The organism is Alginatibacterium sediminis, from assembly GCF_003610775.1.
GTDB lineage: Bacteria > Pseudomonadota > Gammaproteobacteria > Enterobacterales > Celerinatantimonadaceae > Alginatibacterium > Alginatibacterium sediminis.
In genome coordinates, this window is the sequence record NZ_RAQO01000009.1 from 173,015 (window position 1) to 288,357 (window position 115,343).

Here is a 115,343-nt window from a genome sequence, read left to right on the forward strand (position 1 = left end):
GTGAATGAAATCACCCAAGAACTTGAATCAGCCTTGATTGAGCTTCAATTACCTATTGATATTCGATATGAAATTGGTGGGGAAGAAGAAAGTCGTCAAGAAAATTTCTCTGGTTTGGCACAGGTCATGCTAATTGCCGGAGTTGGAATCTTTGCGGTTTTGGTCTTGCAGTTTCGTTCGCTGGTTCAACCTCTGGTCATATTTACGTCCGTTCCATTTGCGATTGCTGGGGCTGTTCTAGGCTTGTACATTGCTAAACTACCGTTCTCAATTATGGCGTTTGTTGGGCTCATCAGTTTGTTTGGTATTGTGGTTAATAACGCGATTATTCTAGTCGATACTAGCAACTATTTTCGACGAAAAGGAATTGATAAAACTGAAGCGGTACTGATCGCAAGTGCAACCCGCTTCACACCTATAATCTTAACCAGCTTAACCACAATTGCTGGTTTGATCCCGCTAACCCTCTATGGAGGAGTGCTGTGGATGCCACTTGGACTGGTTATTATTTGTGGATTGATCTGCTCAAGTTTCTCAAGCTTAATCCTGGTGCCATTACTAACAAGACTACTAAGTCGCTAATGATGTAATTCTAGGTGCTATTTTATTCCTTGTAACAATTTGGATAAATGCTTACTTGGAATGGCATAGGTGATTGCGCTAGGGTCTTTCAACACAGACTCTTTGCTCGATTTAACGAAAACCTTGTTAATGATAGCAATGACTTTGCCATTGCTTGGCCAATAAACAGGGCTGCCAGAGTTCCCTGGATATGCGGTAGCATCGAGTTGATAAATGGTAAAAGGGTTTTTGGCGCGCTTGATTTGGGCAATGGTTAATTCTGAAGATCGGCGAGCAGGAGTAACGACTGGAGTTATCGCTGAGACTATGCCTTTATGTGTCACGGGGTACAGGCCTAACACTGCGCCGATAGGGAATCCTGTAAAGGCAATATCTTCTCCGTCTCTAACTCGACTTGTCGAATCTACCACCATTGCAGGTTGTGGGCTGCCACTTATTTTTAGTATAGCAAGGTCGTGAATGCGATCGATAGCGGCTACCTTGGCGTCTCGAATGATAGGCTTGCGCCCTTGCCCAATGAAAACTACTAACTGATCCTTTGGGTTATCACTTTTTAGTCCATCTACAACATGCGCATTCGTAGCTACAAATGTGCCGTTGCCAACAACAAAACCTGTACCGCTCAAAGTAGCCCGTGGACTCGACAGTTTATTGTATTTTCCGATACCGACTATCGATGGTTTGATGGTTTCGATAGTGTCCGGTAGGTTTGCTGCAAAGGCAAGTCGCGAAACACAGCATATAAAAATAAGGATAAATTTTAAAACTTTCACGGGAGACTCCGAGTAAAACCAGCACTGCAATAAAGTAGTATTCTTGCGCAAAACCGTCTATTAGCATAGCTTAAATAAACACCCCTGATATCTGTACCTATTTTATCGGCCCAAAGAAAAGGATGACACATGTTTAACTACCAAGACGCATTCTCGAGAAACATAGGTTGGTTGACCGAGAACGAGCAAGAGTTGTTACGGCATAAAAGAGTAGCGATCGCTGGGGCAGGGGGTGTTGGTAGCGAACATATTGTCACGTTAGCGCGCCTCGGAATTGGAAAATTCAATATTGCCGATTTTGACGAATATGAAGTACACAACTTTAACCGTCAAGCTGGGGCGTTTATGTCCACGGTGGGAAAAGAAAAAGTTCGAGTTATGGAACAAGTTGCCTTAGATATTAACCCAGAGGCTGAGGTACGGGTTTTTGAAAAAGGTATCCATAGCGAGAATATTGATGAGTTTTTACGCGATGTGGATATTTATGTCGATAGCTTAGACTTTTTTGCATTAGATGCACGAATTTTAGTTTTTGAAAAGTGCGAGCAACTCGGTATTCCCGTGGTAACGGCTGCACCGCTTGGGATGGGAGCTGCGGTCCTTTGCTTTACTCCGGAGTCGATGGGATTTGAGCAGTATTTTAGATTCGATGATGCAACTACCGAGGACGAAAAATACATTAAGTTTTTAGTCGGTTTATCACCTTCTATGCTCCAAAGGCCCTACTTGGTCGATCCAAGTCGAGCAGACTTCAAAGCTAAAAAAGGGCCCTCAACCCCCATGGCGGTTAAAATGTGCGCTGGAGTTGCAGGTTCAAACGTTCTAAAAATTCTACTTGGGAGAGGGAAAGTTATTCTAGCTCCGCGTGTCTTGCACTTTGATGCCTATCGGAATCGTCTAAAAATCACCTGGAGACCCAACGGTAATCGCAGTCTTATGCAACGCTTGACCTTCAATATAGCTAAGAAAATCGTGCTGAAGTAGATGTCGACTATTTTTACAGATCATAAAAGGTCAAAACAAGGGTGAATAACTAAAGTGTTGTTTTATAAGTGGATTTAATACTTGGCCTGAAAAATGCTTATATCTGGGCAGAGTTTAATTGGTCTAATTTATTACAACGGATGTGAGATATGAAAGTTTTTGCCAAAACATGTTTGGTTGCTGCAATCGGTTTAGTTAGTACGTCAGCAAGCGCGATTAAGATTACTGAATGGGGTTACATCAACGAAGCCGGTTTTTATAACTACGTTGATTCAGCTGGTAACACTTCAGGTATTACAGCAAGCGGCGATTCTGCTGGCGGTAATACAAGTATCTTACCTGGTGGTTCACTAGACACTGAATTAGCTTGGGGTATCCCAACAAATCCAAATAATGGTAATCCAATTGTTGGCCCGCAAAGTGCGCTGCTAATTGATAGTCCTCAAAGTTCAGCTGCATCAGGTTCGAATGTTGTAACCGATAGTGGTGACTGGACGGTTGGTACTGCAATGTTGCACGAAAACTTTCCAATCAGCGGTGATTCTTTAAGCACTACTCAGCTAATTGATGGTTTGTCGCTTCAGCCTCAAGCATTTGATTTTGAAGGTACTTCAGTAGCATTGCCTGTGCTTCCTTTTGGTTCAGCACCAACGCTAAACTTTAACATTCTTTTCAAAGAAACTAACAACAACCTTGTTAATAATTATGTAAATGGCGTTCGTAGTGGCAAAACACCTGATGGCAACCCATGTGAATACACAGGTTTGACGAACGGTGAAGGCGTTAACGTAAATGGCTGTGCAGACATATTCTTATTTACAGGCGCTGATCAAGCGGGCGAAGAATTAGATTTTATTGTTACTGATGACGGTATCGAGTTCTCAACAACATTTATGTTGCCTGATTTTAACGATATGGGCTTTGATGAATATGAGTACACTGCTACTACACGTTTATCTGGTTTATCTCTAACATTGTTTGATGATTGTGCTGGCCTAACTGATGGCGTTGACTGTGTTGGTTTCCTAACACCAGAAAATGGTATCAGTACTTTATTTGCTGACTTCCAAATCACAGCTCGCCGCGTATCTGAGCCGGCAACGATTGCAATCTTTGGTTTGACTCTACTTGGCTTGGCATCACGCCGTCGCCGTGCGTAATATGTAGGTGTAGTCATAAGACTCATTGATTAAAAGCCCAACTTAGTTGGGCTTTTTTATGTCTATGAATTGTCATCTCATTGAATTTTACAGTCCCGCCAAGACCTAAGCACCGATTGCAGCATCTAGCTGAAGCTTTACAGCAATAAAGAATACTCAAAGCAGCTGTATGAAAAACGGTATCGTATTGAAGTATAGACATTTATTCGCAGAAACTAATCGACTAACTAGTCGCGACTGCCCGATCTATCTGCTAACTATTCTGGTGTCGGGATCTTTTACATTGCGTATAAACTGAAAATCAGAGAATTTTTAACTGCTTGATTTATAAACTGTTCAAATAGTAGGCATCAATTATGCTTAGTAGGTAGGGACGGAGAGTAACTCTTCACCTTAGTAATGTATCAATTGGCGACGCGGTACTTTAAGCGATTGATTATAGGATTCTACAAACTTGGATGTGAAACTATGAATAAATTAACGCGCAATTGTTTTTATCTTACAGCCGCTGCAGCAGGCGTGCTAAGTGTCTCGGCACAGGCAGCTAAAATTACCGAGTGGGGATACGTAAACGAAGCAGGGTTTGCAAATTATCAATTTCAGGATACTGGTGGTACTGGAATTACTGCTAGTGGTAGCAGTGATGGAGGTAATGGAAGCATTTTCCCTGGAGGCACACCGCTTCCTACAAGCTTGACTTGGGGTACTGGTGTAACTGCTACTGGCGGTACTGGACAGAGTTCAAGCCCAAGCTCTTTAAACTTGATTAGTCCAGAAACAAGTGCAACGAATGGCAGCGCATTTACCGATGGCGGTTGGAACACGGGTACCAACATGACCCATGACAATCAGTACATCACCGGAGATTATTTAACCTTCACAAATATTCTAGATGCTTTGGCCTTGCAACCATTGGCTTGGGATGATCCGCTAATACCGACTCCAGGCCCATTCTTAGATGGACCGTTGTTGAGCTTTAATATCTTATTTAAAGAGACTGATAATCAAGTATCAGGAACTTCAGCTAACCCTATATTTGATGGTATTTGTGAAGATACTCAGCTTGCAAACGGAGAAGGTATTAATGCTGGCGGTTGTGCAGACATTTTCTTGTTCAATGGTGTTGATCTCGACGATCAACCTATCGACTTTACATTTGAAGACGAGCAAGTATTTTTTAGCTCTGATTTTATAGTCCAGGACTACAAATATACAGTGACTACACGTCTTGGTGGTCTTGCATTGCAAGAAATTGACGACTGCTTTGGTATTGACGGCCAGTCGAATTGTGTTGGATTTCTTACCGAAGAAAACGGTTTGAATACTCTTTCTGCTGATTTTAGAGTTACTTCTAGACAAATAACAGTGCCTGAGCCAACCACAGTTGCAATAATGGGACTAGCGTTGTTTGGTTTATCATTTGCACGTCGTCGCGCTTAAATGACGGTGTAAATTTAAACAAAAAAATAAAAGGGTGCTAATGATTCAATTAGCACCTTTTTTTGTACATAGTGGTATATTAAGAAAATGTAAATTATAGAGCAAGTGGAGTGCCTCAAGCATGCGACCAATAATGCGTAGTTTGTCAAAGCAACCGATCATAGGTAACGCGTTTAAACTGGTAAAAGCTTTTTCAGCTATGCGAGAAGCCGGGCTTATTTCCAAGCATTTTGCACAGTTTCTTGAGCCGGTTGTTGCTAACCAAACTGAGTCAATCGAAGAAGCGTTTAAAATTCGTCATGATGTCTATTGTGAAGAGCTTCACTTTGAACCAATGCGTGAAGACAAAATGGAAACTGATGAGTTTGATTCCTACTCTCGGTTTTGCTTAATCAAACATAAACCTAGCCAGAATTATGCTGGCTGCGTGCGTATTGTAACTCCGAGCTCAGACCAAGAATTGCTACCAATAGAAAAATACTGCTCACAATCTTTGCAGTCATCACCCGTGCACCCTCGAGAGTTTGACAGAAGTAATATTTGTGAAATATCTAGACTTGCTGTGCGGCCTCAATTTCGTCGACGTCGTGCAGATAAATTTGAGGGAGCGGCATCGGGTGTGATCAATGAGCAGACCTATTCTGAAGCTGAATTGCGGTGTTTCCCATTTTTAACAATTGGCTTATATTTAAGTATTGCTTCGCTTGCTGTTCGAACCAATGTCGATCATGCCTTTGTTATGATGGAACCTCGCTTAGCGAGAAGTATGAGCTTTTTGGGTATTAAGTTTCAGCAGCTAGGCCCAGCTGTCGAGTATCATGGCTTAAGAGCACCTTACTATATGAGTTCGGAGATGTTACTCAATAGCTTACCGAAAAGTTTTACCAGCTTAATGAAATCTATCGATGGTCAAATCGAGAACGGCTTATTGGAAGCTTGTAGCTACCCTCGCGACGATTATCTTAATCGTTTATATCCGAATCACACGCAAGAAAACGTTTCCCAAAAGCGAATTATTGTACCCAATAAAGAGCTCATTAGATTCCCTGCAAAATTTACTTAAGCTTTGCTTTAACAATGATGCTTGCCCACCCTACCGTCTATTGTCTATATTAGGCGCAGAATAATGCAATGGCCTGCCTAAAGCTCTGTGGTTGTTGGTATTTGCGTTTAATAAATGGAATATGCAAGTTTAGGGAAACAAATGGAATTAACCAAAGGCAAGGCTGTCATTGTTGTCGGCATGCATCGCAGCGGCACTTCTGCACTGTCCGGAGAGATATCTCAATTTGGTATCTTTATGGGAAAGTCACTGTTTGCGGCTCAAAAAGGAGTCAATGACAAAGGCTTTTTCGAAAACTCTCGTATTGTGTACTTTAATGACTTTCTGTTCGACAAAATGCTTAGTTCTTGGGATGACCCCATGGGTTATTTACGCTGTCAAGATTTCGATTTTTTGCCTTACATTGAAGCCGGTCGAAATCTACTTCGGTCTGAGTATTCTGATCATAGCGTTTGGGGCATTAAAGATCCGAGATTAACGATGCTTCTTCCTTTTTGGAAGCAAGTTTTCGAGTTAGAAGGTGTAGAGGTTTGTTTTTTACACATGTATCGCAATCCGACGGAAGTTATCGGGTCTTTATCAAAACGAGACGGCTTTAGTGAGCAAAAATCGTCGATGCTGTGGCTCAACTATAATCTTACTAGTTTCTTAGCGTGCCACTCTGGACGTTATGTAGCGATTAGTTTTGACCACTTGCTCAGCGACCCTCAAGCAACAAGAAATAGAATTTCCGAAGCCTTTGACCTTCAACTCGAAGGAAATCAGACCTCATTTATCGATAGCGAACTTAGACGAAATAATGCGCATTTAGCTGAACTAGATTGCCCGATGGCAACATTAGCGATGAACTGCTTTCGTGCGATAGAAACGCAAGATCTTGCTCAGATTGAAGCGTGTCGAGAAGAGTATTTAGCGTACTTAAAATCAGTGCCACCGTGGTTCAATGAGCACTACTTAGAAGTGAAGAAATCGGAAGTCAGGCATCGAGTCGAGTTTGAAACAGCCTATAATACATGGACTTGGAAAATCACCAGTGTGATAAGAAAGCTGGAGTTAAAACTAAGAGGTATTCAAGGCTACAAGAATACCCCTTAGGCTTATTAACGTACGATTTCAGTTGAGAAAGCTGTTGTGATTTTGGTTTTTTCAGCTTGTTGTTCAGGGCTTAGATTTACTAACTGCTCTAACAGAGTCTTGGCTTTTTGAGTCTGTTTTGCTACGACTAAGGCTTCGGCTAAATGCAAGGCTATGTCATTTTGTTTGCTTAGTGCATATGCAGATTCAAGGACCGAAATAGCTTCTTCTGGATTACCATTTCTTAGTAAGGCGACTCCCAAGGTATCGGCAATATCAGGGTTGTTAGGTCTCACCTTGTGGGCAGCTTGTGCATGTTCAAGGGCAAGTTGGTACTCTTGCTGGTTAAGATAACTCCATGCTAGGTTATTCAGCGCAATGTAGTGTTCTGGATTGGCTTGAATCGCCTCCTTGTAAATTTGTTGAGATGCGTCAACACTGTTGTTTTGTAGGTATATTTCAGCCAACATAAACTTGAGTTGTTCGTTTCTTGGCGCTAATACTTCTATGTCTGAATTAATTTGGTCAATTGCATCTTCGACACGCTTTTGTTGGATCAAGTTTTTTGCCAAAGCGATGGCTGACTCTTGACTTGGTTGCTTCTCATTTATGGCTTGGAGTGCATCAAAGGCTTTTGGCAAGTCTTTATTTACAGATGACAGTCTGGCCTGTTTGATCAATAGCGGAATGGATGCTCTATCACTAGCAGGAAAACTGTTAAGTAAATCCTGTGCTAATACTATTCTTTCGGCGTTAATTGCGTTGTCGATTTCTATGTAACGCAACCAGCGATTTTTTGGGAAAATTTCGAAAGATTTTTTAAGTTGCTCATCAACGCTTTCTGGTGTTTCAAAACGCATTAAGCCCTGAATATAAGCTAAGTGAGCAGGCATCAAATTAGGTTTATTTGCAAGCCAAAGCTCAAACTGTTCTTGGGCCTGTGGCCACTGTTGATTTGCAATCAACAGCTCGATAGTAGTTTGCCAATGTTGAGCATTTCTTTGCTCTGCTGGTATTAAAAGTAAATGCGATATCGCGCGATCTAGATCTCCATCAATGCGGGCATAGGTCGCAAGCTGAGTTAAATAATCAGTCGCTTCCATGCTGTTTTCTTGAGCTTGAGTTAAAGCTGTGACTGACTCCTTTTCACCCTCATCTTTTGCTAAACCATAAAGGCTTGTCGCCGCTCCAATGTCGTTAGGAAAGGATTCTTTTAGTGCATAACTCAATTCAAATGCTTTTTCTTGTTCACCTTGGCGGCTATAGAAGCTTGCTAGAGCAATCCCCGTTTTTACACTCTCGGGGAATTTGTTGCGTGCATTGGTAAATGCTTCATATGCAGCTTCAGTATTATCTTGTTGTTCTAGTAGAGCTGCTTTAAATAATAGGGCTGGCTCGCTGTCGGGGTAGCTCTGGCTCCAATTCTCGACCGTATTGAGGGCTTGCTCAGGTTGGCCAATTTTTAACTGATAGTAAGCCAAGGCTTGGAAGGTGCGCTCAGAATCATTGCCCTCTTCAAAAGCTTTCTCTAAATCGGCGAATCCGGAGGCGTCATTTTGAGCCAGTTTAAGCACGCCTAAGGTGGTGTCTTTGGTGCTTGGATCTGGAGAATGCTCTGCCGTTAGTAGCGCTAGTTTGTTGGAATCATCTATATATCCAAGGCTTCGAAGGTTCTGAGTTGCATATTGTAAAAAAGAGTAGTCATTTTCGTCACCAAAAGGGTAATTCGAAATTAGTTTATGCATGTTGGGCATATCACCCAAGCGTTGAGCCACCAATATTAAAGCTCGATAAGCATCTATGTTTTCTGGTTGTTTAGTAATGACCCGGCTTAGATAACGAAAAGCACGTTCATCTTTTTTTACTTGTATGGCTGAATAGCCAGCAATGAAATCGTTGGCTATATCTTGTGAGCCATTTGTTGCGGCGATATCGGCGTAAGAGTAGGCCGCTTCAAAATCTTTTTTCGCAAAATTGATTTTGGCCATAATTTGATTGCTTAACTGATGATTAGGATTTTGTTTTAGGACTTTTGTTAGCTCCTTTTCTGCTAGATCAACTTTACTATTGCGCATATAGGCATTGGCTAGTAAAAGCTTATAACCATAAGAATACGGGGATAGCTCGGTCGCCTTTAGATAGCTTTCTGCTTCTTTCTCCGGATTAGAAGACTTTGCTGCTATATGTCCGCTTAATAGCCACACATCAACGTTGTCAGGTGCCTGTTTAACTAATGCATCTGCGATAGCTTCAGCTTGCTCTATCTGTTCGTCACCACTAAGCATGCTAGCCCTAGATAGACGTCCATAAAGGCTTTCAGAGCTTATGTCTTCAGCTTCTTGTAGGGCTAACTCTGCGTTTTCTCGGTCATTTTGTCGAAAAAGTACCAGGGCCTTAATCGCATACAATTCAGTTAATACCGACTCATTAGCAGATTTGCTTTGGTCTACAAGCTCAATAATCGAGTCGTATTGATTCAACTGTAGGTAGCTTCGCGCCAGTAGCAATTCGGCTTGGGTATGGCTTGGGTCTAGCTTTATTGTCCGCTCAGCTTCTTTAGCTGCACTAGCAAAGTCGCCAGCCTTAAAGTGGATTTGGGCTAACAAAAACCTATACTCAGGTTCTTCATTGTCTTTTTGGATCGCATTTTTAACTTCGATCTTTGCGTTGTTTAAATCTCCTTGCGCAAAATGATTTTGAGCCGCGTCATAAAATTCTGTAGCGTTTTGCCCAAAGCAAGCGCTGACACTGGAAGCAATAACTATCGATAATAAGGTTATTCGCATATTTGAAATTGTAAGTCGCATTCACTTTTCCCTGATTGTACACATTAGTACAGAAGTCCATTTTCAATTGGTTTAAGTATAGATCGCTTTAAACTTAAAAGTCCTATTTTGTGTGCTGCCATTGTGAAATCAATAAGATACTCGATAAAAGTTAAGGGGAGAGTATTGTCAGCGTTTGGGCAAGTTTTGCATTTCTAGATAAAACGTCTATAGCTTATGACTAGTACAAATTTTTGTGGAGCTTGATATGAATTCCAAACGTCAAATTGTTCTGGAGCTAAATGAGCTTTGCCCACACTTGCTCCAAGAATTTATGAATCAAGGCGCCTTGCCAAATCTTTCGCAAATATACTCCCATGCTGACTGCTATGAAACCCATGTCGACTGTGACCTTGGGCAGCTAGAGCCTTGGACCCAATGGGTAACGGTCCATACAGGGGTTTCATCTGAAAAGCATAAAATCCATCGCCTTGGACAAGCCCAAAACTTAGAATATGATTCGATATGGGATATTTTGTCGAGACGAGGATTTTCTAGTTGGTTATGTGGATCGATGAATACCAAGTGGGATCAAAACGATCAGCACATAATGGCGATTCCAGATCCTTGGAGTATAAATGCCGAATCCTCACCGAAAAGCTTGGATACATTTTATGAGTTTGTTCGAGCAAATGTGCAAGAGCACACCAATGCTCGGTTTAAGCAATCGCTTCAAAAGAACCTAGAATTTCTGATTTTTATGTTGGGTCACGGACTTTCGGTTCGAACAGTGAGTATGCTTATCCAGCAAATGCTTAGGCAAATAAGGAATGCGCCTGACCAATGGAAAAAACCGTTTCTTCTTGATTGCTTGCAGTTTGATGTATTTAGTCACGTTTATCGCAAAAATAAACCCGATTTTGCAACTTTTTTTTCTAACAGTACTGCGCATTTTCAACATAAATTTTGGCGGTACATGGAACCTGAAGCCTTCACTTTAAAGCCAAGTGATGATGAGATTAAACAATATCAAAATGCCATACTTTCTGCGTATCAAAACCATGATGCCTTAGTTGGCAAAGCGCTAGACTTAGCCGACTCGCAAACCAGCATTGTCATATCTACTGCGATAAGTCAGCGGCCGTTTTCCGAACTAGATGAAGTCGGTGGAAAAAGGTTTTACAGACCTTATTCGCTAAAAGAAATCCCTAGTATTTTTGAACTCGAACATGTTGTAGATGTATGTCCGGTCATGTCCCATCAGTTTTATGTGGTGTTTGAAAGTGAGCAACAGGCTATCTTCGCTGCACAACAGCTAAAAGAGTATACCGTTGAAGGAGAAGCATTGTTTTCAGTACGACATCAGGCAAAGCGAGTGTTTTTAGGTTGTAGAATAATACGAGTGTTAAAAGGACAACCTAAAATTAACGCGATTAATCGAGAGCTGAGTTTTTTTGATGTGTTTTATTTAGCTGATAATTTGAAAAGCGGAGCTCATTCGTCCAAGGGAGTATTATGGATTTACAATCAAAACAGGCAGCAAACAATTTTTAAAGAACCCTTACCTTTAGAATCGGTTATGACAAGGTTGTTGGATGAATATGATATGGCCAGTTAGTGCTTGTTGGCCTCACTAAGTCCTTAATTAAGGTCATTTTGGATTACTTAGAGCTTATTACTGCAAAAAAACTAATTTTGTTCCGATAAATTGTTTAACTATTGGTTAATACCATTATGATAGTGAGCAATGTCACATGATTGTGCGTATTTCGCCCGCGTTGGAAAACTTACCAACAAAGTCTCCCGTGGGCGTTTGATTGAACATAAAGGAATATATCAGTGAGCTCAAATCATTCCGATCGTAAGATCGCTATTATTGGATTGGGATATGTCGGGCTGCCTCTTGCCGTCGAATTCGCACTCCAACGCCCTGTAGTTGGGTTTGATATTAGTTTATCTCGAGTACAACAATTGCAGTCTGGTATTGATCTTACCCAAGAGATCGATAGCAAGGAGTTAGGGGATGTCCAGAACTCACTTAGCTACACTTGTGATGTCGATGACTTGAGTTCCTGTGATTTTTTCATTGTAACAGTCCCTACACCCATCACTGAGTTTAAACAACCCGATTTAAGGCCATTAATCTCTGCTAGTAAAACACTAGCAAAGGTTCTGAAGCCTGGTGATATTGTTGTTTACGAATCTACCGTGTATCCCGGCGCTACTGAAGAAGTTTGTATCCCAGTTTTAGAAGCGGATTCAGGCCTTGTTTTTAACCAAGATTTTTACGCAGGCTACAGCCCTGAACGGATCAATCCTGGTGATAAAGAACACCGAGTATCAACTATTAAAAAGGTGACTGCAGGTTCTACACCGGCCATAGCTGATTTAGTCGATGACATATACGCGAGCATTGTTGTCGTGGGTACCCATAAGGCGTCTAGTATCAAAGTAGCAGAGGCCGCAAAAGTTATCGAGAACACGCAGCGAGATGTAAATATAGCTCTAATTAATGAATTAGCGCTTATTTTTAATCGCTTAGACATTGATACACAAGCGGTGCTGGAAGCTGCTGGCAGTAAGTGGAATTTTCTTCCGTTTCGACCAGGCTTAGTGGGAGGTCATTGTATTGGTGTTGATCCGTACTACCTAACGCATAAAGCGAAAGCTATCGGCTATCGACCCGAGGTGATTCTCGCTGGACGACGTATTAATGACAATATGGGCAGATATGTGGTCAGTCGTTGTGTTAAAACGATGATAAAGAAAAAGATGCCAATTGAAACCGCAAAGGTTCTGGTTATGGGGTTGACCTTTAAAGAGAATTGTCCTGACATTCGAAATACTAAAGTCATCGATATTGTGAGTGAGTTCGACGATTTTGGTGTGGAAGTTGATGTCTATGACCCATGGGCTGATTTCGAAGAAACAAAAGCGGAGTACGGTGTTGAGTTGATTAGTTCACCCGTAGATGGCAGTTATGACGCAATAATTCTGGCTGTTTCTCATTCTCAATTTAAGGCGATGAGCGCTCAACAGATCCGTGCACTTGGTAAATCGAACAGCATCATCTATGACCTTAAATATATCCTTGATGCCCAAGACAGCGACCTAAGACTTTAAGCGAAACCTTTATGAATCAATATCAAAAAACCATAGCGCAGTTACAAGAGTCGCCTAAAACATGGCTGATTACCGGTGTCGCCGGCTTTATCGGTTCAAACCTACTCGAGCAATTACTAAAGTTGGGCCAGTCAGTCGTAGGCTTGGATAATTTTGCTACAGGTCATCAGCATAATCTTGATGAAGTAGAAAGCATTGTCGGTAGTGACTTATGGAATAATTTCAAGTTCTATGAAGCTAGTATTATGGATGTGGATGCTTTAAGCCAAGCTGTTGCTGGGGTTGATTATGTACTCCACCAAGCGGCTTTAGGTTCTGTTCCTCGTTCGATAAACGATCCCGCAACGACGAATGCAGTAAATATATCCGGCTTTTTAAACGTGCTAGTCGCTGCAAGGGATGCTGAAGTTACAAATTTTGTTTATGCAGCTTCTAGCTCTACTTACGGTGATCATCCTTCATTACCCAAAGTAGAGGATGTTATTGGTAAACCTTTATCACCTTACGCAGTTACTAAGTATGTGAACGAACTTTATAGTGATGTGTTTGACCGAAGCTATGGCTTTCGCTCAATCGGTTTGCGTTATTTTAATGTATTTGGGCCTAGGCAAGACCCAAATGGAGCATATGCTGCAGTGATTCCGAAGTGGACCCAAGCCCTAATTAATCAGCAAGATGTATATATAAACGGCGATGGAGAGACCAGTCGGGATTTTTGTTATATCGATAACGTTGTACAAGCGAATATTTTGGCTGCAACCAGTCGTGTCGATCAGAGCGAAGTTTTTAATGTGGCTTTGAATGACCAAACCAGTCTGTCAGAATTATATCTGCTGTTGCAAGCTGAGCTACGCAATCACGGAATTGAAAATCAAAAAGCTGCTATTTACCAAGATTTCCGAGCCGGTGATGTGCGGCATTCTCGAGCTGACATTGGAAAAGCGCAACAAATTATTGGCTATGCGCCCGAGTACAAGGTGAAGGAAGGGCTTACCAAAGCAATGTCTTGGTACGTTAAGCGCCTGAGCTAGCCAAGATGAGTGATAAGCAAATAGAACTCGAAAAAGTTGTAGTGTTTACCAACTTGTATCCTACGCCTTGGCAGCCAACTCGTGCAACCTTCAATCGGCAGCAGTTTAGCCACTTGTCACCTTACGCTAAGTTGTATTATTTGGTTCCGGTACCGTGGTTGGATTGGTTTAAACATCGTAAAAGTATCAAAAATACATCGACTTTAAATTACGTGCCGTACTTCTACCTGCCAAAATTTGGCCGGCGATTTTCGGCTTGGTTAATGTATTTTTCAGTACGCTTACTGGCTTGGTCTTGGCTTCGTGAAAGCCAAGCAAAAAAAATTATAGGATGTTGGGCTTATCCTGACGCTTGCGCTGCTCAAAAGGTGGCTAGTCGATTGGACATGGACTTTTACATGAAAGTTCACGGTAGCGACATACACTTGCATCTTAAGAATCGGTCGCGTAAAGCGCAGATTGTTAACGCCGCAAATCAAGCCAAGGGACTGTTAAGTGTGAGTCAAGACTTAGCAAAGCACATGTCAAATGCTGGCATATCAAACCGAAATGTTAAAGTTATATACAACGGTGTTAATGTGTCCCTTTTTACCAAACGTGAATCGACAAATGTCATCAGTTTCTTGTTTATAGGCAATTTAAAAAAAGATAAGGGAGTTTTTGAGTTGCTAGAAGGATTTAAGGTACTTAGTGATAGTCATCCTAATATGAAACTAAGCTATGTTGGCGGAGGGCCAGAGAAAAGCACGTTAGCTGCCAGAATAAAAACCCTTGGCCTAGAGTCACAGGTTGAATTGATGGGCGTTGTCGAACACGAGAAATTACCCAATTTGTTGAGCCAATCCACTGCTTTATGCTTACCCAGTTATCATGAAGGAGTGCCGAACGTTGTTCTTGAAGCGATGGCTTCAGGCCTTCCTTGTTTGGCAACAAACGTTGGGGGGATCCCTGAAGTATTGCCAAGCAGTTGTGGTGTTTTAATTGAAGCTCAAAGTGTTTCAGCGGTTACCGAAGGGCTAAGGCTAGTGCTCGATACCAATTGGGATTCAGACCACATTAGAGCGCATGCCGAGCAATTTAGTTGGCACGATAATGCAATTGGCTTGGCTTCGCTTCTGTCATTACGGCAGTCTAGTCAACCAGCCAACCCTGAGGCGACAAGCTAGTGGCAATGATGTTCTGGTTAAGTGTTCTTCTTATCGCATATAGCTATGTGTTTTATCCATTGTTATTGATAGTCATCGCAAAATTTTTTGCTTTAAGCCCAGTATCTAGATGTCATCGTTCACAACCAGATGTTGCAGTTGTTATTGCAGCATTTAATGAAGAACAATCCATTCAAGCTCGAGTTGAGAATCTACTCAACTTGGATTATCCAAGTCATAAGCTGCATATTTACATCGGTTCAGATGGGAGTACGGATAAAACTAATGCGATTCTCAACTCATTTGAACAAGAGAATGTCACAGTTCGCTGTTTTGATGTAAATCGTGGTAAAGCCTCAACATTGAATGATTTAATGCAAGAAATAACTCAACCCATTGTTGTGTTTAGTGATGCCAATACAGAATTCAAAAGTGATGCAGTTACAATCTTAGTTGAACACTTCGACGACAAGAACGTAGGCTTGGTCTCAGGCGAACTACACCTTTTTGAGGCAAGCGAACATGCTCATAAAGGGGACAATAAAGACGGTGTCTACTGGAAGTTTGAGCAAATGTTAAAACGCTTAGAAAGCCAGGTTGACGCTATGGTTGGGGCAAATGGGGCTATTTATGCGCTACGCCGAGAACTTTATATTCCCTTAGCCAGCAACACGATAGTCGACGATTTTATGATTGCAATGCAGGTCGCGCGTTCGGGTAAACGTTTGGTATATGCTGAAGAAGCTTGTGCTTACGAAGAGATAGCACCGAATTTAAAGGCGGAACAACAACGGCGAGTTAGGATTGGTATGGGAAATTACCAAGCTTTCCTACGTTCGGCTTGGGCGTTAAGCCCAACAGCTAAATGGCGCAGTGTTGCATACATAGGACATAAAGTACTTCGCTGGTTTACTCCCCATTTCATGGTGATAGCGTTAGTTAGTAGTCTAATACTTGCCGCAGAACCTTTCTTTGCGACGATGTTATTTATTCAGCTTTTAGGTTATGCAATCGCAATTTGGGGGACTCAGCAATCCTATAAGCGAAAGCGAGTTCCAAGCTTCGCCGCATTTATTTCTTTTTTTGTGTCAATGAATTGGAGTCTATTGTTAGGTTTCATTCGGTTTTGTAGCAAAGATATTCAAGGTACATGGCAAAGGACCGCTCGATAATGATCTCTCTAATGTTGTTCGCAATTTTTTTAGTTGTACTCGCCTGGTTTGGCTTAAAGGTTTTAAAAAGCAAGTCGATGGAAGGCTGGATATTCTCCTATTTAAAAAATAGGTTTAGTCCCAAAGCAAAAGTGAATGGACCGACTCATATTTTATTTTGTTTTGTTGATCATTATGAACCGCAATGGGGCAAAACGACGACCTACGAGCAGGAATGTGAACGTGTTGACCGTTGGCATCGCGATTACCCTAAAGTTGCAGGAAAATTTGTTGATGCTGATGGTTGTTACCCCAAGCATAGTTTTTTCTATCCAGAAGAAGAATATCGCTTTGAGCATTTAGAAAAAATTGCAGATTTGTGTGCTAGGGGCTTTGGGGAGATTGAAGTTCATATTCACCACGACGATGACACTAGTGATAACCTTCGCCAAACTTTAGAAAGCTTTACAGAAAAGCTGCATGCACAGCATGGAGCTTTTTCTCGGTGCCCTGAAAGCGGTAAATTACAGTATGCATTTATTCATGGAAATTGGTGTTTAGATAATTCGCGCAAAGATGGTAAATGGTGTGGGGTCAATGATGAACTGATCGTACTCAAAGAAACAGGCTGTTTTGTTGACATGACCTTTCCGTCAGCGCCAAGCGAGACACAACCGGCTATGGTCAATCAAATCTACTATGCGAAAGATGATCCTTTAAAGCCCAAATCATATGATATTGGCCAGCAAGTTGAAGTAGGAGCTGCCCCATGGGGTGATTTGATGCTGATTACGGGACCTTTAGGCTTAAATTGGAAAACTAGAAAAAGTGGTGTATTCCCTAAAATTGAAAATGGGGATATTCGATGGAACATGCCTCCGACGAAACACCGAGTTGATTTGTGGGTTGATGCAAATATTCATGTCAAAGGTCGACCTGAATGGGTCTCAATTAAGATTCATACCCATGGTACCCAAGATCAAGATTTGGATACTTTGTTGGGCCAACCTTTTGAAGAAATGTGCCAATACTTACAAGACAAGTATAATGATGGTGAAAACTATGTTCTTCATTATGTTTCAGCCCGGGAACTCTACAATATTGTTAAAGCAGCGGAAGATGGCAAAGATGGGAACCCAAATCAGTATCGGGACTATCACGTGCAAGCGCCTAGTTATATAGCTAAAGCGAGTTAGTTATATGCGTTTTCGCCAGGTCTTTAATCGTAGTTATCGTATGTTGCAAGGGCACTTCAAAAGCCTTCCCAATGGACTTTATTGTTTTAACTACCATCGTATTGGTGATTCCAAAAAAAGTGATCTTGACCCTAATGTTTATAGTTGCGACGCGACTCAATTCGCACTTCATTTAGATTATTATAAGCAGCACTATCGAGTGATAGATATGGCTCAACTCTTGGACCTTATCAATTCCGATAGTGTCATTGATGAGCCTTTGGCATTAATCACCTTTGATGATGGTTATTGTGACAACTACTCTCAGGCTTTCCCTTTGTTAAAACAGCGTTCACTGAGTGCTTCTTTTTTCGTATCCACGGATTACATAGATGAGTCACAGCTACCATGGTGGGATGAAATTGCCTGGTTACTAAAAAATACTCAACAGAAAACTGTTTTTCTTGAAGGGTGGCAGCAAGCGATCTCGATAGTAGGGTCTAATGAAGAAGACTTAATCCGACAGGTTTTACGTGAAGTAAAGTCAAATCAAACTCTTGGGCTCCAAAAACAACTTCAACAGCTGCGAACTGAATTGGTTACTCAAACCATAGATGCGGAGCTATATCGTGAATTATTTATGTCTTGGGATCAATTAAGAGAGATGCAAGATGCTGGTATGCATATAGGATCCCATTCAGCGAGTCATGAAATTTTAGCCTACCTTGATGAAAAACATCAGTATCATGAGTTATATCAATCGTATAAGAGGATACAGCAAGAACTTCAGCCAACGATTGCCTCGCTCGCTTATCCAGTTGGAAACGCAGCATCATTCTCACCCGAAACTGAGAGAACCGCTAAACAGATAGGCTATCAATTGGCTTTTAGCTTTATTTCTGGTTTGAATTCAATGCTTGATGAGACCGAAAAGTTTCGAATCCGCCGAATTCCGGTCACTCATAATAGTAGTGTGAGCAAATTAAAGCGCTTCATTTTTGAAGCGGCTCATACCAAGAAACGCGCCATCAAATAAATGAATGTCTAGGGATGGACACAAATGACAATACCGACTATCAGCGTGATCGTTCCAGTTTATAATGGGCTGGAATTTCTAGAATCAACCGTTAAGTCAATATTAGAACAAACCTATACTAATTTTGAGTTGTTGTTGATTAACGATGGTTCAAAAGATACCAGCTTAGAGCTTATCGAAAGTTTAGCGAAACAAGATTCTAGAATTCGAGTGTTTGATAAAGCAAATGGCGGTGTAGCCAATGCGCGAAATTTCGGGATATCCAAGGCGAATGCCGACTTAATCGCATTTTGTGATCAAGATGACTTGTGGCTACCCACTAAACTTGAACAGCAGTTACCCCTTTTTTCTCAACCTGAGATCGGTCTTGTTTACTGTGGCTCAATCGCGCGCTTTACGTCAAACTTGCCTGATAGCAAAGCTGATCTCAGCCGTTTTCTTTCTGGGGATGTATTCGAAGACTTGTTACAACAGAATGTAGTTTCATGTTGTACCGCAATCGCCCGAAAACAGCTCATATTGAAGGTTGGTGGTTTTCGAGAAGAGGTAGAACTTAAAGGTGTCGATGATTGGATGCTTTGGCTCCATTTGGCACAGTGCAGTAAACTTGCCTTTGTTAATGAGCACCTTGCGGTTCATATTTTCCATGGAGATAACTATTCTCTTAATGAACTCGCGATGAACAGCGCCGAATTTTATTGCATTGATCAGCTTAGCCTTCAGTTTTCTGACATCGAATTGAAGCAGCCCTGGCCTGTGATTAAAGGCAAGCTACTATTGCGTCATGCGACTGACTACAAGTATATCGGTGAGTTTCGTGCAGCTGGAGAAGCCCTCAGCCAAGCTGGAGAGCTGTTAGGGACTCATCGCTATAAGATTCAGGGGATTGCGATGAAATTGATACCAGCGTTTATGCTGCGCTTATTACAAAGACAAAAACGTTTGAGAACATTAGCTTCTTAAGCTCAGTTAAAGGATTTATAAATGCAAGACGAAAAACGACAATGGAATAATCACTTACAGAGCTTAAAAGATCGACATCAATCCATTGCTAAGTTACTAGATGGAAAGTCGATTGCCTATGTAGATTTGCCTATCCACTTTAATGTGGGCGATATTTTGATCATGGAAGGTACTGAGCAGTTTTTTGAAGATCATCAGCTTAATGTTATCTATCGTTGCGACGCATTCGACTACAAGTTTTCTAGTATTGATAAAGCTGACGTTATTGTATTTCATGGTGGTGGCAATTTTGGTGACCTTTATGATGACGGAAAAATGCAGGCCATGCGTGAAACCTTAATCCAACGCTATCCTAATAAACGGATAGTTTGTCTACCACAAACCATTTATTTCGCAGATCCTGCGCGACAAAAGCAATCCGCTACAATTTTTAGTCAGCATCCAGATTTTCATTTTTTTGTTAGAGATCTCCATAGTAGTGAAGTGGCTAAACAATTTACGGATAATTGCACGCTAATGCCTGATATGGCTCATAGTCTTCATCCTTTAGTCTCTTCCCGAGAGGCTGTGATTCAGGTCCCGCACACGCCGCGAATCCTAAATCTTAGCCGCATCGATAAGGAAAAACCGAGCACTACGGACAGACTCCAGAAAAAAAGTTTCGACTGGTTACATATTGTCGAGCTGCAGGACATCGCCTTTAATCGTTTCTCCCGATTACTCAAAAAAGTCCCAGGTTGTGAACAACGGGCGCTGAAAATTTGGTTGAAAATATGCACCAACATTGTGTTTCGTTCACAACAGTTTTTTTATCAATTCGATGTCGTTGAAACGGATCGTTTACACGGCGCAATTTTTGGAGCTCTACTGGGAAGAAACATTGTTCTATACGATAATAGCTATGGAAAAAACTCCCGTTATTACTCGATGTGGCTTGAAGAAAACCCACTAATTCAGCTTTGTGATTTGGGTGACAAAAACCGAGAAAATGAGCCAAAGAAAGGCGTGAAAATTGAAGAATAAAATAGAGTTTTTAGTTGCGGGCACGCAAAAAGGTGGAACCACGGCGCTAGATGTATATCTACGAGAGCATGCAGCTTTGTTGATGGCAAAAAAGAAGGAGCTGCATTTTTTCGACCAAAATTCTAATTTCCGCTGGCGACCTAATTATAGAAAATACCATCAAAGCTTTGATATGCAGCTTGCAGAAAATCGTATGCTTGGAGAGTGCACCCCGATTTACATGTACTGGGAAAGCGCTATGCGACGGATATTCGAATATAACCCGCAAATGAAACTCATTGCTGTATTACGTAGCCCAGTAGAACGCGCATTTTCACATTGGAACATGGAAAAACAAGAAGGGTATGAATCGTTAAGCTTTGAAGAAGCGATAGCGCAAGAGGCTGAGCGTTGTCGGCATGTTTTACCCTTGCAGCATCGGCATTACTCTTATCTTGAACGGGGGTTCTATAGCGAGCAGATCCGTAGAATGTGGCGCTATTTCCCAAAAGAACAAACCTACTTTTGTAAAAATGAAGATTTGAAGTTCGATACAAATAGAGTGTTGAATGAGCTATCGGGTTTCTTGGACATACCTGCGTTTGAGAGCGTCGAAGCTAAAACTGTTCATTCAAGAACTTACAGCTGTGAGTTAGAACAAGAACTTCGTACAACGCTTAATAAGTACTATCAACATGAAATATCCCAGTTAGAACAAATGCTCAATTGGGACTGTTCGGACTGGCGCTAGAGATGTATCCCAATCTTTACTAGCGCTTCCTAGTCTTTATAAGTATTTCTTTTGATAGGGCATTTTTAGACCAGCTCGATATAGCCAATATTTAGCTTGTTCTCTTACAATGACTAAGCTTAAAAGTAGTGGTCGTTTCCAAAAGTCATGTTCTATAAAGACAGAGTTTCCCGTGCTACTTTGCCCGTCTACTTGTTCATAAACAATGGGTTTCTTTGGATGAAAGACCTTGATTCCCATGTTTTTCAAGATTTGCCAGTCATCGGTAATCCAAAATATGCTGGGGCTTCGGGCTAATAGTTCTGCTGCAGCCCGGTTCATCACATAAGAAACGGTTCCGCAACGATTTGCGCCATTAGTCCCAAATTGGTGTGTTCCAATGCTATGCGTCGAATAAAAAGGCTGAACCAAACGTTGGACAGTTAAATTACTCGCATCTGTTTTAGAGTGACCGAGTAAATAAATAAGGGGGTCATCACTTTCGATTGATTCAAATGCTGAAATACTATCTAAGGCATCGTCTTCGAGTTTCGCATCGTCTTCCAGGATTAGACACCACTGAAAACCGCTGCTCGCAATAAATTCTCGAGCAGCTTTAACATGGCTTAAAGTACAGCCCATTTCACCATCTCGAGCTTTGCGACCATAAGTGAGCTGACAAACGTAATTATCGAACTCATTTTGCGGATTGCCTCTAACCGCATTTAGAAATCGAAATGGCAGAGGAAAATCGTTGTAATTAGCACGTCGAACGGAGTCTTCCAGTGCAATGATTAATACTTCTAAGTTCATTGTTACCTTTGATAAATCTAAGTAATTGTTAACTAGGCTTTATGGATGCCAAGAGCGATCAGTAATCTACGCACTTTATAGCGCAATTTTCCGTCACCGGGTAGTACCTTATTTAGTACCTTGCTTTTAAATATTAACTTTCTGGCTTCTTTTACCCAAGGTGCATCTACTTTATTGCTTTTTGCGGTTGCAACGAGAGTACCCCATTCTGAAACTGACATGTCAGTTCTTAAAATGGTGTTACTTATCATCTCGATACCTGGCTTATCAAAGATGTCAGGGATTTCCTGCCCGGATGCGAGGAAATTTAGTTTAGTACGGACGCATTTTTCACATTTGCCACAGTTTTGTTGGTTATTTTCTCCTTCCCAGCATACCCTCAGGTCTTTAACACCTTGAGGCCATTGGGCTAATTTTGACACTTTCTCTGTGCGATTATTGTCTGCGCCATCATGAATGATTCGGAACGAAGAGCTGCTCAATAGGTGCTCGGTCATGGGTGAGGTACCCCATGGGAGTACAAGAGCATCATAAGGTTCGCTGCTTGCTATTAAACCATAACTGCCTAGCGACTCTACACTGGACAACGCTGAGGATATCAAAGCTGCGACACTATGCTCCCAGCTAATGGGAGATATTTTACGGTAGTTAGTACTCATTTTTATAAGGGGAATACCAACGTCTTTCAAGGTCTGTTTGCAGCGTTCAAAGGCGATATCAAAATCAGATGTATTGTCTAGATCGATATCAAAGCCATGTACTAAGACTGCAGCACTAAGGTCTAAAGATGCAAATCCAAATGTTTTATTCACATGACGATTGACAGTAAACGTAGCGTCTACACCTCCGGAGTAGGCACAAACTGCTTTGTTGTTTACTGGTGTTTTTTCGATAACTAGGTCTACTTTGATGTCGACAAAAGAATACGAATCAGGTAACCAAACACTCCAAGCAGCCATGAATTCGGTTAGGTTCATGAGTAGCGCGCGATCAACTGCTCCTCGAATCACAATATTGCGGTTCTCGGCCATTGCATCAAAAATCATAGCGAGTAAATAGGCGGAGCAATCCGTTTCATCAAAGCCTTCTGGTACTTGATGTTCAACTCTTATCCAGAACTCTTTCGTTGATTCTTTATTATCTCCAGAAAACCTATTGATCTCACAAATACGCTTGAAATACCCGTCGCCTATCTCTAAAGGTAGAGGGATTAGCTCGATTGTTCTCATAGTAGTGCGTTATCCTTAATACACAGATTTCTAGTATAAGACCAAATTCTTGAAAGCGTCGATGTTTTGTAGTCTTTCATAAAAAATACATCTTAAAATAGAATAGGTTGCTATGTTGTCCCAAAAAATATTTAGGTTTCGTTGGTTTCATTTAATATATCGAGCGTTATATTGGCGCCGGGTTGATAGTCGCGCTAGGTGGTGGCCTGAACTATCTAAAATGGATATTTTTTTGAAGACTGATAAAGGCAACTTTAATCAGACCCAAGCTCCACAAAGGTATGCATTTCCTACCGCTTTAGATGATAAACAAAAGCGAGTCTCTTTTTTTAGAGGGCCAAGCCAGAGCTCGCCAGAGTTGGGCTATTTTATTTTTGACAATGCGTTAATCTATAGCCCTAATGGCTGGATACTCTCTGAAGACGATATCCTTCAACTCAGATGCAGTTGGTATGTTGACTCTCCACAGCGTTTCTCTTCAAGCATTACCCCTAATAGAGACGGTGCTCTCTGGCTAAAGGGTACAACGCTATCGATAGCGAGTGACTATAGCGGTACCAACTATGGACACTTCCTTTTAGATTCTTTAAGCCGGCTTTCTCTGTTAGGCGGCGACAAGAGCATCGTGATAAAAGAACTTGATCACATTGCAATATCTGGCCCCAAAAAAGAATGGAAAGAAAAACTATTACTTGCTTGTGATATCCCTTTGGAAAAAGTGATTTGGTTGAGCAGTAAGCAGCAATATACCTGTGAGAAGCTACTAGCAACTTCAATGCCTTCACGATTGAATACTTACCCAAAATGGATCACAAGTTTTTTACGCTCAAAGCTATTGCAAAAAACGGAGTTAGACTCTGGCTCATTAAGAAAGCGTTACTACATAAGCCGCCAGCAAGGCGCTCGAGCATTGAGTAATGACCAGCAAATCTTTGAAATTGCGAGTGCTTTTGGATATGAACGTTACGAACCGAGCTTGTCAGAAAACTCGATAATTGATTTTAGTCGTGCTGAAGCGGTTATTGCCCCCCATGGGGCGGCTTTAACCGATACTATGTTTATGTCACAAAATAGCCTAGTTATAGAGCTTATGCCAAGTGACCATAAATACTGTTACTTTTATACGATAGCTCAAGCTCAAAACCTAAACTATCATGTGCTTATTGGAGACAGCGAAGGTAAGCATCATCGTTTAAATTCGTACCCCAGTGAGTACGATTTTTCTATTGATCCGGAACGTTTTCTTTCGCTTCTACAACAACAGCATCCTTAGTGCTCGATGGTCGAAATTTGCGGTACAGTCCAAACAGCATCTTGCGCTCAAAGCGATAACACAACCCGGCATAGCAACTGCCACCAACGGCTATCTGCAGAATCAGCTGAAGCAATCGAGAATCTATGTTTAACAGTTTAGTTAAATAGACACAGGCCACCATGATAATACCGAATAGTATTGGTTTGTAAGCAATTGATGCAATGTCATAAACCTTAAGATTTAAAACCCTGCAATTGCGAAACACAATTATGGTGTAGCTAATGGGAAAGCTAAACAACCATGCCATCGCTAACCCTATGGGACCAAGCGGATAGAGAAGGAAAATAAAAGAAACAAGGAGTAGAGCTAAAATACTAATGTTTATCATTAAGTGTCGAACTTTCTGTTGTGCTTTAATTGCCGGCGAGAACAGTTCCTGACTAAATCGAAGTGGCATGACCAACAAGATTAATTGAGCAGGGACAATGACACTGTCCCACTTCTCACCCACTAACAATGGGACAATATTATCTACCGTTGCTGCTAAGCCCCAAAAAATTGGAACAGAGATCCAAAAAGAAATCCGTTGGGACTGCCGCATATAATGGGCAATCAATTCTTTGTCGTCTTGTATATTGGAGTAGGCAGGTAGTGCTACTTGCCTCAACACCGGCATTATTTTGCTTTGAGGCATGGTTGCTAATAGAACCGCTACAGCGTAGATCCCCACTTCATCAACATTTAACAGCAAGCCTGCTATAGCAATATCGGCATGCAGGTATAAATAAACCATAATTGAAAGCAGGCTCAATTTACCACCGAAGGTCATCATAGTTTTTATTCGTTGGTATTCGAATCTTGGTCGGTAGAAGGCGGGATTAACAAAAGTAATCAGCAAGCTACTGCTGATCGTTCTAAAAAGTTCACCGTACACAAGAGACCAAAATCCGAAGCCCAAATAGGCCAACACCAAGGTTAATATTGAAGAGCCAATATTACTAAACGCCATGATGATCGATAGATGTTTAAAGTTTAAACTGCGTTGTAAAAGGGAGCTCGGAATCATACTGAGCCCTTGGAATAAGTAGACGAAAGAGCTAACCCTAAGCACGTCTTCAATTGCTGGTTGTTGATAAAGCGTTGCAATCAGCCCTGCACCAACAAACTGAAGTATAAATAGTCCTCCAAAAACCAGTAAGATAGTGAAACTCAGGGCTTCTAGCTGCTTTTTATCAATAGATTTTGATTGGATGATCGTTGTGTTAAACAGTGAAAAACCGATGAGAGCAATGAGTGAAGAAAACACACTAGCGATGGCAACGACACCATAATCTGCCTCGGTTAATAGTCGTATTGTCCAAAAAGTGATTAACCACTTAATGATTTGGCTTCCAATGCGGCCAATGGTGACCCATTTCAAGGAATGAATTACTTTTGATTCAAATGCGCTAGCATTCATACAGCGTTACTCAAGTTAGACAATTAGTTTTCTACGACAGTTGGACGAACCAGCATAGGCCGAATATCTTCAATTGAAAGAGCCCTTGGATTAGAAATATTGCTTTTCGTTTCTAAACTTAAGGATGCCAAAATCGGTAGAATGTCTTCACTAATTCGCTTCCACGATATTAACTTTGATAATGATTCCAGTTCTTGCAATTGGTTGTTCGAGAAACTTATGTGTGATTGGTAATTGGTGTCTGAGTTGAGCGCTTCGTTATCATTGCGGTAATTTCTAGTTTCAAAATTAAAGAGGTTATTGTTGAAAATAATATCAGGGTAACCTTGGACCCAACCTTCAGGCTTTATACTATCAAATACCAGAGTTGCGGCTTGATCGGAGACTTTGGCTTTCGCAAAGATGTTGCCTTCAACGAGCAACGATTTTAACTGGTGATTAGCGCGAAACACGTAGCTATTATAATTTTGGCTAAATACAAATATATTGGATACGAATCGAGATGGTCCCCTAGACGAGCCGGTACCGTCGCCGCCGATACGTACCGTATGGGTTGGACTATTGATACGTAGTACGTTACCAACGACATCGTGTTCGATTCCATCGATTGCTGCATAGCCATCGAAACCAATGAGCTCCAAGGCGTAGTAGGATTGCTTATGTTCAGGCGTCTCTATCCAGTTGTTGTAGACTTCAGTGCGTTCAGCTCTGGATTTTATTGCATTTCCAAGGTTGTTATAAAGTAGGCTGTTTTCGATTCTAAAAATACTATTTGGGTAGCGATCGCGATCGGTTGCCATGTATATGCCGTGCCGCCAATTTGAACCTTTGGGTTTGCCGCCACTTTCGCTAAGTTGAATACCGGACAAGGTTAGGCTTCCTGAGTCTTTATCCGTTCCCAGAATCCCATTACCGCATTTTCGAATGATGACATTTTTGAAGGTGATGCCATGGGATTGATGGCGATAACAAATGCCGCCACCTTCTAAAATTATGTTTTCAACATTCCAAAAATGAGAATCTCTAAGTGAAAAAGTCCAATTGTATTTTGGGGTGCCGCCGGAAAACTTAGGTAGCCGTCCATTTTTTTCGACACCCCTAATGGTGATCGGAAAGTCGGGAGTTCCGTTTTTCCCACGGATGGAAAAGGGCTTGTAAGTTGCATCACCTTCAATTAAAACCACATCGCCTGGGCCCACAAGCGACATGACTTCTTCTAGTTCTTGATATTGGTGACTGGGACCTATTTGCCATTGCTCTGGAGGATTTATTGTTGGCTCTACACGTACATGCCAAGCCACAACGGAGCTATACTTTTTTGTATTGCCACTGGTTTCATAAGTATAAATGTGAGTTTTTAAATGCGCGCCGGGTTTACTACCTGAGTTAACCATGAGCTTGATTTGGTCGCCTTGCTTTAACTTCACCGGTAATGTTTCAAAAGGACCGCCGTTGATAGAGATTTTGGTTTTACTTTTAGCCCGAAACTCTACGTCATTCTCAATACCGCTTAAGGTGACGCAATTGGATACAATGTCTGTGCCGACGGCTACATTTAGCTCGGTTGCAAAGGCTAGCGTACTGCGTCGATGGCGCGACTCTCGGTATTGAATACTTCGGTCGTGGCAAGTTTCAAGCGAAGTGGCAGCATAGGCCACACCGGCAGGGAATAGACTGAGAGCTGCAAAAATTAGAATCCCAGTAAACAGCATTGTGGATAGAGTTTTCACAATTAGAGCCCTATTTTTAAGGTGATGTATACCGTCACAATAATGATCCATGACATCGCGCAGGCGACAACTAAGCGATCTTTACTGAAAAAGTCCATTGTTGCAGGTACGATATTACTCAGTCGAGTGAAACTAGCGGTCTGCATTGCTAGGAATATAAATAACAGTAACGTGAATTGGCGACTAAGAAAAAACGCGGTAATCATGAATCCAATCATCGAAAAGAATAAAGTTTTATTGATAGCTAATTCTTGGTCAAACTTGTTTCGTTTCTCATCATCAACTATAGAGGCTCGCAACTCTCCGTTACCTTTAATCAGCCAAAAACTAGCCAGCATATTTAAGGTAATGACCCCTCCCCATAAAGAATAGCCTAATACACCAAGTTCGGAAGCAACGTGAATATACGAGTTATGGGCAACCCGTACATGTTCTTCAATAAAATTACCCATCCCGATGCCAAATACCGGATTGTTTAACAACATGTGTACGCCTTCATACCATGCTTCTAGTCTGTCATTAGCGGATGACTCGGCGGAACTCAAACCGCCGAAGGATGCGAGTAGTGTGGCTGCCATTGGGGCAATGACAGCAATGAAGGCAATTAACTTTACACCTGCTTTGGATATCAGAAAATACACTGACACGACGCCGATGGTACCGAGCAAAGTCCCCCTAGAACCGGTCATCAGTACTCCATAGGCGAGCAGTGCTATGGTTGGAAGCATGAGCAAACGGATCAAGTTAGAACCATACTTCAGAAAATAAAATGCAAAGGGAATATTCATCACGAGAAACATGCCTAGATCATTTGGGTCGGAGAAAAAACCTAAATAGGTGATCCGCATTTCTTCGTCACCAACACTTCTACTGCCGCCAAAACCGGTGCCGAACTCACCATTAAACGAACTTTGTTGCAGGTGACCGTTGTAGACGATGAGCATTGAAGCGATTAAACATACGTACATTAACTTGGTCTGGCGTCCGCGAGTTACCAGTACTGTACTGAAAAGAAAAAACGGTAGAATGGCACTAATTAGCAGTCGCCGAGCTTGATAAATCCCACCGGTACCCCAGCCGTTTAAGTAAGCTGACAACGCAATCACAGGGAGCATGCAGATTAATAGTTTTAGCTGAATAGTCAGTTTAAGCGGACGAATGAGTAGAACAGTAAAAATGAAAGCACTGATAGTGATGCCCTGGATGATAGGCAGGGTTGCAGTCGATTGTTGGAACTCATGAAAGCGCATAAGTACAGCGACGCTATAGGCAAATAGAAAGACAAAGGCGATGGTGCCTGTCTTTTCGACCGACTTTGCTGGTTTGAGCTTCCGGCCACCAGACTGACGTACTTTTTTATCACTAGTGCTTACTTCTTGGCTCAATGCAATTTTCCTTTTGCTATTGAAGTAACAATTAATGAGCGCACCATACTATGAACGCCATGCGGTCTCAACAATGCGAATATTACAAAGTGTCTATGGCATTTTCCAATCGCAGTGCCACACCGTCCCAGGTATAGTTATCAAGCACGGTTTTTCTAGCCCCTTGAGCCATTAGTTGCAAGCCAGCGCTGTCGGTATTTAAAATTTGACAGGCTTTAGCTACAAAGTCATCTTGCTGCTGAGGCTCGAACAACAAACCGTTTACTTCTTCGTTAATCATCTCACTAAAGGCCCACGCGTCTGGTAAAAGACAAGGAATTTGATTGGCCATCGCTTCTAAGGGGGCAATGCCAAAAGGTTCATAGAGTGACGCCATAACAAATAGGCTTGCTTTGTCTAGAAGCTGTTGGAATTTAGCTCGGCCAGCTTCCGATTTGTCTAGAAACCCATGATAGTGAACGCCCTTGCTTAAGCGACTTGGAAGATCTAGTTTATGCGGACCAACAATGTGCAGTTTAGCTTCTGGTATTTGGTCTTTTATGTCTTGAAAGCATTCTAATATAAAGGGGCCACCTTTTCGTTCAAAGTCGATCCCTACAAATAGAATTTCTGGGCTATTAAAATGCTTTGGTTTTAAGTCAGGAAGCGCATAGTTAATTCCCGCACCAATATTGACGACACGTTTAGCATCAAGTCCATAACCTTCAACTAAACTGTTAGCCAAGAACTGACTCATAGTGAAAACGCAATCTAAGCCCGAATAAACCTTTGCCGCATAATCGAGTGCCGCTTTTTCTTTTTGAGGGGATATAAGGTTCTTACGAAAAGGACTTTTTATAGCATTGATATAATCGCCATCATGATATGAGAAACATCGAGAGCGCTTTTTGACTAAACTTGGAACATCATAGATCGCTCCCACTTGAATGAAGTCAGAGTCAAAATCGGAATCTAAGATATGACGGTCAATTTCCTGAGTCAGCGCCTTATAATAACTAGGATCATGATAGAACTTTTCTCGCCAAATTTTCCGGTTAGGATGAAAATTTTTGAGTAGCAGAGGATAGCGCTGCTGACTTGGTGCTTCGACACCAAAAGCGCGTTTTAGCAGTTTTCTTTCTTGTAGCGCTTGAAAAAAGAATCGACTACTACCTGACCATGAGCGGGGATGAAAAGGATCGCGTCCGATATTTCCACTTCCTATAATTCCAACAAGTTCTTTCATCTAAGTCCTTTAGAAAAGTTATATTTGTTTCTTTGATAGACTGTTAGTCTTAACAGCTACGGAATATAAGCAAATTCAAATTATTGTGTTTAGGGTAACTGTAAATGGTTGAGATGCAAACGCAAATAGCTATGAAGGAGTTGTAGTGAAGATCGCCCATATTGTTAGTAGTATGAATGTCGGAGGGGCCGAACGCTTTGTCATTGATTTAACAAAAGAACAAATAAAGGGGGATGAGCACAAAGTCGAAATTCTTAGTATGGGATCGATGGAGGACCCTTTGCTATCTGAAACGGGTGACATACCGGTTCGATGCTTAAAACAGCATTCATTTATAAGCGATGTATTTCAGCTAAGACAAACCATGCGCAAGCTCGATGTGATACATATTCATAGTACGTATTGTGTATCTCGTGTGGTTTTGGCAAAAGCATTACTTCCGTTTAGCAAGGTCCGGGTTATTTATACGCGACACAACGAACGAGTGCATGCTGGAATAAAGTGGTGGTTAACCTATGAAGCCGCGCGTTATTTGGTGTATCGATTTGTTTTTGTTGCGCAAAAAGCTCAGGAGAATTATGTCGAACATTACCCTCGGCTGGAGCATAAGTGTACAACCATTTTGAATGGTGTTGCTCCTGTTGAGCGTTTACAAAGCTTGCCTAAAGTTGGACTTCGTATAGGTCATGTTGGGCGATTTATTCCTTTAAAATCCCAAAAGACCTTATTGCAAGCCATGAGTGAAATTAAAGCATGTGGGTCGGACTATTACTCTCTTCACTTTTACGGAACTGGGCCACTGATGGCTGACTGTAAAGCATATTGCGGACAGCACTTGGCATCTTGTGAAATTGCTTTCTACGGACATGAAACAGACAGAACAAAGATCTACAGCTCGTTTGACGTGCTTGTTGTGACATCATCGACTGAAGGTCTGTCTCTAGCGATACTGGAGGCTATGGCAAGCGGTATACCGGTTATCGCGTCTAATGTTGGAGGTAATCCAGAATTAGTCACTGACCAGTTTAACGGGTATCTGTACGAATATGGGGACGCCCAAGAGCTAGCTGCTAAGTTGGAGATCCTGAAAAATATGAGCGATGCAGATTTCTCTGAAATGTGTAACAACAGTAAAAAACGATATGAACATAGTTTCTCGATGAAACAATGCGCAGCGAATTATTTGGCGGTTTATCAAGCCTAATCAAAAAACGTGTTTCTTGATTAGGCTTATGTTGAGGGGGTGTTTTGTCGTGCTGTATTACCAGCAAATACCCTCATACAAATCAGAACCGTCATCAGGGTTGATAATACGAACTAGGTCAACAATATGGCATTCGGCAGGTGCCGATTTTACTGCTTGCTTAAAATTAGGGTCGCTGTTGCCAATGACTAACACTTCAGCATGATCAATTACTTCCTGCTCTGAATCGACCATTAGACGAGAGATATGAGGAATTCGATTTAATATGTAATCACGGTTAGCACCGACGACAGAAGCGATACTTACGTTTTTGTCGTATAAGCGTAGATCATACCCTTTGCCGATAAGACGTTCGATTACTTCAACAACAGGGCTTTCTCGTAAATCATCAGTACCAGCTTTGAAGCTAAATCCCAGGATTCCTATTTTGCGTTTGTTTTTTTCGGTAATTAGCTCAAGACCATGGTTCACTTGCAGTTCATTTGACGGCAATATCGAAGCAAGGACCGGAACATCAACGTCCAATGAGCGTGCCTTGTAGACTAATGCTCGGACATCCTTTGGTAAGCATGAGCCTCCAAAAGCAAAGCCCGGCTTCATATAATATGATGAAATATTGAGTTTGGTGTCTTGGCAAAAAATGTCCATAACCTTATGGCTATCTACATTCACTTTCTTGGAAATATTGCCAATTTCATTTGCGAATGCAACCTTCAAAGCGTGCCAGACATTGTCTGAATATTTGACCATTTCCGCGGTTGCTAAATCGGTGCCAATTTTCGGGCCTGGTAGGTGAGCATATATATCTAAAACAATGTCTTGAGTTCTTTTATCGTTAGCGCCTACAACTGTTTTCGGTGGGTTGTAATAGTCATAAACCGCAGTACCTTCGCGCAGAAACTCTGGATTGATCGCTAGACCAAATCCAACACCAGCAGTCTTGCCCGAGCTATCTTCTAAGGTTGGTTGAACAATGTCACGCATTGTACCCGGAAGCATCGTAGAACGAATTACAACGACATGATAGTCATCTTTGTTCTTGATTTCCTCACCGATTTGCTCGCAAACCCGACGTACATATTTTAAGTCCAAGCTGCCATTAAGTTGGCTTGGAGTACCAACACAAATCATAGAAACACTGGTTTTTTTAATCGCAAGCGCACAATCAGTTGTTGCACTTAACGACCCTGACTTGGCACCAGTAGCGATGATTTTATCGATGTCTTGTTCAATAATGGGAGAGTTACCAGCGTTGATTAAGCTTACCTTGGTATCACTAGTGTCTACTCCAATAACGGTGTGGCCATCTTTTACTAGACAACCTGCAGATACTGCACCTACGTATCCTAGCCCGAATATACTGATTTCCATGTTTTTGCCTTCGTCCTAAAGTTAATAATCTACGTCAATGCTTATATGTTCTAGCGATGACTTAATTTTTGTTTACAGCTTTGTAGCATGGCGACAAACTCATCAGTTACTTTATTCCAACCATAGTTTTCTTTGACTAATTTGTAGCCTGATTTGGATAAGTTTGCTGCTAAATCTGGTTCGGATAAAGCCCGACAAACTTCGTTAGCAAAGTCTTGAGCTTCATCGGCGAGTAAAATGTCCTTATTATGAGAAACAGGTAAACCTTCAGCCCCAATGCGGGTCGATACCACGGGTAAGTTTGCTGCCATGGTCTCAAAAATTTTAATTCGAGTTCCTCCACCGATTCTCAAAGGCACAACTGATATGGCTGCTTTAGCTAAGTAAGGGCGGATATCATCAACCGTTCCAGTCACGGTAATTGATGGATCCTCTTTACCCAGTGCCGTTATTTTTTCTGGTGGATTTCTACCGACAATAGTTAAACTGATATCAGGAGTCTTGAGTTTAATTAGAGGATAGACATTGCGCACAAAATCACTAATTCCATCGACATTAGGCATCCAATCCATTGAACCGAGAAACACCATGCTATTTGCAGTGGGCTCACGTTTATAGACAGAAAAATAGTCTATATCAACGCCGGTAGGAACATTACCCAAGACATTTGTTAGTCCAAAATCTTGCTTAAAAGATTGTTCGTCTTCTTCGCTTACAGCGATGACGCCATCAAATGAACTACAAGTATCTTTCTCGTACTTTAAATACCGTTTCCATTGCGAGGTAAAATAAAATTTTGATAAAAAATTGCCTGCGTTTATGACGTAGCGTTCCCAGATCCTGCTTTCAACGTTATGCTGAAATACAACATATGGAACTTGTTTTTGTTTTTCTATGCCGTCTAAATTAGCTGACAAACTTAAGAAGTCACAGATAACAACTTGATAGTCTTCAGATTCTAGTTGCGCGCTAAGCGCCGCACGGATCGCGGTATTTGTATAGCGGTCAATCACGAATGGCTTTGTCGAAAATAGAAAGTTTTTTAAAATTGAGAGCAAAAAAGTTAGCTTATTTGATTTCTGGTCTTTCCAATCAACCCAAACTTGGTTGTCGCTATACTCGTCAACTTTTACAGGAGCAAGAGCGGAGACTTCATTAAGCGCAAAGAAAGTAATGTCGTAGCTTTTCTTCAATTCGACCATCATATTGTAAGTACGAATTTTACCACCTGAATTAAGTGGGTGAAGTGGATCAGCTTTTATCCATAACAGCTTTGGTCGAACAATTGATGTTTGCTCGTCTAGCATATTTTCTGGATTTACAGCATTATCATGCATATCGTGATTCGTCCTTGAACCGTAAACGGAATATTGTGGCAAGCTTGATTGGAAAAGCATAACACTGCATTAGAATTACGTTAACCGTTAAAGTGTTCCAAATAGATGGATTTGCCAAATTTGTTGATAATAGTGTATGCCTTAATCGGGATCTAAAGAGGAATCATATGTTGAAGAAGGATTTTCGCCGAAAACAACAGATATTTTGGGAGGACGGCGCGCAAGTCAGCATGCTAAGAATTCTAATTTCTGATGGCAGCGGTGCAATGATTTTATACCGCTTAATGCGTTGGTTATCGGAGCGTGGCCTGGCTCCGTTAGCGTTGGTTATTCAATGGTTGAATAAGTTTCTTAACGGTTGTGTGATCGGTCAGAAAGCTGATTTTGACGAAGGTTTTGTAATCATGCATCCTGTTGGAATCGTAATCAATTCCAAGGTTAAAGCAGGTAAAAATGTAACCCTTGAAAGCGGGGTTGTCATTGGAGATGAAAAAGGAAAATCGCCAGTTTTACACGATGATATCTTTATCGGCTCCGGGGCCAAGATTATCGGTGGGCTTACGATTGCTAATCATGTGAAAGTAGGAGCCAATGCAGTGGTGACCAAATCGGCACTGCAAGGGGAAACCATGCTAGGGATCCCTGCCAAAGCGTACAATAAGTCCTAATGAGTTTTAGCTTTTAAAGATAAGACTAGCAAAGCCTCTTGCTATCGCAGTATCACAATCTAGGTTACATGGGATATCTATCAATGCTATTTGGCTGTTTCGCTCTCCAGCAAAAGCTTGCTCGATTTTTGAAATGCGGTAGTCAATACCTGCTGCAACAGCTTGGTTACCTAAGACAAACTGATACATTAGAACTCTTTTCTCGTTACGCTTAGATAAATACTTAACAATCGAAGTTTCGCGCAGCTTGTATTGCTCTACTATTTTTGTCGAGCTTAACGGAACTTGATTGAGATATGAGCGAGCTTGTGACTCGAATCCTGGGCTACCAAAGGTGAGCAGTAGACCGTACTCATCATCTAGGTTAAAGCCTTGCCAGGACTGGTTATATTGGATGTTTCTAAATACCCAAGCTGGTCCCTGAATTTCGTCTAGAGGAGCAGTTTTACTCTGTGTTAATTCATAGCTAGCGGGTGAGATAACAAGTATTACAACGAAAGTAATAACGCTGGGCACCAAAACCCCAAATTTGCTTGGCTCGGTCTTCAATTCAACTGAGGCTATTGCCTCAACTGCTTTATCATCAACTAAATATCGGCCAAACCACATTAGTAAAGCTAGGTAGGGAACATAGATAAACCAACCGAGATTGTTGTGATCTTGGATGATCGGGCTTTGCATCTCTGTAAAATGGCCAATCAATATAATGACCGTGATTCGAATCCAATTGGTGAGCAACGCTCCAGCCAAGCATAGCAAGGTGAAAATTACGGCTTTTTTATACGAACGAATGTTTAAGTAAATAAACATGACCGCAACAAAACAAGACGTAATGAAATAACGCAACCCGCTACAACCACCTGCAATTTCAAACTGACCAACCGCAATAGTAACGATATTTCCTTCAATAAAGCTCGGAACATTAGTCATACTCATGATTATGCCGACTGCATATGTGGATAGATTCTGCAAAGGGACGACTAGGGGGCCCCAAATTGGAACCATGAACCACAAAACAACACTTGCAAGTAATAACTCAAGCGAAAATCGGAAAAAGATCAAAAGGCTAAAAAAGAAGCAAATGGGTAGCATCCAACGAACTAATAAGGCAACTTGGGCGATATATAGAATGAGAGACGCCAGCGAACAAAGTACCGCTAGCACAGCTATACCAGTGGAGAAACGACGAGTTGTTAACACGCCACGGCGAAAGGCTCGATGCAGTAAGTAGATGGAAATAAATGGAATGAGATAGGCATGCGAATAGGTGCCATCATCAAAACTGTGGATTTTCAGGTCAATCAACAGCGGCCAATTGACGACTAAAAATAGGGTAACGACAAGCGTTAACAGCCCTACTTCCGCAAAAGACCTTGGCACTGCAGAGAGCAAGCTAGCTTTAGCATTCAAAACTATCGACCTTGCCCAAATATAACGATTTCAGCTGTTCGAATTAAAATAAGTAGATCAAACATGAAACTCCGGTGCTTGATGTAATATAAGTCGTACTTTAACTTCTCAACACTATCGTTATAGCTACCGCCGTAGGGATACTTGAGCTGAGCCCATCCGGTTAAACCCGGTTTTACATTGTGTCTATGTCGATAGTAGGGAATTGTTTCGATATATTCGTTTACAAAATTTGGCCGTTCGGGACGAGGGCCAACAAATCCCATCTCACCGCGAAAGACATTGAAAAGTTGTGGTAATTCATCAAGGCGATACTTACGGATAAAATTACCAATGTTAGTTATTCGTGGGTCCGCGATCTCAGCAAATTTAGCTCCATCTTTTTCAGCATCAATGCGCATGCTTCGAAACTTGAAAATTAAAAAAGACGCGCCATCGACTCCGATTCTTTCTTGGCTATATATAACCTTTGCCGTAATGCCGTCCTCAATTTTAATTGCAATGATTGTAGCAATCATTAATGGCCATGTTAGAAGAAATACGATGAGAGCTAGGCTTGCGTTGAAAATCCAATCCAGTGAGTCTCGAAGATAGTTTCGAGAGGAGAAACCATTGCTCGCAATTAACCATGACCAGTGGACTAGCGATATATCGATTTGGCCACACTCACGCTCAATAAACTCAACAATATCAGTAACTTGTATCCCTTTCAGTTTACACATGAAAATCTGTTCTAGCGGTAAGCTTGCCCGGCGATCATCGGCGGCAATTACAATTTCATCAATAGAATTTTTAGCCACATAGACTTCGAGCTCTGCAGGCATTTCAATGATAGGTTCGTTATGGAGGCAATCAGGAGCATCATTTTTTATTGGCACGCAAGCAATAATGTCAAAATCTGCTCGGTCAACTCGCCGGCGCATACGTTTTTCTATGACTCCAGCTCTAATGCCTGTACCTAAGACTAGAACGCGTCTGCGGCCTAACCGACTGTATTCAATTTTATAAGCGACGTAGCGGGTGAAGCTTAAACAAATCATGACCCAAGCATAGAGCCACTCTCTGAAATTAAGCGGTAATACATCCAGCGGCGTTAAAACGTAGACTACTGAGGCAATAAAATACGCCAAGGATACGCCTAGCGTAATGCGACGTAAAACACCTCTAAAGTTCTCTCGAATTTTGTGGTTGTATAGACCCAAGCCTAAAAGTGACAGGTTAATCGGAAGAACGAACAAAAATAGATGTTGAAGTAAGACACCATTGCCAACAAGTACGACACTTTCAGGCGTATATGCATTCAAAAATGCATAACTAATGGAAAAAATAATTGTTAGTACAACCACTTCAACAGCGAGCAGCCCGCTGCTTGCCGAAAATACTTGGCGATAACCCAAAGTGAAATTCCCTTTCTTTGAAACTCAATACCGCATTTGTCTTATTCTTAAGGACAAATTGCTTCGTGGATTCTTCCACAAGTTGCAACGCTAGCGTAAAGTGCAATACATATCAATTAAAGATATATTGCGATATACACATGAAGTGTTTTAGATTGTGTGAGAATGAAATGTTAAATCAGTTATTTATGATAGGATAGTTCTAAATACTCGATTAATAATTGTTGAAGGTGATTTACAACTTAATGCCTACGGCTTTATTATCAGACCTTAATATTAAAGAATCTTGTTTTTTAACACATAGATGAACGGATGCTACTATGAAAACGCTTAGATCGAAACTAAGGGTGCGCCTCGCATTGGTATGCGCGGCTTTGGGTTTAACTGCTTGTACCGCGCAGAATAACACCGCACCACAATTACCCAGTGCTACGGTTATCCCTTCTTTGACTAATGAAGTCGAGAATTATAAGTACTTGATTGGCCCAGGAGATTCTTTGAGCATCTTCGTCTGGTTAAACCCAGAGATTTCAGGAAGCTTTATAGTTCGTCCTGATGGGATGATTACTACGTCCTTGGTTGAAGACATTCCTGTTTCAGGTAAGACCCCTTCAGAAGTTGCTCGAGAAGTTGAAGCCCAACTACAAGAGTATATCCGCGATCCGATTGTTACGGTTACCGTTGGGAACTTTGTAGGACCATATAGTGAGCAAGTACGCATTATTGGTGAAGCTTCTGCACCTCAAGCAATCTCTTACCGAGAGAATATGACTCTGCTGGACGTCATGGTACAAGTTGGTGGACTTAGTGAGTTTGCAGATGGCAACAGCGCTAAATTGGTGCGCGTCGTAGGCGGGGCACAACAAACGTACAACATCCGGATTAGTGAATTGATCCAGAACGGAAATATTGATAAAAATGTTGATATGTTGCCTGGCGATATTGTCATCATTCCAGAAGCTTGGTTTTAGGTCGGGGTAGTAGTAAGAATGCAAGAGCTTATTGCTAATCTACAGCAGTACCTAAGTGGTGTTTGGTTGAAGCGTCGCTATCTGATGATAGCGACGTGGTTGATCTGCCCCTTAGGTTGGGTTGCTATTACGTTGATGCCAAATCAATATACGTCTGAAGCGAGAGTTTATGCAGATACTCGCTCTATTTTACAACCCCTACTGAAAGGGCTGGCTATACAAAACGACCCAGGGCAGGAACTCGTACTCATGGTGCGGACCTTATTGAGTCGAACCAATTTGGAGAAGATAGCGCGCCTTAGTGATGTCGACGTTAGCGTATCAACCGAAGCAGAATATGAAGCGCTTCTTGCTAACTTAAAACGTAACATCTCCGTTAGTTCAGCACGAAAGCAGAATCTATATGACATCGTGTATCACAGCGATGACCCTCAACGAGCTAAAGATGTGGTGGAAGCCGTTCTTAATGTATTTGTGGAAAATACCTTGGGAGAAAAACGCGTTGAAACCGAAGATGCGAATGCATTTATCCGACAACAAATCGAAGAGTATGAAAAACGACTGATTGCATCGGAAAAACGTTTAGCGGACTTTAAGCGAACATACAGTGGTTTACTTCCTGGTAGCGGAAGCAATTATTATAGCCAAGTGGAGTCTTTAGAAACTCAACTGGAACTGACCCGCTTGGAATTAAGCGAAGCGATTACCCGTCTTCAAACTGCTCGTTCTCAGCTCTTCGAAGAAGAGTCCAATGTGCGCCTTCGTTTAGACTCAGTGAACACTGAATACGACCAACGTATAGAACAGTTAAGAACTCGTAAAGACGACTTGTTGATACGTTACACTGAAAAACATCCATCTGTCGTAGAAACAACAAATCAAATTAACGAGCTAGAGTCGTTAAGAAGCCGTAAGTTAAGCTCGAGTAATTCTTCTGACGAATTGCTCTCTGGTAATCCTGTTTATCAGCAAATGAGGATTAACGTTGGTTTGTTAACCAATGAAGTTGAATCCATGAAGGTCAGAGAATCACGTCAGAACCGTAAACTTGAGGAAGCTCGTAGTCGCTTGAGTCAGGTGCCTGATGTTGAAGCACAATTGGCAGGTTTAAACCGTAGCTATGGCATTACAAAGCAAAAATATGAAGCGCTTTTAGTTCGAAGAGAAAGTGCGCAAATTTCGCAATCGGCAGGTCAAAATACCGAGGAAATCAAGTTTAGAATAATCGATCCTCCTCGAGTACCGTCTGCACCTTCAGGCCCCGCTAGGCCTCTGTTTGTGATTGTGGTTTTAGTTGCTGGCTTTGCGGTCGGACTCGGTTTGTCCTTGTTGTTTAGCCAAATCAATCCGGTAGTGCACTCAAGCCTACAGCTTTACGAAGCGACAGGTTTGCCTGTTTTCGGTGTGGTGTCAGCCACTGAACAATCGGGCTTGGAGAAAAGAACCAGACGGAAATCAATGATATTTCTGTCATTAAATTTGTTGTTATTGATTGGCTTTGCAGGCTTTTTTATCGTCAATTCGAATCATGTCTATCATGCTCAAGTGATGAACTTGATTGAATCGCTAGGAGTCATCTAATGAGTACTATTGAAAAAGCTATGCAAAAACTGGCTCAAAAAGGTGAAGCAGAAAAACGCACTAGTATTGAGATGGCTCAAAAGCAAATGGAGGTCAACTCCAACGCTACTGTTGATACAAAACAGCATCAAGAGGCACAGTCTGAAGTTCCAAATGCTGGCAGAAGTGAAAAATATCTTTCTATCGCAAATGAAATTTTGACTGAAGGCGGCTTTATTAGTTTGAATAATAGTCGAGCAGGACGGAAAATTCGCGACGAATACCGAGGGATTAAGCGCAAATTATTGAAGAATGCCTATGGGGACGGATCAGTAAGCCACACCCGAGGAAATCTAATGATGGTTACCAGCGCAAACCCCGGCGAAGGCAAAACATTTACATCGATTAATTTAGCGATGAGTTTAGCCCTAGAAAAGAATAAAACCGTTTTGTTGGTTGATGCAGATGTTTTGAAACCAAGCGTAGGTCGCGAGCTTGGCTATGGACAACCACAAGGCCTGACAGACTATTTGCACGGTAAAGTTGATTCGGTTTCAGATATTATTTACAACACCAATATTGATAATTTGAGAATTATGCCAGCGGGTACTCCGCATCTTTTGGTTAATGAAATGCTATCTAGCGACTTGATGATTCAATTAGTTAATGAATTAGCTACACGTTACCCCGATAGAATTGTTGTATTTGATTGCCCGCCTTTGCTTGGCGTGAACGAAACCGTAGTACTTTCCAATTTAGTTGGACAAGCAATTGTTGTGGTTCAACAAGATTCAACGAAAATTTCTCAAATTACAGCTGCAACTGAATTACTCAATGAGGATTTAGCGGTTGGCTACGTCATGAATAAATCAGTACGTGGAAAACTTAATGGATATGGATATGGCTACGGATATGGCTACGGAAACGGCTACGGCGGCGCGGAAGCGCAAGGAAACTAAAGCCAAGCTACAGAGCAATTCTAAGTTTCTTTTGCTTGCATCACTGAGCTCAATTGTGTTCGGAAGCAGCGCCGCGGAAGTTGAATTTAGCCCGCAAGTCAATGCTGAAGCCGTTTATACCGACAATGCATTGTTAGATAATGACAATAAGCAAGGTGGCGAAATTGGAATTATCAGTGCAGGCGTTTTAAGTTCGGTGACTGGCAACGATGGTGAAGCAACGTTTAACTATCTTGCTAGGCAGACCTACTTCTCATATGACTCATCTCAAAATCAGTTATTTCATGATTTAGATTTTCAGTTTGACAAGGGCTTAGGAAATTCAGGATTTCGTCTAGATGGTGATGCTCGAATAGATGTTCAACCAGCCAACATAGCCGAAAACGCCTTAACTGACTTGATTTCGGGTGATCTTATACAAAGTTCAACCTATGGTTTGGGACTTCGTTATGGGTCTAATCCTGGGAAACTGGTTGAGGTTTCGGGTGGCATTGAGACTCGTCTTACCTCGTTTGAAGATGACCGTGGTAACAATGATAGTCAACGACTTGATCTACGACTTGCAAACGGCAGCGCTGAAAAAAAGTATTTCTGGTTAATTGATGGGGAAGCCAATCGACGCGAAAGTACTAATAGTGGAAGCGATACATATGATGCTCAATATCGCCTAGAATTTGGTTTGCAGCAAATTAATGGCTTTAGTCCGTTTTTGAAATATAACGGTGAGTCAGCTACTGAAGACCGCAGTAGTTCGCAACGAAGCGCTGAATTTGAAAGCTGGGGACCGGGTTTAAGATACTATTATGATCAAAATACTTATCTGGAAATGAGTTACAACTTCTCCTTAGACAGATCTGTAAACGATGACTATATCGGTGCTGCAATAAATCTCGAACCTACGGCTCGAACACGTCTGTTCTTTGAATATAGCAAGCGATTCTTCGGGGATTCGTATGCATTTTCATTTCGTCACAACATCCGTCGACTTACCACTGAAATATCCTATGACGAAAAGCCTACCAGTTATGACCGACGCTACACCTTGGATGACGTTCCAATTGAAGAGCTTCGCTTAGCTAAAACGCTGCGTTGGCAGACCGATCTAAATCTTCGACGTGGTAGCGCAAATCTAATACTACTTGATACCGAGACTAGCTCATTTATTGGTGGTTCGGGAAGCAATGATCATTTCCAAAGTTTGGGGCTAGGGTACTTATATCCGTTGAGTCGAAAACTTGATGCTAGTTTTGATGTGAGCTGGGACCGCCGAGTATATAAGCGCACTGCGCAAACAACTAATGACCGATATAACCGCTGGGGAGTTTCACTATCCCAACGTTTTGCGCATGAAGTTGTTGTTAGGTATCGATATAACTTGAACTTCCGAAGCTCTGACTACAAAGCGGACTATACAGAAAATCGTATTTCAATTGATATCAACAAGGCCTTTTAGCAATGTATGACAGTTTTTATGGTTTGAGTGGAAAGGCGTTCAAACTTAGTCCAGACCCGCGATTCTTTTTTGCAAGCCCACTTCATGAAAGAGCGATTTCATATTTGAAATATGGCTTGTCTCAAGGTGAAGGCTTTATTGTTATTACTGGTCCTATTGGAACCGGTAAAACAACCATTGCGCGCAGTTTGCTTGCAAGTGTTGAGAACAATATCGTTGCGGCACAAATTGCGACAACGAAACTAAATCCCGAAGAATTAGTTCGTATGGTTGCTAGTGAGTTTGGGATTGAAACTGCCGATGCCGATAAAGCGACTTTATTGAGTCGCTTTGAAACATATTTACTTAGTCTGCACCGACAAGGGAAACGCGCTTTGCTTGTCGTCGACGAAGCGCAAAATCTTCCTGCTGAAACCGTTGAAGAGCTGCGCATGTTATCCAATTTCCAACTGGATGATACCCCGCTGTTTCAAAGCTTTTTGTTAGGTCAAGAAGAACTAAAGGACATCATTGAATTGCCCCAAATGGAGCAGTTTAGGCAACGGATTATAGCATCTTGTCATCTAAAGCCATTAACGAGTGAACAAACTCAAGCGTATATTATTCACCGTTTGAAAACTGTAGGTTGGAAAGACAGTCCTACCATCAGCACAGATGTGTTCAATAAAATCTCTGAATTTGCATTAGGTGTACCGCGCAAAATCAACATTCTTTGCGATAGACTGTTTTTATTTTGTTGTATCGAAGAAGTCCAGAATATCGAACTGTATCATCTTGAGCAGGTGCTAGAAGAGATGAGCATCGAGTTATCAGGAAGCCTAAATTCTAAAAGCGTTAACGCCGCACCTGAGCAAAAAACGATAACGAATAATCCTGAGCTCTCACTTGATGAAAGCCTTGAAGTTGTCAAGTTAAAAGCAAATTTCCATGATGTCTCCAACTATTTGGAAGAGGTTATTTTGCGAAAAATAAAAGTGATAAGGTACTTGGACAAAACGATTGAAGATAAGCGTGAGAAGCTGGGGTCATTATCTTCAAACTCGTAACTTATCTTGGACAGTTTTATGGAGCCTAGTTTAGCTTTTGCGGGGTATGTAATATCAAGCCTAGCGTTTGGCTTACTTAGTGCCTTAATTGCTTTTGCTCCAAAACCAAACAATCAAAGTCGTTGGTTATTCCTTACAACTATTGCGAGCTTCTGCTGGTCTACGCTGGCTGCATTTCAGCTACATTTTGATTTCTCAATTACAATTGTATTAGCCTTTGAATCCGCTCGAAATCTATTCTGTTTGTTTTTCCTTTGGTTATCACTTAATGAGCAGTCAAGTTTAAGTGCTCTCTTAAGAAAACGACGGGTCTATCTCGGTATCAGCTGTTTTCTAGCTTTGGTAACGATACTTGAGCTGTCATACGTCTACATCAGTCTACTCAATGGTTTTAGTTTTTTGATTCTCCATATGCTGACTTCTGTGACCGTTTTGTATTACGTTGAGCAATTTTTCCGCGGCACCGATAGCTCGGCGAGATGGACGATTAAACCGCTTTGTTTTGCTTTTGCTATCATCTTTTTGACGGACTTCGTGATGTACGCAGATAGTGTATTGACCAAGTCTTTGGCTTTCGATATTTGGGCCGCTCGAGGTTGGTTGATATGGATGGCCGCACCGCTGATATTGTTAAGTGCTCGAAGAGCTAAATCTTGGGCGATTCGGGTATACGTATCAAGAGATGTAATTTTCCACAGCTCGCTATTAGTTGGCGCTGGCCTGTATTTAATGGTTATGGCATTTGCGGGCTTCTATCTTAGACAAGCGGGGTCGAACTGGGGAGGTTTAGCGCAGTATTTAGTCTATGCCTTCGGAGGTGCAATACTGGTCGCCCTGATTATGTCTCAAGGCCTACGGCGAGGCCTAAAAGTCCAGATAGCTAAACATTTTTTTGCTAATAAATATGAGTATCGTGAAGAATGGATGCGTTTTGCCAGAATTCTATCCAGTTCTGACGAAAGCCCCTATCATCGGGCACTAACGGCGTTGCAGCAGCCTTTTGCCGCTAAACATGCTGCTTTAGTTGTTTTTGAGTCTTCAGGCCCCAAACTAAAAGCCAAATACCATGTAACTGATGAAGGGCTAAGCCCCATTGAAGTGGCGTCTTTAGTTGGACCGATAGCACTTGAACATGATTGGATCGTTGATTTTCATCAAGGTGATATGGGGGGAGACTCCATGCCCTTTGTATTAAGTCCTGATGTCCAACAACAGCTACTGAATAGTCCTTTTAGATATTGTGTGCCTATTGTTCGAGAGGGTGTGGTTCAAGCGGTTTGTTTGTTGTCAAAACCAAGCTCAACAGTTGAAGTTAACTGGGAGGACCGCGATTTAATGCAGGCAATTGCCAACCAACTTGCGGTATACCTAAGCTTAGAGTTAAGTCAAAAACGATTAGCAGAGAGCCAGCAATTTGAAGCCTTCAACCAGATGTCAGCATTTTTGGTGCATGACTTAAAAAACGTGCTGGCGCAACTACAGTTACTATCGAAGAACTCGATTAAGCATAAACACAACCCTGAGTTCATTGATGATGCGTTTGAAACAGTCGACTCTGCTTCTGCGCGCTTGAACAAAGTGTTGGGGCAATTACGAAATAAACAAATCAGTAGTCGGAATAGTCAGTACACATCGCTCAATCAGTTGCTAAATCAAGCTGTAGAAGAACGTACATCACAACAGCCTTTACCTACTGTTAAGCTTGAACAGGACATACAGGTAGAAATCAAGGTTGAAGCCTCGCGCTTTGTTAGTGTGATCGGGCATGTTATCCAGAATGCTCAGGATGCCTGTGACAAAAATGGTACAGTAAATGTTAGCAGCTGGAAAAATGACAAGTTCTGTGGTGTGATAATTAAAGATAATGGTACTGGTATGGATGCCGAATTCGTCGAAAAACGCCTATTTAAACCTTTTGATACAACCAAAGGTAATGCTGGTATGGGCATTGGTGCTTATGATGCTAAAAAGTTAGCAGAACAACATGGCGGATGGGTCGACGTTAAAAGCTCAATAGGCGAGGGCACAGAATTTGTTCTCGCAATTCAAATATCATAGAGCTAACTATTTAAAATAGGTTTAAGACATGGAAACTCTACTCATTGTAGAAGATGACATAGGAATTCAAAAGCAGCTCAAATGGAGCCTAAGTGAAGACTATACCTTAGTGTTTGCAGATGACCGCCAATCTGCCATAGCAGCTCTGCGCCGTTACGAACCCAAAGTAGTTACACTAGACCTTGGTTTGCCACCTGATGAGGCAAATGCTAGTGAGGGTCTTGCCGTACTCGAACAAATCCTTAAGCTTGCTCCCTTGACCAAGGTTATCGTTATTACTGGTAATGAAGACAAAAGCAACGCTTTAAAAGCAATTGATATTGGCGCTCATGATTTCTACCAAAAACCGATCGATGACGACACGCTCTCGGTCATTATAAAACGCGCATTCTTTGTGTCCGAACTAGAACGCGAAAACGCAAGTCTTAAGCAAGTGTCTTTAGACCACAATGGTTTTATAGGCAATAGTCCGCAAGTATTACAAGTCACTAAAATGGTTGAGCGGATAGCGCCAACTGAAGTTACCACGTTATTGCTTGGTGAAAGTGGAACCGGTAAAGAAGTCCTAGCTAGAGCTATTCACCAACGAAGCCCACGTCGCGACCAGCCTTTTGTTGCGATTAACTGTGCCTCCATTCCAGAGAATCTGCTTGAAAGTGAACTCTTTGGTCACGAGAAAGGCGCCTTCACCGGTGCGGTAAAAACAACTTTAGGAAAAATTGAGACTGCCAATGGCGGAACCTTGTTTTTAGATGAGATCGGAGATATGCCGTTTCCTTTGCAAGCCAAAATACTGCGCTTTTTGCAAGAAAAGGTGATTGAGCGTATTGGTGGGCGTAAGGAGATAGCGGTAGACGTTAAGATTGTTTGCGCGACCCACCAGAACTTACAAGAAATGGTAGGGCAGAAAGAATTTCGAGAAGATTTGTTTTATCGGATCAGTGAGATCACGATTAATATTCCACCACTGCGCGAACGTGATCAAGATGTTGTCGTACTGGCGCGTTACTTTTTGCAGCTGTTTAAACAACAACTTCATCATGATATCAGTGGTTTTAGCGATGATGCCTTAAAGGCAATGGTTGACCACCGATGGCCTGGTAATATTCGCGAACTTCAAAATAAGGTGAAGTCAGCAATCATAATGGCTGATGGGAAATACATCACCGCTGCCGATCTATGTTTGTTCACCCAAGAGGACTCTCCAGAGCTGGTCTTCAATCTACGCCAAGTGCGCGACGAAGCCGAAAAGAACGCCGTAGTAAGAGCTTTAGCATACTCAAATGGCAATATGTCCAATGCAGCCACAGTATTGGGTGTTACTCGTCCTACGCTCTACAGCTTGCTCGATAAATTCCACATCGATAAGGACAAAATCGGCGGGGCTTGAAAAAAATAGGGCGCTATTGGCAATATAACTTAAACAATGACGCCCTTTTTGCTGATATTATCGCTGACAAATAACTCAGCAAGCAACGAAATAGCAAAAAAACGAGTCTCGATTAACTCTTAAGTTGTTGTAATGATTGAGGTTAAACCTTAATAGAAAATAAATTAATCAATCCTACCAATTAAAAATTCCCTGAGTTATAATTTCGCGCCCTTTAATTAGGCAGCCAAGCGATTTCGACATAATGTCTTAGTCGAAATCTAACGTAATATATAGCGGAGCACTGAAATGATCCAAATGCAATCTACTATGGACGTGGCGGACAATTCCGGCGCGCGCCTTGTACAATGTATTAAGGTCCTAGGTGGTTCGCACCGCCGCTATGCGGGCATAGGCGACATCATTAAAGTTAGCGTGAAGGAAGCAATTCCTCGCGGTAAAGTTAAGAAAGGTGACGTTATGAACGCAGTGGTAGTGCGGACTAGAAAAGGCGTTCGTCGTCCTGACGGATCTGTAATTCGATTTGATCGCAATGCTGCGGTTATCTTGAATGCGAATAATCAGCCTATCGGTACCCGTATCTTTGGCCCAGTGACACGTGAATTGCGCAATGATCAATTCATGAAAATCGTGTCTCTTGCGCCAGAAGTACTGTAAGGAGTCCGAACATGGCTAATAAGATCCGTAAAGGTGATGAAGTAATTGTACTTGCCGGAAAAGACCAAGGTAAACGTGGAAGCGTTACTAAAGTTTTAACCAATGGCAAAATTTATGTTGATGGCATCAACATGGTCAAGAAACACCAAAAACCAAACCCTCAATTGGGTGTGGCTGGCGGTATTGTTGAGAAAGAAGCTGCCATTGATGCATCAAACGTTGCGATATTCAACTCTGCCTCTGGCAAAGCTGACCGCATCGGTTTCCGATTTGAAGACGGCAAGAAAGTTCGCTTCTTTAAATCATCAAATGAACTTGTGAAGTAATTGGAGTAAAACGATGGCGAAACTGCATGACTACTACAAGGAAACTGTAGCGCCTGAACTTATAAAAGAGTTCGGTTACAAATCCAGCATGCAAGTCCCTCGGATTGAGAAAATTACCCTTAATATGGGTGTTGGTGAAGCTGTCAACGATAAGAAGATCCTAGAGCACGCTCTAAAAGATCTTACTGCTATCGCTGGTCAAAAGCCACTAACTACAGTAGCTCGCAAATCTGTTGCTGGCTTCAAAATCCGTGAAGGCTACCCGATTGGTTGTAAAGTAACTCTACGTGGCGAACGTATGTGGGAGTTTCTGGAACGCTTGATTTCTATTGCGATACCTCGTATTCGTGATTTCCGTGGCTTAAATGCTAAAGCATTTGATGGTCGTGGTAACTACAGTATGGGCGTTCGTGAACAGATCATCTTCCCAGAGATCGATTACGACAAAGTCGACAAAGTACGTGGTATGGATATTACTATCACTACCAGTGCTGACTCAAACGAAGAAGGGCGTGCTCTGCTGGCTGCCTTTAACTTCCCATTTCGTAAGTAAGGTTGAGTTATGGCTAAACAATCAATGCAAGCACGTGAAGACAAGCGCACCAAATTGGTCGCTCAATATTCTGAAAAACGTGCCGCTTTAAAAGCGACTATTAGCAGCGTTCACACTTCTGATGAAGACCGTTGGGATGCAGTACTTAAGCTGCAATCATTACCTCGTGATTCAAGCCGTAGTCGTCAGCGTAACCGCTGTAACGTTACGGGCCGTCCACATGGCTACTTGCGCAAATTCGGCTTAAGCCGTATTAAATTGCGTGAAGCTATGATGCGCGGTGAGGTTCCTGGCCTTAAGAAAGCCAGCTGGTAATCTGAATTTACGGAGTAAACGAACATGAGCATGCAAGATCCTATTGCGGATATGTTGACTCGCATTCGCAACGGCCAATCAGCGTCTAAAGTATCAGTTTCCATGCCTTCATCTAAAGTGAAGGTTGCTATTGCTGGCCTTCTTAAAGAAGAAGGTTATGTAACTGACTTTGCTGTTACTGGTGACGTTAAGAAGTCATTAGAAGTTACCTTGAAATATTTTGAAGGTAAAAAAGTAATCGAGAAAATTGAGCGCGTAAGCCGTCCAGGCCTACGTATTTATAAAGGCTCTAAAGACCTTCCAAAAGTTATGGGTGGTTTAGGCGTCGCAGTTATCTCAACATCAAAAGGCGTAATGTCTGACCGTGCCGCGCGTAAAGCGGGTATGGGCGGCGAAATCGTCTGCTATGTTGCTTAACCGGAGGTAGGTAATATGTCTCGAGTAGCTAAGGCTCCCGTTAGCATTCCTGCTGGTGTTGAAGTTTCTGTCAATGGACAGGAACTTACGGTTAAAGGCAGCAAGGCAACGCTAACCCGCGTTTTTAATAATGCGGTCGTAGTGACAAAAGAAGAAAACGAATTGAAGTTTGCTGTTGTTGAAGGTGGTGCTACGGCACAAGCGGGTACTGCCCGTGCACTTGCTAACAACATGGTTGTCGGCGTAACTGCTGGCTTCGAGAAAAAACTTCAGCTAAACGGTGTTGGTTATCGTGCTTCAGTTAAAGGTAATGTTGTTCACTTAACACTTGGGTTTTCACACCCAGTTGAGTACGCAATGCCTGAAGGCTTAAGTGTTGAATGTCCATCACAAACTGAAATCGTACTGAAAGGTGCTGATAAGCAGGTTGTAGGCCAAGTCGCAGCGGATATTCGCGCGTTCCGTCCACCAGAGCCATATAAAGGCAAAGGTGTTCGTTATGCTGACGAGAATGTCCGTCGTAAAGAGGCTAAGAAGAAGTAAGGTAACACTATGGAAAAGAAAATTGCTCGTCTACGTCGCTCAACTCGCGTACGTAAAGCTATGCAAGAGTTGGGTAAGACTCGCCTGGTGATTCACCGTACTCCGCGCCATATTTACGCGCAGGTGATCTCACCTGATGCGCAGGTTCTTGCCTCTGCATCGACTGTCGACAAAACTGTTCGCGAAGCGTTAGAAAAAACCGGTAACATTGATGCAGCTAAAGCGGTGGGTAAAGCCATTGCAGAACGTGCTGCAGAAAAAGGTGTTACGCAGGTTGCTTTCGACCGCTCAGGATTTAAATATCACGGCCGTGTAGCTGCTCTTGCTGATGCAGCTCGTGAAGCTGGCCTTCAGTTCTAAGGATTGAATCATGTCAAAATTTGAAGCTCAAACCGGTGATCTGAACGAAAAGCTAATCGCAGTAAACCGTGTATCAAAAGTTGTTAAAGGTGGTCGCATCTTTAGCTTCACCGCTCTAACTGTAGTTGGCGACGGCAATGGCCGCGTTGGTTTCGGTTATGGTAAAGCGCGTGAAGTTCCAGCCGCTATTCAAAAAGCGATGGAAAAAGCTCGACGCAACCTAACTAGCGTTAAGTTGAACGGTACAACATTGCAACATCCTATTAAGGGTCGTCACTCTGGTTCGCGTGTTTACATGCAACCTGCATCAGAAGGTACTGGTATTATTGCCGGTGGTGCGATGCGTGCGGTTCTTGAGGTTGCTGGTGTACAAAACGTATTGTCAAAAGCATACGGTTCAACTAACCCAATTAACATCGTTCGCGCTACCATCGATGCTCTGGAAAATATGCATGCTCCAGAAGACGTCGCTGCCAAACGTGGCTTGAACGTTCAAGACATTTTGGGGTAGGCACATGGCGAACACAATTAAAGTAACACAGACTAAAAGTGCTATCGGTCGTTTACCGAAGCACCGCGCCACTATTAAAGGGCTAGGTCTACGTAAAATTAATCACACTGTTGAGCTCGAGGATACTCCTTGCGTTCGCGGTATGATTAATAAAGTTTTTTACATGGTTAAGGTAGAGGGAGAATAAAAATGCGTTTGAATACTCTTTCTCCAGCAGCAGGCTCTAAGCCTAATGCTAAACGTGTTGGTCGTGGTATTGGTTCAGGTTCGGGTAAAACCGCTGGCCGTGGTCACAAAGGGCAGAAAGCTCGCTCTGGTGGCGGTATCCGTCCAGGCTTCGAAGGCGGTCAAATGCCTTTGAAACAACGTTTGCCAAAATTTGGTTTTACGTCACGTAAGTCACTAGTTTCTGCAGAAGTTCGCACTAGCGAGCTAGCAAAAGTAAGTGCTGACGTGGTAGATTTGGAAGCTTTGAAGGCAGCTGGTGTTATTACACGTAACATCAAGTTCGCTAAAATCGTTCTTTCAGGTGAAGTTACTTCACCAGTTACTCTTAAAGGCCTTAAAGCCACTAAGGGTGCGAAAGCTGCGATCGAAGCCGCCGGCGGTAAAATCGAGGAATAGTACAAAACATGGCTAAAAAACCAGGAACAGCATCAGCAAATGCGCAGGGTGGTCTGAGCGAGCTTAAAAGTCGTTTACTTTTCGTGCTTGGGGCAATTATTGTCTTTCGTGCCGGCTCTTTCATTCCACTGCCTGGTATTGACGCCGCCGTACTAGCCGCAATGTTTGAACAACAAAAAGGCACCATTCTGGAGATGTTTAACATGTTCTCCGGTGGTGCTCTTGAACGTGCTTCTATCATGGCGTTGGGCATTATGCCGTATATTTCGGCATCTATTATTGTCCAACTATTGACTGTAGTGCACCCGTCTCTCATGGAATTGAAAAAGGAAGGGGAGGCAGGGCGCCGTAAAATCAGTCAGTACACACGATATGGCACGGTTGTTCTAGCAACGTTCCAAGCTATCGGTATTGCTACCGGTCTGCCAAGTATGGTCTCAGGTCTTGTTGTTAATCCAGGACCTGCTTTCTACTTTACGGCAGTCATCAGTTTGGTCACAGGAACAATGTTCCTGATGTGGTTAGGTGAGCAAATCACAGAACGCGGAATCGGCAACGGGATCTCGGTCCTTATTTTTGCTGGTATCGTGGCTGGATTACCTCCTGCTATTGGCCAAACGGCTGAGCAGGCGCGTCAAGGGGAGCTCCACTTGTTGGTGCTTCTGTTAATCGTCGCTGTGGTATTCGCTGTAACCTACTTTGTAGTGTTTGTAGAACGTGGACAACGACGTATTGTTGTTAACTACGCGAAACGACAACAGGGCCGTAAGGTCTTTGCTGCACAGAGTACACATTTGCCTTTGAAGCTGAATATGGCTGGGGTTATCCCCGCGATTTTCGCATCAAGCATTATTTTGTTTCCAGGAACCTTAGCTCAGTGGTTCGGTCAAAATGAGAGTCTTTCATTTTTATCGGATATTTCTTTAGCTTTGCAACCCGGACAACCACTTTATGTGTTACTATATGCGGCCGCTATAATCTTCTTCTGTTTCTTTTACACGGCGTTGGTTTTCAACCCGCGTGAAACTGCGGATAACTTGAAGAAAAGTGGTGCGTTTATTCCTGGGATTCGTCCTGGTGAACAAACGGCGCGATATATCGACAAAGTGATGACACGCTTAACCCTAGCTGGTGCTTTGTACATCACGTTTGTATGTTTAATTCCAGAGTTTATGATGATTGCAATGAGTGTACAGTTCTACTTCGGTGGAACATCGCTACTGATTGTTGTAGTTGTAATCATGGACTTTATGGCGCAGGTTCAGACCCATTTGATGTCTCATCAATATGAGTCGGTCCTGAAGAAAGCCAACCTTAAAGGGTATGGTCGCTAAGCGACCTACTTGTTGGTTTAACCTAACACGGAGATAGCAATGAAAGTTCGTGCTTCCGTTAAGAAAATATGTCGTAACTGCAAGGTTATTAAGCGCAACGGTGTTGTGCGTGTAATCTGCGAAGAGCCAAAGCACAAACAGCGCCAAGGCTAAGCGACAAGTTTCAAGACATTATAGATTGCAATGTGGTCATCTGTTGAGTATCCTTACGGGCTTTTCGCAGATGGCCTTCGTTTAACACGAAAATATAGGAGTGTGCCAATGGCCCGTATAGCCGGCATTAACATTCCTGATCAGAAACACGCAGTTATCGCTTTAACTGCAATCTTTGGCATCGGTTTAACCCGTTCACAAAAAATTTGTGCGGCGGCCGGTATTGCTGAAGATGTTAAGATCAGAGAATTAACTGAATCACAAATTGATGTACTTCGTGACGAAGTAGCTAAATTCACCGTTGAAGGTGATCTACGTCGTGAAGTATCAATGAACATAAAACGTTTGATGGACCTGGGTTGTAATCGTGGTCTTCGTCATCGTCGTAGCTTGCCTGTTCGTGGCCAGCGCACTAAAACTAATGCGCGCACCCGTAAAGGTCCACGCAAAGCAATTAAAAAGTAGTGGTGAAGACAAATGGCTAAGACCCCAACTCGCGCTAAAAAACGCGTCAAAAAGCAAGTTGCTGACGGCATGGCTCATATCCATGCATCGTTCAACAACACTATTGTTACTATTACTGACCGCCAAGGTAATGCTCTCTCTTGGGCAACTGCTGGTGGCTCTGGTTTCCGTGGTTCACGTAAATCTACTCCGTTCGCAGCACAAGTTGCCGCTGAACGTGCAGCCGAAGCTGCTAAAGACTACGGTCTTAAGAATGTAGAAGTATTCGTAAACGGACCAGGTCCAGGTCGTGAGTCATCAATTCGTGCGTTACATGCGGCAGGTTTCCGCGTGACTAACATCACTGATGTGACTCCGATCCCACACAACGGTTGTCGTCCACCTAAGAAACGTCGCGTATAGTTTCTGGATAGATTGGAGAAAGAAAAATGGCAAGATATTTAGGCCCTAAGCTTAAACTTAGCCGCCGCGAAGGCACCGATCTTTTCTTGAAAAGTGGTGTTCGAGCGATCGACTCAAAGTGTAAGTTAGAAAACGCACCTGGTCAGCATGGTGCACGTAAACCTCGTCTTTCAGACTTTGGTTTGCAACTACGTGAAAAGCAAAAAGTTCGTCGTTTATATGGCGTTCTTGAAAAGCAATTTCGCAATTATTACAAAGCTGCTGCTAGCCAAAAAGGCAACACTGGTGAGAACCTGTTGCAATTGCTAGAAAGCCGTTTAGATAACGTCGTTTATCGTCTAGGTTTTGGTTCAACTCGTGCAGAATCACGTCAGTTGGTAAGCCATAAAGCTATCCTAGTTAATGGTAAAGTGGTGAACATACCTTCTTATAAGGTTTTGCCAGAAGATGCTATTAGTATTCGTGAGAAATCTAAGAAGCAAGCGCGTATCGCTGGTGCTCTTGAGATTGCTGGTCAACGTGAGAAGCCGACTTGGACTGAAGTTGATGCTTCTAAAATGGAAGGTGTGTTTAAACGTCTTCCTGAGCGCGCTGACTTATCTGCGGATATCAACGAACAGCTGATCGTCGAACTTTACTCTAAGTAAAGTTGAACTAGAGAGAGGACAAAATGCAGGCTTCTGTAACAGAGTTTCTAAAACCACGGCTCGTCGATATCGATACCGACAGCCCTACTCGTGCAAAAGTAACCCTAGAACCTTTAGAGCGTGGCTTCGGTCATACTTTGGGAAATGCTTTGCGCCGTATCTTGTTGTCATCTATGCCAGGTTGTGCAGTGACAGCAGCGGAGATCGATGGTGTATTGCATGAGTACAGCAGCAAGGAAGGCGTTCAAGAAGATATTCTTGAAATCCTTTTGAACCTAAAAGGTATCGCTGTCAAATTAGAAGGTAAGGATGAAGCTATGCTCACTCTTACCAAGTCTGGTGCAGGCCCTGTTGTTGCAGGTGACATCGCCGCTTTAGACGGTGTTGAGATCGCAAATCCTGAACACGTAATCTGCCACCTGAGTAGCAATGCTGATATCAGTATGCGAATCAAGGTAGAACGTGGACGTGGTTTCGTTCCAGCTTCAGCTCGCGTTCATTCTGAAGATGAAGAGCGTCCGATTGGTCGTCTACTAGTAGATGCTGCGTATAGCCCGATTACGCGCATTGCCTACAATGTAGAGGCTGCCCGTGTTGAACAACGTACTGACTTAGATAAGTTGGTAATCGACATGGAAACAAACGGCACTCTTGATCCAGAAGAAGCGATTCGTCGCAGTGCGACAATCTTGGCCGAGCAACTGGCTGCATTCGTTGACCTGAGTATTGTCAGTGAACCGGATGAGAAAGAAGAGAAGCCAGAATTTGATCCAATCCTGCTTCGTCCTGTTGACGATCTAGAGTTGACAGTTCGCTCTGCTAACTGTTTGAAGGCAGAAGCGATTCACTATATTGGTGATCTAGTACAGCGTACAGAAGTTGAACTTCTTAAAACGCCTAACCTTGGTAAGAAGTCATTGACTGAAATCAAGGATGTACTAGCGTCTCGTGGACTTTCTCTAGGCATGCGCCTAGAAAATTGGCCACCTGAGAGCATTACTGAAAAGTAATTGATCACAAGTTTTAACATCTAATTTAGAAGGATTAGGTCATGCGCCATCGTAAGAGTGGTCGTCAATTGAACCGGAACAGCAGCCACCGTAAGGCTATGTTCCGTAATATGGCCAGTTCATTGGTTCGCCATGAAGTTATCAAGACAACATTGCCGAAAGCAAAAGAGCTTCGTCGTGTTGTTGAGCCGCTAATCACATTAGCGAAAAATGACAGTGTAGCTAACCGTCGTCTAGCTTTTGCTCGTACTCGCGATGCAGAAGTAGTCGGCAAATTGTTCACTGAAATTGGTCCACGTTATCAAGAACGCCCAGGTGGTTACACCCGTATTCTTAAGTGTGGTTTCCGTGCTGGTGATAACGCTCCAATGGCTTTCATTGAACTTGTTGGACGTCCAGAAGTTGAAGAAGTAGTAGAAGACGCTGCTGAGTAAACCTCTGAGATAACATATCAAAAACCGAGCTTAGGCTCGGTTTTTTTATGTCTGAAAAACGAGGGACATAATAAGATATGTGGTGTTTAGCAAGCGTTGAAGGGCTGATGATAGCTGTAAGCATCGAAATGTGAAGATGCTATATAGGTTTTTTAAGTTTTATCAAACGCGCAACTTTGCTTGGTGATATAAGCAAGCTAGTGCTTACAAAGAGGCACTAGCTCTATATCGGTTATTTACCAGCACTGTAATAGTAATTTGCTCTCAAACGAGGACTTAAATATTCGCAAACGTCTTGTTCCAATGTGGAAGGTTTTAGAGCTTTTTCAATTGATAAGCCTTCGGTTTCTAAGTCAACAATTGGAGCTTGGTCTTTAGGTACGTTCTCATCATAGACCTGCACTGTTGGGTACAACAAACGTTTAGAATTTACAGATAATACGATACCAATTTGGCCTGAGCTTAGCTCAACGATACTACCTGGTGGATAGATCCCTAACAAGCGTATTAGTACCCCAAGAAATTGAGTATTAAGTTGTTCTTTACGGTTCTTAAACAGATAAGAAATGACGGTAAACGGGATACGAGCTTTACTCGGATCATCGGGGTGGCAGAGGCTATCATAGTCATTCACAATGGTAATAATTTGCGAATATTTTAGGATTTTGTTCTTTTTAAGCCCCAAGGGATAACCACTGCCATCAAGGTATTCGTGATGTTGGCTAGCAACAATCCTAACTTTATCTGGTACATAATCCCCAAGATTCAGAATGTCAGCACCATACTTCGTATGCATTTTTAGTAGGTTGCGTTCTTGCTTACTTAAGGGTGTGGTTTTACGTAATATTTGTGATGGGATCTTAATTTTACCCACATCGTGAATCAGACCTGCCATCCCGACTTCGCCGACTTCCTTCTTAGTGAGGCCGGCAGCATTGGCAAGCATCATCCCAAGTAAGGATACATTTAGACTATGATAGTAAAAGTTATCTTGGTCTTTGCCATCACCCATAAGGTGTAATATAAGACCGCTTCCCCCACTAATGTCTTCCGCCATCGCGTCAATGAGTTGTTGAGCATCACCGATTGCGTTTAATGGCCTATCTTTTAGTTTCTTCATTACTGAGCGCACTTGGGACACTGAGCGGTCAAACTCTTTTTCAACTTTTTGCAAATCGCGGCGATAGGTTTTGAGATCTTCGATGCGTTGCTTTTTCTCTTTCCACAAGGCTTGCTGTGCATCGTCAGCGCTCATTTTTTTATCTTCGTCTGTCCCAGGCTTGGCTACTTCGCTTAGAGGAAGAGGTGCGCAGGCGCTTTTACCGGGTACAACTGTAACCCGTTCTAAGCCTAGACTGCGTATAACCGCAATTTGCCCTTCATCGCGTATTTTAAAGTTAGAGAACATAAATGGGTGCTCGCCCCATTTAGAGGGCAATTTTACGTAGATACCGACCTGTAGTCGGCTAACCTCGAGCTGTATTTCAGACATTGGTACCCAATACGACAATTAATTAGGCGAATATAATGCAGGCATAATATCGAATCTGCGGCTTCTGTTCTCTGCTTTCTATCAAAACTTAGATTTATTTATAAGGATTGATTATGAACTAAATGAAATGCTCTCAAGTTGAGATAATCTCAACTAGACAAACGCATTCACATATATAGAATGGACGTTTAGATGGCTAGACATCGATAGGAGTCATTCAGTATGCCAATTCGTATCCCGGACCTATTACCCGCGGCTGATGTGTTGAGAAGTGAAAATATCTTTGTGATGCCTGAAAGTCGGGCTTCGACGCAAAATATTCGCCCTTTGGAGGTCATTCTCCTAAATTTGATGCCAAAAAAAATCGAAACTGAAAATCAGATTCTCCGGCTATTGTCGAATACACCGCTTCAAGTGAATATTAAACTTTTGCGCATTGATTCGCGAGTATCGAAAAACACACCCAAGGCCCACATTGATAGCTTCTATCGTGATTTTGACAAAATAAAAACTCAAAACTTTGATGGTTTAATTATCACTGGTGCTCCCTTAGGGCAAGTTGATTTCGAAGACGTTTATTACTGGGAACAGATTAAAGAGATTATCGATTGGTCCTGTGAGCATGTCACTTCAACTCTATTTTTATGCTGGGCTGCTCAAGCCGCTTTATACCACCTTTATGGTATGGAGAAAAAAACACGCGATACCAAGCTCTCAGGTGTTTATCAGCACCGAACTTTGCATCCCCAAAATCCATTGCTGAGAGGCTTTGACGATATGTTTTGGGCACCCCTGTCACGTTATGCAGAGTTTTCGGCTTTGTCGATTGAGCAACAAAGCGATTTGTTAGTTCTTGCCGACAATCAGACTGCCGGAACCTATCTTGCGGCGAGTACCGACTTTAGACAAATATATATAACGGGTCATCCTGAATATGATGTCGACACCCTCGATCAAGAATATCGGCGAGACTTAAGTGAGGGACTTGAGCCTGTACTACCAGAGAACTATTATAGCGATAACGATGTCACTAAGCCTCCGGTAGCGAGTTGGCGCAGCCACGGGCATTTACTATATGCCAATTGGTTAAATTATTGCGTTTACCAGCAAACTCCATACGACTTACATAGCCTCACGCCGCGCAGCGAATAAGGCACAGAATTTTCGACGCCAGTGCGTCACGTACCAAGGAAGTATCAACACATGAGCGCATTGGCGAAGCTTCAAGCACAATTAGCGAAACGTATTCTCATCATTGATGGGGGTATGGGCACTATGATTCAAGATCATAAACTTGAAGAAGCCGATTATCGTGGGGAACGATTTGCTGATTGGCATTCTGACCTTAAAGGTAATAACGATTTATTGTCTCTTACTCAGCCGCAACTTATCGAGAATATACATCGAGACTATCTATTGGCTGGCGCAGACATTCTCGAGACTAATACATTTAACGCGACGACTATCGCCATGGCCGACTATGATATGCAAAGTATATCGGCCGAAATAAATCTTGAGTCAGCAAAGCTAGCTCGGAAGGTGGCGGATGAAATTACTGCGGGCGACCCTAGTAAACCGCGCTTTGTTGCAGGTGTATTGGGCCCAACTAACCGTACCGCATCTATATCACCTGACGTAAATGACCCAGGTTACCGCAATGTTGAATTCCAAGAGTTAGTCGATGCCTATACCGAGTCTAGTCTGGCGCTTATTGAAGGTGGCAGTGACCTGATACTTATCGAAACCATCTTTGATACGCTTAATGCCAAAGCGGCTATCTTCGCAATTGAAGGAGTATTTGACACTATTGGCTATCGCCTACCAGTCATGCTCTCAGGAACGATTACCGATGCATCTGGTCGCACTCTAAGTGGTCAAACAACCGAAGCCTTCTATAATTCTGTTCGTCATGCTCGACCATTAAGTATGGGACTTAACTGCGCATTGGGTCCTAAGGAATTACGTCAGTACGTTGAAGAGTTAAGTAAGATTAGTGAAGGCTTTGTTAGTGCCCACCCCAATGCGGGTTTACCTAATGCCTTTGGGGAGTATGATCTCGGACCCGAAGAAATGGCTGAGCATATCGGTGAATGGGCGAGAGCAGGGTTTCTTAATCTTGTCGGGGGATGTTGTGGCACTACCCCTGAGCATATACGAGCTATGCATGACGCCGTAAACGGTGTTGCGCCACGAAAACTACCCGAAATTGAAGTCGCATGCCGTTTATCTGGTCTGGAACCTTTAACGATCAACAAAGACAGTTTGTTCGTTAATGTCGGCGAACGAAATAATGTTACCGGTTCTGCCATTTTTAAACGTTTAATCATCGATGAGAATTATGACAAAGCGATCGAGATTGCGCTGCAGCAGGTAGAAAACGGCGCCCAAATCATCGATATCAATATGGATGAGGGCATGCTCGATTCCAAAGCGGCGATGGAGCGATTTCTTAAGCTAATAGCTGGAGAGCCTGATATTGCTCGGGTTCCGGTGATGATTGATAGCTCGAAATGGGACATCCTTGAGGCCGGCCTTCGCTGTGTGCAAGGTAAAGCCATTGTAAACTCAATTTCGATGAAAGAAGGCGTTGATGCTTTTGTTCGTCAAGCAGAAATCGTACGCCGTTATGGTGCCGCTGTCATTGTGATGGCATTTGATGAGGATGGACAAGCAGACACTCGTGAGCGTAAGTTTGAGATCTGCAAACGAAGCTATGAGATCTTGGTCAATCAGGTTGGATTCCCTCCTGAAGACATCATTTTTGACCCAAACATTTTTGCTGTTGCCACCGGTATTGATGAACACAACAATTACGCCGTTGATTTCATTGAAGCCGTTAAAGACATTAAAGACAATCTCCCACACGCGATGATTTCCGGTGGCGTGTCAAATGTTAGCTTTTCATTTCGTGGTAACAATCCCGTACGTGAAGCCATCCACGCTGTGTTCCTTTACTACGCAATTCGTAATGGCATGGATATGGGAATAGTGAATGCGGGTCAGCTGGCTATTTATGAAGATATTCCAAAAGAATTAAAGGATAAAGTTGAAGCCGTTGTACTCAATCACAGTGAAAATGGCACTGAAGACTTACTCGCGATCGCAGAACAATATCGAGGCGATGGTAAAGCACAAGTTCAAGTTCAAGACCAAGAATGGCGCAGCTGGACGGTCAATAAGCGTTTAGAGCACGCTCTAGTCAAAGGTATAACTGAATTCATCGAAGAAGATACTGAAGAGGCTCGTGCGAATGCACAAAAGCCGCTACACGTCATTGAAGGCCCTTTAATGGACGGTATGAATGTCGTTGGGGATTTGTTTGGTGAAGGGAAAATGTTTTTACCGCAGGTGGTGAAATCAGCGCGGGTTATGAAGCGCGCAGTAGCTTATCTCCAGCCTTTTATCGAAGATGAAAAAGGTGAAGGGCAACGTAGTAATGGCAAAATTGTGATGGCTACGGTTAAAGGGGATGTACATGACATTGGTAAAAACATTGTTGGGGTTGTGCTGCAATGTAATAACTTTGAAGTGATAGATTTAGGGGTGATGGTCTCTTGCGACAAAATTTTGCAAGTTGCTCGCGATGAAGGAGCAGACATGATTGGTCTGTCTGGGCTGATTACTCCTTCACTGGACGAGATGGTTCACGTCGCAAAAGAAATGCAGAGAGCTGGTATGGATTTACCGCTGCTTATCGGTGGTGCTACAACGTCTAAAGCCCATACTGCGGTTAAGATTGAACAAAACTACAAACACCCTGTGGTTTATGTGCCTAACGCCTCTCGTGCGGTGGGTGTTTGCCAAAGTTTGTTGTCCGTTGAAGGTCGTCGTGTCTTTACCGAAAGGTTAGATAAAGAGTACGAAATCGTTAGAGAGCAGCATGCGCGTAAAAGACCCCGAAGCGCACCTGTTACTTTGGCGGAAGCACGAGCCAATAAAGCGGCCATTGATTGGGAAAATTACCAACCGCCAGTGCCTAAACAACTTGGTATACAAGTTTTTAAAGATGTGGCGATCGATGACATTGTTCCCTATATCGATTGGACGCCATTCTTTATGACATGGTCTTTGGCGGGTAAGTATCCGCGTATTCTTCAAGATGATGTCGTCGGAGAGCAAGCTCGAGAGCTGTTTGCCGATGCACAACAAATGTTGGAACAGCTTAGAGTTGATAAAGCCTTGGGTATTGCTGGTGTTATGGGTTTATTTGCTGCCAACAGTGTAGAAGATGATATCGAGTTCTATAGCGATGAAAATCGCAGTACGGTTATCGCTCGCTCAAGTCAATTAAGGCAACAAACCAAGAAAACTAAAGGGGCAAACTACTGTTTGGCAGATTTCATTGCTCCGAAGTCTAGTGGGAAAGCTGACTATTTCGGAGCTTTTGCGGTAACCGGTGGTATTGGTGAAGACGAAATCGCAGACCGTTTTAAAGATGCTGGTGATGACTATAATGGGATTATGGTTAAAGCCTTAGCTGATCGTCTTGCCGAAGGTTTTGCTGAATACCTACATGCTCAAGTACGAAAAAAATACTGGGGTTTTGCAGAAGATGAAAGTCTAAGTAATGAAGAGCTTATTCGAGAGAATTATCAAGGTATTCGTCCGGCACCTGGATATCCAGCTTGTCCTGAACACACTGAAAAGGGACTCATTTGGGACTTACTTCAAGTTGAATCAAACATTGGTATGCAATTGACTGATAGTTACGCTATGTGGCCTGGCGCAGCTGTATCAGGTTGGTACTTTAGCCATCCCGATTCGCGTTATTTTGCCGTGGCTTCGATTCAAGAAGACCAAGTTAGTGAATATGCGCAACGAAAAGGCATGAGTAAGCTTGAGGCTGAGCGTTGGTTGGCGCCAAATTTGGGCTATAACCCGGATCGATAGATTAAGCTTGCTCGTTAGTGCTTAGAAACTAAAAAAGCTCTCATATTTGAGAGCTTTTTTGATCAATCATTTACTGATTTATGGTTCTTACTCGTCCGCGTCATCTTCTAAATCTTGTGCGGCTAGACGCTCGCGATACTCATCATCAGCTTTTTGTTGCGCTTCTTCTTTGGCCTGCGCCGCAATCTCAGCTTGGCTACGTTTTTCAGTTTTACGCAGATTTCGCTCTTGCTGTTTATTGATAAAATCTTCTAGATTAGTGTCTGCCCAAGCTTGCGCAGCTTCTTGAGATTCAAATCCAGCTTTTTTCTTAGAAACTTGAGTTCTGCGCACAGAGACTCGGCGTAGGATTTTTGCTTCCCAAGTATCGCCTTTAGGGCTTACTTTAATCTCGTATTTGCTTGCTTTGCTCATGGTTGTTCCTGTACTAGAAAATGAATGCCGTATCAATGACGGGCAGGCAGTGTACGCTTTTTGACAGATAATTCTAGAGTCTGATCTGAATTTTGCATAGATTATTGTGCTGAGCATGCTAGTTGGATCTAAGTTAGTAGCCCAAATTTAGAATTAATTCTAAAACTAGCATACTAGCTTAATGGCGATCTGATAAATAAAAACCCGCCTAAGCGGGTTTTGTAGTTGAGAGCCAAGTTAAGACTTAGTTTGGTTCTGGGCTAGCCTCTGGTTTTTTCTTGAAACGTTCACGCATACTTTGGAATATTACGTAAAGTACCGGCACCAAAACCGTGCCTAAGATAGTGGCGGCTAGCATGCCCCCCATTACTGCTGAACCAAGCGATACTCGGCTACTTGCTCCCGCGCCGGTAGCGATTACCAGTGGGATAATACCCAAAATGAATGAGAAAGCAGTCATCAGTACCGCTCTAAAGCGCAAGCGAGCCGCATCCATGGCTGCGTCTACAATAGAATGCCCCTCTTCGCGAAGTTGCTTCGCAAATTCAACAATAAGAATAGCGTTCTTACAGGCCAATCCTATCAGTAGTACCAGGCCAATTTGGGTATATAGGTTAATCTCGCCTTTCATCGTCCAAACGTAGACAAATGCTCCTAGTATGGCAATTGGAACCGCTAGCATTACAGCCAAAGGAATACTCCAGCTTTCATACTGTGCGACCAAAAATAAGTAGGTAAATACTAAAGCCAAACTAAAGATAAAGGGCGCAAGGTTACCTGCTTTTAGTTCTTGATAAGTTTGCCCACTCCAGTCATAGGTATAACCGGCTGGTAACGAAGTTTCTGCAAGTTGTCGAACTCGTTCAATTGCGTCGCCTGATGAGTAGCCGGGTGCTGGGAATGCATTAAGTTTCACAGCGTTATACAGATTAAATTGGTTGATGTAATCAGGGCCTAAGCTTGGTTCAATTCGAACTAAGGTCGTCAGTGGTACCATTTCACCTTCTTTATTTCGAATGAAGAAGCGAGATATATCGTGTTCATCATCGCGAAACTCAGTATCGGCTTGAGCAAGTACTTTAAAGACTTTACCGAAACGATTGAAGTCGTTGACATACATGGAGCCAAGCATGGTTTGCAAGGTAGTAAAAATACTATTGAGTGGTACCCCTTGAATCTTGGCTTTTTGACGGTCTACATCAACAAATAGCTGCGGAACATCGGCTCTAAAGGTACTAAATGCTGAAGCAATCTCTGGGCTGGCGTTAGCTTCCATAACAAAGCCGCGCATCGCTTGAGCGAGCTCAAGTGGGCTTCTACCTAAGGTATCCTGAATAAAGAATTCAACCCCCGCCACGGTTCCCACGCCTGGTAAGGCTGGCAGTGCAAAACCCATCCCGGTAGACCCCTTTTGAGCAGCAAGTAGACCATTTACTTTATTGATGATGGACTCTTGAGAGAGAGAAGCAGACTTTCGTAAGTCCCAGTGATCAAGAATCACAACCATTAGCCCTGCGTTTGAACTTACAGTGCTGGAGATAATGGAATAACCGCTCGCTGAAATAACATTACTTACACCTTCAACCTCAAGAATTTGGTCCACCATGGTATTCATAGCGTCTTGCGTTCGGTTAATTGAAGAGCCGTCAGGCAATTGCACATCGACAAAGAAAGCTTTTTTGTCTTCGGTCGGTACAAAGCTGGTGGGCAAGCTGCTGCCAAGCAAACCAGTGCCGACTAAAAGCGCTAAGTAAGCGACAGCCACGATGCCTAGTTTTCGGATCAATGCGCCAACAATGCGAGAATAACCAGCGGTTGATTTGTCAAAAAACGTATTAAACTTTGCGTGGAACCCAGTGGTGTGAACTTTAGGCGTACGCAGTAATGTTGCACATAATGCCGGACTTAGGGTTAAGGCATTGATCGATGAGATTAGAACAGAAATACAAATAGTGATTGAGAACTGCGCATACATTTGACCGGTAATACCGGGCATAACCGCAGTCGGGACAAATACGGCGAGTAGTACTAAGGTGGTGGCAATAACCGCGCCGCTAACCTCTTGCATTGATTCTATTGTTGCGTCAACTGCATTCAAGCCCTTTTGTTGCATGATCCGGGTGGTATTCTCTACAACCACGATCGCATCATCAACCACAATACCAATTGCCAGAATCAAGGCGAATAAAGACACTGTGTTGATGGTCATGCCACTGGCGAGTAAGAAGGCAAATGTACCAACGAGAGAAACTGGGATCGCGATTGCTGGAATAAGCGTTTGTCGTACATCTTGCAAGAAGATATAAACCACAAGCACAACCAGTGCGACTGCAATCATCAGGGTTTCAATCATTTCTTCAATCGAGGTGCTTACGAACTCAGTCGTATCGTAAAGTACCTTGTACTCGAGATCTTCCGGGAAGTTTGCCGCAAGACGTTCTAGTTCTGCGTTTACGCCATCGGCTACTTCTAAGGCATTTGCGCCCGCACCTTGGTAAATAAACAGCAATGCACTAGCTTGGTTATCTAGCATCGCTTCTGCATCGTAGCTTTGTGCGCCTAACTCTAGACGCGCTATGTCTCTGAGATATACAGCACTACCATCGGGGTTTGAGCGAATAATAATATTTTCAAACTCTTCTGGCTCACTCAAGCGTCCTTTAGTGACCAAAGTATACTGAAATTGCTGGTCTTTGGGCACCGGAGCTGCACCAATACGACCGGCAGCAACCTGAATGTTTTGCTCTTGAACTGATGACAATACATCTTCAGTGGTGATACTCAGACTAGCCATGCGGTCAGGGTTGAGCCAAATCCGCATCGAATAGTCCATACCACCGATAATCGAGACATTTGAAACACCAGATACACGGGCTAAAGAATCTTTAAGATTAATGCCCATGTAGTTGTTTAAAAAGAGGTTATCCAAAGTTCCATTGGGCGAGACTAAGTTAACCATCATTAAGATATTTGGGTCTTGCTTCTTAACTGTAACACCGTTGCGCTGTACTTCTTCAGGTAGCTTAGGCATTGCCTGTTGAACACGGTTTTGTACGTTGACCTGTGCCATATCAGCATTGGTACCAACTTCGAAGGTCACGTTAAGCGAATAACTACCACTATTGGAGCTTTTAGACTCCATATAGATCATATTCTCAACGCCGTTAACTTCAGCTTCGATAATCTTTGCAACGCTGTTGGCGACTACTTCTGAGCCTGCCCCTGCGTAGCTTGTACTTACGGTAACCTGTGGCGGAGATACATTTGGGAACTCGGCAATTGGAAGCACTGGTATCGACAATATTCCCGCAAGGGTGAGTACGATCGATATAACAAACGCAAACTTAGGTCGATGAATAAAAAACTTACTAATCATGCTTAGCCACCTTGCGTTGAGTTTGCATCTGAGGCACTAGTCGCTGGAGTTGTTCCAAATGGGTCGGCTTCATCTAGTTCCCATTGAACTTCGACACCAGCACGGACTTTTTGAATGCCATTGCTAATAACTTTGTCCCCAACTTCTAGTCCTGACTTCACTTCCCAGTCCACACCATAGCGGTTACCTAAGTCGACGTTTTTACGCTCCACAATATTTTCGTCGTTAACTGTCATTACATAACGACCTTGCTGGTCTTCTTGCACCGAGCTTTGACCAATTAACATGACTTCACTTGGGTTGGGCTCTTCAACTATCGCTGTGACGTAAAGTCCTGGAAGTATATCAGCGCGCTCATTATCAAACACCGCACGTAAATCTAAAGTACCTGTGGTTGCGCCAATCCTATTGTCCAAAAAGTCTAAAGTGCCGGTTTGGTCGTATTCAGCACCACTTGGAAAGCGCATTCTAATTTTTAGTGATTCGAACAAGTCTGCTATTTCAGCATCTGAAAGCTCTTCAGCTTTGGTTGGTTTATCGCGGAACAATAAGGTTTCTGGAATTTGAAAGTTCACCCAGATTGGATCTAGTTGAACAATGGTGGTTAAAATGTTTTGTCCTGGAGAAATTAAATCACCAGAAAATGCGGTTGAACGACCGATGCGTCCCGAAATGGGTGCATAGATTTTGGTATAACTAAGGTCTAATTCTGCCGAACTTACTATCGCTTCTGCACTGCTTACAGCGGCAGCTGATTGAATTTTGTTAGAGGTTAGTTTGTCGTAATCAGTTTGGCTGATATAGCCGTCTTTAACTAATTTGTCGCCACGAGCCCAGTTGATGCGCGCGGTTTCTGCTGCGGCTTTGCTTTGTTCTAGGGCAGCAAGCGACTGGTTGAGTTGGGCTTGGTATTGAGCGGGGTCGATGCTAAATAACAAGTCACCCTTGTTGATTTGGGTACCTTCATCGAAATGTCTGTCAATTAGATTGCCGGATACTTGCGACTTAATTTCAACGTCTTGGGTGGCAACAGTACGTCCAACAAACTCATGACTTGGGGTGACGGTTTGAACCGTTACGGTTTTAACCGAAACTGCGGCAAGTGGAGGCGCTTCAACAACGGCTTTATCTTCACAAGCGCTTAGTAAAAGTAGCGGAGACAATAGTATTACAGGTGTGAATTTTCGGGCGAGGCGTTTCGAAAGCATGGCCAACATTCCTTTGAGTGACTCGAGAGCGTGTTAAGTCTCTAAAATAGTTTAAATATATAGTTAAAGGATAACACTAATTTGAATAAAGCTAAGTCAAAAAAAAGCTATTCATATAGCTTAAATACTAAACGCTTTATTTACTCACTGTGTTTTGAGCTTAAAGTTTGCTTTATCTCACCATTCACAAGCCCAGAACGGTACTCGCAAGTCCGAAATAGATGAGAACTCCGCCTACATCGGCAATGGTAGCCACCAACGGACCTGACGCTGTGGCAGGGTCAACTTTAAGCTTGCTTAGTAAAAACGGCAGACTAAGGCCGATCAGGGAGCTAAACATGACAATAATCACCATCGCAACTGCTACAATTGCCGCAACGTCTATACCGCCACGCCAAAGTCCCAGTGCAAATACCGCAATAGCCATGGTTGCGCCTAAAGAAAATCCAATCAGCAACTCTTTAGTAAACAGTTTTGCCCAGTCACCTTTTCCTACGTCTCCTGTGGCCAAGGCTCTCACCATTAAGGCTGCCGCTTGTGAACCGGCATTACCACCGCTGCCAATCAGCAATGGCAAGAAAAACACTAGCACCACATGATTGGCAATAATATCTTCAAAATGTGCGAGGCCAGCCCCTGAGAACATGGCTCCAAATACCAGCAAAACTAGCCACGGAATACGCTTGCTATACAGCTGCCAGAAACTAGCGCGATCAACACTTTCGTCAAGTTTTCCGACAGATGCGCTTTTTTGAGCATCCTCGGTTGCTTCTTCTACGGCTGCATCCATCGCGTCATCGTAAGTAATAATACCCATCATACGTTGAGTATCATCAACCACTGGGATCGCAAGTAAGTCGTAATGACGGATTTGCTCAGTGGCATACTCTTGATCATTTTCAACCGTGATTGATACGATATCAGTTCGCATCAAGTCTTTGATCATGGCGTCAGGTGAAGCCAGAATTAGCTCACGCAGGGAAATGGTACCTAAAACGCGGCGCTCGCGATCGATGACATAGGTTTGATAAATGGTTTCTTTATCGGGAGCCTCTAAACGCAATTGTTTTAAGGCGCGACTAGCCAGCCAATGCTCTTTAAGGGTCGCGTAATCTGAGGTCATAATTGAACCTGCTGAACCTTCCGGGTAGCTAGCCAAGCGGCGAATATCTTCGCGCTCGGCCTGCGCCAGACCAGGCAAAATCATGGCTCGTTGTTCTTCGTCTAATTCTTTATACAGGTCGGCACGCTCGTCAGCTTCCATTCTTGATATCAAAGCCGCTAGCTTATTGCGGCTCATCAGCGCCGCTACTTGTGCCTGTTGATGAGGAGGAAGATAGGCAAACAGGCTGGCGCGATCGGCCAAGGCGAACAAAGAAAGCAATTGTTTGGCTTCCGGACTATTGAACTCTGCGAGTTCTTCGCCAATATCCGCATAGTGGTAGTCGTCGAGCGTAGCGCGCACTAAGCTGCGATCAAGATCGATAAGACCTTGTTCTAGTGTGAGCTTGAGTTGAGGTTGAGACATGGGCTCTCCTGCTTTCGCATAGAGCCAAACGAGACTTTATGCAGTGATGATTTTTAGTATAGAAACTGAGTTGGCCAATGGCCTACAACTGTCTGCGTCCGCGTTCATGGGGTCTCTCTGGAAAGGAATCGGCGCAAATTGTAGGCAAAAGTGTGAGATATCTCAAGGTTTTTCAGAGCAATCGGTTTGGAAAGATCTTTAGTGAATTGAGCTTGACCAAAATCAAGCTTAGTTGCACGTTTTTTGCTCATTCTAGGGCAGGAAATATATATTGAGGGCGGTAATGGCTGCATTCTTATATCGCACAAGCAATCTAAAAACACGCTATCAGCTGCGCAAACTCACCTGGTCGACGAGATGGTTTAGTTAATTCTATTCCCACCTCAAAAACAAGGAGAACAGCGTATGTCTGTCGAAAATATTCGAAACATCGCATTTACTGGGCCAAGTGGCGGCGGTAAAACTAGTTTAGTAGAACGACTATTATTTGAAAGCAATAATATAGACCTGCTTGGAGATCTAAGTCGTGGAACCACTGTAACTGACTTTGACTCGCTTTCAATTGCCTATCAACACTCGGTGGAAGCCACGCCTGTCAATCTTGATTGGCAAGGAAAATCTCTGCATATTATTGATACTCCCGGTAATAATGAACTATTAGGACGTAGCTTCAGTGTTTTGCCAGCGGTAGAAACCGTGGCCTTAATTATAGATCCTGACCAAGGATTTAATCATGTTTGCCAGCAAATTGTCGATCAAGCAAAGGCGCAAAATAAATGTCTAATGCTCATCATCAACAAGTTGGATGCCAAGCCCAAACAACTTGAGAGCCTTGTTGTAAGCATTCGCGAAAAGTTGGGCCAGCAATGTTTGGAAATGAATTTACCGAGCGCAGATGGCGAGCAAGTTGTGGATTGTTTTTTTGAAGTCGATGATGAAAAAACAGCGATGTATTCCAGCGTTGAAATCGCACATCAGAACATAGTTGAACAAGTGATTGAATCCGATGAGGCACTGCTGGAAAGCTATTTGGAGCAACAGCAAAGCTTAAATCCAGCTCAGCTGCATGAGGCATTTGAAAAAGTGCTATGCCAAGGTGACCTGGTGCCTATTTGTTTTTGCAGTGCCAAAAATGGTCTCGGTAGTCAGCTTTTGCTGCGCATACTATCCGAGCAAATGCCAAGTCCTGCTGAAGCCAATCTGCCCCAATTTGTAGACCACAATGACCAAGCAATAGCGCTTGATATTGATGACAAATCGCATCTAATCGCACATGTATTCAAAATAAGTGTAGACCCCTACCTAGGTAAGCTTGCGTTTGTACGAGTTTTCCAAGGCGAACTTAAACCTGAAACGCAATATTTTGTGGGGCAAGACAAAAAACAATATAAAGCAGGGCATTTATGGCAAATGCAGGGAAAAACTCGCAAAGAGATTAGCCAGGCCAATGTTGGCGATATATGTGTGTTGGCCAAAGCGGATATCCTTGGTTTTGATAGTGTGTTACATGATAGCCATGAGCAAGATGGTTATCACCTTAGCAGCCTGAAATTACCAGCCCCAATGCTAAGTCTTGCTTTAGCTGCCAGCAATAGAGGGGCTGAGCAAAAACTAAGTGATGGACTTAAGAAAGTTGTGAACGAAGATCCCAGCCTGCGCCTAGAGCATCGTTTACGTAGCAACGAAACGATCTTGTCGGGTGTTGGTGAATTTCATCTTAAGCTTGCACTGCAGAAGCTGCGCGAACAGTACAAAATCGAACTTAATACCGCATTGCCATCAATTGAGTATAGCGAAACAATAATCGCAGAATCTTCGGCTAGGTATCGGCATAAAAAACAAAGTGGAGGTGCAGGACAATTCGCTGAAGTGGAGTTAAAAATTCGTCCTCTTGAACGCGGAAAGGGGCTAGTGTTTATAAACACGGTTGTGGGGGGCGCAGTGCCTGCCAGCTTCATTCCAGCGGTTGAAAAAGGAGTCAGAAATGCGGCTGAATTAGGGGTGATAGCTGGATACCCAATTCAAGACCTCGAAGTTGAGCTTTGCGATGGTAAGTTCCACAGTGTTGATTCTAAAGAAATTGCTTTCGTTAGCGCTGGGCGAAAAGCCTTAGTGCAAGCTGCCCTAGATGCGGGGGTTGTGGTATTGGAACCTATCGTTGATTTACTACTGGAAGTTCCCAATGCTCAGATCGGTGACGTGAGCGGGGATATTAATGCTCGGAGAGGTATGGTGACTCAAAGTTTAAATGATGGCGCTCAAATCAGCACTATCATGGCAAAAGTGCCGCTGAGTGAAATGGAGGGCTATACCCAGCAGTTAAAAGCATTAACCCACGGTGAAGGACAATATCAAATGTCGTTTAGTCATCGAGAACCGGTACCGGGTAAGTTGCAGTCTGTCTTGGTCAAACAATATAAGACCCAAGCCAAAGCTTAGAGAAAGAAGTTGAGCTTTCCCTATCCAACATATGATAGGGAAGGCCACCGCTTACTGTTGTTGGGCATCAAATTCGCTTTGTAAAATTTCTAAGCTTTCTTCTGCTTCCATCCACAACATTTCCGCTTCTTCAAGCGCTTGTTTGAGCTCAATTTGTTTGGCCAAATAAGCTTGTAATTTAGCCTTGTTCTGCGCTTCATATAGGCTCATGTCACCAAGAATATCAACCAATTTTGCGAGTTCATCGGTGGCTTTATTTACAGATTTCTCGGCTTGGCTTCGCTGCGCTCGAATGGGCTTAGTTTGCTGGCGAAACTCAGCTTCTAAACGTTTTAGATGCTTACGGTCGACGCTCTTTTTTGGCTCTGTAGTATCAGAGTTGATCGCCGGTTTGTTGTTTTGAGATAGCCAACGTTGGTAGTCGAGTAGGTCACCATCGAAACTTTGAACTTGCTGGTTATCAACCAAGTAGAACTCATCACAAGTACTTTGTAATAGTGAACGGTCGTGCGAAACAATTACCATGGCTCCACTAAAGTTTTGCAGTGCAAAGGTTAAGGCATGGCGCATATCAAGATCTAAGTGGTTGGTTGGTTCATCCATAAGCAATAGATTAGGACGTTGCCAAACGACCAAAGCTAGCACAAGGCGAGCTTTTTCGCCGCCACTAAAGGGCGCTACGATTTGTAGCGCTTTATCACCATGAAAACCAAAGCTGCCTAAGTAATTGCGCAATGTAGCTTCGGTTTCATCGGGGGCTAGGCGATACAAGTGGTCCATAGGACTGTCTTGCGGTCGCAGAGTTTCCAATTGGTGCTGGGCAAAATAGCCAACTTTTGCATGTTTGTTGACCTCTAGCTCACCAGCCTGAGGTACTAGTTCACCGGCCAATAGTTTAATAAAAGTCGATTTACCAGCGCCATTACGACCTAATAAACCGATACGACTACCGGGTACTAGGTTGAATTTAATTTGGTCCAGAATCACTTTGTCATCATATCCGAGGCGCAAATATTCCATTTGAACCAAGGGTAGAGGCAATGCTTCAGGCTCACGAAATGAAAAAGAGAACTCAGAATCGGCGTGAGCTTCATTAATAATTGTCATTTTCTCGAGAGATTTTAAACGACTCTGTGCCTGTTTAGCTTTACTGGCTTTATAGCGAAAGCGGTCAACAAAACTCTGCATATGCTTGCGTTCGCGCACTTGTTTCTCATGCAAGGCTTGCTGCTGGGCCATTTTCTCGGCGCGCATTTTTTCAAAATCGCTGTAGGTACCGGTGTAGGTATTTAGCCTTAACTGGTCAACGTGTACAATTCGAGTGACAATATTATCGAGAAACTCACGGTCGTGAGAAATGAGTATCAAAGTACCTTCGTAGCGGCGTAACCACTGTTCCAACCATACAACCGTATCTAAATCTAAGTGGTTAGTTGGTTCATCAAGTAGCAGTAAGTCTGAACGACAAAGTAGTGCTTGAGCAAGGTTGAGTCGCATGCGCCAACCACCAGAGAAATCAGTGACGGGGTAGGCTTGACTGACTTGTGCAAAGCCAAGGCCACTGAGCAATTCGCCAGCTCGTGATTCAATGCTATACGCTTGTATGGTATCAAGCTCTCCATGTAAGCGCGCAATTTGTTCACCGTCATCGGCTAACTCTGCTTTATTTAGTTTGGCTTGCAGCTGCCGATACTGACGATCACCATCAATGACATAATCAAGAGCCGATTGAGAACTAGCTGGTGTTTCTTGGGCTACGCTGGCTATTTCCCAAGTACTTGGCCAAGATAATTCGCCTGCATCAACTTGCAGTTGAGACCGAAGTAAAGCAAAAAGAGATGACTTACCACAGCCATTGCGCCCGACTAAACCTACTTTTTGTCCAGGGTGAATGCTGAGGTCGCTGCTTTCGAAGAGTACTTTTGTACCGCGTTGTAGGCCGATTTGTTGAGCTCGGATCATAGTGGACTGCTTTGCCTGTAACCAATGAATTGCGCTTATGCGGCGCAGAGCATACCATTTGTCGATGTACTACCATAGTCAAGGACGCCAACAGATGGTGAAAAAACGTTTTATAGCGGGTGCAGTTTGCCCAAGTTGCTCGGCAAGTGACACGCTGATGCTAATAATTGAGTCTAAAGGATCAGAGACAGTTGAATGTGTCGAATGTGGTTATGAGGCAAGTGAACCTGAATCTAAACCAGCTGCGCCAGAACTAGACGAAGGCATGATCGGTTTGTTTAAACCATAATGAAATCAATGCGCGCCTTCGCTTTCTAATAATGTGGCGGTGGCATTTCTTCTTTTTCACTAGCCAGTTGATGGCTGGGCACGGTTTGTAGCTTTTCAGTTAACAAACGTAATAATTCTTGCTGGTGCGTAAGTTGCAACTGTTGTTGGGTTAAGGCTTGGTTCAAGGACTCAATCGTGTCGTCTTGAAACGCAAGTTGCATCTCTAGGGTATTGATTCGTTCTTCTAATTGTTCGGACATGTAAGCAACTTATTGGGAAATGGGCCAGTATTCTACCAAACCGCTAGAGCTCGCGCTGATAATTTGTGTACCATCAACAGCGGCTGCTGAATACACCACTGCTGATTCAGGCCGAGTTTTGCGTTTGGGACTCACCATGTATTGGGCTAATTGTTTACCATCGCTGACTCGCCACAAACCAACTTTACGAGCGGCGCTGCCGGTGACTAACCACTGTTGATCAGCACTGAACTGGACACTGGTAAATAGCGTTTGACGCGCTATCAAGTTTAGTTCGCTGACTAGTTCTCCAGAAGGTATTGACCATATACGGGCTTGCTTGCCGCTATCAGCGGTAAATGCATATTGACCACTGTCATCTAAAGCCACCATTGAAACCCGGCTTGATTGCGGAAAACGTAAAATGATTTGAGCGCTTTGAGTATCCCAAAGCAAGGCTTGATAATCGTTACCACCAGTAAGCGCATAGCGACCATTGGGCGAGAGCGCCACACTATTAATTTTTTCACTATGCCCCAAAAACTCTAAGCGGCGTCCAGTATCTAAGTCTAAGTGCAAGACTTTGCCGTTAACCAAACCGATTAATACATAACGGGCATTGCTTGAAATTGCAATATCGCGAATATTAGATTCTGCGATACTCCAATAGCCTTGCGCTTGGCCATCGGTAAGACTCCAGATAGCGAAGTCTTGCCGACTAGCGGTGACCACATATTCATTATCAGCGGCAATCCGAGTAATAAAAACATGGTTATCGTTTTGCTGTTTCCAAAGGTAGATTTCTTGCTGTTTGAATAAATCCCAGACACTGATGCTTCCAGAACTATCAGACATGACTGAGTAGTGCCCATCGCTAGAGACGCTTGCAGCGTAGGAAGAAACCTGTGCTTGTTGGATAGATTGGGTGCTTTTACTATCACCGCCACAGCCGCTCAGAGGGGCAATGGACGCAATGATAAAAAGCTTTAACACTGTATAGAAGTGTAAATTAAGTCTATGTTTCACTAATTCACCTAGGTAAGACTATGTTTCTGCCCATAATTAACGTTAGTATAAGCCTTTCGCGGGTTAAGCAGTGCAACTATTTTGATGCCCTTACCCAGTGCGTATCACAACGGAGTACTCATTAATGATAAACAAATTTACTCGTTCAGCGCTTAGTGCTGCAGTTTTGAGCGTAACGCTTAGCGCAATGCCTGTTCTAGCGGACCAATCACTTGAAGGTGCGACTGAAAGCCAAACTCAAGGCTATGCTATCGGCGCATCAGTTGCGACTTACATTGCACAAACGATTGAGCAACAAGCTGAATTGGGTCTTGAGCTCGATCGTGAATTTGTCCTACAAGGTATGTCTGATGCTTTAAGTGGCGACACTAAAATGTCACAGGAAGAAATCCAAGCCCAGCTAACGGCTTTGGACGCAAAACTTAATACTTTGATGGAAGCAAAAAGTGCCGAACAAGCAGCTTTGGCTGTTGAAGAAGGCAAAGCCTTTTTAGCTGAAAATGCGTCTAAAGACGGCATTACGGTAACCGAGTCAGGCTTACAGTATAAAGTTGAGCAAGCTGGTGAAGGTGACAAACCTAGCGCCGAAGATACAGTAACGGTTCACTACGAAGGTAAACTTCTTGACGGGACTGTGTTTGATAGTTCGATAGAGCGAGGCGAACCGGTTTCATTCCCGCTTAATCGCGTTATTCCAGGTTGGACCGAGGGTGTGCAATTGATGTCACCTGGTGCAAAATATACTTTCTTCATTCCATCAGAGCTTGCCTACGGTGAAGCTGGAGCGGGTCAAAGTATTCCTCCTCACGCAACTTTAACTTTTAGCGTGGAACTAATCTCTATAGAAAAAGCAGAGGTGGTAGTGAAATAGTCACTGCCTCATGCAAAAAAAAACCGGCATTAGCCGGTTTTTTTATGTCTTGAAGATAACTATTGAGCTTGGTGCAGGTGTTCGAGCATTCGGTCTTCAATGGCAAAGCGCGATTCAAAGGCTTCACCGAGTTGGCTGAGCTGAAGATCAAAGGACTTTAGTTCTATGTCGTCTTGGGTACTGGCGAAGTGGTCGTTAAAATTGAGTACCGCATCAGTGGAGTCTCGCAATAGCGGCAGCAAGCGCTGGGCTTGTTGTTGCTTTTCCTGGTCGCCACAATTTGAAATCACTTGCTCATATATTTCAAAGTGACCCGTAGAAACATAATCGACAAGCTGTTCGCAAAATTGAGTTATCTGTGACTGTTCGGGAAGGCTATTATCTTTTCGTTCAAAAGGGGGAAGCCCTGCTAGTTGGCAATAATTCACTAACAAGCTTTTTCGATTGTCTAGCCATTGGTCGATTAGGCCACTAACGCCACCCCAGCGTTGTTTGGCTGTTTCTACTCGGGTTAACATAGCTTGTCCCTGATTTAACGTTCATCTTATATTATAACTAAAGAAATCTGGGGCTTCAGTCAAGAGAAACCGTGCCTAGAGACTTGGTTTTGAGTTCCAAAGCGACTAATTTGGAGTTCTTATATGATAAAAAGGAAATATTTTTGATCATCGATAATATGACCGCTCGTGATGGCTGGTGGTTTTTCACCTGTGGCAACCAAATATTGCTGATTCCGCAAGGCCATTGTATTCCGCATGGCCAATGGAACGATTTAGCGCTTAATAGGGACATCAGCGAGCCTTGTGAACGATTCGCTGTCTACCAGTCGGAACCTTGTTATCGCGTTGAACTTACCGAATGTTTTGATTTAGGTTTTGGACAATGGTTTGAACTGCGCGAAACGATGAGTCAACTTAACGCTGCGTTATTTGATTTAGCTGGAAAAGCTATTCAATTTGCATTGTTCTTGGATACCCATCGTTTTTGTGGTCGTTGCAGTAAACCCTTCGAGCGCGTGCATTGGGAACTGGCTTTGCAATGTGAAGCGTGTGGATTTCGGGCCTACCCACGCGTGTCGCCCAGTATTATTGTGTTAGTGCGCAAAGGTAAGCAGATTCTATTAGCTAATCATCGTCGTCATCAACAAGACCCTCCCATGTTTACCACGCTGGCTGGTTTTATTGAAGCGGGTGAGACGGCTGAACAAGCCGTGGTTAGAGAAGTTTACGAAGAGTCGGGAATTAAGGTCAATAATCTAAACTACTTTGACAGCCAGCCTTGGGCTTTTCCCCATTCGTTGATGTTGGGCTATTTTGCCGACTATGAAAGCGGGCATATTCGATTACAAAAAAGGGAATTGAGTGCCGCGCATTGGTTTGACGTTGACAACTTACCATTATTGCCGCCGCACGGAACCATCGCGCGGCGTTTGATTGAATGTGCAGTGGATCAAATCAAACAAGAATCCGATGAACTGTAATTTGCGGTGATGGCTTAGCTGTCGCATATTTTGAAGCTTGGCTTGATTAGCCCTTGGGTTTGCGCCTGAGCCTGTTTACAATGCCAAACAATTATTTGAAGACCATGGATGTATTAATGTCAGAGCTAAAAAACGATCGTTATTTACGTGCCTTACTAGGCGAATCAGTAGATGTCACGCCTGTATGGATGATGCGCCAAGCCGGTCGTTATTTGCCAGAATATAAAGCTACTCGCGCTCAAGCGGGTGACTTTATGTCGCTTTGTAGAAATACTGAACTCGCTTGCGAGGTGACCTTACAACCCTTGCGTCGCTTCCCTCTTGATGCTGCCATTCTTTTTTCTGACATATTAACTATCCCCGATGCTATGGGATTGGGTCTTTATTTTGCTCAAGGCGAAGGTCCTAAGTTTGAACGTCCGCTACGAAGTGCTAAGCAGGTGCGTGATTTAGGAATTCCTGATCCAGAGCTGGAGCTGTCATATGTAACCGACGCCGTGCGCATGATTCGACGCGAGCTTAAAGGTGAAGTACCACTGATAGGTTTTTCTGGCAGTCCCTGGACACTAGCAACCTATATGGTTGAAGGCGGAGCCACCAAGAGCTTCTCGGAAATCAAGAAAATGGGGTTTAGTGACGCCCCAACCCTGCATTTATTGTTGGACAAACTGGCTGACTCTGTCATCAGTTATCTTAACGCTCAAGTTGAAGCTGGTGCACAATCGTTGATGATTTTTGATACTTGGGGTGGGGTACTAAGCCCGCATGATTATCAAGACTTTTCACTTCAGTATATGCAGAAAATTGTATCGGGACTTAAGCGCGAGTACGACGGTCGTAAAATTCCAGTCACCTTGTTTACCAAGAACGGTGGGCAGTGGCTTGAAAAAATAGCAGCTACAGGTTGTGATGCTTTGGGTGTGGATTGGACCACAGATATTGGTGAAGCGAGACGCCGAGTTGGCGATAAGGTTGCATTGCAAGGCAATATGGACCCTTCAATGCTTTACGCCTCTCCTGCAGCTATTAAAGCTGAGGTGCAGCGAATACTAGCCAGTTACGGGCACGGCAATGGACATGTCTTTAACCTAGGCCATGGCATTCACCCAGATGTTGACCCAGAACACGCCGGTGTGTTTATTAATGCAGTCCATGAATTTAGTGGTCAGTATCACGTTTAAGCGTTGAGCTCAGTGTTCAACGCTCGATTCAAAAAGCAGCCATTGGCTGCTTTTTGCTTTGCACTGCTATTTTAAATAACGATAGAGTTTGCTTTGGTCTAGGATCGGCATTAAATCTTCATAATCCATTCCACTATTAAGTACAAAATCAGTGAGCAAGGTTTTAACTTGCTCAATGAGTACTTCCGCCACCCATGGTTTTTCAAAATAGTTATCGATAGCTGCTTGATTGATCGCTCGAATCGTATCTTGATGGGTTGCCAAGCCGGTTAATAGAAGTTTACGAGTATATTCAAAACGGCCGTCTTTCTTGATTCGAGTTAAAAGCTCAACCCCAGTTCGCTCGGGCATAATATGATCAGATATAACCACAGCGATAGCGCGTCCTTGGCTATCTAAGTCGTCCATGAGTTCCTCGCACTCGAAGGCCGATTCGCATTGCTCGATATCGATATAGCTCTCTAAGGGCTGAAGATCGCGGGCCACAGCTTCCAGCACATCACGTTGATCATCCACACAGATTACGGTTAATTTGTTCATTACGCGCTCCTTAAATAGTGGCTATAAATCCGACTTGAATCAGCAAAAACACTAAAACATAGCTTAAAAGTAAACCAACACTACCAATGATAACTCCGGTTCGGGCCATTTGATTGGTACTAGTAAAACCGGTTGCGTGAGCAAGAGCGTTAGGTGGGGTGCTGATAGGCAGTGACATACCTAAAGATGCAGCAAACGTAACGACCAGTATAATGCCTTGAGCTCCGCCGTAAGGGATCAAGCTATCCATGCTCATGCCAAGCGTCGCCACGATAGGTAACAACAAGTTGGCGGTCGCTGTATGCGACATGAAATTTGCCATCAACAAACACAAAACACTCGCACCAAAAATGATGGATAGTGGTGAGAAGTTTTCAAAGGGTATTGAAGCAATAATATTCTCAGCCAGTCCAGTTTCGCCCATCGCTGCGCCCATAGCTATACCACCAGAGACTAACCAGAGTACATCCCAAGAAATCTTCTTTAGGTCATCTTTGGTGATAATTTTTGTGATGGTAAAAACTGCAACGGGGATCATCGCCACTACATAGGAGTTCATGCCATGGGTCTTACCCATGAGCCACAATAAAATGGTAGCTGCGAATGTGACGTAAACAATATATGCCTGGGTAGTTTTTAGAAATTTCCCTTTGATTTCAAGCTTAATGCTCTGTTCGCTACTTGGATAAAGCTTACACAAGAGTAACCATGCAAAAGCCAGCAGAATAATGACAAATGGAACTCCAAATGCCATCCAGCTGCCGAAGCTTATCGCATCGTCACCAACTAGGTATTTCAAAGCAATTGCATTGGGAGGCGTACCAATAGGGGTGCCTATCCCACCGATATTTGCAGCAATTGGAATACAAAGCGCCATTGCGACTCTGCCCATGTCATTTTTACTAAACACGGCCAAAACCGGTGCTAGTATCGATAACATCATCGCCGTGGTCGCAGTGTTGGACATAAACATAGAGAAAACAGCTGTAATGACCATGAGTCCGAGCATCACTCGACTGGGCTTCTCGCCAAATGGTTTGAGCATCACCCGTGCTAGATTGATATCGAGGCGATATTTAGTCGCCGCCATTGCCAAAAAGAAACCACCTAAAAACAACATGATGATGGGGCTAGCAAAGCTCGACATGATACTTTGATAACTTAGCAGTTCGCCCAGGTTTCCTGAATCGCTTTGGGTGAATAGGAAAAAACCGCCGTTACTGATGGTGAGTAACTGAAGTACAATGATGAGCACCGACGTGGCAAAGATAGGAATGGGTTCCAATACCCAACATAAAGCGGCCATTAGGAATATAGCCAGCACACGTTGCTGAACTAAAGTGAAGCTTTCGATTGGGAACAACGTAAGCGGTAAAAAAGCGACGAGCAGCGGCAGTCCAAAGCAAACGACGGCCTTGATATGGCGATTCATTAAAAATTCCTTTTTACACATAAGGGCAAGATTATTACAGCCTTAACTTCGTAAAACTGGTTGAAATTGATCAGATAAAGCTTGAGTATTCCGATCTTGCCGTAATTTAATTTCAATTCTATGCGTTACCGCAAGTTTTGGTGATTAAAGAACACCCATTTGTAAAAGAGCTCTGGAGGTCCAAGTGCAGCGATTGATAAAAATGTTGATGCTAAGTGCGTTAATATTGATTTTTACTGCTTGTAGTCAAGTTAATGATGCCAATCTTGGGCGGCAGCAATTGCTAGGAGAAGTGTTAGTCGAATCACAATTGGCTATCTCAAATCTTGATACTAGCCACGACTTTGAAACCTTAATCGAGTTTGGTTTAGACACGCGTTATAGTCAGTTTGTGCGAGCTTGGCTTTATTTTGAGCGCGACTTACTCATCGATCAAATTCAACGCAGTTCTAATGCTGAAGCGTTAGAGCGAAAATCAATCATCGATCAACTCATCCGTCGCATCGATTTGGAGTAACAATGTACACTTTACTTGGCATCACCATTTTATTATTTAATCTATATGCAATCACCAAAACAATTTTAAGCGACGCAGAAATTGGTCGTAAGTACTTGTGGGTGTTCCTAATTTGCTTATTGCCTCTGATAGGTTCGGTGATGTGGTGGTTTAAAGGACCAAAACAACCACCTTTGTAGTGATCTTCTTCTCGATTGTAACCCTATACTTAGTATACGAGTAATCTTAGAGAGGGTAAGAGCATGGACATAACAGTGTTGTACTACGACAAAAAAAATCCTCTTGAATTGCAATCGATGCATATGGAAGCGGCTGACCAGCAATCCGGTGGCAGACTGGTGATTGACCCACAACGCAAACAAGACAAAATAATATTAGCCATACTTGAAGGTGAGGTCAGCGTGCTCAATGCGCTAGGTCAGCGGATCATCCCATAAATATTGACAAGCTTAGTTATTGAACTAGTAAGCTAAGTCAATATTTACAACGCAGTTGAGCGCTTTTTGTCTGATGAACGCTTCGATATTTGACTCAACAAGCTTGCTTATTTCTTGGCTAAGGCTGGGAGCAGCGCAATGTGGCGTTAGTCTTAAATTGGCTTGTGTCCAAAATGGGTGACCTTGGGGTAGGGGTTCTTCTACGGTGACATCCAATATTGCTTGCGCACAATGGTTGTGTTGCAACCAATTCAGTAGCGCATCTTCGTCCACGCAAGCACCTCGCCCCACGTTGAAAAACCAGCAATCACGCTTCAGACTATCAAAAAAACTGCTACCGCAAATTTTCTGAGTCTGTGGTGTTGAAGGTAAGACCGCCACCACAACATCTGCGCTAGTAGCGTAGTCATTAAACTGTTCTATACGATAGACATGGTCGAAGCTGGGGCATGGACTATTGCCACTGCGACTAAATGCGCTTACCGACATTCCAAAGTATTTCGCTGTCTTGGCCAAGTGTTGAGCAATGCTTCCCGCACCTAAAATAGCAAGTTTCAAACTGGCGATGCTTTGATAGTTCGCCGGTTGCCATAGCTGAGCGGATTGTTGCTCAGAGTAGATTTGGTGGTGTTGGGAGTTGGCTAATAAATAGGAGAATATGTATTCACTCATCAGCGGACCAAACATACCCCGGCTGTTAGTCAATACGCACTCCTTAGGCAATTGAACTTTAAGCAGAGGCTCAATGCCTGCAAATAGGCTTTGTACCCAGCACAAATTAGGCAGTAGCTGTTGATCGATATAATCAGCCCCTAGTTGCGGATGACATATTAGGGCTTGTGCTTGGATGGCACGTGTTGGCAGTTCAGTGATGCATGTTGCACCAATAAATTCTATCTGGCCAAATCGGGTCTGAAGAAATTTGAGGTAACTTTGGTAGTTGGGATCTAAAATGACCATTAACATGGTATAACTGCCTCCAGCATCTTAACTGAGGATATTAGGTGGTCAATTCAGATAGTTTGCAAGAAAAACTTGCACCCATAGAGCTGAGAATTAGCGCTCTGAATCGCTGGCAAAAGACCCTGTTTTGTATTTGTTTATTGCAACGCAGCTCTCCCAACTTCCAATTGTTCGCTGAGAATACCGATCCTGAGCACGCAGAAGCACTCAGTAAATTGTTGAATCTTTTTTGGGAGTCACAACTAGTTCCGAGTAGTCGAATTAATTTTGCTGTGCAGCATGAACGGTTCGAGTTAGTTATTCCTAATCCCGACGATTATGATTTTTTCGGTGTTTATCCAGCGTTAGACTGCTGTGTCTTAGCTGAATTGTGCTTTAGTTGTATTGGGGACTTCCAAGGTGACGAAGCAAGCAATGCCTTACAAACATCCTTAGCTTCTGTCTTGAGTTTTCTTGAATTACAAAACCCAGAATTTGACGAGCACGATGCACAGCACTTGAATGCACCTTTATTGGTGGATGAATTGGAGTTTGCGAATAGCCTGTTACTGATGCTTGCCAATCATGATAAAGGTAGTAAACAGGCAGCTGAGCTAAGAACTTTGGCTTACAATCAAGGGGTAAGTAACATAGGGATTTGTCTAGAAGACGACTAACTTTGTTGAAAAACTAATCAAAGCGTCTTTTTTTTTGTGATAATCAGCCCATAAACTGGTTAAAGCCGCGCCAATTAAGGCTTGAGACGCAAAAAAGCCTTTGCGACTTGGATTTATTTCTCTTAAAGTGGCTAAGAATTTTAAAAAATAAGACACAAGGAACAAACTCTTATGAACAAGACTGAACTTATCGATGCGATTGCTGACTCAGCAGAGCTTTCAAAAGCACAAGCTAAATTAGCACTAGAAGCGACACTGGGTTCTATTACAGAAGCACTTAAAGGTGGCGATCAAGTACAATTGATCGGTTTTGGTACTTTTAAAGTAAACCACCGTGCTGCCCGCACTGGTCGTAACCCACAAACTGGTGCTGAGATCCAAATCGCTGCGGCGAATGTTCCAGCCTTTGTTTCAGGCAAAGCTCTTAAAGAAGCAGTTAAGTAAGCCTTTACCTGTTAAAGATGCTTAGCTAGTCTAAGCATCTTTCTTCTTAAAAAACTCACCCTATGACTCAACAAGCATTGCTTATTGTTGCCCACGGCAGCAGACGCCAAGCCTCCAACCAAGAAGTTGCCGCCTTAGTCGACTTTATTGCACAGATCGTACCCCTTGAAGTTCGTGTGGAACATGCTTTTCTAGAGCTCGCTAATCCCAAATTCTCAGACGCCCTTCAGCAATTACTTAGTGATGGAGTGAACCAGATAGACGTATTCCCATACTTTCTAGCCGCTGGTACTCATGTCGTAGACGACTTGCCTGCCATAATTGCTCAACACAAAGCGCAGTTTCCAGACGCCCAAATAAACCTAATTCAACACTTAGGTAAAATGCCGGGACTGGCTGAGTTAATCGCGCAACAAATCAATTTGATATAACTATACTAAAGTGGTATAAATGCCGCGAGTTTGAAATCGCTTTCAAAAGGAATGCATTTTAAACTTGGTTCTGGTGGCGATTGCTTCAAGGCCTGGTCAGTTGATTTATTGAGGAATGTCTATGGTTTTATGGCACGATTATGTTGTTTCAGTCTCAGATCTCCCTACTCAAGAAGAAGTCTGTTTAATTAGCCGTCATTTTAAAATGGTAAAGTTTCTTCCCTTAAATCAACAGATAGCGTCGTTGAGAGAGTTAGGAAAAGAACACAATATTCGGTTTAACGCACAAACCGAACAATGGATTAAGAGCAGTGGGTTTAATTATTTACAAAACTCAAAATTATTAGAAAATGCCCCACTAGCGCATGTTTGCATGCTTTTGCAAAATCTCAGCACCCATAACCAGCCTGAGCTTCTATTGCGCCACAGTTGTCACCAATTTTTACCTATGCTGCTACAACGTCTTGATACCTTTGCTCTGCCGCAAGACAATACAGCGAACAACCCTGAGAACGAAACTAGTATAGCTTTTGCGTAAACTACGCAATGATAGCAGGCTGCTTATGTGCTTCGACAACGGATTGTCGAATAACTAGGGTGGGTATAAAGTTTAATTGAGGCTTTTCAGCTAGACCAGGTTTTAGTTTACTCAATTCCAAGGCTAAAATGATCGCGCTGGTGGCCATCAGCTCAATTGGATAACGGATCGTAGTTAGTTTTGGACGTAAATACTTACCATATATTAAGTTATCAAATCCAACGATAGAAACATCATCTGGAACTCGAATCCCATTATCAGCTAGTGCCGACATTGCTCCAAACGCCATCGCATCGTTATAAGCAACAACTGCCGTAAACTCGATCCCGCGACTTAATAGATTTAGTGCCGCGCGTTCGCCACCTTCTTCATTTGGATCATCGCATGCGATAGCGGCTTGTGGAATATTTAAGCCGGCTTCTCTCAAGGTCCGCTCACAGCCACTAAGTCGTTCGATCTGGTCGGTAATGTCATGAGTACTATTGATAAAAGCAAAATGTCGATGACCTTTGCCGAGTAGGTAGCGGGTTGCAACTTCAGTCCCCTTGGCATTGTCCAAGGTGATGCAGCGGTGGGCAATCTCCGGGATCATCCGGTTCATTAATACCATGCCGGGTTCTCGGCGAGCATACTCAAGTAACTCTTCGTCACTCAAAGCCTTACTATGCACGACAAAAGCCTGACAACGTTTTGAAATAAGTAGGTCTAAGACTTCTCGCTCTTGTTCGGTTTGGTGAAAGCCATTACCGATCAGCAAGTGCATTCCTTGGTCGCGGGCGACACGCTCCACAGCCTTCGCTAAAGAGCCAAAGAAGGGATCGGATACGTCTGAAACCATCAGTCCAATTGTGTCTGAGGTCTGACTGACGAGTGCTCTAGCATTGGCATTTGGCCGATAGCCAAGTTCAAGCATGGCGTCGGTAACCAATTTCTTTGAGCTTTCGCTGGCTTTGGGTGATTTGTTAACCACTCGTGAAACAGTTGCTACTGATACACCAGCTAATTTTGCTACATCTTTAATGGTTGCCATGCTCGGAAGTGTAATCCTTTCCACATTTTTGTGATTCAGGTTATTTAACAACAAATTTGGCCTTGCCACAACAGGTGTAAACGTTACCATTACGTCTATGTAGTGGAGCTCACAATTCCACGGTGTTTATAGCGTATATAACAGCCGCTACCGAAACGGTATTGCCGGCGAAGCTAAAAGGATATATTTGTGAAAAGTAATTTAACCCATCTGAGCAATGAACACACCAGTGTTGTGATTCAAACCCATCCGATGCCTGAGATTTTGTATTGGGGCGCCCCATTAAGCGGCAGCGTTGAAACGCTAAAGCTTGCCTTACAACGCCCGGTACCACAGGCCCGCTTAGATCAAGATGTGCCACTTAGTTTATTGCCAGAGTTAGCTAAAGGTCAGTATGGTAGTCCAGGCTTAGAAGGGCATCGAGCTAACAAAGATTGGTTTGCTAGTTTTACCACCGTTGCTGTTCAGGAACATGCATCAACGTTGAACTTTGTCTGCGAAGATGCGATTGCAAAGCTAAGCTTGACGATTCATTTGGAACTTGATGAAAGTGGGGTACTCAGCTTAAGCCAAACTATCACCAATACCTCAGTTCAGGCTTACAATGTTCAACGCTTGGCCTTAACCTTGCCGATTCCGCGTCATATTCAAGAACTACGTCATTTTAGAGGCCGTTGGACTCGAGAATTCCAAACTGAAGTGATTGACTGGCGTGCTCACAATTTTGTACAAGAAAACCGTCGCGGGCGCACCTCCCACGAAAACTTCCCGGGTCTAATCGCCGGTCAGCGCGGACATGACGAGCAACAAGGTGAGGTATACGCAGTGCACCTAGGCTGGAGTGGTAATCACCGTATCAAAGCCGATGTTAAAAGTGATGGCCGACGTTTGATTCAGGCCGAAGAACTGCTCGATGCTGGTGAGATTAGTCTCGCTGCTGGTGAAAGCTATAGCACACCGGTTTTGTACGCCAGCTATAGCGCAAAGGGTTTAAATGCCTTAAGTCAGCAGTTCCACGCCTTTGTTCGCCAAAATATTCTCCATTTTCCTGTGAGTGCCAAACGCCCAGTACACCTTAACACCTGGGAAGGGATCTACTTCGACCATGACCCTAACTACATCATAAAAATGATAGAAGCGTCGGCCAAAATGGGTGTAGAACGCTTTATTATTGATGATGGTTGGTTTGTTGGACGACATGACGATAAAGCCGCTTTAGGTGATTGGCAGATAGATGCTGATAAGTACCCAGAAGGCTTCACACCCATTGTTGATGCGATTCACGCAAATGGCATGGAGTTTGGACTGTGGGTTGAACCGGAGATGGTTAATAAAGAGTCTACACTTTATCGCCAGCATCCTGAATGGATGCTATCAACACAAGGGTATGAACAACTAAGTGGACGCTGGCAATACTTGCTAGATCTACAACAGCAACCGGTGTTTGACTACTTGCTCGATTGTTTGGACAAAATACTTTCAGCGTATCCAATTACTTACCTCAAGTGGGATATGAACCGAGAGCTTCTTCAATCAAGCCATATGGGCCGTGCAGCAGTGCATGGGCAAACACAAGCATTCTATCGCTTGCTAGAAGCGCTTAGAGCGAAACACCCTAATGTTGAAGTTGAAAGCTGTTCCTCTGGCGGAGGACGAATCGATTACGGGGTATTACAGCGTACCCAACGTTTTTGGACGTCCGATAACAATGATGCTTTAGAGCGTCAAATCATTCAAAAAGGTATGAGCTATTTCTTCCCACCAGAAGTGATGGGTAGTCACATAGGACCAGCCCATTGCCATACCACCATGCGTCGCCATGCGATTAGTTTCCGCGGAATAACCGCTTTGTTCGGCCATATGGGCGTTGAACTCGACCCACTTGCTGTTGATGAGCAAGAGCGTCAGGCTTTCAGTCATTATATTGCACTACATAAGCAGTGGCGCGACTTACTCCATAGTGGTTTGTCGTATCGCGTTGAGTTACCAGATGAACAAAGCCAGGCTCAAGTTGTCGTGGCTATCGACCAGCAACAAGCTCTAGTCGCGGTTGCGCAACTTGCTATGCCCGCTTACGCGATTGCTGAAGTACTGCGCATTCCTGGTTTACAAGCGCAACAAATCTATCGCTTAAGCGTGCTTGATCAACCTGAAAACTTACCTCACATCATGAAGCAGCTACCTTTATGGATGAGCGAAGGACTTACAATAAGTGGTGAGCAACTTGAAAAAGCAGGTCTACAATTGCCAGTACTGGACCCAGAAACAGCATTGCTATTTAGTCTAGAAGCTATTAATTAGGAATTTTTTCATGAATCATTTTGAGTCACTGATTGCACGACGGGATTGGGAAAATCAAGACGTAACCGCAGCTAATCGTTTGTTAGCGCACAGCCCTTTGGCTAACTACCAAAATTTAGACCTAGCCAAGAGTGGCAATATTTTTGATAGTAACAGCATTCGACTGCTCAATGGGCAATGGCAGTTTAAGTTGTACGATAAGCCAGAAACTGTCGAAAGTGGTTTTATTGAAAACGACTTCGATGCAAGTACTTGGCAAAGCATTAGCGTGCCAAGCAACTGGCAGCTCGACCCTGAGGTTGACGACAATCCAATTTACACCAACGTAAAGTATCCCTTTGAAGACAAAGCACCATTGGTTCCCAATGAGAATCCAACCGGTTGTTATCGATTAGAATTGGACTTAGATCAAGATTGGTCTGCTAGTTCATTGCGTTTGCGCTTTGATGGCGTGAACAGTTGTTTTCATCTATGGATGAATGGTCAATGGGTTGGTTATTCTCAAGATAGCCGCCTAGCTGCTGAGTTTGATGTAAGTAAGTACGCCAAAGCTGGGCGCAATACCATTGCTGTAATGGTAATGCGCTGGAGTGACGGTTCTTACTTAGAAGACCAAGATATGTGGTGGTTAAGTGGTATTTTCCGCGATGTCAGCCTGCTGCGACAAAATCAAGTAGCCATTGAAGACTTCGAAGTTAGCGCAAGTTTGGACGATTGTTACCGCGATGGATTATTTGAATTGCATGCAAGAATCTCAGCGAGTGTTATTAAAAGCGATGAGACCTATGCACTTGAATACCAGATCCTCGATGACAGCCAACATGTTTTGGTCAAAGAACAACAAGACTTTGGGCGCTACCTGCAAGATGAAAAAGGGGTATGGAAAGACCGAATTCGTTTCAAAACTAAGCTAGCGGCAGTTAAACAGTGGAGTGCTGAAGCGCCACATTTGTATCAACTCACCCTTCGTTTATTAGCTGCCGATGGGGAAGTGCTGGCCATTGAGTCGAGTAAGTTTGGTTTTCGGCGTGTTGAAATAACCAAGGGACAGTTGCTAGTCAATGGTAAAGCGGTCTTGATTCGCGGTGCAAATCGGCATGAACATCATCCGAAGCTTGGGCATGTGATGACCGAAACGGATATGCGCCGTGACATTGAACTCATGAAACAATTCAACTTTAACGCTGTTCGTACCGCTCACTATCCAAATCATCCCTTATGGTACAGCTTGTGCGATGAGTATGGCCTGTATGTCGTTGATGAAGCTAATATCGAAACCCATGGCCAATTCCCGATGAATCGCCTTTCAGACGATCCGAGTTGGGCGAAGGCGTATATTGAACGCGTACAACGCATGGTTGAGCGTGATAAGAATCACCCGAGTATTATCATTTGGTCATTAGGTAATGAATCGGGTTATGGTCAAAATCATGATTTGGCTTACGGCTGGTTGAAAAAACGTGACCCGTCTCGACCGATTCAGTATGAGGGTGGTGGTTCTGATACACCTGCCACCGATATCATTTGTCCAATGTACTCTCGAGCGCACAAAGACTTACCGTATTGGCTTGATGAGCAAGGGCAAGCGGTTGACCCGAAATGGGCAATTACTAACTGGGTGTCGCGACCCGGCGAAGATCGTCCGCTTATCTTATGCGAGTACGCGCATGCAATGGGTAATAGTCTTGGAAGTTTTGACAAATATTGGCAAGCATTTCGTCAGTTTGACCGTCTACAAGGCGGCTTCATCTGGGACTGGGTTGATCAAGGCATCGAATATGTAACTAGCGAAGGGCACAGCGACTGGGGCTATGGTGGTGATTTTGGTGACGTAATTAACGATCGTCAGTTTTGTATTAATGGACTGATATTCCCGGATCGTAGTGTGCATCCGCATCTATATGAAGCGAAGTGGGCGCAGCAGTTTGTGCTGTTTGAACTGCTTGATTCACAATACGGTGCGCTGCGCTTTAAACTCACTAACGATAATTTGTTTGCCAGCTTAGATTCGCAAATTTTGCACTGGTCCTTGTTAGAAGATGGCATCACTATCGATAGTGGTGAACTTAGTGTTGTTGGTATTGAAGCGCAAACAAGCACGGAGTTCAGCCTCAATACTAAGCCCAATCTATTAGCCAATAAACGCTACCATTTAAATCTTGATGTCACCCTTAACGAAGACCAAGCTTGGGCAAAGTCGGGTCATAGCACCGCAATCGCACAGTTTGAGCTTAACTGGAGTGCCCCGCTAGCTATTTGGGAGTTTAATGCCCAAGCTCACAGTATTGATGTTTCCGAAATCGCTTCTGACGAGTTGGTGGTTTCAGGAACGAAAGACAGCAAGGCTTGGCAATTTAGTTTTAAAGAAGGTTTGTTGTCGCAATGGACTAAAGATGGACAAACGCTGCTTGATCAAGCGCCACGGGATCTTTTTACCCGAGCAGCCTTAGATAACGACATTGGTACCAGTCAGGCTGACTTCGTTGACCCCAATGCATGGGTGACGCGCTGGAACCAAGCAGGTCTAGGCGATATACAACGTCAGTTAGGGCAATGGCGTTGGGAAAAAAGTAGTGACGGTAATATTCAAGTTGAGTTGCTTCAGAGCTATACATCTGGTGCGAAAACGCTGGTGCAAAGCCGTTGGATTAGTACCATCAACAGTCAAGGTGAACTGAACCTGCAGGTTGAATTGCAACTGGCTAAAGACTTACCTCCGCTAGCTCGTTATGGTCTTGAATGGGTATTTAAACAGGGTTCTAACTTGGAGTATCAAGGTTTTGGTCCTAACGAAAACTATCCGGACCGTATAGGCGCCGCCCGTTTTGGCGCTTACCAAAGCTCGATTGAAGATTTACATGTTCCATATATCTTCCCAACCGAGAATGGGGCTCGATGCGGCGTCGTATCAGCGAAGCTCGATGACAAGGTTTCAATAAGTAGCGACCAAGCGTTTGTACTTAGCGCTAGCGCATACAGTATTGAGCAGCTTAATTTGGCTAAGCATCAAAGTGAGCTCAAGGCTAATGGCAATATCTACTTGCGCCTTGATCATAAACACATGGGCGTGGGTGGCGATGATTCATGGAGCCCTAGCGTGCATCCAGAATTTTTGCTTACCCAGGAGTACGTTAGCTACCAGCTATGTTTCTCATAACAAACAGTTTTAGCGAGTAATAAAAAGGCCGCTGTGCGGCCTTTTTGCTAGGTTTAAACCAAACTGGCTTGATGGTTGGTCTGATAGTGCTGGTTAAAGGTGCACAACAGCGCCTGCAAGCTTGCGTTCATAATGTCCTGATGAATGGCAACCCCTAGATAACGATGGCCTTCTATGCGCGCTTGTATGTAGCAAATGGCCTTGGAGTCCACGCCTTGACTTAAAGCATGCTCACTGTAATCAAGGACTTCGATATCATGCTTGAAGTGTGATGAGAGGGCGCGATTAAATGCTTCAAGTGCGCCACTGCCTTGTCCTGCAATACTAACCGTATCGTTGTTGGCATGGCTTAAGCGCACTTTGATTTGCTCTTGTCCATCGGAGCTAAGCTGCGTTTCCGCGATACTAAATTGGTTTTGTTTTAAGTATTGGCGTTCAAATAGATTCCAAATAGCTGACGAGGATGTTTCTTCGCCACTTTGTTCACTATGCGCTTGTACAATGCTGCTAAACTCGATTAGAGCCCAGCGTGGGAGCTCGATACCATAGTCTCGCTCTAAAATGTAAGCGATTCCACCTTTACCACTTTGGCTGTTAATCCGAATAACTTCTTGATAATCACGTCCCAAATCGGCTGGATCGATAGGCAAATATGCAACGTCCCACGCTTCTTCTTTACTTTGTAGTGCTAAGCATTTTTTAATCGCATCCTGATGACTACCAGAAAACGCGGTGTACACTAATTCGCCCGCATAAGGATGTCGAGGATGAATTGGCAGTTGGGTGCATTCTTTAGCCACGCGCGAAATCGTATCAATATCAGATAGGTCTAACTGAGGGTCGATCCCTTGACTATAAAGATTCATTGCATAAGTAATGATATCCATATTACCGGTACGTTCGCCGTTGCCAAACAAGGTGCCTTCAACCCGCTGTGCCCCTGCTAATGAGCCAAGTTCAGCCGCCGCGACCGCGCAACCACGGTCATTGTGGGTATGCTGACTTATGATAACGGCGTCGCGGTAATCAATATGTCGTATAAACCACTCAATCTGGTCCGCATACACATTTGGAGTCGACATTTCTACCGTCGCAGGAAGATTTAAAATGGCTTTTTGCTTGTTAGTTGGCTGCCACACGTGAAGTACGGCGTTGCAAATATCAACCGCAAAGTCTAGTTCGGTAGCGGTGAAGCTTTCGGGTGAATACTGAAACTGCCACTGAGTTTGCGGATAGTCTTTAGAGCAATCAATAACATCTTGCGCACCTTTTACCGCAATATCTATGATCCCCTGTCGATCTAGCTTGAAAACTTTGTCGCGCTGAACCTTAGATGTGGAATTGTAAACGTGAACAATTGCCGACTTTACACCATCCAAGGCCTCAAAGGTGCGTTGTATTAGCGCTGGGCGAGCCTGAGTTAAGACTTGTACGGTTACGTCGTTAGGAATTTTGTTTTCTTCAATTAACCAGCGGCAAAACTCGAATTCAGTTGCTGATGCTGAAGGGAAACCGATTTCAATTTGTTTGAATCCTACATCAACCAATAGTTGGAACAATTTCTTTTTCTGTTCAACTGACATCGGTTCTATCAAGGCTTGGTTGCCGTCCCGCAAGTCAACGCTACACCACTGGGGTGCACTCAGCAGAGTTTGGCTCGGCCATGTTCTATCATTAAGCTTAAGCGCTGGAAACGCGCGGTACTTCTGATGATCGAATTGTGGTTGAACCATATTTATTGCCTTAGACATAGTGGTGAAGCTCCAAATCCTACAGGTGAATTCTCAATGATTGCGATAACTAAAAGCGTGGTAATAACAAACAATGAAATGAACCTCTTAAGTATAGGAACTTGGGCTCAATTATGTTTTGCGAATTTTGCTTAGAATTACTATCTTTAAGCAATAACAGAAAGGAAATGTCTATTTTTAGGGCAAAAAAAAGCCGAACAATTGAATGTTCGGCAAACTCTTGGAATAGAGAGCTTTTTATTTTTTAGAATACAAGCGTACTGCTTCATTGTTCTTATTAAATAAGAAACAGTCGTCGTAAGAGATGTTTAGCGGCACGTTGTCAAAACGGTCAACGCTGTGGTCACCAGCAACATGCACTTTCATGCCATCGTTGCCATTGATCTGCCCGAATAGGTAAGTGGCATTACCTAAGCGTTCTACCACTTCACTTTGGAATTCAATGATGAAATCTGAAGCGTTGTCTAAATCCATGTGTTCTGGGCGAATACCTAAGGTTAAGCTCTCACCAGCTTTGACTGAGTTGTCTCGCACTTTTAGAGGAATATTGTTGCCATCTGGAAGAGTAATTTGTGCAGTGTCACCTTCAACGGAAGCAACTGAAACCGGTAAAAAGTTCATACGTGGTGAGCCAATAAAGCCCGCAACAAATTCGTTTTCTGGATAGTTGTAAAGCTCAAGTGGCGAACCAACTTGTTCGATATTACCGTCACGTAGAACTACAATTTTATCCGCAAGGGTCATTGCTTCCACTTGATCGTGGGTAACATACACCATGGTGGTTTCGAGTTCTTTGTGCAATTTTGCTATTTGCAGACGCATCTCTACGCGAAGCTCTGCGTCAAGGTTTGAGAGCGGCTCATCAAAAAGGAATACTTTAGGGTCACGTACAATCGCACGACCGATAGCAACCCGCTGGCGTTGGCCACCTGAAAGTTCTTTAGGCTTACGTTTTAGTAGCGGTTCCATTTGCAAGGTTTTAGCCGCTACTGCGACACGCTCTGCAATGATGTCTTTGGCAACACCATTCATTTTCATACCAAAGCCCATGTTTTCTTCGACGGTCATATGCGGATAGAGCGCATAAGATTGAAATACCATAGCCACGCCACGATCAGCCGGGTCTACGTCGTTTACACATTTGTCGTCAATGAACAATTCGCCTTCGGTGATCTCTTCAAGACCAGCGATTAAGCGTAATAGAGTAGACTTACCACAACCTGAAGGCCCAACAAATACAACGAATTCGCCATGCTGAATATCTAAGTCAATGCCATGAATTGTCTCAACTTTTCCAAATCTTTTGACAATTTTTTTCAGATTAATGTTTGCCATTTGCAGCCCCTTGCGGTGTACCAATAATTAAAGTTTCATTGCGCAGACTATAACTGCACTTGATGCCAAATTACGAAATTAGGTAGAACTTATTTACCAAATATGACATCGATCATACTTCAATACTTTACCTGAACAATTTTGCTATGGAAACGTTTACACTTCACAAAAATTGAATTACTTTGGCAGTATTATAGTTCACAAAAGATTTACAGTGATTTCACAAGCTGGTTTTTCATTCACTATTGATTTATGTTGTTAATGTGATTGTTGGCTAGTGAGTCTATTTGCTGCCACCAAGAAGGAATTTACATATGGCGCAGAGCAGCCCCCAAATCGGGTTACCCGATTCCCGTCCATCTACACGTAGGAAATGGCGGCCTACGGTCATAGCACCCTGGCTATTTTTAGCGCCAGCAATGATCGTATTTTTCGTTTATGTCATCTATCCAGTGTTTGACAGCATTTGGCTCAGTTTTTTCGACTGGGATGGTTTAGGTGATAAAACTTGGATAGGTCTCGACAACTATCGTGAGCTGTTTGACTCTGACACCTTTTGGAAAGCATTCTCTAACAACCTATTGTGGTTAGTTTTGTTTATGCTAGCGCCACCTTGCGGCCTCGCAATTGCTCTATTCTTGAATCAACAAGTTGCCGGTATCCGTGCTGTAAAAGCTTTATTCTTTTTCCCCTTCGTTATTTCGCAAGTAGTAGTTGGCTTAGTTTTCTCTTGGTTCTACGACCCTAACTTTGGTTTGCTCAACGAAGCGATAGTGTTCTTCGGTGGTGACCCTATAGCGATACTTGCTGACGAAAAACTCGTCACCTACGGCATTATTGCTGCGGGCTTGTGGCCTCAAATCGCCTATTGCATGATTTTGTATTTAACAGGTTTGAATAACCTAAATGGCGAGCAGATTGAAGCAGCTCAATTGGACAACGCCAAAGGCTGGAAAATGCTTTGGTACATCGTTATTCCGCAACTTAGCCCGGCGACTTTCATTGCGATCGTAGTCACGGTTATTGGAGCTTTGCGCTCATTTGACTTGGTAGCAACCATGACCGCTGGTGGCCCTTGGGGCAGCTCAACGGTGCTTGCATACATGATGTATGAAGAGGCTATCTTCAATTATCGCATGGGTTATGGGGCTGCGGTTGCAGTTGTACTATTCCTCATTATGGATATTTATATCGCTTACTTCTTGTGGCGTATGGTTAAGAGTGAAAAATAATGTTTCCTAGACCTATAGAAAAAGCCTCAAAAGGCGTCAATATTAGTTATCGCATCGCACTGGTTGCATCGATTGTTCTGTGGTTGCTCCCTTTGCTCGCTGTAATGGCTACATCAGTTCGTTCGTTAGGCGATATTAACGAAGGTAATTATTGGGGCTGGCCCAGTGAGTGGATGCTGATTGAAAATTATACTCAGGTGTTCACCAGCACCCCAATGGCTCAGTACTTGATGAACAGTTTGATCATCACTCTACCTGCTGTTGCCGGTGCCGTAGCCTTATCAACCTTAGCTGGCTACGCGCTTGCCAAATATCAATTTAAAGCCAATATTTGGATATTCGCGACCTTTATTGCTGGTAACTTTGTACCCTTTCAAATCTTGATGATTCCAGTACGCGATCTAACCATTAGCTTTGGATTATACGATACTCATTGGGCGATTATATTCTTCCATATCGCGTTCCAATCTGGTTTCTGTACCTTGTTTATGCGCAACTTTATTGTCGGGTTGCCCACAGAATTGATCGAATCTGCTCGCGTCGAAGGTGTCAGTGAATTTAAGATTTTCTTCCATATTGTATTGCCACTGGTTCGACCTGCAACTGCAGCCCTCGCCGTACTGGTATTTACCTTTATTTGGAATGACTTTTTCTGGGCCTTAGTTTTGGTTCAAAGTGATGAGGTGCGCCCAGTGACAGCAGGATTAAGCGCACTCCAAGGACAATGGTTAGCGTCATGGCAGCTTATTTCTGCCGGAGCGGTAGTCGCAGCGTTGCCGCCAGTGATTTTGTTTTTCACTATGCAGCGCCACTTTATTGCAGGATTAACGCTTGGAGCAACCAAAGGCTAGAGGCTTTCTAGTGACAAGCGTTATAAAACACACTCTCAGTATAGAGAGACTAAGGTCGAGTGAATGACCTTAATAACAATGAAGTACCAATAAATAAAAGGAAGGAACATCATGAAAAAAATTGCCAAGTTAGGCCAGATTGCATTGCTATCAACAGCAATGTCAACGATGGCCACAGCCGGTACATTGGTAATCAACTCTGATACATCTGATCCAGCACCGAAAGCTGCTTTCGCTGAGATCATTGCCCAGTTCGAAAAAGAAAACCCAGATATTACGGTTAAGTACAACCTATACGATCATGAAGCTTATAAAACAACGATTCGTAACTGGCTAGTTACTTCTCCACCCGATGTAGTGCATTGGTATGCCGGTAACCGTATGAAGGCTTTCGTTGATCGCGGTTTGTTTGAAGATGTAAGTGATCTTTGGGCTGAGAACAACATGCAAGATACGTTTGCTACAGCTGCGCCAGCAATGACCATTGATGGCAAGCAATGGGGTGTTCCTTTCACGTATTACCAGTGGGGTGTTTACTATCGTAAAGACCTATTTGAAAAACACGGTATTGGTGAGCCAACAACTTGGGATGAATTTCTAGCCGCTTGTGCAACACTAAAAGAAAACAGCATTGCACCTGTTTCTATTGGTACCAAGTATCTATGGACTGCTGCGGGTTGGTTTGATTATTTGAACCTTCGTACTAACGGCCTAGAGTTCCATATGGACCTTATGGACGGTAAAGTGCCTTACACTGATGACCGTGTTAGAGCGACTTTCGCAAATTGGGCTGAGCTTGTTGAGCCTGGCTACTTCCTAGAAAACCATGCGTCTTACTCATGGCAAGAAGCACAGCCTTTCTTATATAACGGCGAAGCTGCAATGTATTTGATTGGTAACTTCATTACGCCTAACTTCCCAGAAGAACTTGAAGGCAAAATGGGCTTCTTCCAATTCCCACAAATCAATCCAGAAGTGGGCATGTTCGAAGATGCGCCAATGGATACGCTACACATTCCATCAAAAGCTAAAAACAAAGAAGACGCTCGTCGTTACTTAGCATTTATGGCTCGTGAAGATAACCAAACTAAAATTAACGGTGCTCTACTACAGATCCCACCGCATAAAGACGCACAAGCTGCTGACAACTACTTCCTAGATAAAGGTGTAGCAATGTTGGGTAGCGCAGACGGTACGGCTCAATTTTATGACCGCGATACTGATCCTGCAATGGCAAAAGAAGGTATGAAAGGATTCCAAGAATTTATGGTATATCCTGACCGTATCGATGCCATCCTAGAGCGTCTTGAGAAAGTTCGTCAGCGTACTTTCAAATAAAGACCTTTAATTAGTTAAAACTAAAAACCACTGCCATGCAGTGGTTTTTTCTTTTTATAGTCTGTTCACATTCCCTAAGCTTATTCTAAATGTGTATTTTTCGGCTTTGCCATTAGTATAAATCCGAACAATACCTTTGTTATCCATGACCATCGTTCCTTCGTCGCGAGAACAGACAATCTTCTTTTTCTTCGAGTAGGATTCTTCACAAAAATCGCCTTGAGCATCAAAGTGCCATTTCATTCGGATATTTCTAGACTTTCCTTTTAATTCCAACACTTTTAGTCCAGTTGGTGAATACCAGTTAGACCACTCATTCTTTTGAACCGAAATCATACTGAACCCGGTATTTCCTAACAATTGTTTTGCAGTTATAACGACTCCGCCGTCTGCTATCGCATCATCAAATTCAGTTGCATAGGTCTCGAAGCTGGCTGAAGTAGCTGCGATACTCATGGTTATACAGCTAATAGCGATTTTCATATTCATCATAAGGTCCTTTTAAACAAGCTCTTACGCATTTCGCGTCTTCAACTGGGTATCGCAAAGTGCGTGCCAGTGTTTACACGGGATCGATGTGTGAAGGTAAGCTATTGAATTAAAATGTTTATGAAAAATAAGACAACTCTGAACTTTGCGAGATCAAACTGACAGTTAAGTGCTCTGACACACTCATTTGGGGGACATTAGATCCAGAGTTGGTTTATAACTTACTGATAGTTATTGATAACTGTTTAAATGTAGATCGATGCAAATTTAGTCAACCCAATTTTTAATTAGTAAAAGTGTAAACAATGACCATTTCAGAGACTTGGTAACTACAAATTCAAGTCATTTATTGTGAGTTTAGGCAGGATTGTGTTCCGGATTTATTGCTTTATGGTAAGTAAATAAAGCATATATTTTGCAGTTGGTTTTTTCGAATATGTAATACAGCACGGCGAACAAACTAAATAGTCCTAATATGATTAGGGAGCTGCTGCCATTGCTTAAGTCGAGCAATAAATCTTTAAATACAATGATTGGCTGATGAATAATGTCGCTGCTTTCTAGACGTTGGAAGCGCCCTAAATAAACGCCGATCGCACTGAGTAAATGCATCATCGTTGGGAATATGATTGAAAGCCATTTGATCGCACGGGACTTAGGATTTATGTTTTCTAAGTATTGTTGCCCAAAACGCACGGATAGAACATAAAACTCAAAACACAGGCTTAAAAATACAAGGTAGAAAGGAGTCGTTATAAAAATTAGATGTATGGGAGTCATCGTTGGTGATCTAAGTGCTGCAATGAAGTGAATAATATCTGTTAGTACATAGGCGCTATTGGGCAATAAGGCAATAAACACCGGTAGTAATATCCACCAGCTTACTGAGCGCTTATGGCTTATTTTGAATAAATAAATCGCAAGTACTAATGGTAATAGCGCTAACACGAGGTTGGTTACCACGGTGAAGTGGACTGGTGTTGTACTCATCAAAATCATTCCATGCTTGATTCTAGATCGATCAAATGTACTACCAAGTATATTTAATATCAATGGTTTACAGGTATTTGCTTTGGGTGATGAGCTATACACTGCAAAAAATTTATACGCAGCATCTATCCACCTGAACCTAAGCAGGTTTTTGTGGTGTGAAAATTTTAGTTCGCCACATTGATAGGATGGGTCGCTTAAGCGGGCTTGTCTTTTCCATTTTGTGGAAAAGTAGCGTCAAGCAAAGCGAAGCCCCGAATCTATATGGTCGAAGTGAGTTGCTGAGGCTGTAGAAGCTGTATGTTGTTTCCACTTATGTTATACCAATCACGGTAATTTATTGATCACTATTGTTTGACTAAAACACCAATCTTGTCGTCATAACTTTTGTCATTAGACCGCTAATAACCGCGAGTTCTTCCTAAAGCTAAGCGTTTTAGTACAACAAGTAAAAGACCAAAAATATAATGGGATTGGTATTACTGAGCAAGGTCGCACAAGGGGATACATCATTGATTGAGTTTGTTGTTAAATGCCTATTTTTCGAGTTTAGATGTTACTAAATTGAAGGGGATTATGTGTGCGGCTAATTCGGTGTTCTAATTTCATTTTACTTTGAAAGAGCCGCCGCGGCGGCTCTAACATGAGTGATTGTAACTATTCTTGTTTTATAGGTTTTAGCTCTGGTTGCTCATCGTCATCTAAGTCATCTTCGCCGATGCCTTTGAGTCGAGTGATCAGTAATCCGGTGATTACTAAGGTTGTGACAACACCAGCTAGAGTAGAAACCATCATCGGTAAACCAAATCCTAGCGTACTTGAATTCAAGATAAAGGTGATGACGACGGTGGTCATAAACATCGCTGGAACCGTAGTGATCCAGTGAAATTTATCATTACGCAATAAATACGCGGTCGCTGTCCATAACATCATTACAGCCGTGGTTTGATTGGCAAAACCGAAGTAGCGCCAAATGACACCGAAATCCACTTGAGTGAGTATTCCGCCGATGATAAATACTGGCAGTGCGATCATTAGTCGATTCTTAACTGGCTTCTGAGATAGGTTAAAGTATTCGGCTAATATTAAGCGACTAGAACGAAATGCTGTATCACCTGAAGTAATAGGTAGAATAACTACACCTAAGAAAGCTAAGATCCCGCCAAACACGCCGAGTAATCCAAATGAGGCTTCATACACTACTTTACCCGGCCCACCGTTAGATACCGCGGCTTGTAGGCCTTCCATTGAATCAAAGAACGATAAAGCAATTGCACACCAAATTAAGGCGATTACGCCTTCACCTATCATGGCACCATAAAAAACAAAGCGGCCATTCTTTTCGTTTTCCATACAGCGCGCCATCAACGGTGACTGGGTTGCATGGAAGCCAGAAATAGCCCCGCAAGCTATGGTAATAAATAAGGCAGGCCATAAAGGCAGGTCGTTAGGGTTCATGTTGCTAAACATTTGGCTGACTTCAAAGCTCCCCATGACTTGATGCTCGCTTGAAAAAGCCACTGCTGTCATTAAACCGACAGACATAAAGATAAGCAATGCACCAAACAAAGGGTAAAAACGACCAATGATTTTATCAATTGGAACGATGGTCGCAATAATGTAGTAAACGAAAATGATGCTTACCATGGTGCCTAAGCCCACGTTGAGTCCGGCTTGATCATTAAGCAAATTGGTTAACATACCTGCAGGTGCAGATACAAATACCACGCCGACTAAAAGCAGCAACACAATGGCAAAAATATTCATAAAGTGCCGAGCACTTTTACCTAAGTAACGTCCCGAAAGAGCGGGTACTGATGCACCGCCGTTTCTAACCGATAACATGCCAGAAAAATAATCATGGGTAGCGCCTGCAAAGACGCAACCAACTACGATCCAAAGCATGGCTGCAGGCCCATACAAAGCACCCATTATCGGTCCAAAAATCGGCCCAACTCCGGCAATGTTTAATAACTGAATTAGGTATACTTTTTTCTTAGACATTGGCACATAGTCAACGCCGTCTTGTTTAGTAAAAGCGGGGGTTTGTCGCTGCTCATTTATGCCAAAAACCTTTTCGACAAAAGCACCATAAATAAAATAACCGCCGAGCAGTGCTGCGACGCAAAATAAAAACCAAAGCATATCATCCTCTCAATACTTAATTATAATCATGAGAAGTTTATTTAATTGTGTGAATTATAGCTCTGTGGGTATTAGTAAACGGAAATATACCGACGCAAGCGGTTGAATATAGCGTTGAACGGTTCGGGAAATTTAGATGGCTAGAGCCCAAAGTGATCTTTGATGACCTTAAAATAGCGGCGGCTAACCGGTAACTGAGCGCCGCTTTTGGTAAAAAGAACGGCACCACCATTGTCCTGCAGCGATATTTCTAGAATTGCATCCACGTTGACTAAGTGTTGACGATGACATCGCAGTAAAGGTGATTTATCTTCGAGCACTTTTAAGGTGAGTTGAGTATGGTTTATGCCTTGTTCCGTGACCACATGTACGCCACTTAAGTCACTTGAGGCATATTCTACGTCCTCTAAGCGGATTAATTTTACTCGTTGTTTAAAGTAACAGGGGATTAAGCGCAGTGGCTGATCTTTGAGCATGCTTTGCAGGCTTGGCTCACTAGTTGAATTATGATGTGTAGCACTATCTTTAGGTTTTGGTAAGCGCTCTTTGAGGCGCTGTATCGATTTCGACAAACGCTTTGCATCAATTGGCTTTAGCAAGTAATCAACTGCGTTTTGTTCAAAGGCATCTAAGGCAAATTGGTCGTATGCTGTCACAAAAACAATGGCTGGGCTGTTACTTGGATCCAACATATTTGCCATTTCTAAGCCGCTTATCTGCGGCATTTCAATATCTAAGAACAAAACATCCGCGTTGAGATCTTTTAGATGCTTTAAGCATTCCACAGCGTTTCCATAGCTTGCAATGACTTCAATATCAGTAAACGGCTCTAGCATCTCAAGCAGTTGTTCTCGTGCCAAAGGTTCGTCATCAACGATCACGGCTCTCATTGTTTTGTCTCCTGTGGTATCGATACAATCACTCGGGTGTATTGACCTGGCTCGCATTCTATTTGTAGAGCGTAGTTCACACCAAAGGCGTTACGTAATCGAGTGTCTACAATGTGCAAACCCAAGCCTTCAGTGCTCGCTTGTTTGGGTTTCTGATAGAGGCCTGCGTTGTCCTCAACTACAATTTGATTTAGGCCGTTGTGATGGCGGCTATAGATAGTAATTTCTCCGGTTTCGAGTAAGTGAGCAGTGCCGTGTTTGATGGCGTTTTCAACCAAGGGTTGCAAGGTAAAGGTAGGCAGTTCCAAACTCAAAAAGTGCTCTGCTATATGTTGCTTAATCACCAAACGGTCCGCAAAGCGAACCTGCTCAATATGCAGATAGGCATTGACGTGCTCAAGCTCACTGCTAAGCAAACTGGCTTGATGGTTGCGTTTTAAGTTGATGCGTAAAAACAAGGCCAAGTCTGCAATCAACTCGCGTGCAGAACTAGCGTCCTTTTTAACGACAGCGCTTATGGTGTTAAGCGCATTAAATAGAAAGTGCGGGTTGATTTGAGCTCTGGCAAGTTTGAGTTCAGCTTCTGTCAGTAGTTGCTGCTGTTGTTGTAGCTGACTATCTCGCAGTTGTTCGGCAATCACTTTCGCGATACCTTCACCAAGAGCCCGATTAATATGTAAAAACAGCCGTCGCTTGGATTCATATAACTTCACCGTACCAATCACTTCATTTTCACGTCCTCGAATAGGGACTACTAATGAAGAGCCTAAGGGACATTTATCGCTGCCGCTGCATTGATAGGGTTCTTCGACACCATCGGCAAAGACCACTCGGTTTTCTCGAATGGCTTGGTAGGTTTGTTGAGAGCTGATGGGTAGGCCAGCCTGATGGTGATCACTTGCCAAGCCTGTAAAGGCAAGAATTTGCTTGGTATCGGTGATGGCCACCGCTGAGACGCCAGTTTCTTCATGAATGATATTCGCAATTCGCACCGCATCTTGTTGCCGAAATCCAAAATGAAATACACCGACCATACGCTGAGCCAAATTCAAGGCCTTGGCCGAGGAGTGGCTACTAAACTTGTCATATAAACGCCGGCGGTCTCGGATCATCATCATAAATAGAGCGGCGCCAATTGCGTTGGCGACAATCATGGGCAGCGCTATTTTACCAACAAGGTCGAGCGCTTGTTCAAAGGGCTTGGCTATTGAGAGAATAAGGCCCATTTGCATTACTTCAGCCAGAAAGGTGGCGATAAAAGCGATGCTTGGGCTAAACAGATGTTCATTATGATGACTGCGGCGACGGATCCATAGGTGAAATAAACCACCTACAAGGCCTTCTAATGTGGTTGAGATAGCACATGCCAGATCAGTAAAGCCTCCCATTGAATAACGGTGCATTCCACCGGTGAAGCCAACTAACACGCCCAGCACCGGCCCACCAAATATGCCGCCTAATACCGCTCCAACCGCGCGAGTGTTGGCAATCGCATCATCAATGGCTAATCCAAAATAGGTGCCCAAAATGCAAAAACCTGAGAATAGACAATAAATGGTTAAGGTATTAGGCAGACGTGGTGACAAATTCGTGAGGGGTAAAAATGCCGGAGTTTTACTCAGAAGGTAGGCTATCACCAAAAAAACACTCATCTGCTGCGCTAAAGATAAAAGAAGAGAGAGATCACTAACAAGCATTAGTCGCCTTAGCCTCGAAGGAGTTGAGAGTAAAATGGTGCAATCCACACCCAGCAATTGTAATCACTGTTATGTTAGAAAAACCTCTACAAGCTCAAACTAGAGCGCATTTATCAACGAAAGATATATAGCGAACCAGAATTAAATCTTAGTTTGTGACAGGTGAAACCGATCATTGACAAGGTAGAGTGTTCGCTCTACCCTTAGGTAGAGTAAACATTCTACCTAAGGCGTGTCGTGTTAAAAGAACAGATCGCAGCAAAGCTGGAGCATGCCTTTAGCGCGCATGGTTTTGCGACGCTTAGTATTGCTCAGTTGCAACAACATAGCGGTGTTAGTTTGCGCACTCTATACAAATACTATCCATCAAAAGAAGCAATGACTGTTGCTGCGCTTGAGCATCGTCATCAGCGTTACATTGCTTTTTTGGAGCGCGAGCTGCCTGATGATCCCTTGCAAGCCACGCAGCAAATATTTACCAAGCTTGAGCTATGGATGAACAAAGATGCACCCAATGGCTGTTTATCAAACGTGGCATTGGCTTCTTTTCCTGACGATCCTCAAATTCTATATGCGGTACAGCAGCATAAGGCGCAGATATTAGCGCTGTTTGAAAGCTTGGTACTCGATAAGCAACAAGCGTCGGCAATTTATTTGCTACACGAAGGTGTGACCAGCGCATGGCCTGTACTAAAAGATCGAGCAAGCTTGGCCGCTCAAACGGTTATTTTAAAGCTATTTGACGAGGTAAAGTCGAGATGAACATTCCAAAAGTAATGAAGGGAATTGAGCTACTGGGCTACGGTGATAGTGCGCAGCAACGTCATAGTAACGCAATACCGGTACCAAAACCTGAACGTGGCGAAGTACTGATACGAGTTAGCGCCGCAGGGGTTAACAACACCGACATCAATACACGAATCGGCTGGTATGCCAAAACCGATGATTTAAGTAATCAGGGAACGTGGTCAGGTGGTGCGATGGACTTTCCTCGAATACAAGGCGCTGATGTATGCGGCGAGATAGTCGCCGTTGGTCCGCAAGTCGAAAGTAATAGAGTTGGAGAGAGGGTTATTATTGAACCTTGTCTTCAAGAGTCCAAAGGCGAGCGACTTAAGACACCGTGGTATTTTGGCTCTGAGTGTAATGGTGGGTTTTCTGAGTATACCTGCGTTGCAGCAAGACACGCCTGGAAGGTCGAGAGCTCGATGAGTGACGTCGAGTTAGCTTCATTTCCGTGTTCATATTCAACCGCTGAAAACATGCTAATCAGGTCGCAAGTGTGCTCTAAAGATACGGTTTTAATCTCGGGGGCATCTGGCGGCGTGGGCTCGGCTGCAGTTCAGCTTGCCAAAGCGCGTGGTGCTAGCGTTATTGGGATAACTAGCCCTAGTAAAAACCAACAACTACTTGAGCTAGGCTGTGACCATGTCATCAGTAGAGATGCAGACCTAATTAAGCAATTAGGTGTTAATAGCGTGGATGTGGTAATTGATCTGGTTGCTGGTAAGCAGTGGCCACAGTTTCTTGAAGTATTGCGCCCTGGGGGCCGTTATGCGGTGTCTGGAGCCATCGGCGGGCCCTTAGTTGAACTTGATGTTAGAACACTCTATCTCAAGGACTTAAGCTTCTTTGGCTGCACTGTGTTGGGCTCTGGGGTTTTTAAAAGTCTGATAGAGCATATTGAACAGGGTCGTATTACAGCCCTAGTCGCTAAAACTTTTGCGCTTCACGACATCAATGCGGCACAAGCCTATTTCTTAGAGAAGCAGCATGTAGGGAAGATAGTATTAGAAGTTGGTGAGTAGTTACTTGGTCAATCAGAAATAGCTGTCTAATAGCTACAAAAAAGCCGAAGTGATAAATATCGCTTCGGCTTTTTATTCAAGGCTTAGAAACTAGTGACTAGTTCATGCCGTATTTTTTCAATTTTTTACGTAAAGTGCCGCGGTTGATACCGAGCATGATTGAAGCACGTGTTTGGTTGCCGCGAGTGTACTGCATGACAACATCTAACAAAGGTGCTTCTACTTCAGAAAGGACCAATTCATAAAGCTCAGTAACTTCTTCACCGTCAAGTTGGCCAAAGTAGTTACGCAATGCTTGCTCTACAGAGTCACGTAAAGGACGCTCTTTAACTTCGGTGCTCGTAGCACTGCTAGTCATTGTTGAAAGTGGACTCGTATGGTTTTGCTCAAACATAGTTAATGCTCTTCTTGTTACTTTAAAAATTATTGAAAAAAACGCTCGATTGAAGAAGTTTGTTCATCACAACTCTCCAATCTATTAAAACGCTGCCTAAACTCTTCGGCATGCTGCCAACGTTTTAAGTACCACCCCACATGTTTGCGAGCGATTCTTAAACCTTGTAACTCTCCGTAAAACTGATACAGATTGTTCAAATGACCAAGCATGACGTCTTGTATTTCCACCTTGGTTGGGCCAGCAATATGCTCACCATGACGAAGGTAGTGATTTATTTCTCGAAAAATCCAAGGGTTACCTTGGGCTCCTCGGCCCACCATCACTGCGTCTGTGCCAGTGTAATCAAGCACGTACTTCGCTTGCTCGGGGCTTGTAATGTCACCGTTAGCAACCACTGGCATTGACACTTGTTGCTTAACTGCGGCAATAGTGTCGTACTCGGCATGCCCACGATACATACATGTTCTTGTTCGCCCATGGATTGCTAAAGCATCAATGCCGCAATCCTCAGCTATTTGGGCAATTTCAAGTGCATTTTTCTGCTCTTCACACCACCCAGTTCTTATTTTTAAAGTCACCGGAATCTCGACTGCTCCAACGACTGCTTTTAGGATCTGCCTCACCAAGTCTGGCGATTTCATTAACGCAGAACCTGCAAGTTTTTTATTCACCTTTTTCGCAGGACATCCCATATTAATGTCGATGATCTGCGCCCCATTGCTGGCATTTACTTGCGCTGCATGGGCCATTTCGTCTGGACAACTTCCAGCAATCTGTACACTACGAATACCGCATTCACCTAAATGCGTCATTCGTTGCAATGACTTTTGGCTTGTCCACACCTTTGGATTCGATGACAGCATCTCCGATACTGTTAAGCCCGCACCAAGTTTCCAACAAAGTTGGCGAAAAGGTTGATCCGTGACTCCGGCCATCGGAGCCAATATGACTGGATTTTCCAGCTTATAAGGTCCAATCTGCATGGCGTTACGTGTCTTCACTCACTTAGGGCGGCGTAGTGTACTTTTTTTTGTCGGCCCTGAAAAGGTTATTTATTGAACATTTGTCAAAAAAAGTACTAGATTTTCATTACGTGTTTGTGGCAGGCAAAAATAAGCCTAAGAATTTTTTGATACTTAGGCTGATTATGTAAGGGTTTAGTTATTAGGCCGTTGCGTAAAAGCTTCGATTTGGCTACGCCTTATGTGTTGTACCGGTAATACGACACCATTCGTTGTCGTACTCGATGGGATCAATACTAGCGAAGTCTTTATAAACCTGCGCAACTGAGTCGGCTTGCTCTTCTAAAATTCCAGACAGAGCGAACACACCAGAGGGCTTTAGGTTGGCTAAAATCGGGCCTACAAGCTCACGTAGTGGCGCGGCTAAAATATTAGCTACCACCACATCAGCTACAAAATCTTGCGGATGGTCTTGGGGTAAATAGAGTTCAATTTTGTCACTCACGCCGTTACGCTGTGCGTTATCGAGACTGGCTTGAATGGCCTGGGGGTCGATATCAATTCCGATCACTCGTTCTGCGCCGAGTTTAAGGGCTGCAATGGCCAAAATACCGCTTCCGCAACCAAAGTCCAGCACCGTCTTACCACTTAGATCTAAGCTGTCTAACCAACGTAAGCACAGCGCTGTGGTTGCGTGGGTGCCAGTACCAAATGCAAGCCCTGGATCAAGCATTACGTTAACTGCTGAAGGGTCAGGTACGGGTGTCCAACTGGGGCAAATCCAAAGTCGTTGGCCAAAACGCATGGGGTGAAAGTCTTTCATCCACTCGCGCTCCCAGTCTTTGTCTTCTAAAGGGTCAAGAATGTGATTGTTGGCATTGATAATGCCTTGGGCGCTTAAGGCTTGCAGGATAGGCTGCATGTCGGTGCTAGCATCAAATAAACCCAAGACAACCGTTTGACTCCATAACAAAGTCTCACCAGGCTTGGGTTCAAATACTGGCGTGTCGTGGCGATCAACAAAGGTGACTGATAGTGCGCCAAGCTCAAGAAGTTCATCGCTAATAGCTTCGGCATTATCGTTCTGAGCATCAATTTTGAGTTGGATCCAAGGCATAAGGGTTTCCACTGAGACTGAATGCGCTGAGCCTAGCGGTAAATTGAGTGGATCACAAGTCCAAATGAGCTAGTGCTTTAACAGGTGGATATCGAGATCTGCGTGCTGCGAACCATGACGGTTTTGATAGCGCTTGGTAAGCAGCCAGCAGCCATAGCCGATTATGGGGGCTGCGAACACATAAGCGATTGATTGTTGGCTAAGTGCGGCGGCGCATAGCGACAAAAATACCCAAACAAAGGGGATGAACTCATAGATGAACTCGGGAATAAGAAATTGAGAGCGGGGTAGGATTGGATCTTTGCGACGATAGTTAGAGCGCATGATCCAGATCAGGGCACCTAAACTGTAAAGAATGCCAGCAAATCCAGCCCATAACCAAGATTGACCAAAGCAAATACCCAAAGAACCCAGAGCGAAGTAGATCCAAGGTAATAGCTCATAGAAAGGCTTGCTAAGATTCATAGACTCAGGTGCTCGAATAATGTATCGGTACTTTGAGTATAAGAAAGATTATAGATTTTGCTAAAAACGCAAAAGGCTAGCGTAAGCTAGCCTTTACAATTGCTGCGAACCTTTAGAGTCCAAGCTTTTTCTCTAGATAATGAATATTAGCACCGCCATGCTGGAAGTTTTCATCTTCCATGATTAGCTGTTGAAGTGAAATATTAGTTTTTATTCCCTCAATGACGAGCTCTGAGAGTGCGTTCTTCATACGTGCAATGGCAATATCGCGATTCTCGCCATAAGTGATCAACTTACCTATCATTGAGTCATAGTATGGCGGAACGGTATAGCCTGTATACAGGTGAGAATCCCAGCGTATTCCAAGACCACCTGGAGCGTGAAAACGCGTCACTTTACCCGGTGATGGAATAAACGTTTCTGCGTCTTCGGCGTTAATTCGACATTCAATCGCATGCCCAGCAACTCGAATATCGCTTTGAGCAATCGATAATGGATGACCGGCCGCAATACGTAATTGCTCTTTGATTAAGTCGATGCCGGTAACCATTTCCGTAACCGGGTGTTCAACTTGAATTCGGGTGTTCATTTCTATGAAATAAAACTCGCCGTTTTCATACAAGAACTCAAAGGTACCTGCGCCGCGATATTCAATTTCAATACAAGCACGCGTACAACGCTCACCGATGGCTTTGCGCATATCAGCGGTGATGCCTGGTGCTGGCGCTTCTTCCACAACTTTTTGGTGACGACGTTGCATGGAGCAGTCGCGCTCACCTAGGTGAATAGCATTGCCTTGGCCATCGGAAAGAATTTGCACTTCAACGTGGCGAGGATTCTCTAAGTATTTTTCCATATAGACGATGCTGTTATTGAACGCAGCAGCGGCTTCAGCACGGGTCAAAGAAATTGATGAATTAAGCTCTGACTCGTTACGTACAACCCGCATTCCGCGACCACCGCCACCACCAGCAGCTTTAATGATCACCGGATAGCCAATACGTTTGGCGATTGAAATATTACGCTCTTTGTCATCGTCTAAGGGGCCGTCAGAACCAGGTACACAAGGCACTCCTGCTTTCTTCATGGCTCGAATCGCTTCGACTTTGTCACCCATCATGCGAATGGTGTCAGCTTTAGGCCCAATGAAAACAAAACCGCTGCGTTCAACGATTTCTGAGAATTCTGCGTTTTCAGACAAGAAACCATAACCAGGGTGAATGGCTACCGCGTCAGTGACTTCGGCTGCGGCAATAATTCTTGGGATATCTAAATAGCTTTCGGTAGCGGCTGGTTTACCAATACAGACGGTTTCATCAGCTAACAATACGTGCTTGAGTTCGCGGTCGGCTGTGGAATGCACTGCAACGGTTTTAATGCCAAGCTCTTTACAGGCGCGTAAAATACGAAGCGCAATTTCGCCTCTATTGGCGATAACGACTTTATCTAGCATGAGATTGCCTCGATATTATGCGATAACAAATAGGGGTTCATCAAATTCAACAGCATCACCATCTTTGACCAATACTTGTTGAATGGTTCCCGACTTATCTGCTTCGATTTGGTTCATCATTTTCATCGCTTCGACAATACATAAAGTATCACCAGCACTAACATGGTCGCCCACACTTACAAATGCATCGGCATCCGGTGATGCCGAGCTGTAGAAGGTACCAACCATTGGTGAAAGCACTTGATGTCCACTTGGAGCTTCAGCAACGGCTGGTGCAGCTTCAGTAGCTGCAGCTACAGGAGCCGCAGCTGGTTGTGCAACGGGTGCAGCCATATATTGTTGTGGGGCCAAAGCGGTAATTTGACGACTAATGCGTACTGACTCTTCGCCTTCGGTGATCTCTAGCTCAGATACACCTGACTCTTCAACTAATTCGATTAGTTTCTTAATTTTGCGAATATCCATGATGCCCTATCTTTTTATTAGAGTGATTTTAGTCTTGTAGACGCTGAAAAGCAGCCTGCAAGGCAAATTGATATCCCATGGTGCCTAAGCCACATACGACACCTACGGCTTTATCAGCAAGGTAGGAGTGGTGGCGAAAAGGCTCACGAGAATGAACGTTTGATATATGAACTTCGATGAAGGGAATATTTACCCCTAATAGCGCGTCACGCAGTGCAACGCTGGTATGAGTAAATGCACCTGGATTTATCACGATGAAATCTACATTTCCCATCGCTTGATGAATCCTATCGACAAGTGCACCTTCGTGATTGCTTTGAAAAGCATCGAGCTCGAAGTTTTGTTGTTTAGCAAGTTGCTGACAGTTATTGACTACATCAACAAGGGTTTCGTATCCGTAGACATCAGGCTCGCGCTGGCCTAATAGATTAAGATTTGGACCATTTAGAAGTAAAACACTAAATCTACCATCCAACATCGCTGATAATCCCCGAAAACGCGTACAAAATAGAATTTACGAAAGTCTACACGGTTTCAAAAAAACCGGAACCCGAAAAAACTAAAAATGAGTAAGTTATCGTTGAATTATATTCTTTTCGACGGAAATGGCAGCATTTTTCTGGTCTAATCTGTACCAAGTTTGATACAGACTTGCCCACAATCGCCGTGGCTACAGCGATTGCAGGAAATTAGAAACAGTGCATATTTGACTGATTTAGTGGTTGATTTAAGCTTGATTCGGCGTGGCGACCAAGTTTCGTAGCCATTTTTTCTGATGCATACGCCAATAACATAGGCCACATTTCACCACTTCTTCGCTTAGTGCAATACAAAATGCAGTCACTAAACTAACTTCAAAGACTAAAATCGCAACCGAGGTCAATAGAAGTCCGACTCCCCATTGGCAGATGACATCTGACATTAAGCAGAAGTTATTGTCGCCGCCACTACGAAGCACACCATTGATCAGCACCATATTTAATGTTCGTAGCCAAACCGTCGCCGCCATGATGACTACAAGTTGATTAGCGAGTTCTAAGGTTTCGGGTTCAAAATTTCCGAATAAACTCATTAGGGGTTTGCTCAAACTCCAGATTGCAAATCCTAAAACAATGGCTGCAATTGGGCTGACGAGTAAGGTGCGTTTAGCATCGCGCCAAGCTAAGGCAAACTCGCTCGCGCCAAGTTTATTCCCAATTAGGATTGAACAGGCGCTAGAGAAACCCATAAAACAGGAGATTGCCATTCCCTCGAGCGGGCTAATCAAACTAATGGCTGCCAACGCTTGAGTTCCAAGTCGGCCGTAAAGCGTCGCAAAAGCAAATACTCCAATTGACCAAACGGTAAAGTTAACGACGAGCGGTGTAGCCAGCTTGATGAGTTGTTTGGCTTCGCTAAGCCGCATTTCTAGTAAACCAATAGCGCTCGCTTTGAGCAATGGATGGCGACGTTTTGCTAGCCATACAACAAAGATAAGTAGTTGCAGTGCTCTAGCAATTACAGTTGCAACACCGGCACCTACAATTCCCATCGGTTCAATTAGACCATCAACACCAAAGATCAAGACTTGGTTTAGTCCGATGTTAGCGATTACGGCAATGACGCTGACATATAGCGGCAGGCGAGTTTCACCGCTTGCGCGCAAGCCAGCTTCTAACAATATGATTGGTAATACAAACAACAACATCGGAGCGGTATGGTAGATGTAATCGATCCCAAGGGCTTGAAGTTGAGCATCAGTACTCGCAAGCGACATGATATTGTCTGCACTGGTAAAGAACAGACTTAGTAAAATGACATTAGCGATAGTACCCAGGGCCAAGCTTAAACCTAAGGTGCGACCTATGGCTGACCAGTCTTTACGTCCCCAGTGCTGGGCGCATAAGATTGATGCCGCGGTGGCAAAACCAGCTAAAACTAAAATTGCGACGAACATTGATCGGCCAGCATAACCAACGGCGGCGACTTCGGCTTCGCCAAGATTGGCAACCATCATTACGTCAACTAAGCCTAGCAGGCTTAACAGTACGGATTGCAGCGATATTGGCCACGCCAAAGACCAAAAATGACCTAGCCAGCGGCTTTTTGATTGATTAATTGTTGTTGGCATAAGGCCCTCGTAAATGTGAACTTGGTGCAAATTGAGCTATCTAGCCATTTAGGGCTTCACGAGGAATCTTTATTGGCTTGTCTCTTTTAATTGGCGGTGATTCTAGTAAGTTGCTGGCTTTTCGCACATAATCAAAACTATCTAATTCATGTTCAAAACTATCATTTTGGAAAATAATGTGGCGTGATGAGCTAAATATAGGCCCGCGCTGTGTTGAGCGCTTTCTAACCACCGAGGCTTTACCGGAATTGCAACAAGTTGGAATTAACTTGGCAGGTATATCGGTGCTACGCGAAGAGTACCTTGTGAGCCGTAAAAACCCACAAGAGCATTTAGCGCTGTTAACTCTTTCTGGCGAAGGGCAACTACATGTGCCTTCAGGTAGTCAATTACTAAAAACAGGGCAGCTATTGATTCTTCCACTGGGGCAGGCTTATTCTTTCGAAATAAAAGCAGCCCATTGGCGACATGTTTGGCTGTTACTATCGCCTAAACAACGCTGGCTACAAATTCCAGAATCGGCGCAAGTCAAAACTGTGGAATCGAGCACGGGGTTGGTTTCGAGTATGCAGCTGTTATTACAACAACAGTCTCAACCGCGACAAAATCCACATATCGTTAAATCTTTGGTTGATTTGCTGCAGCGCTATTTGATGACAATGGTCCAAACCAATAAGCCAATTGTTGAGGATAATCCTTTAGTGGCGATCGAGCAGCAAATGCGCAGTGCACTGCACTATCCATGGACAGTACAAGAGATCGCCCGACGGATAAATGTCTCTGAACCCCACTGTTATCGTTTGTTTCAACGCTACTTTCAGATGAGTCCTAAACAGTTTCTGCGACGGCTACGAATGGAGCATGGTGCCTACTTACTACGTGAGTCAGGCTGGTCGCTTGACGTGATTGCAAGCCAGCTTGGATATCAAGATGGCTTTGCATTTTCACATCGTTTTAAGAAATACATGGGGCTATCACCAGCGGCCTTTAGATTAAGGTCCAAGGGTAAAAGCCGCGGCTAGTAGATAGACGTACTTACTAGCGCATTGCCAACCAAAAGTTGCTCTTTAGCAATTTCTTTGGGACCAGAAATAATCACATGCGGTCGAGAGTCTATCATCACGCTTGGACCTTCTAAGCCGCTACGCGCATCTAGTGCCAGCCAAACCGGAGAAGACTCTGGTGAGAGCTGCGATGAATACACCACATACATTGGTAGTTCTGGTGCTAAGTGACTGACTAAAATGGCAAGCAGTAGTGCGCGCTCATCGCTATCAGCCGCTTGCATCATCACTACTTGTGCGGGGCCAGCAAATACGGTGTTGTCTTCTTGTTTGGTATCTAAGCTTGATAACCAATCTAGTGCATTGTTAAGTGACTCGCGGGGTTTGTCTTCAACTTTGAACTGTAAGGCCAAGGGTTCTAATCGTTTCAGATTGTTATAGAACAAACTTGAGTAGTCGGGTCTCAGACAGGCGCCACTCAAGGTATTGTTGAATACGCAGGGTGCCACATTAAAGAAACGCATAGCATCGCCTTGATACTGCATATAGGCACTCCAGAACAGTTGAGATCCGGGGCTATCGTCGCGGGTGTTAATGGCTTGAGTGATTGAAGGGACTTCATTGCTACTACCCGAATACTGGTGGATAGCTTTCACCGCGTGATTTAGCCGTGGGGTTAAGTAGATTGCCATGGCTTGACGTGGATACTGCAATGTATAGTTTACTCTGAACTGTTCAAGATTGGATTGATAAAGTTCTTCTTGAGATAAACGCAATTTGATTTGAAGTAAATTACCATCCGCACCGGCCCACAACCATTGGTTGTCGTAGGCTTGTTCCGGTCGCTCAGGTAGTTGTAGTGATGCAAAACTAAAAGGACTGATTGCTGCAAGGCAAAACATGAGCATGGTTAAACTTAAATTGCGCATACGTATTTCTCCAATCACTACCGTAATTTCGAAAGTGAAGCCCTAATTGCAGGCTTATTGGCGTAGTGCTATCGAGGCTTTGGCTTTATTATTTTTTATAGTCTAAATTGCCCAAACCCTAATAATAATTAATAGCATTTAAACTCTTAATACGCTAATTACATCACAAAAGTTCATTCGTGCTAAATTCAAGGCGAAAAAAAGCGCAACCTAAGGCTGCGCTATCATTTGTCGTCAGTTATGAACTACTAGTGCTTACTCTAGGCTGCTTTTCTCAGCAATCAAGCGGTCGACAACGGATGGATCTGCAAGGGTTGACGTATCGCCCAATGAGTCGGTTTCATTGGTCGCAATTTTACGTAAAATCCGTCGCATAATCTTACCTGAGCGAGTTTTAGGAAGCGCATCAGCCCAGTGTAGAATATCTGGCGTCGCGATTGGACCTATCTCTTTGCGTACCCACGCTTTTACTTCTTTGTGCAAGGCTGCATCCGCTTCTTCACCTGCGTTTAAAGTGACGTAAGCATAGATCCCTTGGCCTTTAATTTCATGGGGTACACCAACAACAGCGGCTTCTGAAATTTTTGGATGTGCAACCAATGCACTTTCAATTTCAGCGGTGCCCATTCTATGGCCTGAAACATTAAGTACGTCATCAACTCGACCTGTGATCCAAAAATAACCATCTTCGTCGCGACGTGCACCATCACCGGTTGTGTAAACGCCGGGGAAAGTTGAGAAGTAAGTTTGTTCGAAACGCTCATGATCACCGTAAACACTACGCATTTGACCGGGCCAACTATCGCGAATAATCAAGTTACCCGAAGTCGCACCTTCTAGTTCATTACCTAAATTGTCGACTAAGGCTGGTTGTACACCAAAGAATGGCCGCGTCGCAGACCCTGGTTTAAGTTCGGTTGCGCCCGGTAGTGGGGTAATCAAAATACCGCCAGTTTCAGTTTGCCACCAGGTATCTACAATAGGGCAGCGCTCATCACCAATAGTACGGTAATACCATTCCCAAGCTTCAGGGTTGATGGGTTCACCTACAGAGCCCATAATTCTAAGACTAGTCCGCTTGGTTCCTGCAACCGCTGCATCGCCTTGCGCCATTAACGCGCGAATGGCAGTTGGAGCTGTATAAAGAATACTGACTTGGTGCTTGTCACATACCTGACTCATGCGCGAAGCGTCTGGATAATTGGGTACGCCTTCGAACAGTAGT

The 115,343-nt window shown here is 43.4% G+C and carries 107 protein-coding genes (2 of these 107 running past the window's edge); 65 read left to right on the forward strand and 42 right to left on the reverse strand.

Features of this window, described 5'->3' with window-relative positions; all coding sequences use genetic code 11:
* Window positions 1–582, forward strand: the 3' portion of a protein-coding gene (locus DBZ36_RS17095) for an efflux RND transporter permease subunit (protein WP_120356182.1). The gene continues 2,433 nt to the left of window position 1, outside the view; only the last 582 of its 3,015 coding nucleotides appear in the window; the start codon falls outside the window, past its left edge; it ends in the stop codon at window positions 580–582.
* Window positions 583–599: 17 nt separating this feature from the next.
* Here the strand turns inward: DBZ36_RS17095 and DBZ36_RS17100 are convergent, their stop codons facing one another.
* Window positions 600–1,355, reverse strand: coding sequence for a S1 family peptidase (locus DBZ36_RS17100; RefSeq protein ID WP_120356183.1), 756 nt, complete (start codon window positions 1,353–1,355; stop codon window positions 600–602).
* A gap of 129 nt (window positions 1,356–1,484) precedes the next feature.
* Here DBZ36_RS17100 and DBZ36_RS17105 point away from each other — a divergent pair, with 129 nt between their 5' ends.
* The 5 genes from DBZ36_RS17105 to DBZ36_RS17125 all read left to right on the forward strand — a co-directional run bounded on the left by DBZ36_RS17105 (window position 1,485) and on the right by DBZ36_RS17125 (window position 7,097).
* A complete protein-coding gene (locus DBZ36_RS17105; protein WP_120356184.1) occupies window positions 1,485–2,339 on the forward strand; it encodes a ThiF family adenylyltransferase in 855 nt (284 codons plus the stop codon).
* Window positions 2,340–2,488: 149 nt separating this feature from the next.
* The gene (locus tag DBZ36_RS17110; protein WP_120356185.1) at window positions 2,489–3,499 is read left to right on the forward strand and encodes a THxN family PEP-CTERM protein; all 1,011 of its coding nucleotides are present in this window, start codon (window positions 2,489–2,491) and stop codon (window positions 3,497–3,499) included.
* A gap of 468 nt (window positions 3,500–3,967) precedes the next feature.
* The gene (locus tag DBZ36_RS17115) at window positions 3,968–4,939 is read left to right on the forward strand and encodes a THxN family PEP-CTERM protein (RefSeq protein WP_158589135.1); all 972 of its coding nucleotides are present in this window, start codon (window positions 3,968–3,970) and stop codon (window positions 4,937–4,939) included.
* 121 nt (window positions 4,940–5,060) lie between these two features.
* The gene (locus tag DBZ36_RS17120) at window positions 5,061–6,002 is read left to right on the forward strand and encodes a PEP-CTERM/exosortase system-associated acyltransferase (protein WP_233558176.1); all 942 of its coding nucleotides are present in this window, start codon (window positions 5,061–5,063) and stop codon (window positions 6,000–6,002) included.
* A gap of 141 nt (window positions 6,003–6,143) precedes the next feature.
* Entirely contained in the window at window positions 6,144–7,097 is a 954-nt protein-coding gene (locus DBZ36_RS17125; protein ID WP_158589136.1) for a sulfotransferase family protein, read from the forward strand.
* Window positions 7,098–7,102: 5 nt separating this feature from the next.
* Here the strand turns inward: DBZ36_RS17125 and prsT are convergent, their stop codons facing one another.
* Complete coding sequence (prsT, locus tag DBZ36_RS17130) at window positions 7,103–9,883, reverse strand: XrtA/PEP-CTERM system TPR-repeat protein PrsT (protein ID WP_120356188.1); 2,781 nt, start codon at window positions 9,881–9,883, stop codon at window positions 7,103–7,105.
* A 226-nt stretch (window positions 9,884–10,109) separates the two neighbouring features.
* On the opposite strand from prsT, the gene DBZ36_RS17135 reads away from it, so the two are divergent.
* The 10 genes from DBZ36_RS17135 (at window position 10,110) to DBZ36_RS17180 (ending at window position 21,218) form a co-directional block, all read left to right on the forward strand.
* Window positions 10,110–11,459, forward strand: coding sequence for an alkaline phosphatase family protein (locus DBZ36_RS17135; RefSeq protein WP_120356189.1), 1,350 nt, complete (start codon window positions 10,110–10,112; stop codon window positions 11,457–11,459).
* Between the two features lie 221 nt (window positions 11,460–11,680).
* Window positions 11,681–12,964, forward strand: a complete 1,284-nt coding sequence (gene tviB, locus DBZ36_RS17140; RefSeq protein WP_120356190.1) for a Vi polysaccharide biosynthesis UDP-N-acetylglucosamine C-6 dehydrogenase TviB — start codon at window positions 11,681–11,683, stop codon at window positions 12,962–12,964.
* A gap of 11 nt (window positions 12,965–12,975) precedes the next feature.
* Window positions 12,976–13,995 (forward strand): SDR family oxidoreductase, encoded by a 1,020-nt coding sequence (locus tag DBZ36_RS17145; protein WP_120356191.1) that lies wholly within the window; start codon window positions 12,976–12,978, stop codon window positions 13,993–13,995.
* A gap of 5 nt (window positions 13,996–14,000) precedes the next feature.
* Window positions 14,001–15,161 (forward strand): glycosyltransferase, encoded by a 1,161-nt coding sequence (locus tag DBZ36_RS17150; protein WP_120356192.1) that lies wholly within the window; start codon window positions 14,001–14,003, stop codon window positions 15,159–15,161.
* A gap of 5 nt (window positions 15,162–15,166) precedes the next feature.
* Window positions 15,167–16,312, forward strand: coding sequence for a glycosyltransferase family 2 protein (locus DBZ36_RS17155; RefSeq protein WP_233558182.1), 1,146 nt, complete (start codon window positions 15,167–15,169; stop codon window positions 16,310–16,312).
* Entirely contained in the window at window positions 16,312–17,487 is a 1,176-nt protein-coding gene (locus DBZ36_RS17160; protein ID WP_199711914.1) for a hypothetical protein, read from the forward strand. Before DBZ36_RS17155 ends, DBZ36_RS17160 begins: the two co-directional genes overlap by 1 nt.
* A gap of 4 nt (window positions 17,488–17,491) precedes the next feature.
* Window positions 17,492–18,502, forward strand: a complete 1,011-nt coding sequence (locus DBZ36_RS17165) for a polysaccharide deacetylase family protein (RefSeq protein ID WP_120356194.1) — start codon at window positions 17,492–17,494, stop codon at window positions 18,500–18,502.
* Between the two features lie 24 nt (window positions 18,503–18,526).
* The gene (locus DBZ36_RS17170) at window positions 18,527–19,465 is read left to right on the forward strand and encodes a glycosyltransferase family 2 protein (RefSeq protein WP_120356195.1); all 939 of its coding nucleotides are present in this window, start codon (window positions 18,527–18,529) and stop codon (window positions 19,463–19,465) included.
* A gap of 21 nt (window positions 19,466–19,486) precedes the next feature.
* Entirely contained in the window at window positions 19,487–20,488 is a 1,002-nt protein-coding gene (locus tag DBZ36_RS17175) for a polysaccharide pyruvyl transferase family protein (RefSeq protein WP_120356196.1), read from the forward strand.
* Window positions 20,478–21,218: a sulfotransferase domain-containing protein gene (locus DBZ36_RS17180; protein ID WP_120356197.1), complete on the forward strand. Its 741-nt coding sequence runs from the start codon at window positions 20,478–20,480 to the stop codon at window positions 21,216–21,218. The genes DBZ36_RS17175 and DBZ36_RS17180 overlap by 11 nt, the downstream gene beginning before the upstream one ends.
* A 36-nt stretch (window positions 21,219–21,254) precedes the next feature.
* Here the strand turns inward: DBZ36_RS17180 and DBZ36_RS17185 are convergent, their stop codons facing one another.
* Complete coding sequence (locus DBZ36_RS17185; RefSeq protein WP_120356198.1) at window positions 21,255–22,010, reverse strand: glycosyltransferase family 25 protein; 756 nt, start codon at window positions 22,008–22,010, stop codon at window positions 21,255–21,257.
* A 32-nt stretch (window positions 22,011–22,042) separates the two neighbouring features.
* A complete protein-coding gene (locus DBZ36_RS17190; RefSeq protein ID WP_120356199.1) occupies window positions 22,043–23,239 on the reverse strand; it encodes a hypothetical protein in 1,197 nt (398 codons plus the stop codon).
* A 232-nt stretch (window positions 23,240–23,471) separates the two neighbouring features.
* Between DBZ36_RS17190 and DBZ36_RS17195 the strand changes: the two genes are divergently transcribed.
* Window positions 23,472–24,512 carry a glycosyltransferase family 61 protein gene (locus DBZ36_RS17195; protein ID WP_158589137.1) on the forward strand — a complete coding sequence of 347 codons (1,041 nt, stop codon included), beginning with the start codon at window positions 23,472–23,474 and terminating at the stop codon, window positions 24,510–24,512.
* Here DBZ36_RS17195 and DBZ36_RS17200 read toward each other — a convergent pair.
* The 4 genes from DBZ36_RS17200 to DBZ36_RS17215 all read right to left on the reverse strand — a co-directional run bounded on the left by DBZ36_RS17200 (window position 24,463) and on the right by DBZ36_RS17215 (window position 30,293).
* A complete protein-coding gene (locus DBZ36_RS17200; protein WP_120356201.1) occupies window positions 24,463–25,953 on the reverse strand; it encodes a lipopolysaccharide biosynthesis protein in 1,491 nt (496 codons plus the stop codon). The genes DBZ36_RS17195 and DBZ36_RS17200 overlap by 50 nt on opposite strands.
* Window positions 25,954–25,976: 23 nt before the next feature.
* Window positions 25,977–27,683: a hypothetical protein gene (locus DBZ36_RS17205; protein ID WP_120356202.1), complete on the reverse strand. Its 1,707-nt coding sequence runs from the start codon at window positions 27,681–27,683 to the stop codon at window positions 25,977–25,979.
* A gap of 2 nt (window positions 27,684–27,685) precedes the next feature.
* Complete coding sequence (locus DBZ36_RS17210; protein ID WP_233558177.1) at window positions 27,686–29,068, reverse strand: O-antigen ligase family protein; 1,383 nt, start codon at window positions 29,066–29,068, stop codon at window positions 27,686–27,688.
* A gap of 82 nt (window positions 29,069–29,150) precedes the next feature.
* The gene (locus DBZ36_RS17215) at window positions 29,151–30,293 is read right to left on the reverse strand and encodes a glycosyltransferase family 4 protein (protein ID WP_120356203.1); all 1,143 of its coding nucleotides are present in this window, start codon (window positions 30,291–30,293) and stop codon (window positions 29,151–29,153) included.
* 145 nt (window positions 30,294–30,438) lie between these two features.
* Between DBZ36_RS17215 and DBZ36_RS17220 the strand changes: the two genes are divergently transcribed.
* The gene (locus DBZ36_RS17220) at window positions 30,439–31,497 is read left to right on the forward strand and encodes a glycosyltransferase family 4 protein (RefSeq protein WP_120356204.1); all 1,059 of its coding nucleotides are present in this window, start codon (window positions 30,439–30,441) and stop codon (window positions 31,495–31,497) included.
* Between the two features lie 57 nt (window positions 31,498–31,554).
* Here DBZ36_RS17220 and DBZ36_RS17225 read toward each other — a convergent pair whose 3' ends face one another.
* Entirely contained in the window at window positions 31,555–32,868 is a 1,314-nt protein-coding gene (locus DBZ36_RS17225; protein WP_120356205.1) for a nucleotide sugar dehydrogenase, read from the reverse strand.
* Between the two features lie 50 nt (window positions 32,869–32,918).
* Entirely contained in the window at window positions 32,919–34,205 is a 1,287-nt protein-coding gene (locus DBZ36_RS17230; RefSeq protein WP_158589138.1) for a glycosyltransferase family 4 protein, read from the reverse strand.
* Between the two features lie 167 nt (window positions 34,206–34,372).
* Between DBZ36_RS17230 and DBZ36_RS17235 the strand changes: the two genes are divergently transcribed.
* Window positions 34,373–34,873, forward strand: coding sequence for a serine O-acetyltransferase (locus DBZ36_RS17235; RefSeq protein WP_120356207.1), 501 nt, complete (start codon window positions 34,373–34,375; stop codon window positions 34,871–34,873).
* A 6-nt stretch (window positions 34,874–34,879) separates the two neighbouring features.
* Here the strand turns inward: DBZ36_RS17235 and xrt are convergent, their stop codons facing one another.
* Together xrt and DBZ36_RS17245 are read right to left on the reverse strand one after the other, a co-directional pair.
* Complete coding sequence (gene xrt, locus DBZ36_RS17240; protein WP_158589139.1) at window positions 34,880–36,283, reverse strand: exosortase; 1,404 nt, start codon at window positions 36,281–36,283, stop codon at window positions 34,880–34,882.
* Between the two features lie 2 nt (window positions 36,284–36,285).
* On the reverse strand, window positions 36,286–37,680 hold the full coding sequence (locus tag DBZ36_RS17245) for a TIGR03013 family XrtA/PEP-CTERM system glycosyltransferase (RefSeq protein ID WP_120356209.1): 1,395 nt from the start codon (window positions 37,678–37,680) through the stop codon (window positions 36,286–36,288).
* Window positions 37,681–38,000: 320 nt separating this feature from the next.
* On the opposite strand from DBZ36_RS17245, the gene DBZ36_RS17250 reads away from it, so the two are divergent.
* The 24 genes from DBZ36_RS17250 to rplQ all read left to right on the forward strand — a co-directional run bounded on the left by DBZ36_RS17250 (window position 38,001) and on the right by rplQ (window position 55,868).
* Window positions 38,001–38,651: an XrtA/PEP-CTERM system exopolysaccharide export protein gene (locus tag DBZ36_RS17250; RefSeq protein WP_120356210.1), complete on the forward strand. Its 651-nt coding sequence runs from the start codon at window positions 38,001–38,003 to the stop codon at window positions 38,649–38,651.
* A gap of 18 nt (window positions 38,652–38,669) precedes the next feature.
* Window positions 38,670–40,232, forward strand: a complete 1,563-nt coding sequence (locus tag DBZ36_RS17255; protein WP_120356211.1) for an XrtA system polysaccharide chain length determinant — start codon at window positions 38,670–38,672, stop codon at window positions 40,230–40,232.
* The gene (locus tag DBZ36_RS17260; RefSeq protein ID WP_120356212.1) at window positions 40,232–41,170 is read left to right on the forward strand and encodes an XrtA-associated tyrosine autokinase; all 939 of its coding nucleotides are present in this window, start codon (window positions 40,232–40,234) and stop codon (window positions 41,168–41,170) included. Before DBZ36_RS17255 ends, DBZ36_RS17260 begins: the two co-directional genes overlap by 1 nt.
* Complete coding sequence (locus DBZ36_RS17265) at window positions 41,100–42,623, forward strand: TIGR03016 family PEP-CTERM system-associated outer membrane protein (RefSeq protein ID WP_120356213.1); 1,524 nt, start codon at window positions 41,100–41,102, stop codon at window positions 42,621–42,623. Before DBZ36_RS17260 ends, DBZ36_RS17265 begins: the two co-directional genes overlap by 71 nt.
* Window positions 42,624–42,625: 2 nt before the next feature.
* Window positions 42,626–43,669 (forward strand): XrtA/PEP-CTERM system-associated ATPase, encoded by a 1,044-nt coding sequence (locus tag DBZ36_RS17270; protein ID WP_120356214.1) that lies wholly within the window; start codon window positions 42,626–42,628, stop codon window positions 43,667–43,669.
* Between the two features lie 18 nt (window positions 43,670–43,687).
* On the forward strand, window positions 43,688–45,727 hold the full coding sequence (gene prsK, locus DBZ36_RS17275; protein ID WP_120356215.1) for an XrtA/PEP-CTERM system histidine kinase PrsK: 2,040 nt from the start codon (window positions 43,688–43,690) through the stop codon (window positions 45,725–45,727).
* A gap of 28 nt (window positions 45,728–45,755) precedes the next feature.
* Window positions 45,756–47,117, forward strand: a complete 1,362-nt coding sequence (prsR, locus tag DBZ36_RS17280; RefSeq protein WP_120356216.1) for a PEP-CTERM-box response regulator transcription factor — start codon at window positions 45,756–45,758, stop codon at window positions 47,115–47,117.
* Between the two features lie 288 nt (window positions 47,118–47,405).
* Complete coding sequence (gene rplN / locus DBZ36_RS17285; RefSeq protein ID WP_120356217.1) at window positions 47,406–47,774, forward strand: 50S ribosomal protein L14; 369 nt, start codon at window positions 47,406–47,408, stop codon at window positions 47,772–47,774.
* An 11-nt stretch (window positions 47,775–47,785) separates the two neighbouring features.
* Entirely contained in the window at window positions 47,786–48,100 is a 315-nt protein-coding gene (gene rplX, locus DBZ36_RS17290) for a 50S ribosomal protein L24 (protein ID WP_120356218.1), read from the forward strand.
* Window positions 48,101–48,113: 13 nt separating this feature from the next.
* Window positions 48,114–48,653 (forward strand): 50S ribosomal protein L5, encoded by a 540-nt coding sequence (gene rplE, locus DBZ36_RS17295; protein ID WP_120356219.1) that lies wholly within the window; start codon window positions 48,114–48,116, stop codon window positions 48,651–48,653.
* 9 nt (window positions 48,654–48,662) lie between these two features.
* Window positions 48,663–48,968: a 30S ribosomal protein S14 gene (gene rpsN / locus DBZ36_RS17300; RefSeq protein ID WP_120356220.1), complete on the forward strand. Its 306-nt coding sequence runs from the start codon at window positions 48,663–48,665 to the stop codon at window positions 48,966–48,968.
* A 24-nt stretch (window positions 48,969–48,992) separates the two neighbouring features.
* Window positions 48,993–49,385, forward strand: a complete 393-nt coding sequence (gene rpsH, locus DBZ36_RS17305; protein ID WP_120356221.1) for a 30S ribosomal protein S8 — start codon at window positions 48,993–48,995, stop codon at window positions 49,383–49,385.
* Between the two features lie 15 nt (window positions 49,386–49,400).
* Window positions 49,401–49,928 (forward strand): 50S ribosomal protein L6, encoded by a 528-nt coding sequence (rplF, locus tag DBZ36_RS17310; protein ID WP_120356222.1) that lies wholly within the window; start codon window positions 49,401–49,403, stop codon window positions 49,926–49,928.
* Between the two features lie 9 nt (window positions 49,929–49,937).
* Window positions 49,938–50,288, forward strand: a complete 351-nt coding sequence (gene rplR / locus DBZ36_RS17315) for a 50S ribosomal protein L18 (protein ID WP_120356223.1) — start codon at window positions 49,938–49,940, stop codon at window positions 50,286–50,288.
* A 10-nt stretch (window positions 50,289–50,298) separates the two neighbouring features.
* Complete coding sequence (gene rpsE / locus DBZ36_RS17320) at window positions 50,299–50,799, forward strand: 30S ribosomal protein S5 (protein WP_120356224.1); 501 nt, start codon at window positions 50,299–50,301, stop codon at window positions 50,797–50,799.
* Window positions 50,800–50,803: 4 nt separating this feature from the next.
* Complete coding sequence (rpmD, locus tag DBZ36_RS17325; RefSeq protein ID WP_120356225.1) at window positions 50,804–50,986, forward strand: 50S ribosomal protein L30; 183 nt, start codon at window positions 50,804–50,806, stop codon at window positions 50,984–50,986.
* A 2-nt stretch (window positions 50,987–50,988) separates the two neighbouring features.
* Window positions 50,989–51,423, forward strand: coding sequence for a 50S ribosomal protein L15 (gene rplO, locus DBZ36_RS17330; RefSeq protein WP_120356226.1), 435 nt, complete (start codon window positions 50,989–50,991; stop codon window positions 51,421–51,423).
* An 8-nt stretch (window positions 51,424–51,431) separates the two neighbouring features.
* Window positions 51,432–52,757, forward strand: coding sequence for a preprotein translocase subunit SecY (gene secY / locus DBZ36_RS17335; RefSeq protein ID WP_120356227.1), 1,326 nt, complete (start codon window positions 51,432–51,434; stop codon window positions 52,755–52,757).
* Window positions 52,758–52,796: 39 nt separating this feature from the next.
* Window positions 52,797–52,910, forward strand: a complete 114-nt coding sequence (gene rpmJ / locus DBZ36_RS17340) for a 50S ribosomal protein L36 (RefSeq protein WP_120356228.1) — start codon at window positions 52,797–52,799, stop codon at window positions 52,908–52,910.
* Between the two features lie 108 nt (window positions 52,911–53,018).
* Window positions 53,019–53,375, forward strand: a complete 357-nt coding sequence (rpsM, locus tag DBZ36_RS17345) for a 30S ribosomal protein S13 (protein ID WP_120356229.1) — start codon at window positions 53,019–53,021, stop codon at window positions 53,373–53,375.
* A gap of 12 nt (window positions 53,376–53,387) precedes the next feature.
* The gene (gene rpsK, locus DBZ36_RS17350; protein ID WP_120356230.1) at window positions 53,388–53,777 is read left to right on the forward strand and encodes a 30S ribosomal protein S11; all 390 of its coding nucleotides are present in this window, start codon (window positions 53,388–53,390) and stop codon (window positions 53,775–53,777) included.
* Window positions 53,778–53,803: 26 nt separating this feature from the next.
* Window positions 53,804–54,424, forward strand: a complete 621-nt coding sequence (gene rpsD, locus DBZ36_RS17355) for a 30S ribosomal protein S4 (RefSeq protein WP_120356231.1) — start codon at window positions 53,804–53,806, stop codon at window positions 54,422–54,424.
* Window positions 54,425–54,447: 23 nt separating this feature from the next.
* Window positions 54,448–55,434: a DNA-directed RNA polymerase subunit alpha gene (locus tag DBZ36_RS17360; protein WP_120356232.1), complete on the forward strand. Its 987-nt coding sequence runs from the start codon at window positions 54,448–54,450 to the stop codon at window positions 55,432–55,434.
* Window positions 55,435–55,475: 41 nt separating this feature from the next.
* The gene (gene rplQ, locus DBZ36_RS17365) at window positions 55,476–55,868 is read left to right on the forward strand and encodes a 50S ribosomal protein L17 (protein WP_120356233.1); all 393 of its coding nucleotides are present in this window, start codon (window positions 55,476–55,478) and stop codon (window positions 55,866–55,868) included.
* 232 nt (window positions 55,869–56,100) lie between these two features.
* Here the strand turns inward: rplQ and DBZ36_RS17370 are convergent, their stop codons facing one another.
* Entirely contained in the window at window positions 56,101–57,360 is a 1,260-nt protein-coding gene (locus DBZ36_RS17370; protein ID WP_120356234.1) for an HD-GYP domain-containing protein, read from the reverse strand.
* A gap of 222 nt (window positions 57,361–57,582) precedes the next feature.
* Between DBZ36_RS17370 and metA the strand changes: the two genes are divergently transcribed.
* Both metA and metH read left to right on the forward strand, forming a co-directional pair.
* On the forward strand, window positions 57,583–58,512 hold the full coding sequence (gene metA / locus DBZ36_RS17375; RefSeq protein WP_120356235.1) for a homoserine O-acetyltransferase MetA: 930 nt from the start codon (window positions 57,583–57,585) through the stop codon (window positions 58,510–58,512).
* 51 nt (window positions 58,513–58,563) lie between these two features.
* Window positions 58,564–62,250 (forward strand): methionine synthase, encoded by a 3,687-nt coding sequence (gene metH, locus DBZ36_RS17380; RefSeq protein ID WP_120356236.1) that lies wholly within the window; start codon window positions 58,564–58,566, stop codon window positions 62,248–62,250.
* An 87-nt stretch (window positions 62,251–62,337) separates the two neighbouring features.
* On the opposite strand, the gene DBZ36_RS17385 is transcribed toward metH, so the two are convergent.
* The 4 genes from DBZ36_RS17385 to mgtE form a co-directional block, all read right to left on the reverse strand.
* Complete coding sequence (locus DBZ36_RS17385; protein WP_120356237.1) at window positions 62,338–62,664, reverse strand: DUF3622 domain-containing protein; 327 nt, start codon at window positions 62,662–62,664, stop codon at window positions 62,338–62,340.
* 244 nt (window positions 62,665–62,908) lie between these two features.
* The gene (locus DBZ36_RS17390) at window positions 62,909–66,040 is read right to left on the reverse strand and encodes an efflux RND transporter permease subunit (RefSeq protein WP_120356238.1); all 3,132 of its coding nucleotides are present in this window, start codon (window positions 66,038–66,040) and stop codon (window positions 62,909–62,911) included.
* Window positions 66,041–66,042: 2 nt separating this feature from the next.
* Window positions 66,043–67,248, reverse strand: coding sequence for an efflux RND transporter periplasmic adaptor subunit (locus DBZ36_RS17395; RefSeq protein WP_120356239.1), 1,206 nt, complete (start codon window positions 67,246–67,248; stop codon window positions 66,043–66,045).
* Between the two features lie 184 nt (window positions 67,249–67,432).
* Window positions 67,433–68,776 carry a magnesium transporter gene (mgtE, locus tag DBZ36_RS17400; RefSeq protein ID WP_120356240.1) on the reverse strand — a complete coding sequence of 448 codons (1,344 nt, stop codon included), beginning with the start codon at window positions 68,774–68,776 and terminating at the stop codon, window positions 67,433–67,435.
* 405 nt (window positions 68,777–69,181) lie between these two features.
* On the opposite strand from mgtE, the gene fusA reads away from it, so the two are divergent.
* The gene (gene fusA / locus DBZ36_RS17405) at window positions 69,182–71,215 is read left to right on the forward strand and encodes an elongation factor G (protein WP_120356241.1); all 2,034 of its coding nucleotides are present in this window, start codon (window positions 69,182–69,184) and stop codon (window positions 71,213–71,215) included.
* 51 nt (window positions 71,216–71,266) lie between these two features.
* On the opposite strand, the gene DBZ36_RS17410 is transcribed toward fusA, so the two are convergent.
* Window positions 71,267–73,177, reverse strand: coding sequence for an ABC transporter ATP-binding protein (locus DBZ36_RS17410; protein WP_120356242.1), 1,911 nt, complete (start codon window positions 73,175–73,177; stop codon window positions 71,267–71,269).
* A gap of 37 nt (window positions 73,178–73,214) precedes the next feature.
* Here DBZ36_RS17410 and DBZ36_RS17415 point away from each other — a divergent pair, with 37 nt between their 5' ends.
* Entirely contained in the window at window positions 73,215–73,466 is a 252-nt protein-coding gene (locus DBZ36_RS17415; RefSeq protein WP_325049128.1) for a YheV family putative zinc ribbon protein, read from the forward strand.
* Window positions 73,467–73,491: 25 nt separating this feature from the next.
* Here DBZ36_RS17415 and DBZ36_RS17420 read toward each other — a convergent pair whose 3' ends face one another.
* Window positions 73,492–73,707, reverse strand: a complete 216-nt coding sequence (locus DBZ36_RS17420; protein WP_120356244.1) for a SlyX family protein — start codon at window positions 73,705–73,707, stop codon at window positions 73,492–73,494.
* A 9-nt stretch (window positions 73,708–73,716) separates the two neighbouring features.
* On the reverse strand, window positions 73,717–74,712 hold the full coding sequence (locus tag DBZ36_RS17425; protein WP_120356245.1) for a WD40 repeat domain-containing protein: 996 nt from the start codon (window positions 74,710–74,712) through the stop codon (window positions 73,717–73,719).
* A 124-nt stretch (window positions 74,713–74,836) separates the two neighbouring features.
* Between DBZ36_RS17425 and DBZ36_RS17430 the strand changes: the two genes are divergently transcribed.
* Window positions 74,837–75,583 carry an FKBP-type peptidyl-prolyl cis-trans isomerase gene (locus DBZ36_RS17430; RefSeq protein WP_120356246.1) on the forward strand — a complete coding sequence of 249 codons (747 nt, stop codon included), beginning with the start codon at window positions 74,837–74,839 and terminating at the stop codon, window positions 75,581–75,583.
* Window positions 75,584–75,642: 59 nt separating this feature from the next.
* On the opposite strand, the gene rsd is transcribed toward DBZ36_RS17430, so the two are convergent.
* Window positions 75,643–76,101, reverse strand: coding sequence for a sigma D regulator (gene rsd, locus DBZ36_RS17435; protein ID WP_120356247.1), 459 nt, complete (start codon window positions 76,099–76,101; stop codon window positions 75,643–75,645).
* Between the two features lie 143 nt (window positions 76,102–76,244).
* On the opposite strand from rsd, the gene nudC reads away from it, so the two are divergent.
* Window positions 76,245–77,063, forward strand: coding sequence for an NAD(+) diphosphatase (gene nudC / locus DBZ36_RS17440; RefSeq protein ID WP_233558178.1), 819 nt, complete (start codon window positions 76,245–76,247; stop codon window positions 77,061–77,063).
* Between the two features lie 116 nt (window positions 77,064–77,179).
* A complete protein-coding gene (gene hemE / locus DBZ36_RS17445) occupies window positions 77,180–78,244 on the forward strand; it encodes a uroporphyrinogen decarboxylase (protein WP_120356248.1) in 1,065 nt (354 codons plus the stop codon).
* Window positions 78,245–78,310: 66 nt separating this feature from the next.
* Here the strand turns inward: hemE and DBZ36_RS17450 are convergent, their stop codons facing one another.
* Together DBZ36_RS17450 and DBZ36_RS17455 are read right to left on the reverse strand one after the other, a co-directional pair.
* Window positions 78,311–78,784, reverse strand: coding sequence for a response regulator (locus tag DBZ36_RS17450; RefSeq protein ID WP_120356249.1), 474 nt, complete (start codon window positions 78,782–78,784; stop codon window positions 78,311–78,313).
* Between the two features lie 10 nt (window positions 78,785–78,794).
* On the reverse strand, window positions 78,795–80,216 hold the full coding sequence (locus DBZ36_RS17455) for an SLC13 family permease (RefSeq protein ID WP_120356250.1): 1,422 nt from the start codon (window positions 80,214–80,216) through the stop codon (window positions 78,795–78,797).
* A 184-nt stretch (window positions 80,217–80,400) separates the two neighbouring features.
* Between DBZ36_RS17455 and DBZ36_RS17460 the strand changes: the two genes are divergently transcribed.
* The 3 genes from DBZ36_RS17460 (at window position 80,401) to DBZ36_RS17470 (ending at window position 81,170) form a co-directional block, all read left to right on the forward strand.
* Complete coding sequence (locus DBZ36_RS17460) at window positions 80,401–80,733, forward strand: hypothetical protein (protein ID WP_120356251.1); 333 nt, start codon at window positions 80,401–80,403, stop codon at window positions 80,731–80,733.
* A gap of 2 nt (window positions 80,734–80,735) precedes the next feature.
* On the forward strand, window positions 80,736–80,912 hold the full coding sequence (locus DBZ36_RS17465) for a PLDc N-terminal domain-containing protein (protein ID WP_120356252.1): 177 nt from the start codon (window positions 80,736–80,738) through the stop codon (window positions 80,910–80,912).
* Window positions 80,913–80,975: 63 nt separating this feature from the next.
* Entirely contained in the window at window positions 80,976–81,170 is a 195-nt protein-coding gene (locus tag DBZ36_RS17470) for a DUF2375 family protein (RefSeq protein ID WP_120356253.1), read from the forward strand.
* 24 nt (window positions 81,171–81,194) lie between these two features.
* On the opposite strand, the gene DBZ36_RS17475 is transcribed toward DBZ36_RS17470, so the two are convergent.
* A complete protein-coding gene (locus DBZ36_RS17475) occupies window positions 81,195–82,136 on the reverse strand; it encodes a D-2-hydroxyacid dehydrogenase (RefSeq protein ID WP_120356254.1) in 942 nt (313 codons plus the stop codon).
* Between the two features lie 38 nt (window positions 82,137–82,174).
* Here DBZ36_RS17475 and DBZ36_RS17480 point away from each other — a divergent pair, with 38 nt between their 5' ends.
* The 4 genes from DBZ36_RS17480 to DBZ36_RS17495 all read left to right on the forward strand — a co-directional run bounded on the left by DBZ36_RS17480 (window position 82,175) and on the right by DBZ36_RS17495 (window position 84,202).
* Window positions 82,175–82,789 (forward strand): YjaG family protein, encoded by a 615-nt coding sequence (locus tag DBZ36_RS17480; protein ID WP_120356255.1) that lies wholly within the window; start codon window positions 82,175–82,177, stop codon window positions 82,787–82,789.
* 171 nt (window positions 82,790–82,960) lie between these two features.
* Complete coding sequence (gene hupA, locus DBZ36_RS17485; RefSeq protein ID WP_120356256.1) at window positions 82,961–83,233, forward strand: nucleoid-associated protein HU-alpha; 273 nt, start codon at window positions 82,961–82,963, stop codon at window positions 83,231–83,233.
* 62 nt (window positions 83,234–83,295) lie between these two features.
* The gene (locus DBZ36_RS17490) at window positions 83,296–83,664 is read left to right on the forward strand and encodes a sirohydrochlorin chelatase (RefSeq protein WP_120356257.1); all 369 of its coding nucleotides are present in this window, start codon (window positions 83,296–83,298) and stop codon (window positions 83,662–83,664) included.
* Between the two features lie 121 nt (window positions 83,665–83,785).
* Entirely contained in the window at window positions 83,786–84,202 is a 417-nt protein-coding gene (locus tag DBZ36_RS17495; RefSeq protein WP_120356258.1) for a hypothetical protein, read from the forward strand.
* A gap of 1 nt (window position 84,203) precedes the next feature.
* Here the strand turns inward: DBZ36_RS17495 and DBZ36_RS17500 are convergent, their stop codons facing one another.
* Complete coding sequence (locus DBZ36_RS17500; RefSeq protein ID WP_120356259.1) at window positions 84,204–85,232, reverse strand: substrate-binding domain-containing protein; 1,029 nt, start codon at window positions 85,230–85,232, stop codon at window positions 84,204–84,206.
* Between the two features lie 189 nt (window positions 85,233–85,421).
* Here DBZ36_RS17500 and DBZ36_RS17505 point away from each other — a divergent pair, with 189 nt between their 5' ends.
* Both DBZ36_RS17505 and DBZ36_RS17510 read left to right on the forward strand, forming a co-directional pair.
* Window positions 85,422–87,533 (forward strand): alpha-galactosidase, encoded by a 2,112-nt coding sequence (locus tag DBZ36_RS17505; protein ID WP_233558179.1) that lies wholly within the window; start codon window positions 85,422–85,424, stop codon window positions 87,531–87,533.
* Window positions 87,534–87,543: 10 nt separating this feature from the next.
* Window positions 87,544–90,690 carry a beta-galactosidase gene (locus DBZ36_RS17510; protein WP_120356260.1) on the forward strand — a complete coding sequence of 1,049 codons (3,147 nt, stop codon included), beginning with the start codon at window positions 87,544–87,546 and terminating at the stop codon, window positions 90,688–90,690.
* Between the two features lie 53 nt (window positions 90,691–90,743).
* Here the strand turns inward: DBZ36_RS17510 and leuA are convergent, their stop codons facing one another.
* Window positions 90,744–92,423, reverse strand: a complete 1,680-nt coding sequence (gene leuA, locus DBZ36_RS17515; RefSeq protein WP_120356261.1) for a 2-isopropylmalate synthase — start codon at window positions 92,421–92,423, stop codon at window positions 90,744–90,746.
* 255 nt (window positions 92,424–92,678) lie between these two features.
* Window positions 92,679–93,776, reverse strand: a complete 1,098-nt coding sequence (locus DBZ36_RS17520; RefSeq protein WP_120356262.1) for an ABC transporter ATP-binding protein — start codon at window positions 93,774–93,776, stop codon at window positions 92,679–92,681.
* Between the two features lie 314 nt (window positions 93,777–94,090).
* On the opposite strand from DBZ36_RS17520, the gene DBZ36_RS17525 reads away from it, so the two are divergent.
* From DBZ36_RS17525 to DBZ36_RS17535, 3 genes are all read left to right on the forward strand, one after another.
* Window positions 94,091–95,008 carry a carbohydrate ABC transporter permease gene (locus tag DBZ36_RS17525; protein ID WP_120356263.1) on the forward strand — a complete coding sequence of 306 codons (918 nt, stop codon included), beginning with the start codon at window positions 94,091–94,093 and terminating at the stop codon, window positions 95,006–95,008.
* Complete coding sequence (locus tag DBZ36_RS17530) at window positions 95,008–95,859, forward strand: carbohydrate ABC transporter permease (RefSeq protein WP_120356264.1); 852 nt, start codon at window positions 95,008–95,010, stop codon at window positions 95,857–95,859. Before DBZ36_RS17525 ends, DBZ36_RS17530 begins: the two co-directional genes overlap by 1 nt.
* Before the next feature lie 111 nt (window positions 95,860–95,970).
* Window positions 95,971–97,197, forward strand: coding sequence for an ABC transporter substrate-binding protein (locus DBZ36_RS17535; protein WP_120356265.1), 1,227 nt, complete (start codon window positions 95,971–95,973; stop codon window positions 97,195–97,197).
* A 54-nt stretch (window positions 97,198–97,251) separates the two neighbouring features.
* Here DBZ36_RS17535 and DBZ36_RS17540 read toward each other — a convergent pair whose 3' ends face one another.
* The 5 genes from DBZ36_RS17540 to DBZ36_RS17560 all read right to left on the reverse strand — a co-directional run bounded on the left by DBZ36_RS17540 (window position 97,252) and on the right by DBZ36_RS17560 (window position 103,408).
* Entirely contained in the window at window positions 97,252–97,686 is a 435-nt protein-coding gene (locus DBZ36_RS17540; protein WP_120356266.1) for a hypothetical protein, read from the reverse strand.
* Between the two features lie 357 nt (window positions 97,687–98,043).
* Entirely contained in the window at window positions 98,044–98,676 is a 633-nt protein-coding gene (locus tag DBZ36_RS17545) for a DUF1361 domain-containing protein (RefSeq protein WP_158589140.1), read from the reverse strand.
* A gap of 657 nt (window positions 98,677–99,333) precedes the next feature.
* Window positions 99,334–100,821 (reverse strand): carbon starvation CstA family protein, encoded by a 1,488-nt coding sequence (locus DBZ36_RS17550; RefSeq protein WP_120356268.1) that lies wholly within the window; start codon window positions 100,819–100,821, stop codon window positions 99,334–99,336.
* A gap of 140 nt (window positions 100,822–100,961) precedes the next feature.
* Entirely contained in the window at window positions 100,962–101,711 is a 750-nt protein-coding gene (gene btsR / locus DBZ36_RS17555) for a two-component system response regulator BtsR (protein ID WP_120356269.1), read from the reverse strand.
* Window positions 101,708–103,408 (reverse strand): sensor histidine kinase, encoded by a 1,701-nt coding sequence (locus DBZ36_RS17560; RefSeq protein ID WP_120356270.1) that lies wholly within the window; start codon window positions 103,406–103,408, stop codon window positions 101,708–101,710. The genes btsR and DBZ36_RS17560 overlap by 4 nt, the downstream gene beginning before the upstream one ends.
* Window positions 103,409–103,645: 237 nt before the next feature.
* Here DBZ36_RS17560 and DBZ36_RS17565 point away from each other — a divergent pair, with 237 nt between their 5' ends.
* Both DBZ36_RS17565 and DBZ36_RS17570 read left to right on the forward strand, forming a co-directional pair.
* A complete protein-coding gene (locus DBZ36_RS17565; RefSeq protein WP_120356271.1) occupies window positions 103,646–104,170 on the forward strand; it encodes a TetR/AcrR family transcriptional regulator in 525 nt (174 codons plus the stop codon).
* On the forward strand, window positions 104,167–105,216 hold the full coding sequence (locus tag DBZ36_RS17570) for an alcohol dehydrogenase family protein (protein ID WP_120356272.1): 1,050 nt from the start codon (window positions 104,167–104,169) through the stop codon (window positions 105,214–105,216). The genes DBZ36_RS17565 and DBZ36_RS17570 overlap by 4 nt, the downstream gene beginning before the upstream one ends.
* Before the next feature lie 97 nt (window positions 105,217–105,313).
* Here the strand turns inward: DBZ36_RS17570 and fis are convergent, their stop codons facing one another.
* From fis to DBZ36_RS17610, 8 genes are all read right to left on the reverse strand, one after another.
* On the reverse strand, window positions 105,314–105,610 hold the full coding sequence (gene fis, locus DBZ36_RS17575) for a DNA-binding transcriptional regulator Fis (RefSeq protein WP_120356273.1): 297 nt from the start codon (window positions 105,608–105,610) through the stop codon (window positions 105,314–105,316).
* 29 nt (window positions 105,611–105,639) lie between these two features.
* On the reverse strand, window positions 105,640–106,596 hold the full coding sequence (gene dusB, locus DBZ36_RS17580; RefSeq protein ID WP_120356274.1) for a tRNA dihydrouridine synthase DusB: 957 nt from the start codon (window positions 106,594–106,596) through the stop codon (window positions 105,640–105,642).
* A gap of 211 nt (window positions 106,597–106,807) precedes the next feature.
* Window positions 106,808–107,692 (reverse strand): 50S ribosomal protein L11 methyltransferase, encoded by an 885-nt coding sequence (gene prmA / locus DBZ36_RS17585; protein WP_120356275.1) that lies wholly within the window; start codon window positions 107,690–107,692, stop codon window positions 106,808–106,810.
* Between the two features lie 69 nt (window positions 107,693–107,761).
* Window positions 107,762–108,157: a hypothetical protein gene (locus tag DBZ36_RS17590; RefSeq protein WP_120356276.1), complete on the reverse strand. Its 396-nt coding sequence runs from the start codon at window positions 108,155–108,157 to the stop codon at window positions 107,762–107,764.
* Between the two features lie 112 nt (window positions 108,158–108,269).
* Window positions 108,270–109,610 carry an acetyl-CoA carboxylase biotin carboxylase subunit gene (gene accC / locus DBZ36_RS17595; RefSeq protein WP_120356277.1) on the reverse strand — a complete coding sequence of 447 codons (1,341 nt, stop codon included), beginning with the start codon at window positions 109,608–109,610 and terminating at the stop codon, window positions 108,270–108,272.
* Window positions 109,611–109,625: 15 nt separating this feature from the next.
* Window positions 109,626–110,075 carry an acetyl-CoA carboxylase biotin carboxyl carrier protein gene (gene accB, locus DBZ36_RS17600; protein ID WP_120356278.1) on the reverse strand — a complete coding sequence of 150 codons (450 nt, stop codon included), beginning with the start codon at window positions 110,073–110,075 and terminating at the stop codon, window positions 109,626–109,628.
* Between the two features lie 28 nt (window positions 110,076–110,103).
* Window positions 110,104–110,553 carry a type II 3-dehydroquinate dehydratase gene (aroQ, locus tag DBZ36_RS17605; protein WP_120356279.1) on the reverse strand — a complete coding sequence of 150 codons (450 nt, stop codon included), beginning with the start codon at window positions 110,551–110,553 and terminating at the stop codon, window positions 110,104–110,106.
* Between the two features lie 249 nt (window positions 110,554–110,802).
* Window positions 110,803–112,185, reverse strand: coding sequence for an MATE family efflux transporter (locus tag DBZ36_RS17610; protein WP_120356280.1), 1,383 nt, complete (start codon window positions 112,183–112,185; stop codon window positions 110,803–110,805).
* Between the two features lie 176 nt (window positions 112,186–112,361).
* Between DBZ36_RS17610 and DBZ36_RS17615 the strand changes: the two genes are divergently transcribed.
* A complete protein-coding gene (locus tag DBZ36_RS17615) occupies window positions 112,362–113,207 on the forward strand; it encodes an AraC family transcriptional regulator (RefSeq protein WP_120356281.1) in 846 nt (281 codons plus the stop codon).
* Here DBZ36_RS17615 and DBZ36_RS17620 read toward each other — a convergent pair.
* Together DBZ36_RS17620 and acs are read right to left on the reverse strand one after the other, a co-directional pair.
* Window positions 113,204–114,118: a hypothetical protein gene (locus tag DBZ36_RS17620; protein ID WP_120356282.1), complete on the reverse strand. Its 915-nt coding sequence runs from the start codon at window positions 114,116–114,118 to the stop codon at window positions 113,204–113,206. The two genes, DBZ36_RS17615 and DBZ36_RS17620, sit on opposite strands and share 4 nt — an antisense overlap.
* A gap of 255 nt (window positions 114,119–114,373) precedes the next feature.
* Window positions 114,374–115,343, reverse strand: the 3' portion of a protein-coding gene (gene acs, locus DBZ36_RS17625; protein ID WP_120356283.1) for an acetate--CoA ligase. Its footprint extends 983 nt past the window's final position; 970 of the gene's 1,953 nt are visible here — the last part of the coding sequence; the start codon falls outside the window, past its right edge — the gene reads right to left on this strand; its stop codon occupies window positions 114,374–114,376.

Excerpts from the sequence above, each read along its gene's own strand:
- prsK (WP_120356215.1), top strand. The coding sequence starts at position 43,688 with ATGGAGCCTAGTTTAGCTTTTGCGGGGTATGTAATATCAAGCCTAGCG.
- hemE (WP_120356248.1), top strand. The coding sequence starts at position 77,180 with ATGTCAGAGCTAAAAAACGATCGTTATTTACGTGCCTTACTAGGCGAA.
- rplF (WP_120356222.1), top strand. The coding sequence starts at position 49,401 with ATGTCTCGAGTAGCTAAGGCTCCCGTTAGCATTCCTGCTGGTGTTGAA.
- hupA (WP_120356256.1), top strand. The coding sequence starts at position 82,961 with ATGAACAAGACTGAACTTATCGATGCGATTGCTGACTCAGCAGAGCTT.
- DBZ36_RS17495 (WP_120356258.1), top strand. The coding sequence starts at position 83,786 with ATGGTTTTATGGCACGATTATGTTGTTTCAGTCTCAGATCTCCCTACT.
- DBZ36_RS17170 (WP_120356195.1), top strand. The coding sequence starts at position 18,527 with ATGACAATACCGACTATCAGCGTGATCGTTCCAGTTTATAATGGGCTG.
- rpsK (WP_120356230.1), top strand. The coding sequence starts at position 53,388 with ATGGCTAAGACCCCAACTCGCGCTAAAAAACGCGTCAAAAAGCAAGTT.
- DBZ36_RS17450 (WP_120356249.1), bottom strand. The coding sequence starts at position 78,784 with ATGAACAAATTAACCGTAATCTGTGTGGATGATCAACGTGATGTGCTG.
- DBZ36_RS17250 (WP_120356210.1), top strand. The coding sequence starts at position 38,001 with ATGAAAACGCTTAGATCGAAACTAAGGGTGCGCCTCGCATTGGTATGC.
- DBZ36_RS17525 (WP_120356263.1), top strand. The coding sequence starts at position 94,091 with ATGGCGCAGAGCAGCCCCCAAATCGGGTTACCCGATTCCCGTCCATCT.
- DBZ36_RS17560 (WP_120356270.1), bottom strand. The coding sequence starts at position 103,408 with ATGCTTGTTAGTGATCTCTCTCTTCTTTTATCTTTAGCGCAGCAGATG.
- rpmD (WP_120356225.1), top strand. The coding sequence starts at position 50,804 with ATGGCGAACACAATTAAAGTAACACAGACTAAAAGTGCTATCGGTCGT.
- DBZ36_RS17455 (WP_120356250.1), bottom strand. The coding sequence starts at position 80,216 with ATGAATCGCCATATCAAGGCCGTCGTTTGCTTTGGACTGCCGCTGCTC.
- DBZ36_RS17105 (WP_120356184.1), top strand. The coding sequence starts at position 1,485 with ATGTTTAACTACCAAGACGCATTCTCGAGAAACATAGGTTGGTTGACC.
- DBZ36_RS17270 (WP_120356214.1), top strand. The coding sequence starts at position 42,626 with ATGTATGACAGTTTTTATGGTTTGAGTGGAAAGGCGTTCAAACTTAGT.
- DBZ36_RS17510 (WP_120356260.1), top strand. The coding sequence starts at position 87,544 with ATGAATCATTTTGAGTCACTGATTGCACGACGGGATTGGGAAAATCAA.
- DBZ36_RS17360 (WP_120356232.1), top strand. The coding sequence starts at position 54,448 with ATGCAGGCTTCTGTAACAGAGTTTCTAAAACCACGGCTCGTCGATATC.
- DBZ36_RS17415 (WP_325049128.1), top strand. The coding sequence starts at position 73,215 with ATGCGGCGCAGAGCATACCATTTGTCGATGTACTACCATAGTCAAGGA.
- DBZ36_RS17410 (WP_120356242.1), bottom strand. The coding sequence starts at position 73,177 with ATGATCCGAGCTCAACAAATCGGCCTACAACGCGGTACAAAAGTACTC.
- DBZ36_RS17420 (WP_120356244.1), bottom strand. The coding sequence starts at position 73,707 with ATGTCCGAACAATTAGAAGAACGAATCAATACCCTAGAGATGCAACTT.
- DBZ36_RS17545 (WP_158589140.1), bottom strand. The coding sequence starts at position 98,676 with ATGAGTACAACACCAGTCCACTTCACCGTGGTAACCAACCTCGTGTTA.
- DBZ36_RS17110 (WP_120356185.1), top strand. The coding sequence starts at position 2,489 with ATGAAAGTTTTTGCCAAAACATGTTTGGTTGCTGCAATCGGTTTAGTT.
- DBZ36_RS17155 (WP_233558182.1), top strand. The coding sequence starts at position 15,167 with ATGATGTTCTGGTTAAGTGTTCTTCTTATCGCATATAGCTATGTGTTT.
- DBZ36_RS17395 (WP_120356239.1), bottom strand. The coding sequence starts at position 67,248 with ATGCTTTCGAAACGCCTCGCCCGAAAATTCACACCTGTAATACTATTG.
- DBZ36_RS17135 (WP_120356189.1), top strand. The coding sequence starts at position 10,110 with ATGAATTCCAAACGTCAAATTGTTCTGGAGCTAAATGAGCTTTGCCCA.
- DBZ36_RS17370 (WP_120356234.1), bottom strand. The coding sequence starts at position 57,360 with ATGTCTGAAATACAGCTCGAGGTTAGCCGACTACAGGTCGGTATCTAC.
- metA (WP_120356235.1), top strand. The coding sequence starts at position 57,583 with ATGCCAATTCGTATCCCGGACCTATTACCCGCGGCTGATGTGTTGAGA.
- DBZ36_RS17535 (WP_120356265.1), top strand. The coding sequence starts at position 95,971 with ATGAAAAAAATTGCCAAGTTAGGCCAGATTGCATTGCTATCAACAGCA.
- DBZ36_RS17520 (WP_120356262.1), bottom strand. The coding sequence starts at position 93,776 with ATGGCAAACATTAATCTGAAAAAAATTGTCAAAAGATTTGGAAAAGTT.
- leuA (WP_120356261.1), bottom strand. The coding sequence starts at position 92,423 with ATGGTTCAACCACAATTCGATCATCAGAAGTACCGCGCGTTTCCAGCG.
- rplR (WP_120356223.1), top strand. The coding sequence starts at position 49,938 with ATGGAAAAGAAAATTGCTCGTCTACGTCGCTCAACTCGCGTACGTAAA.
- DBZ36_RS17200 (WP_120356201.1), bottom strand. The coding sequence starts at position 25,953 with ATGAATGCTAGCGCATTTGAATCAAAAGTAATTCATTCCTTGAAATGG.
- DBZ36_RS17570 (WP_120356272.1), top strand. The coding sequence starts at position 104,167 with ATGAACATTCCAAAAGTAATGAAGGGAATTGAGCTACTGGGCTACGGT.
- mgtE (WP_120356240.1), bottom strand. The coding sequence starts at position 68,776 with ATGTCTCAACCTCAACTCAAGCTCACACTAGAACAAGGTCTTATCGAT.
- DBZ36_RS17230 (WP_158589138.1), bottom strand. The coding sequence starts at position 34,205 with ATGCATGATAATGCTGTAAATCCAGAAAATATGCTAGACGAGCAAACA.
- accB (WP_120356278.1), bottom strand. The coding sequence starts at position 110,075 with ATGGATATTCGCAAAATTAAGAAACTAATCGAATTAGTTGAAGAGTCA.
- accC (WP_120356277.1), bottom strand. The coding sequence starts at position 109,610 with ATGCTAGATAAAGTCGTTATCGCCAATAGAGGCGAAATTGCGCTTCGT.
- rplO (WP_120356226.1), top strand. The coding sequence starts at position 50,989 with ATGCGTTTGAATACTCTTTCTCCAGCAGCAGGCTCTAAGCCTAATGCT.
- DBZ36_RS17470 (WP_120356253.1), top strand. The coding sequence starts at position 80,976 with ATGGACATAACAGTGTTGTACTACGACAAAAAAAATCCTCTTGAATTG.
- metH (WP_120356236.1), top strand. The coding sequence starts at position 58,564 with ATGAGCGCATTGGCGAAGCTTCAAGCACAATTAGCGAAACGTATTCTC.
- DBZ36_RS17620 (WP_120356282.1), bottom strand. The coding sequence starts at position 114,118 with ATGCGCAATTTAAGTTTAACCATGCTCATGTTTTGCCTTGCAGCAATC.
- DBZ36_RS17115 (WP_158589135.1), top strand. The coding sequence starts at position 3,968 with ATGAATAAATTAACGCGCAATTGTTTTTATCTTACAGCCGCTGCAGCA.
- rplX (WP_120356218.1), top strand. The coding sequence starts at position 47,786 with ATGGCTAATAAGATCCGTAAAGGTGATGAAGTAATTGTACTTGCCGGA.
- DBZ36_RS17150 (WP_120356192.1), top strand. The coding sequence starts at position 14,001 with ATGAGTGATAAGCAAATAGAACTCGAAAAAGTTGTAGTGTTTACCAAC.
- fusA (WP_120356241.1), top strand. The coding sequence starts at position 69,182 with ATGTCTGTCGAAAATATTCGAAACATCGCATTTACTGGGCCAAGTGGC.
- DBZ36_RS17385 (WP_120356237.1), bottom strand. The coding sequence starts at position 62,664 with ATGAGCAAAGCAAGCAAATACGAGATTAAAGTAAGCCCTAAAGGCGAT.
- DBZ36_RS17550 (WP_120356268.1), bottom strand. The coding sequence starts at position 100,821 with ATGCTTTGGTTTTTATTTTGCGTCGCAGCACTGCTCGGCGGTTATTTT.
- btsR (WP_120356269.1), bottom strand. The coding sequence starts at position 101,711 with ATGAGAGCCGTGATCGTTGATGACGAACCTTTGGCACGAGAACAACTG.
- DBZ36_RS17160 (WP_199711914.1), top strand. The coding sequence starts at position 16,312 with ATGATCTCTCTAATGTTGTTCGCAATTTTTTTAGTTGTACTCGCCTGG.
- rpmJ (WP_120356228.1), top strand. The coding sequence starts at position 52,797 with ATGAAAGTTCGTGCTTCCGTTAAGAAAATATGTCGTAACTGCAAGGTT.
- DBZ36_RS17225 (WP_120356205.1), bottom strand. The coding sequence starts at position 32,868 with ATGGAAATCAGTATATTCGGGCTAGGATACGTAGGTGCAGTATCTGCA.
- secY (WP_120356227.1), top strand. The coding sequence starts at position 51,432 with ATGGCTAAAAAACCAGGAACAGCATCAGCAAATGCGCAGGGTGGTCTG.
- DBZ36_RS17120 (WP_233558176.1), top strand. The coding sequence starts at position 5,061 with ATGCGACCAATAATGCGTAGTTTGTCAAAGCAACCGATCATAGGTAAC.
- DBZ36_RS17540 (WP_120356266.1), bottom strand. The coding sequence starts at position 97,686 with ATGAATATGAAAATCGCTATTAGCTGTATAACCATGAGTATCGCAGCT.
- DBZ36_RS17430 (WP_120356246.1), top strand. The coding sequence starts at position 74,837 with ATGATAAACAAATTTACTCGTTCAGCGCTTAGTGCTGCAGTTTTGAGC.
- rpsM (WP_120356229.1), top strand. The coding sequence starts at position 53,019 with ATGGCCCGTATAGCCGGCATTAACATTCCTGATCAGAAACACGCAGTT.
- DBZ36_RS17185 (WP_120356198.1), bottom strand. The coding sequence starts at position 22,010 with ATGAACTTAGAAGTATTAATCATTGCACTGGAAGACTCCGTTCGACGT.
- fis (WP_120356273.1), bottom strand. The coding sequence starts at position 105,610 with ATGTTTGAGCAAAACCATACGAGTCCACTTTCAACAATGACTAGCAGT.
- DBZ36_RS17235 (WP_120356207.1), top strand. The coding sequence starts at position 34,373 with ATGTTGAAGAAGGATTTTCGCCGAAAACAACAGATATTTTGGGAGGAC.
- DBZ36_RS17390 (WP_120356238.1), bottom strand. The coding sequence starts at position 66,040 with ATGATTAGTAAGTTTTTTATTCATCGACCTAAGTTTGCGTTTGTTATA.
- DBZ36_RS17165 (WP_120356194.1), top strand. The coding sequence starts at position 17,492 with ATGCGTTTTCGCCAGGTCTTTAATCGTAGTTATCGTATGTTGCAAGGG.
- DBZ36_RS17175 (WP_120356196.1), top strand. The coding sequence starts at position 19,487 with ATGCAAGACGAAAAACGACAATGGAATAATCACTTACAGAGCTTAAAA.
- rpsD (WP_120356231.1), top strand. The coding sequence starts at position 53,804 with ATGGCAAGATATTTAGGCCCTAAGCTTAAACTTAGCCGCCGCGAAGGC.
- DBZ36_RS17260 (WP_120356212.1), top strand. The coding sequence starts at position 40,232 with ATGAGTACTATTGAAAAAGCTATGCAAAAACTGGCTCAAAAAGGTGAA.
- DBZ36_RS17590 (WP_120356276.1), bottom strand. The coding sequence starts at position 108,157 with ATGAATCTTAGCAAGCCTTTCTATGAGCTATTACCTTGGATCTACTTC.
- rplQ (WP_120356233.1), top strand. The coding sequence starts at position 55,476 with ATGCGCCATCGTAAGAGTGGTCGTCAATTGAACCGGAACAGCAGCCAC.
- rpsE (WP_120356224.1), top strand. The coding sequence starts at position 50,299 with ATGTCAAAATTTGAAGCTCAAACCGGTGATCTGAACGAAAAGCTAATC.
- prsT (WP_120356188.1), bottom strand. The coding sequence starts at position 9,883 with ATGCGACTTACAATTTCAAATATGCGAATAACCTTATTATCGATAGTT.
- aroQ (WP_120356279.1), bottom strand. The coding sequence starts at position 110,553 with ATGTTGGATGGTAGATTTAGTGTTTTACTTCTAAATGGTCCAAATCTT.
- rpsN (WP_120356220.1), top strand. The coding sequence starts at position 48,663 with ATGGCTAAACAATCAATGCAAGCACGTGAAGACAAGCGCACCAAATTG.
- DBZ36_RS17500 (WP_120356259.1), bottom strand. The coding sequence starts at position 85,232 with ATGGCAACCATTAAAGATGTAGCAAAATTAGCTGGTGTATCAGTAGCA.
- DBZ36_RS17265 (WP_120356213.1), top strand. The coding sequence starts at position 41,100 with ATGGATATGGATATGGCTACGGATATGGCTACGGAAACGGCTACGGCG.
- DBZ36_RS17530 (WP_120356264.1), top strand. The coding sequence starts at position 95,008 with ATGTTTCCTAGACCTATAGAAAAAGCCTCAAAAGGCGTCAATATTAGT.
- DBZ36_RS17125 (WP_158589136.1), top strand. The coding sequence starts at position 6,144 with ATGGAATTAACCAAAGGCAAGGCTGTCATTGTTGTCGGCATGCATCGC.
- DBZ36_RS17475 (WP_120356254.1), bottom strand. The coding sequence starts at position 82,136 with ATGTTAATGGTCATTTTAGATCCCAACTACCAAAGTTACCTCAAATTT.
- rsd (WP_120356247.1), bottom strand. The coding sequence starts at position 76,101 with ATGTTAACCCGAGTAGAAACAGCCAAACAACGCTGGGGTGGCGTTAGT.
- dusB (WP_120356274.1), bottom strand. The coding sequence starts at position 106,596 with ATGCAGATTGGACCTTATAAGCTGGAAAATCCAGTCATATTGGCTCCG.
- rplE (WP_120356219.1), top strand. The coding sequence starts at position 48,114 with ATGGCGAAACTGCATGACTACTACAAGGAAACTGTAGCGCCTGAACTT.
- rpsH (WP_120356221.1), top strand. The coding sequence starts at position 48,993 with ATGAGCATGCAAGATCCTATTGCGGATATGTTGACTCGCATTCGCAAC.
- DBZ36_RS17615 (WP_120356281.1), top strand. The coding sequence starts at position 112,362 with ATGTGGCGTGATGAGCTAAATATAGGCCCGCGCTGTGTTGAGCGCTTT.
- DBZ36_RS17255 (WP_120356211.1), top strand. The coding sequence starts at position 38,670 with ATGCAAGAGCTTATTGCTAATCTACAGCAGTACCTAAGTGGTGTTTGG.
- DBZ36_RS17215 (WP_120356203.1), bottom strand. The coding sequence starts at position 30,293 with ATGAAAGAACTTGTTGGAATTATAGGAAGTGGAAATATCGGACGCGAT.
- DBZ36_RS17610 (WP_120356280.1), bottom strand. The coding sequence starts at position 112,185 with ATGCCAACAACAATTAATCAATCAAAAAGCCGCTGGCTAGGTCATTTT.
- prmA (WP_120356275.1), bottom strand. The coding sequence starts at position 107,692 with ATGCCTTGGATCCAACTCAAAATTGATGCTCAGAACGATAATGCCGAA.
- DBZ36_RS17190 (WP_120356199.1), bottom strand. The coding sequence starts at position 23,239 with ATGAGAACAATCGAGCTAATCCCTCTACCTTTAGAGATAGGCGACGGG.
- DBZ36_RS17145 (WP_120356191.1), top strand. The coding sequence starts at position 12,976 with ATGAATCAATATCAAAAAACCATAGCGCAGTTACAAGAGTCGCCTAAA.
- rplN (WP_120356217.1), top strand. The coding sequence starts at position 47,406 with ATGATCCAAATGCAATCTACTATGGACGTGGCGGACAATTCCGGCGCG.
- DBZ36_RS17490 (WP_120356257.1), top strand. The coding sequence starts at position 83,296 with ATGACTCAACAAGCATTGCTTATTGTTGCCCACGGCAGCAGACGCCAA.
- DBZ36_RS17465 (WP_120356252.1), top strand. The coding sequence starts at position 80,736 with ATGTACACTTTACTTGGCATCACCATTTTATTATTTAATCTATATGCA.
- prsR (WP_120356216.1), top strand. The coding sequence starts at position 45,756 with ATGGAAACTCTACTCATTGTAGAAGATGACATAGGAATTCAAAAGCAG.